General features: G+C 32.7%; 107 protein-coding genes (2 of these 107 running past the window's edge). 58 read left to right on the top strand and 49 right to left on the bottom strand.

The genetic code is table 11. The annotated features are described in order from the left end of the window. The 13 genes from GQ47_RS12210 to yidC form a co-directional block, all read left to right on the top strand. Nucleotides 1–48: the 3' portion of a sugar MFS transporter gene (locus tag GQ47_RS12210; RefSeq protein WP_081909347.1), read on the top strand. It extends 1,326 nt beyond the left edge of the window; the window shows 48 of its 1,374 coding nt (coding positions 1,327–1,374); its start codon lies beyond the left edge, outside the window; it ends in the stop codon at nt 46–48. Nucleotides 49–80: 32 nt separating this feature from the next. After that, entirely contained in the window at nt 81–2,009 is a 1,929-nt protein-coding gene (gene nagB / locus GQ47_RS12205; protein ID WP_035648869.1) for a glucosamine-6-phosphate deaminase, read from the top strand. A 211-nt stretch (nt 2,010–2,220) separates the two neighbouring features. After that, the gene (locus tag GQ47_RS12200; protein WP_035648867.1) at nt 2,221–2,457 is read left to right on the top strand and encodes a DUF3820 family protein; all 237 of its coding nucleotides are present in this window, start codon (nt 2,221–2,223) and stop codon (nt 2,455–2,457) included. A 151-nt stretch (nt 2,458–2,608) separates the two neighbouring features. After that, a complete protein-coding gene (locus GQ47_RS12195; protein ID WP_035648866.1) occupies nt 2,609–3,442 on the top strand; it encodes a DUF6625 family protein in 834 nt (277 codons plus the stop codon). 91 nt (nt 3,443–3,533) lie between these two features. Next, the gene (locus tag GQ47_RS12190) at nt 3,534–4,880 is read left to right on the top strand and encodes a hypothetical protein (protein WP_035648865.1); all 1,347 of its coding nucleotides are present in this window, start codon (nt 3,534–3,536) and stop codon (nt 4,878–4,880) included. 2 nt (nt 4,881–4,882) lie between these two features. Next, a complete protein-coding gene (locus tag GQ47_RS12185) occupies nt 4,883–5,431 on the top strand; it encodes a hypothetical protein (RefSeq protein WP_035648862.1) in 549 nt (182 codons plus the stop codon). A 5-nt stretch (nt 5,432–5,436) separates the two neighbouring features. Further along, nucleotides 5,437–5,898, top strand: coding sequence for a hypothetical protein (locus tag GQ47_RS12180; protein WP_193745223.1), 462 nt, complete (start codon nt 5,437–5,439; stop codon nt 5,896–5,898). 3 nt (nt 5,899–5,901) lie between these two features. Beyond that, complete coding sequence (locus GQ47_RS12175; RefSeq protein WP_152561027.1) at nt 5,902–6,375, top strand: hypothetical protein; 474 nt, start codon at nt 5,902–5,904, stop codon at nt 6,373–6,375. A gap of 81 nt (nt 6,376–6,456) precedes the next feature. Continuing rightward, the gene (locus tag GQ47_RS12170) at nt 6,457–7,116 is read left to right on the top strand and encodes a tetratricopeptide repeat protein (protein WP_152561026.1); all 660 of its coding nucleotides are present in this window, start codon (nt 6,457–6,459) and stop codon (nt 7,114–7,116) included. 8 nt (nt 7,117–7,124) lie between these two features. Further along, nucleotides 7,125–9,311: a peptidase domain-containing ABC transporter gene (locus GQ47_RS12165; RefSeq protein WP_035648854.1), complete on the top strand. Its 2,187-nt coding sequence runs from the start codon at nt 7,125–7,127 to the stop codon at nt 9,309–9,311. Further along, nucleotides 9,304–10,629: an HlyD family efflux transporter periplasmic adaptor subunit gene (locus GQ47_RS12160; RefSeq protein ID WP_051951508.1), complete on the top strand. Its 1,326-nt coding sequence runs from the start codon at nt 9,304–9,306 to the stop codon at nt 10,627–10,629. Before GQ47_RS12165 ends, GQ47_RS12160 begins: the two co-directional genes overlap by 8 nt. Nucleotides 10,630–10,861: 232 nt before the next feature. Beyond that, nucleotides 10,862–12,475: a CTP synthase gene (locus GQ47_RS12155; protein ID WP_035648853.1), complete on the top strand. Its 1,614-nt coding sequence runs from the start codon at nt 10,862–10,864 to the stop codon at nt 12,473–12,475. Between the two features lie 79 nt (nt 12,476–12,554). Next, a complete protein-coding gene (gene yidC / locus GQ47_RS12150; protein ID WP_035648851.1) occupies nt 12,555–14,468 on the top strand; it encodes a membrane protein insertase YidC in 1,914 nt (637 codons plus the stop codon). A gap of 58 nt (nt 14,469–14,526) precedes the next feature. Here yidC and GQ47_RS12145 read toward each other — a convergent pair whose 3' ends face one another. Then, nucleotides 14,527–15,501 (bottom strand): fasciclin domain-containing protein, encoded by a 975-nt coding sequence (locus GQ47_RS12145; protein WP_035649399.1) that lies wholly within the window; start codon nt 15,499–15,501, stop codon nt 14,527–14,529. A 307-nt stretch (nt 15,502–15,808) separates the two neighbouring features. Between GQ47_RS12145 and GQ47_RS12140 the strand changes: the two genes are divergently transcribed. After that, a complete protein-coding gene (locus GQ47_RS12140; protein WP_035648850.1) occupies nt 15,809–16,513 on the top strand; it encodes a toxin-antitoxin system YwqK family antitoxin in 705 nt (234 codons plus the stop codon). Between the two features lie 120 nt (nt 16,514–16,633). Continuing rightward, the gene (locus GQ47_RS12135) at nt 16,634–17,191 is read left to right on the top strand and encodes a DUF4956 domain-containing protein (protein ID WP_035648848.1); all 558 of its coding nucleotides are present in this window, start codon (nt 16,634–16,636) and stop codon (nt 17,189–17,191) included. On the opposite strand, the gene GQ47_RS12130 is transcribed toward GQ47_RS12135, so the two are convergent. Next, nucleotides 17,192–19,069 carry a PEP/pyruvate-binding domain-containing protein gene (locus GQ47_RS12130; RefSeq protein WP_035648846.1) on the bottom strand — a complete coding sequence of 626 codons (1,878 nt, stop codon included), beginning with the start codon at nt 19,067–19,069 and terminating at the stop codon, nt 17,192–17,194. A 143-nt stretch (nt 19,070–19,212) separates the two neighbouring features. Between GQ47_RS12130 and mnmA the strand changes: the two genes are divergently transcribed. The 4 genes from mnmA to GQ47_RS12110 are packed head-to-tail and all read left to right on the top strand — an operon-like array spanning nt 19,213 to nt 23,434. After that, nucleotides 19,213–20,400 (top strand): tRNA 2-thiouridine(34) synthase MnmA, encoded by a 1,188-nt coding sequence (mnmA, locus tag GQ47_RS12125; protein WP_035648844.1) that lies wholly within the window; start codon nt 19,213–19,215, stop codon nt 20,398–20,400. A 45-nt stretch (nt 20,401–20,445) separates the two neighbouring features. Then, nucleotides 20,446–22,047, top strand: coding sequence for a S8 family serine peptidase (locus tag GQ47_RS12120; RefSeq protein ID WP_035648841.1), 1,602 nt, complete (start codon nt 20,446–20,448; stop codon nt 22,045–22,047). Nucleotides 22,048–22,058: 11 nt separating this feature from the next. Further along, complete coding sequence (locus GQ47_RS12115) at nt 22,059–23,003, top strand: NAD(P)H-dependent flavin oxidoreductase (RefSeq protein WP_035648838.1); 945 nt, start codon at nt 22,059–22,061, stop codon at nt 23,001–23,003. 20 nt (nt 23,004–23,023) lie between these two features. Further along, complete coding sequence (locus GQ47_RS12110) at nt 23,024–23,434, top strand: hypothetical protein (RefSeq protein WP_035648834.1); 411 nt, start codon at nt 23,024–23,026, stop codon at nt 23,432–23,434. A gap of 136 nt (nt 23,435–23,570) precedes the next feature. Here the strand turns inward: GQ47_RS12110 and GQ47_RS12105 are convergent, their stop codons facing one another. Further along, the gene (locus GQ47_RS12105; RefSeq protein WP_035648832.1) at nt 23,571–24,008 is read right to left on the bottom strand and encodes a DUF4268 domain-containing protein; all 438 of its coding nucleotides are present in this window, start codon (nt 24,006–24,008) and stop codon (nt 23,571–23,573) included. 91 nt (nt 24,009–24,099) lie between these two features. On the opposite strand from GQ47_RS12105, the gene GQ47_RS12100 reads away from it, so the two are divergent. After that, nucleotides 24,100–24,750, top strand: a complete 651-nt coding sequence (locus tag GQ47_RS12100; protein ID WP_035648830.1) for an NUDIX hydrolase — start codon at nt 24,100–24,102, stop codon at nt 24,748–24,750. 126 nt (nt 24,751–24,876) lie between these two features. Beyond that, nucleotides 24,877–25,686, top strand: coding sequence for a lysophospholipid acyltransferase family protein (locus GQ47_RS12095; RefSeq protein WP_035648828.1), 810 nt, complete (start codon nt 24,877–24,879; stop codon nt 25,684–25,686). A gap of 136 nt (nt 25,687–25,822) precedes the next feature. Here GQ47_RS12095 and GQ47_RS12090 read toward each other — a convergent pair whose 3' ends face one another. Genes GQ47_RS12090 through GQ47_RS12080 form a run of 3 tightly spaced genes read right to left on the bottom strand, consistent with a single transcriptional unit; the run spans nt 25,823 to nt 28,062 of the window. Continuing rightward, nucleotides 25,823–26,455, bottom strand: coding sequence for a hypothetical protein (locus tag GQ47_RS12090; RefSeq protein WP_035648826.1), 633 nt, complete (start codon nt 26,453–26,455; stop codon nt 25,823–25,825). A gap of 8 nt (nt 26,456–26,463) precedes the next feature. Then, the gene (locus GQ47_RS12085; RefSeq protein WP_035648824.1) at nt 26,464–26,958 is read right to left on the bottom strand and encodes an RNA polymerase sigma factor; all 495 of its coding nucleotides are present in this window, start codon (nt 26,956–26,958) and stop codon (nt 26,464–26,466) included. A 42-nt stretch (nt 26,959–27,000) separates the two neighbouring features. Then, entirely contained in the window at nt 27,001–28,062 is a 1,062-nt protein-coding gene (locus GQ47_RS12080) for a DUF3810 domain-containing protein (RefSeq protein ID WP_035649397.1), read from the bottom strand. Between the two features lie 197 nt (nt 28,063–28,259). On the opposite strand from GQ47_RS12080, the gene GQ47_RS12075 reads away from it, so the two are divergent. After that, a complete protein-coding gene (locus GQ47_RS12075) occupies nt 28,260–29,720 on the top strand; it encodes an aminoacyl-histidine dipeptidase (protein ID WP_035648821.1) in 1,461 nt (486 codons plus the stop codon). 253 nt (nt 29,721–29,973) lie between these two features. Here GQ47_RS12075 and GQ47_RS12070 read toward each other — a convergent pair whose 3' ends face one another. Further along, complete coding sequence (locus tag GQ47_RS12070; protein WP_035648820.1) at nt 29,974–30,540, bottom strand: hypothetical protein; 567 nt, start codon at nt 30,538–30,540, stop codon at nt 29,974–29,976. Between the two features lie 136 nt (nt 30,541–30,676). On the opposite strand from GQ47_RS12070, the gene GQ47_RS12065 reads away from it, so the two are divergent. Beyond that, complete coding sequence (locus tag GQ47_RS12065) at nt 30,677–31,570, top strand: winged helix-turn-helix domain-containing protein (protein WP_035648819.1); 894 nt, start codon at nt 30,677–30,679, stop codon at nt 31,568–31,570. 97 nt (nt 31,571–31,667) lie between these two features. On the opposite strand, the gene GQ47_RS12060 is transcribed toward GQ47_RS12065, so the two are convergent. From GQ47_RS12060 to GQ47_RS12020, 9 genes are all read right to left on the bottom strand, one after another. Further along, entirely contained in the window at nt 31,668–32,081 is a 414-nt protein-coding gene (locus GQ47_RS12060) for a hypothetical protein (protein WP_035648818.1), read from the bottom strand. Then, nucleotides 32,082–32,615: a hypothetical protein gene (locus GQ47_RS12055; protein WP_035648817.1), complete on the bottom strand. Its 534-nt coding sequence runs from the start codon at nt 32,613–32,615 to the stop codon at nt 32,082–32,084. It lies immediately after the preceding gene. Nucleotides 32,616–32,679: 64 nt separating this feature from the next. Beyond that, nucleotides 32,680–33,039, bottom strand: a complete 360-nt coding sequence (locus GQ47_RS12050) for a hypothetical protein (protein ID WP_035648816.1) — start codon at nt 33,037–33,039, stop codon at nt 32,680–32,682. Nucleotides 33,040–33,221: 182 nt separating this feature from the next. After that, nucleotides 33,222–33,923, bottom strand: coding sequence for a hypothetical protein (locus GQ47_RS12045; RefSeq protein WP_035648813.1), 702 nt, complete (start codon nt 33,921–33,923; stop codon nt 33,222–33,224). Between the two features lie 92 nt (nt 33,924–34,015). Next, complete coding sequence (locus tag GQ47_RS12040; protein WP_035648811.1) at nt 34,016–34,498, bottom strand: WGR domain-containing protein; 483 nt, start codon at nt 34,496–34,498, stop codon at nt 34,016–34,018. A gap of 317 nt (nt 34,499–34,815) precedes the next feature. After that, nucleotides 34,816–35,589 (bottom strand): carboxypeptidase-like regulatory domain-containing protein, encoded by a 774-nt coding sequence (locus GQ47_RS12035; RefSeq protein WP_035648807.1) that lies wholly within the window; start codon nt 35,587–35,589, stop codon nt 34,816–34,818. 209 nt (nt 35,590–35,798) lie between these two features. After that, on the bottom strand, nt 35,799–37,703 hold the full coding sequence (locus GQ47_RS12030; RefSeq protein WP_035648806.1) for a DEAD/DEAH box helicase: 1,905 nt from the start codon (nt 37,701–37,703) through the stop codon (nt 35,799–35,801). A 204-nt stretch (nt 37,704–37,907) separates the two neighbouring features. Then, nucleotides 37,908–38,486, bottom strand: coding sequence for a non-canonical purine NTP diphosphatase (locus GQ47_RS12025; protein WP_035648804.1), 579 nt, complete (start codon nt 38,484–38,486; stop codon nt 37,908–37,910). After that, nucleotides 38,458–38,856 carry a ribosomal maturation YjgA family protein gene (locus GQ47_RS12020; protein WP_035649395.1) on the bottom strand — a complete coding sequence of 133 codons (399 nt, stop codon included), beginning with the start codon at nt 38,854–38,856 and terminating at the stop codon, nt 38,458–38,460. Before GQ47_RS12020 ends, GQ47_RS12025 begins: the two co-directional genes overlap by 29 nt. A gap of 123 nt (nt 38,857–38,979) precedes the next feature. Between GQ47_RS12020 and GQ47_RS12015 the strand changes: the two genes are divergently transcribed. The 3 genes from GQ47_RS12015 to GQ47_RS12005 all read left to right on the top strand — a co-directional run bounded on the left by GQ47_RS12015 (nt 38,980) and on the right by GQ47_RS12005 (nt 41,218). Then, on the top strand, nt 38,980–40,158 hold the full coding sequence (locus GQ47_RS12015; RefSeq protein ID WP_035649393.1) for a glycoside hydrolase family 88 protein: 1,179 nt from the start codon (nt 38,980–38,982) through the stop codon (nt 40,156–40,158). 10 nt (nt 40,159–40,168) lie between these two features. Then, nucleotides 40,169–40,570 (top strand): hypothetical protein, encoded by a 402-nt coding sequence (locus tag GQ47_RS12010; protein ID WP_035648801.1) that lies wholly within the window; start codon nt 40,169–40,171, stop codon nt 40,568–40,570. Between the two features lie 210 nt (nt 40,571–40,780). Beyond that, entirely contained in the window at nt 40,781–41,218 is a 438-nt protein-coding gene (locus GQ47_RS12005; protein ID WP_035648799.1) for a hypothetical protein, read from the top strand. 74 nt (nt 41,219–41,292) lie between these two features. On the opposite strand, the gene GQ47_RS12000 is transcribed toward GQ47_RS12005, so the two are convergent. Both GQ47_RS12000 and GQ47_RS11995 read right to left on the bottom strand, forming a co-directional pair. After that, nucleotides 41,293–42,807, bottom strand: coding sequence for an FMN-binding glutamate synthase family protein (locus tag GQ47_RS12000; protein ID WP_035648797.1), 1,515 nt, complete (start codon nt 42,805–42,807; stop codon nt 41,293–41,295). A gap of 37 nt (nt 42,808–42,844) precedes the next feature. Continuing rightward, a complete protein-coding gene (locus tag GQ47_RS11995) occupies nt 42,845–43,624 on the bottom strand; it encodes an NYN domain-containing protein (RefSeq protein WP_035648795.1) in 780 nt (259 codons plus the stop codon). A 200-nt stretch (nt 43,625–43,824) separates the two neighbouring features. Here GQ47_RS11995 and GQ47_RS11990 point away from each other — a divergent pair, with 200 nt between their 5' ends. From GQ47_RS11990 to GQ47_RS11970, 5 genes are all read left to right on the top strand, one after another. Then, on the top strand, nt 43,825–44,271 hold the full coding sequence (locus tag GQ47_RS11990) for an RrF2 family transcriptional regulator (RefSeq protein WP_035648793.1): 447 nt from the start codon (nt 43,825–43,827) through the stop codon (nt 44,269–44,271). A gap of 45 nt (nt 44,272–44,316) precedes the next feature. Further along, nucleotides 44,317–44,844, top strand: a complete 528-nt coding sequence (locus GQ47_RS11985; RefSeq protein WP_051951506.1) for a plastocyanin/azurin family copper-binding protein — start codon at nt 44,317–44,319, stop codon at nt 44,842–44,844. Nucleotides 44,845–44,934: 90 nt separating this feature from the next. After that, nucleotides 44,935–47,169 carry a nitric-oxide reductase large subunit gene (locus GQ47_RS11980; RefSeq protein WP_035648787.1) on the top strand — a complete coding sequence of 745 codons (2,235 nt, stop codon included), beginning with the start codon at nt 44,935–44,937 and terminating at the stop codon, nt 47,167–47,169. Nucleotides 47,170–47,192: 23 nt separating this feature from the next. Continuing rightward, entirely contained in the window at nt 47,193–47,924 is a 732-nt protein-coding gene (gene ric / locus GQ47_RS11975; protein ID WP_035648786.1) for an iron-sulfur cluster repair di-iron protein, read from the top strand. 118 nt (nt 47,925–48,042) lie between these two features. Next, a complete protein-coding gene (locus GQ47_RS11970) occupies nt 48,043–49,266 on the top strand; it encodes a hypothetical protein (protein WP_051951534.1) in 1,224 nt (407 codons plus the stop codon). Between the two features lie 41 nt (nt 49,267–49,307). On the opposite strand, the gene GQ47_RS11965 is transcribed toward GQ47_RS11970, so the two are convergent. Genes GQ47_RS11965 through nirK form a run of 3 tightly spaced genes read right to left on the bottom strand, consistent with a single transcriptional unit; the run spans nt 49,308 to nt 52,129 of the window. Continuing rightward, nucleotides 49,308–49,898 carry an SCO family protein gene (locus GQ47_RS11965; RefSeq protein WP_035648784.1) on the bottom strand — a complete coding sequence of 197 codons (591 nt, stop codon included), beginning with the start codon at nt 49,896–49,898 and terminating at the stop codon, nt 49,308–49,310. A 16-nt stretch (nt 49,899–49,914) separates the two neighbouring features. Continuing rightward, the gene (locus GQ47_RS11960; RefSeq protein WP_035648782.1) at nt 49,915–50,691 is read right to left on the bottom strand and encodes a formylglycine-generating enzyme family protein; all 777 of its coding nucleotides are present in this window, start codon (nt 50,689–50,691) and stop codon (nt 49,915–49,917) included. 16 nt (nt 50,692–50,707) lie between these two features. Next, nucleotides 50,708–52,129, bottom strand: a complete 1,422-nt coding sequence (gene nirK / locus GQ47_RS11955) for a copper-containing nitrite reductase (RefSeq protein ID WP_371199633.1) — start codon at nt 52,127–52,129, stop codon at nt 50,708–50,710. A 280-nt stretch (nt 52,130–52,409) separates the two neighbouring features. Between nirK and GQ47_RS11950 the strand changes: the two genes are divergently transcribed. Further along, a complete protein-coding gene (locus GQ47_RS11950; RefSeq protein ID WP_035648775.1) occupies nt 52,410–53,669 on the top strand; it encodes an aminotransferase class I/II-fold pyridoxal phosphate-dependent enzyme in 1,260 nt (419 codons plus the stop codon). A gap of 123 nt (nt 53,670–53,792) precedes the next feature. Then, a complete protein-coding gene (locus GQ47_RS11945) occupies nt 53,793–54,275 on the top strand; it encodes a hypothetical protein (RefSeq protein ID WP_035648772.1) in 483 nt (160 codons plus the stop codon). Between the two features lie 92 nt (nt 54,276–54,367). Here the strand turns inward: GQ47_RS11945 and GQ47_RS11940 are convergent, their stop codons facing one another. Next, nucleotides 54,368–55,486 carry a hypothetical protein gene (locus GQ47_RS11940; protein WP_035648771.1) on the bottom strand — a complete coding sequence of 373 codons (1,119 nt, stop codon included), beginning with the start codon at nt 55,484–55,486 and terminating at the stop codon, nt 54,368–54,370. Between the two features lie 50 nt (nt 55,487–55,536). Next, nucleotides 55,537–56,505 carry a transporter gene (locus GQ47_RS11935; RefSeq protein ID WP_035648770.1) on the bottom strand — a complete coding sequence of 323 codons (969 nt, stop codon included), beginning with the start codon at nt 56,503–56,505 and terminating at the stop codon, nt 55,537–55,539. 124 nt (nt 56,506–56,629) lie between these two features. Here GQ47_RS11935 and GQ47_RS11930 point away from each other — a divergent pair, with 124 nt between their 5' ends. From GQ47_RS11930 to GQ47_RS11910, 5 genes are all read left to right on the top strand, one after another. Then, nucleotides 56,630–56,917 carry a DUF4834 family protein gene (locus GQ47_RS11930; protein ID WP_026729181.1) on the top strand — a complete coding sequence of 96 codons (288 nt, stop codon included), beginning with the start codon at nt 56,630–56,632 and terminating at the stop codon, nt 56,915–56,917. 50 nt (nt 56,918–56,967) lie between these two features. Continuing rightward, nucleotides 56,968–59,409, top strand: a complete 2,442-nt coding sequence (locus tag GQ47_RS11925) for a YfhO family protein (RefSeq protein WP_035648766.1) — start codon at nt 56,968–56,970, stop codon at nt 59,407–59,409. A gap of 36 nt (nt 59,410–59,445) precedes the next feature. After that, nucleotides 59,446–60,732, top strand: a complete 1,287-nt coding sequence (locus GQ47_RS11920) for a glycosyltransferase family 4 protein (RefSeq protein WP_035648764.1) — start codon at nt 59,446–59,448, stop codon at nt 60,730–60,732. Nucleotides 60,733–60,762: 30 nt separating this feature from the next. After that, on the top strand, nt 60,763–62,232 hold the full coding sequence (locus GQ47_RS11915; protein WP_035648761.1) for a lipopolysaccharide biosynthesis protein: 1,470 nt from the start codon (nt 60,763–60,765) through the stop codon (nt 62,230–62,232). A gap of 378 nt (nt 62,233–62,610) precedes the next feature. After that, the gene (locus GQ47_RS11910) at nt 62,611–62,910 is read left to right on the top strand and encodes a hypothetical protein (protein WP_035648759.1); all 300 of its coding nucleotides are present in this window, start codon (nt 62,611–62,613) and stop codon (nt 62,908–62,910) included. A gap of 110 nt (nt 62,911–63,020) precedes the next feature. Here the strand turns inward: GQ47_RS11910 and uvrA are convergent, their stop codons facing one another. Then, the gene (gene uvrA / locus GQ47_RS11905) at nt 63,021–65,816 is read right to left on the bottom strand and encodes an excinuclease ABC subunit UvrA (RefSeq protein ID WP_035648757.1); all 2,796 of its coding nucleotides are present in this window, start codon (nt 65,814–65,816) and stop codon (nt 63,021–63,023) included. 195 nt (nt 65,817–66,011) lie between these two features. On the opposite strand from uvrA, the gene GQ47_RS11900 reads away from it, so the two are divergent. The 9 genes from GQ47_RS11900 (at nt 66,012) to GQ47_RS11865 (ending at nt 80,417) form a co-directional block, all read left to right on the top strand. Then, nucleotides 66,012–68,807, top strand: coding sequence for a triple tyrosine motif-containing protein (locus GQ47_RS11900; RefSeq protein WP_305809624.1), 2,796 nt, complete (start codon nt 66,012–66,014; stop codon nt 68,805–68,807). A 241-nt stretch (nt 68,808–69,048) separates the two neighbouring features. Beyond that, nucleotides 69,049–72,114, top strand: a complete 3,066-nt coding sequence (locus GQ47_RS11895; protein ID WP_035648756.1) for a SusC/RagA family TonB-linked outer membrane protein — start codon at nt 69,049–69,051, stop codon at nt 72,112–72,114. Between the two features lie 11 nt (nt 72,115–72,125). Then, entirely contained in the window at nt 72,126–73,625 is a 1,500-nt protein-coding gene (locus GQ47_RS11890) for a RagB/SusD family nutrient uptake outer membrane protein (RefSeq protein WP_035648755.1), read from the top strand. Nucleotides 73,626–73,636: 11 nt separating this feature from the next. Next, nucleotides 73,637–75,250, top strand: a complete 1,614-nt coding sequence (locus tag GQ47_RS11885; RefSeq protein ID WP_035648752.1) for a PKD domain-containing protein — start codon at nt 73,637–73,639, stop codon at nt 75,248–75,250. An 11-nt stretch (nt 75,251–75,261) separates the two neighbouring features. After that, nucleotides 75,262–76,932: a glycoside hydrolase family 16 protein gene (locus tag GQ47_RS11880; RefSeq protein WP_035648746.1), complete on the top strand. Its 1,671-nt coding sequence runs from the start codon at nt 75,262–75,264 to the stop codon at nt 76,930–76,932. A gap of 82 nt (nt 76,933–77,014) precedes the next feature. Beyond that, nucleotides 77,015–77,773 (top strand): glycoside hydrolase family 16 protein, encoded by a 759-nt coding sequence (locus GQ47_RS11875; protein ID WP_035648744.1) that lies wholly within the window; start codon nt 77,015–77,017, stop codon nt 77,771–77,773. 303 nt (nt 77,774–78,076) lie between these two features. Next, nucleotides 78,077–78,661: an RNA polymerase sigma factor gene (locus GQ47_RS11870; RefSeq protein ID WP_035648741.1), complete on the top strand. Its 585-nt coding sequence runs from the start codon at nt 78,077–78,079 to the stop codon at nt 78,659–78,661. Between the two features lie 49 nt (nt 78,662–78,710). Then, nucleotides 78,711–78,854, top strand: coding sequence for a hypothetical protein (locus tag GQ47_RS23640; RefSeq protein ID WP_167498050.1), 144 nt, complete (start codon nt 78,711–78,713; stop codon nt 78,852–78,854). A 501-nt stretch (nt 78,855–79,355) separates the two neighbouring features. After that, nucleotides 79,356–80,417, top strand: a complete 1,062-nt coding sequence (locus tag GQ47_RS11865) for a tetratricopeptide repeat protein (RefSeq protein WP_035648739.1) — start codon at nt 79,356–79,358, stop codon at nt 80,415–80,417. A gap of 172 nt (nt 80,418–80,589) precedes the next feature. Here GQ47_RS11865 and nth read toward each other — a convergent pair whose 3' ends face one another. Further along, the gene (nth, locus tag GQ47_RS11860; protein WP_035648737.1) at nt 80,590–81,246 is read right to left on the bottom strand and encodes an endonuclease III domain-containing protein; all 657 of its coding nucleotides are present in this window, start codon (nt 81,244–81,246) and stop codon (nt 80,590–80,592) included. 331 nt (nt 81,247–81,577) lie between these two features. Here nth and bcp point away from each other — a divergent pair, with 331 nt between their 5' ends. Beyond that, nucleotides 81,578–82,030, top strand: coding sequence for a thioredoxin-dependent thiol peroxidase (gene bcp, locus GQ47_RS11855; RefSeq protein ID WP_035648735.1), 453 nt, complete (start codon nt 81,578–81,580; stop codon nt 82,028–82,030). Nucleotides 82,031–82,162: 132 nt separating this feature from the next. Here the strand turns inward: bcp and GQ47_RS11850 are convergent, their stop codons facing one another. Further along, the gene (locus GQ47_RS11850) at nt 82,163–83,623 is read right to left on the bottom strand and encodes a nicotinate-nucleotide adenylyltransferase (protein WP_035648731.1); all 1,461 of its coding nucleotides are present in this window, start codon (nt 83,621–83,623) and stop codon (nt 82,163–82,165) included. A 90-nt stretch (nt 83,624–83,713) separates the two neighbouring features. On the opposite strand from GQ47_RS11850, the gene GQ47_RS11845 reads away from it, so the two are divergent. From GQ47_RS11845 to GQ47_RS11835, 3 genes are read left to right on the top strand one after another with little or no spacing between them, the layout of a single operon-like run. Then, nucleotides 83,714–84,478, top strand: a complete 765-nt coding sequence (locus GQ47_RS11845) for an MBL fold metallo-hydrolase (RefSeq protein ID WP_035648728.1) — start codon at nt 83,714–83,716, stop codon at nt 84,476–84,478. A gap of 12 nt (nt 84,479–84,490) precedes the next feature. Continuing rightward, the gene (locus GQ47_RS11840; RefSeq protein ID WP_035648726.1) at nt 84,491–84,994 is read left to right on the top strand and encodes a hypothetical protein; all 504 of its coding nucleotides are present in this window, start codon (nt 84,491–84,493) and stop codon (nt 84,992–84,994) included. Between the two features lie 47 nt (nt 84,995–85,041). Then, nucleotides 85,042–85,476: a hypothetical protein gene (locus tag GQ47_RS11835; protein WP_035648723.1), complete on the top strand. Its 435-nt coding sequence runs from the start codon at nt 85,042–85,044 to the stop codon at nt 85,474–85,476. Nucleotides 85,477–85,548: 72 nt separating this feature from the next. Here GQ47_RS11835 and GQ47_RS11830 read toward each other — a convergent pair whose 3' ends face one another. The 8 genes from GQ47_RS11830 to GQ47_RS11795 all read right to left on the bottom strand — a co-directional run bounded on the left by GQ47_RS11830 (nt 85,549) and on the right by GQ47_RS11795 (nt 91,811). Further along, nucleotides 85,549–86,118: a cysteine hydrolase family protein gene (locus GQ47_RS11830; RefSeq protein WP_035648720.1), complete on the bottom strand. Its 570-nt coding sequence runs from the start codon at nt 86,116–86,118 to the stop codon at nt 85,549–85,551. 56 nt (nt 86,119–86,174) lie between these two features. Continuing rightward, nucleotides 86,175–86,489 carry a helix-turn-helix domain-containing protein gene (locus GQ47_RS11825; protein WP_035648718.1) on the bottom strand — a complete coding sequence of 105 codons (315 nt, stop codon included), beginning with the start codon at nt 86,487–86,489 and terminating at the stop codon, nt 86,175–86,177. A gap of 14 nt (nt 86,490–86,503) precedes the next feature. Continuing rightward, nucleotides 86,504–86,842, bottom strand: coding sequence for a type II toxin-antitoxin system RelE/ParE family toxin (locus GQ47_RS11820; protein WP_035648716.1), 339 nt, complete (start codon nt 86,840–86,842; stop codon nt 86,504–86,506). A 159-nt stretch (nt 86,843–87,001) separates the two neighbouring features. Beyond that, nucleotides 87,002–87,646, bottom strand: coding sequence for an alpha/beta hydrolase (locus GQ47_RS11815; protein WP_035648714.1), 645 nt, complete (start codon nt 87,644–87,646; stop codon nt 87,002–87,004). Between the two features lie 66 nt (nt 87,647–87,712). Then, the gene (locus tag GQ47_RS11810) at nt 87,713–88,105 is read right to left on the bottom strand and encodes a hypothetical protein (protein ID WP_035648712.1); all 393 of its coding nucleotides are present in this window, start codon (nt 88,103–88,105) and stop codon (nt 87,713–87,715) included. 40 nt (nt 88,106–88,145) lie between these two features. Then, nucleotides 88,146–88,472: a membrane protein gene (locus GQ47_RS11805; RefSeq protein ID WP_026729205.1), complete on the bottom strand. Its 327-nt coding sequence runs from the start codon at nt 88,470–88,472 to the stop codon at nt 88,146–88,148. 4 nt (nt 88,473–88,476) lie between these two features. After that, nucleotides 88,477–89,727 (bottom strand): dihydroorotase, encoded by a 1,251-nt coding sequence (locus GQ47_RS11800; protein ID WP_035648710.1) that lies wholly within the window; start codon nt 89,725–89,727, stop codon nt 88,477–88,479. A gap of 155 nt (nt 89,728–89,882) precedes the next feature. Continuing rightward, nucleotides 89,883–91,811, bottom strand: coding sequence for a vWA domain-containing protein (locus GQ47_RS11795; RefSeq protein WP_035648708.1), 1,929 nt, complete (start codon nt 91,809–91,811; stop codon nt 89,883–89,885). Nucleotides 91,812–92,071: 260 nt separating this feature from the next. Between GQ47_RS11795 and GQ47_RS11790 the strand changes: the two genes are divergently transcribed. Continuing rightward, nucleotides 92,072–93,184, top strand: coding sequence for a lactonase family protein (locus GQ47_RS11790; protein WP_035648706.1), 1,113 nt, complete (start codon nt 92,072–92,074; stop codon nt 93,182–93,184). Nucleotides 93,185–93,303: 119 nt separating this feature from the next. Here GQ47_RS11790 and GQ47_RS11785 read toward each other — a convergent pair whose 3' ends face one another. The 8 genes from GQ47_RS11785 to GQ47_RS11750 all read right to left on the bottom strand — a co-directional run bounded on the left by GQ47_RS11785 (nt 93,304) and on the right by GQ47_RS11750 (nt 102,645). Beyond that, complete coding sequence (locus GQ47_RS11785; protein ID WP_035649385.1) at nt 93,304–94,656, bottom strand: DEAD/DEAH box helicase; 1,353 nt, start codon at nt 94,654–94,656, stop codon at nt 93,304–93,306. 110 nt (nt 94,657–94,766) lie between these two features. Beyond that, nucleotides 94,767–95,135 carry a response regulator transcription factor gene (locus tag GQ47_RS11780; RefSeq protein ID WP_035649384.1) on the bottom strand — a complete coding sequence of 123 codons (369 nt, stop codon included), beginning with the start codon at nt 95,133–95,135 and terminating at the stop codon, nt 94,767–94,769. A 16-nt stretch (nt 95,136–95,151) separates the two neighbouring features. Continuing rightward, nucleotides 95,152–97,362, bottom strand: a complete 2,211-nt coding sequence (locus GQ47_RS11775) for a DUF4838 domain-containing protein (protein WP_051951504.1) — start codon at nt 97,360–97,362, stop codon at nt 95,152–95,154. A gap of 5 nt (nt 97,363–97,367) precedes the next feature. Continuing rightward, nucleotides 97,368–98,627 (bottom strand): YaiO family outer membrane beta-barrel protein, encoded by a 1,260-nt coding sequence (locus tag GQ47_RS11770; protein ID WP_051951502.1) that lies wholly within the window; start codon nt 98,625–98,627, stop codon nt 97,368–97,370. A 7-nt stretch (nt 98,628–98,634) separates the two neighbouring features. After that, a complete protein-coding gene (locus GQ47_RS11765; protein ID WP_035648703.1) occupies nt 98,635–100,071 on the bottom strand; it encodes a glycosyltransferase family 2 protein in 1,437 nt (478 codons plus the stop codon). Beyond that, a complete protein-coding gene (locus GQ47_RS11760) occupies nt 100,068–101,129 on the bottom strand; it encodes a HEAT repeat domain-containing protein (protein ID WP_035648700.1) in 1,062 nt (353 codons plus the stop codon). The genes GQ47_RS11765 and GQ47_RS11760 overlap by 4 nt, the downstream gene beginning before the upstream one ends. A 72-nt stretch (nt 101,130–101,201) precedes the next feature. After that, nucleotides 101,202–101,966: a TIGR02757 family protein gene (locus GQ47_RS11755; RefSeq protein ID WP_035648697.1), complete on the bottom strand. Its 765-nt coding sequence runs from the start codon at nt 101,964–101,966 to the stop codon at nt 101,202–101,204. Continuing rightward, complete coding sequence (locus GQ47_RS11750; RefSeq protein WP_035648695.1) at nt 101,959–102,645, bottom strand: ABC transporter ATP-binding protein; 687 nt, start codon at nt 102,643–102,645, stop codon at nt 101,959–101,961. The genes GQ47_RS11755 and GQ47_RS11750 overlap by 8 nt, the downstream gene beginning before the upstream one ends. Nucleotides 102,646–102,757: 112 nt before the next feature. Here GQ47_RS11750 and GQ47_RS11745 point away from each other — a divergent pair, with 112 nt between their 5' ends. Continuing rightward, complete coding sequence (locus GQ47_RS11745; protein ID WP_035648693.1) at nt 102,758–103,477, top strand: phosphodiester glycosidase family protein; 720 nt, start codon at nt 102,758–102,760, stop codon at nt 103,475–103,477. Nucleotides 103,478–103,569: 92 nt separating this feature from the next. Further along, nucleotides 103,570–103,869 carry a hypothetical protein gene (locus GQ47_RS11740; protein WP_035648691.1) on the top strand — a complete coding sequence of 100 codons (300 nt, stop codon included), beginning with the start codon at nt 103,570–103,572 and terminating at the stop codon, nt 103,867–103,869. On the opposite strand, the gene GQ47_RS11735 is transcribed toward GQ47_RS11740, so the two are convergent. From GQ47_RS11735 to GQ47_RS11710, 6 genes are all read right to left on the bottom strand, one after another. Next, complete coding sequence (locus tag GQ47_RS11735; RefSeq protein ID WP_035648689.1) at nt 103,866–104,168, bottom strand: DUF6787 family protein; 303 nt, start codon at nt 104,166–104,168, stop codon at nt 103,866–103,868. The two genes, GQ47_RS11740 and GQ47_RS11735, sit on opposite strands and share 4 nt — an antisense overlap. 32 nt (nt 104,169–104,200) lie before the next feature. Further along, nucleotides 104,201–104,641: a DUF6146 family protein gene (locus GQ47_RS11730; RefSeq protein ID WP_035648688.1), complete on the bottom strand. Its 441-nt coding sequence runs from the start codon at nt 104,639–104,641 to the stop codon at nt 104,201–104,203. Between the two features lie 182 nt (nt 104,642–104,823). Then, complete coding sequence (locus tag GQ47_RS11725) at nt 104,824–105,387, bottom strand: DUF937 domain-containing protein (protein ID WP_035648686.1); 564 nt, start codon at nt 105,385–105,387, stop codon at nt 104,824–104,826. 102 nt (nt 105,388–105,489) lie between these two features. Next, nucleotides 105,490–106,440: a D-2-hydroxyacid dehydrogenase gene (locus GQ47_RS11720; RefSeq protein ID WP_035648683.1), complete on the bottom strand. Its 951-nt coding sequence runs from the start codon at nt 106,438–106,440 to the stop codon at nt 105,490–105,492. 139 nt (nt 106,441–106,579) lie between these two features. Beyond that, entirely contained in the window at nt 106,580–107,650 is a 1,071-nt protein-coding gene (gene serC / locus GQ47_RS11715) for a 3-phosphoserine/phosphohydroxythreonine transaminase (RefSeq protein WP_035648680.1), read from the bottom strand. Between the two features lie 93 nt (nt 107,651–107,743). Then, nucleotides 107,744–108,817: an acyl-CoA reductase gene (locus GQ47_RS11710; protein ID WP_035648676.1), complete on the bottom strand. Its 1,074-nt coding sequence runs from the start codon at nt 108,815–108,817 to the stop codon at nt 107,744–107,746. Nucleotides 108,818–108,953: 136 nt separating this feature from the next. Here GQ47_RS11710 and GQ47_RS11705 point away from each other — a divergent pair, with 136 nt between their 5' ends. Then, the gene (locus GQ47_RS11705; RefSeq protein WP_035648673.1) at nt 108,954–109,304 is read left to right on the top strand and encodes a 4Fe-4S dicluster domain-containing protein; all 351 of its coding nucleotides are present in this window, start codon (nt 108,954–108,956) and stop codon (nt 109,302–109,304) included. A 161-nt stretch (nt 109,305–109,465) separates the two neighbouring features. Continuing rightward, nucleotides 109,466–110,629 carry a peptidase associated/transthyretin-like domain-containing protein gene (locus GQ47_RS11700; RefSeq protein ID WP_035648670.1) on the top strand — a complete coding sequence of 388 codons (1,164 nt, stop codon included), beginning with the start codon at nt 109,466–109,468 and terminating at the stop codon, nt 110,627–110,629. 103 nt (nt 110,630–110,732) lie between these two features. Here GQ47_RS11700 and GQ47_RS11695 read toward each other — a convergent pair whose 3' ends face one another. Further along, nucleotides 110,733–113,366, bottom strand: a complete 2,634-nt coding sequence (locus GQ47_RS11695; RefSeq protein WP_035649376.1) for a TonB-dependent receptor — start codon at nt 113,364–113,366, stop codon at nt 110,733–110,735. A gap of 298 nt (nt 113,367–113,664) precedes the next feature. Here GQ47_RS11695 and ychF point away from each other — a divergent pair, with 298 nt between their 5' ends. After that, the gene (gene ychF, locus GQ47_RS11690) at nt 113,665–114,759 is read left to right on the top strand and encodes a redox-regulated ATPase YchF (RefSeq protein WP_035648667.1); all 1,095 of its coding nucleotides are present in this window, start codon (nt 113,665–113,667) and stop codon (nt 114,757–114,759) included. 227 nt (nt 114,760–114,986) lie between these two features. Further along, nucleotides 114,987–115,343: the 5' portion of a TIGR02117 family protein gene (locus GQ47_RS11685; RefSeq protein WP_035648666.1), read on the top strand. Its footprint extends 321 nt past the window's final position; the window shows 357 of its 678 coding nt (coding positions 1–357); the start codon lies at nt 114,987–114,989; the stop codon falls past the right edge of the window.

Raw genomic sequence — 115,343 nt, 5'->3', positions numbered from 1 at the left:
ATGATTCTTTTTTATGCTGTAAAAGGACATAAATACCGAAAATGGTAAAATAAATTAGAGAAATTAAAAAAAACTATATCATGTTAAAAAGTAAAATCGACAAGGCAACGGGATTCGAAAAACGATTCGAAAACATCAACACGGTTGTTTTTGAAAATTCTTCAGAAGCTTCAAAAGCAGTTGCTCAGGAAATTGCAGCTTTAATTCAGTCAAAACAAAAAGAAAATCAACCTTGCATTTTAGGACTTGCAACAGGTTCTTCTCCAAAAGGACTTTATGCTGAATTAGTTCGCTTGCACAAAGAAGAAGGTTTGAGTTTTAAGAACGTAATCAGTTTTAATTTGGATGAATATTATCCAATGGAACCAAACTCAATCAACAGTTATGTTCGTTTTATGAAAGAATTGCTGTTTGATCATGTCGATATTTTACCTGAAAACGCTCATGTTCCAGACGGACTTTTAACAAAAGAACAAATTGCAGATTATTGCCATGAATATGAAGCTAAAATCGAAGCTTTAGGCGGAATCGATTTGCAGATTCTTGGAATTGGAGGAAACGGACATATTGGTTTTAATGAATCAGGTTCGCTACAAAACTCTAAAACACGTTTAGTAGCTTTAGATCATATAACAAGAGTTGCGGCAAGCAAGGATTTCTTCGGATTAAATAATACGCCAAGAACAGCAATCACACTTGGAGTGAAAAAAATCATGGAAGCCAAAAGAGTAATTTTATTGGCTTGGGGAGAAGGAAAAGCAAATATTGTAAAAAGATCTGTTGAAGATGAAGTTACAAACCGAGTTCCAGCTTCGTTTTTGCAGGAACATGATAATGCTGTTTTTATTTTAGATAAAGAAGCTTCTTCTAAATTAACTAGAATCAATAAACCGTGGTTAGTTGAGAAAATTGTCTGGACGGATAAATTAACTCGTAAAGCAGTTTTGGGATTGGCATTAGATCTTAAAAAACCAATTTTAAAGCTTACGGACGCTGATTACATCGAAAACGGAATGAGCGATTTATTAGCAGATTCTGGTCCGGCGTACGATACTAATATTAAAATTTTCAATAAGCTTCAAAATACTATCACAGGTTGGCCAGGCGGAAAGCCAAATGCAGACGACACTAATCGTCCTGAAAGAGCAGAGCCAGCTAAAAAACGTGTATTGATTTTCAGTCCGCATCCGGATGATGATATTATCAGTATGGGTGGAACTTTCATGCGTTTGCAGGAACAAGGGCATGAAGTGCATGTGGCGTACCAAACTTCAGGAAATATCGCTGTAGCGGATGATGAAGCGTTGCGTTTTGCAAGATTCGTGATCGATTACAACGAAAAATTCGGAATCAAAAGCGCTGAGGCTGACAACATTTACCAAAAAGCGCATACCTTTTTAGAGAATAAAAAGAATAGCGAAATTGATATTCCAGAAGTCCGTTATATTAAAGGATTAATCAGAAAAGGAGAGGCGAGAGCGACAAGTCATTTTGTTGGTTTGCCAGATAGTCAAATTCATTTCATGGAATTGCCTTTCTATGAAACTGGAACAATTGAGAAAAAACCAATTGGGCCAGAAGATATTCAACTAACGGTTGATTTAATTGAAAAAATCAAACCGCATCAAATTTATGCAGCCGGAGATTTAGCAGATCCACACGGAACGCATAAAGTTTGTTTGGACGCTATTTTTGAAGCTGTAAAAGTTCTAAAACCAAAATCATTTATGGATGATTGCTGGTTATGGTTATACCGCGGCGCTTGGCAGGAATGGGGAATTGACGAAGTCGAAATGGCAGTTCCAATGAGCCCAGATCAGGTTTTAGCAAAACGTCACGGAATCTTCAAACACCAATCTCAAAAAGACGGTGTCGTTTTTCAAGGAACTGATGCCAGAGAATTTTGGCAAAGAGCCGAAGACAGAAATAGTGAAACGGCAGCTTTATATCAGCAATTAGGTTTAGCAACATATGCAGCGATGGAAGCTTTTGTGAGATGGCATTATTAAGATGCTATCCCGATAGCTATCGGGACTAAGATTTTATATTCGCCACTAATTCACGAATTGATTTAAATATAATTCGTGAATTAGTGGCGAAAATCTTTTAAATCCTTTTAATCTGTGGCAAAAGAAAAAATAAGTGATAGTTTTGTATACAATTAAATTAAGCGGAATAATATATTTTTCTTTGTTCTAGCTTTTTTCTTCCTTAAAAAAAATGGAACAAGACAAAAAACTTCTCATAAAATTAGCCCATACCAAAATGCCTTTCGGGAAATACGAAGGTCGTTTTTTAATTGATTTACCCGAATATTATGTCGTTTGGTATCATAATAAAGGTTTTCCAAAAGGAGAATTAGGCCAGCAATTGCAATTGATTTATGAATTAAAACTAAACGGATTGGAAGAATTAATACGAAATATTAAGAAACAATATCCAAAACCAATAAAATAGTAGGAAAAATCTTTGCAAGTTTAATTTTTTTTATTTAAGTTTGAAATACAAAAATATTATAATTTCCAAAAACAAAGTGATACCACAGAATTCAAGCCTGAATTCATAAATGTGTACAAGTCAGTGTTTTTTAAATTATAATATTTTTTTTATGCCTAAACTTACTTCTATAGCAAGTATTACTTGCTGGTATGGCAAATTTCCTTGGTACTTTCCTTATTTTTTGCATTCGTGCTCTTTTAACCCAACAGTCGATTTTTATATTATTACTGATAATAAGAATAAGATTGATAACAAACCGGAAAATGTAAAAATAATCTACAAAACACTTGATGAAATAAAAGCATCTGCATCTGAGAAACTTGGTTTTTCGGTGAATATTGATTATCCATATAAATTATGCGACTTTAAACCAGCGTATGGATTTCTATTTCCTGAAATAATTGAAAGTTATGATTTTTGGGCACAAAGTGATCTTGATATTATATTTGGAGATATTCGATTATTTCTAACTGAAGATTTTTTGGCTTCATATGATTTTATAAGTATGCGCCATGACTATACTACAGGTTGTTTTGCATTGTATCGAAACAATGAAATAATGAATACTTTTTTTATGAAGAGTAAAGATTATAAGCTCGTTTTTTCGAACTCAAAGCACTTTTGTTTTGATGAATGCAATTTTGCCTGGGACCCCCTCACTTTTGGAAGGTCAATATTTGAAATTCAAACAGAAATTGTAAGTTTTACTCATCTTGTCAAAGCAGCAGAAATAACCAAAGAAATTAGAACTCATTTTGATTTTATTATTATTGAAGGTTATACAGGCGATGTAGTTTTTGAAAATGGTAAAATCATTTATAAAAACGAATATGAAGGATTGTTGTTTCATCTCTTCTGGATTAAAAAAACATATTCTCCGAAAATACCTCCTAAAAACATTCCTAACTTTTATAAAATAGGACCTGTCAAAATTACGCATTAAATTAATTTTATAATTTTAACAATAAAAAACTTACTAATTAATTTATTTATTTGTTTTATTTTTATCAAACGAACCAACAAAAACAGTAAAAATGAGAGTATTAAAAAAAATGAGTTTTGATGCTTTAGTAGGAAATATTTCTATTGAAGATATGAAGTTTATTATGGCAGGCAGTGGTTCTGTTGTAAATGGTAGTTCTTATACACAACAAACTACAGCTGGTTTTGCCCCAGGTGGTGGTTCTGGAAATATGTGGTTTTATGCTACTGATAGAGGTTTGTCCTCACAGTTTAGTATAACAGGAACTTTATTATTTACTCCAAATGGGGACTATAATAATCCTTCAATTTCATCTAACCAAAATGCCTATGGTTACGGGTCTGCTAATTATGGTGGCACTTATAATAGTGGTTATGGGAGTGGAAGTATTTTTAGCAATGCTCAAGGATGGACAAGTACAGGTGATGGAATAATTACTACTAATCCAAATGATATCAATCGGTTTATAAATTTTGTTAAATATAATAGCGTTACTGATCCACAAGTTTCATGGAATAAAATTGCAAATTTCTTGAATAATGAGCAAACTATTGAAGGCAGGGCTCTTAATAATGGAATTTATGGAGCAATTAATCTTAATGAGGTGATAATAATGAATAATTATAAAGGGCCAAGCTCTATATCACAAGGGATTAATTATGAAAATGGTGTATTATCTTTAGGGGTCATGATGGGGAGTGGAGGCGTTATGATGGGAAGTGGAGGATCAATTAATAATCCTGCTAATATAAAACCATCAGCAGAATTTTTGGCATCACCTTTTGGAGAAGTATATAATAAATTAACGAATCAAAATAATAATTTCCTTTGCTTATTGGAAAAATTTAATAACTCAAAAACTTTTAATCTAAGTTATATATATTCGAGTGTTGGAATGCCTTCGACTTTTGATGCTCAAACATCGGTAAGTCTAATTGTACAGGGTAAGACAATTATTGGAGCAAATGTAACCCAACAATTTGACCCAGCTAAGATTTTTGGCGTATCAGTAAATGGAAATGTTACTAAAACTTATGAAAGAAGCGAAATAGGTAAAGTGACAGATATTTTGCATGAAGCATTACATGCATACATCAATATTAATGGAGTTTCGAGTGGAGGAGATCATACAGCCTATAATCAGTACCGTACGTTGTTAATAGATACTCTGACAGAGTATAATATAGATAATAACCTTGGTTTTACTGCTAGTCAAATTAATGAATTAGCTTTCAAAGGGACTTTTGGTTCAAGTAATACTGCACCTTCAGAACAATTTTCATGTTATATACAAAGTATAGCGGAAAAAAATGGAACAACGTACAATGAAGAATTTAAAGCTTATGAAAATAGATTAAGTGATTTAAATTGGACTTTAGTAAGTACTAAAACAAATTAATAATGAAAAAATACGGATTTAACTTACTTTGTGTACTGTTTCTTTTTACCATAGGAATAAATGCTCAAGAGAAACAAACATTTAAATTTATTGAAATCAATAAAAAACAAGCTTGGGATGGAGGGTATATTCAAAGAGATTTTGAATATACTAGGGTATATCATGAAAATAATATTATAGAAGAGATCGGTATTTTACCTGGATCACATTCGTTTTTTTTTAAAATAAAAAAAGGGAATTGGTATATTAAAAATTTGAAACAATGGGAAATATTTTATTCTCCAGAAAAAAATGTATCTCCCAAAATATTTTCATTTGATAGATGGTTTTCATTAAAATTTGAAAAAAAAGATTTTGTAAATACGAGTGAATGTTCAGTATATACTTTTCAAAATGAAGAATATTCTACAAAACAAGGAGATAAAACAATTATTCATAGTGAAGTCAATGATTTTCCCTTTACACAATATTGGTTCAATAAGGAATTAGGTATTATAAAAATACGATCAGGAGATTTTGAGTTTGTAAGAGAGGATGTTTTAAAAAAATAATGCACATGAAAAAAATCGTAATTACCTCGATCCTAATAAATATACTATTATTAGGAGGTGTTATTGTATTGCTTAATAATTTTGATAATCTTATGAGCGTTTTAAAGCATGAGCAATTTCATCAAATAGATTTTGCTACTAATAAAAAAACTAATTTTGAAACTCACGTTAATCTTTATTTGAGACAATTTTCGGATCCTACTTTTACTAATACTACAGCTGAATTTAAGTTAGGACAAGTTTTATCATTAACAAATTATTTAATGAATATGGATAGAAATGATCCTAATAATGAATATGGTCGCAATACCATTATTAATAAAATAAATGAGTTCAATAATTTAAAAAATGGATACCAAATAGGCAATACAGAACTTCTTAGTCTTAATCCTAAAGAATTAAATTTGTTTGTTACGAAAGGTAGTGATAAATATGAACCAACAGTTTATACTCCATTAAAAAACTAAATGATGAAAAAAACAATATTTTTTATTTTACTAATTCTTATAGTGAGTTGTAAAAAAGATAACTCTTTGGAACATTATTTCACTACTAATGAAAATGAATATTGGGCTTGGTATGATAATTCAGATGGTTTTTTTGAAGGAGATTATGTAACATTTAATAATCATAAGTATAAAAATTATTTTATATCAGATCCTAGTACAGATAATAGTTTTGCAATAAAAGAATTTAATAAAGGAAGTAAAGGTGTAGAGTGGTCTGTAAGCAAAGATAGTTTTCTAACGATATATAATGATAAACAAAAAATAATTTACATAAATGATAAAGTAATTGTTTTGTCGATAAAAGGTAAAGTAACCGGAAAGCAAAAACACTGTTTTTTAATAAAAGAAAAAATAGATAAAGATCATAAAAGCTCTTATTATTATGAACAAGTCAATAAATGGAATTTTGAACCAGTACCCACTATATACAAATAGAAAAATGATTTCAAAGAAAGAATGTAAGAAATCAAGGAACGCTATAATTTACAGATTAATTTTAAAATGAAATTGCGACTATTGTTTTTGATTTTTACTCAGTTTTGTATTTCGCAAACTAAAGAGATTGATGAATTGATGATTAGTGGTGAAAAAGCGTTTTCTGAAAGCAATTTTTCACAAGCGAAGGAAATTTACACAAAAGTGACGAATATAATTCCGAATGATAAAAATGGCTGGTATAATCTAGGTGCATCTGAATTAGAACTTGGAGAAAATGAAAATGCATGCGAGCACTTTTATCAGGCTTTTTTATTAAATGATGGCGAAGCATTGCTCTTAATTAAAAAGCATTGCCCAAATTTTAGAAACGGCACAATAATGTCAATCGATGATGTTGAAGAAAAACCTAAGTTCATTTATAAGGAAAAAGAATACCCACTATTTGATAAAAACGGTATAAATCCAAAATTCACTGAAATTTTAGTTAGGAGATTTAAAAACTCTCGATTGTTGTATGACAATTACAGAGGGCGTCTATATGTCAAGTTTGAAATAACTGCAAATGATTCAATAGATTTGAAAATATTTGGTATTCAGGGGGATGAGAAAAAAGTACAAGCTATAAAGGATGAAGTTAAATTTATTTTTAATGACATGGTGAAGTATGTTTCAGCTAAAAATAAAGGAGTAAATGTTGAATTATGGGAAAAATGGGCATTGCCTATAACTTCAAAATAAAAAATTAAATGTTCAATTTTCCCCACGAGCATCAGCTCGATGCAAAAGATTGCGGTCCTACTTGTATAAAAATAATTGCTAAATATTATGGCAGGTTTTATAGCCTGCCTTTTTTACGCGATTTATGTGGCATTACACGTGAAGGTGTTAGTTTTTTAGATCTCAGTGATGCCTGCGAAAAAATCAGTTTGCGTACCAAAAGTATTAAAATAGACTTTGATACTTTAAGGGTAATTCCATTGCCTTGTATTGTACATTGGCAGGACAATCATTTTATTGTAGTTTATAAAATAAATAGTAAACAAGTTTTTGTTTCTGATCCTGCAAAAGGTTTATTGAAATATTCATTTGATAATTTTCAGAAAGGCTGGTTAAAAAAATCTAAAACAGGAGCAGTTTTAGCAATCGAGCCTATGGCAGATTTTAAACAACGATCGATAAATGATAAATTAGAAAGACGCAAAACACTTGAAAATTTCTTAGGTTATTTTACTCCATACAAAAAGAGTTTTATAAACTTATTTGTGGTAATGCTGATCGTAACAGTATTACAGGCATTTTTGCCGTTTATTTCAAAATCAGTTATTGATGTTGGTATTCAGACTAATGATTTAGATTTTATAGATCTGGTTTTAATTGCTAACATAACAATTATAGTAAGTATTTTGTTAAGCAATATGATTCGAGATTGGATTTTACTTCATTTAACTTCGAGGATTAATATTTCATTAATTTCTGATTATCTGATTAAATTAATGAGATTGCCAATTACTTTTTTTGAGAATAAGCTCATTGGAGATATTTTACAGCGTGCACAGGATCATGAGCGTATTCGTGATTTCATTATGAATAATTCGCTCAATTTTGTTTTCTCAATTTTGACTTTTTTCATTTTCGGAATTATTCTCTGTATTTACAGTCCAATTTTATGTTTGATTTATGTAATTGGAAGTGTATTGTTTATGGGGTGGGTTTTGTTTTTCCTTCGATTTAGAAAAAAACTGGACTGGGAATATTTTGATGTTCATACAAAAAATCAAAGTTATTGGGTAGAAACAATTGGTAGTATTCAGGATATCAAAATCAATAATTACGAAAAACAAAAAAGATGGAAATGGGAAGCACTTCAAGTTCAGTTATTCAAAATTGATCAAAAAATACTTCGTATTACAAATGCACAAAATCTTGGTGCGCAGTTTATCAATCAGCTAACCAATTTAGTGATTACATTTTATTGCGCCAAAGCTGTAATAAAAGGCGATATCACTTTTGGCGTAATGATTTCTACTCAGTTTATAATAGGAATGCTGAATGGTCCAATTATACAGTTTATTTCATTTATTCAATCCGCTCAATATGCTAAAATAAGTTTTTTGAGATTGAATGAAATACATGAGCTTGAAAATGAAGAAGAAAGCGACATCAACAACAATATAAAACTGCCGGAAGATAAAAGTTTGTTTTTACGAAATGTCAGTTTTCAGTACAGCCGAAATGGCGATTATATTTTGAGTAATATTTCTCTAATGATTCCTGAAGGAAAAGTGACTGCAATTGTAGGTGACAGCGGAAGTGGTAAAACAACTTTATTAAAACTTATTTTAAGATTATACAATCCTACTCACGGCGAATTGTCGATGGGAAATCTGAATATTCAGAATATTAATTTAAAACAATGGCGAGAGAGCTGCGGAGCCGTCATGCAGGATGGTAAAATATTTAGTGATACAATCCAAAATAATATTGTTTTAGATGATGAAAATATTGATTTTGTAAGATTGAAAAAAGCGGTAACCGCTGCTAATATTGCAACTGAAATTGAAGCGATGCCTAAAGGTTATCAAACCATGATGGGAGAAAGCGGAAGAGGTTTGAGTGGCGGACAAAAACAGCGTGTTTTAATTGCAAGGGCTTTGTATAAAGATCCTGATTATTTGTTTTTTGATGAAGCTACAAATTCTTTAGATGTTATCAACGAGCAAAAAATAGTAGTCGCATTGGAAGAAATATTTAAAAACAAAACGGTAATTGTTGTAGCGCACAGATTAAGTACGATTCGCAAAGCAGATCAGATTATTGTTTTAAAAAATGGTTATATAACTGAAATTGGTAATCACGATATGCTGATGACCAGAGAGAACGGGCATTACTATCAATTAGTTAAAACGCAAATAGGAGATACTATCAATGGTTAAAAAAGGATTTCACAAAACACTTAATGAAAATAGAACAGAAGAAGTGGCTTCAATAATTGAAAGAATGCCAACTAAATTTGGACTAACAATTAGTGGCGTTGTAATTGGTTTGGTTTTGCTTCTGCTTTTATTTGGCTATCTTATAAAATATCCATCGATATTAGCTGGTCAGATTGTTATAAATACACGTCAGGCTCCGGTTAAGCTTATAGCTTCAACTTCGGGAAATATTATTTTATTGGTCAATAAATCTGAAGCGAAAGTTAAAAGAGATGAATATTTGGCTTATATAAAAAATGAAGCGAATTTGGAAGATGTGAAGCTTTTAGACAAAATGCTTTATAAAACAAATATTCATCAGCTTAGTTATAAAGAAAATCGTCATTCATTTCCAGAAAATCTATCACTAGGTGAAATAAATAACAAATATTTTAATTTTTTAAATTCGTTATATCAATATTTGGATTATTCAGTACAACAGCCTTATGAATTTCAAAAACGAATAAATCAGAAGTTATTAGAATTGCAAGTAGCTAAATTTTCTCAACTGAAAAATGACGCTATAAATCAAAAAATAAAGTATAAAATATCTCAAAGTCTATTTAAAAAAGACTCAACACTATTTGCAAAGGATGTAACTTCTAAAGCTGATATTGAGCATTCACTTATTGCTAAAGCGAACAGTGAATTAGACTATTATGCTATTGACAAGGAAATTAATAATACAGCTTATCAGATAAATGAAGCTCAGAATAAAGCTCAGGTTATTGCAATTGAAAAAGCGGTTAAGGAAAGAGAACTTGTAGTTAATTTGTTTAACAGCTACTATGAGTTGGCTGATGCAGTGAAAAAATGGGAACGAACTTATGTTTTTGTTTCTCCTATTGAAGGTAAAATTGATTTTCTAAATTTTATTAAAACCAATGATTATATTCAGTCAGGTCAAGAATTATTTAAAATTGTACCAGATAATAACCAACTAATTGGGCAAGTTAATTTGCCAGAAAACGGATCGGGAAAAGTAAAAATAGGGCAAAGTGTTATTATTAAACTTAATAATTATCCGTACAATGAATATGGTTCAATAAAAGGAAAAGTAAGAAGAATTTCACTTGCAACAAATCAACAGGCTTTGTCTGATAACCAAAATAAAGTTAATTCTTATCTCGTAGATGTTAGTTTACCCTTTGGATTGAAAACCAATTATGGTGTTGAATTAAATTTTCATGCTGAAGCAAAAGGAAGTGCAGAAATCATTACTGAGGATCGAAGACTAATTGAACGCTTCTTTGATAATTTAAAATATAAACTAAAATAATTGTTTTAAATTTATTGTATTAGATGTTAAAAAAAAAAACAATATTAAAACCAATACAAAGACATTCTTCAAAAATATTCCCAATTAAAACTTAAAATTATCGATTACAGAAACAACTAATCGATTTGTTTAAAAATTTACAAAATTATCTCATTCTCTATTTGATAAATTGTCTAATTAAATTTGTACTTTTGCCAAGTTTTTTACACAACTACTTACAAACAACAACAGAATGAATCAAACAAAATATATTTTTGTTACAGGAGGTGTGACCTCTTCATTAGGAAAAGGTATTATTGCGGCATCTTTGGCAAAATTGTTACAAGGAAGAGGATATCGCACAACTATTCAGAAATTTGACCCGTATATTAACGTTGATCCGGGGACACTAAACCCATATGAGCACGGAGAGTGTTACGTGACAGATGATGGAGCTGAAACTGACTTAGACTTAGGACACTATGAGCGTTTTTTGAACGTTCCTACTTCTCAGGCTAATAACGTTACAACAGGGAGAGTTTATCTTTCGGTTATTGAAAAAGAAAGAAGAGGGGAATTTTTAGGAAAAACAGTTCAGGTTGTTCCTCACATCACAAACGAAATCAAAGACAGAATGCAATTGCTGGGTAAATCTGGCGATTATGATATTGTAATTACTGAAATTGGCGGAACTGTTGGTGATATTGAATCGTTACCTTATATAGAATCTGTTCGTCAATTAGTTTGGGAATTAGGTGAAAATAATGGAATTGTTATCCATTTGACATTGGTTCCTTATTTAGCTGCGGCGGGTGAGTTGAAAACGAAACCAACACAGCACTCTGTTAAAACATTAATGGAAAGTGGTATCAAAGCTGATATTTTGGTTTGTAGAACTGAGCATGAATTATCTCAGGAATTACGTCAAAAACTAGCTTTGTTTTGTAATGTTAAAAAAGAAGCGGTTATTCAGTCAATTGATGCTTCTACTATATATGAAGTTCCAAATTTAATGCTTGAAGAAGGGTTAGATGTTGTAGCTTTAAAGAAATTAGATTTGCCTAAAAAAGCATCTCCGGATCTTAAAAACTGGAATACTTTCTTGCGTAGATTAAAAAGTCCAAAACATACCGTTAACATTGGTTTAGTTGGAAAATATGTAGAAATGCAGGATTGTTACAAATCAATTTTAGAAGCATTTATTCACGCAGGTGCAGCAAATGAAACTAAAGTAAATGTAATTTCTATCCATTCAGAGCATATCAATGCTGATAATGTAGAAGAAAAATTAGGAACTCTTGACGGAGTTTTAGTTGCTCCAGGTTTTGGAGAAAGAGGTATTGAAGGAAAAATTGAAGCAGTTCGTTATGTTCGTGAAAACAATATTCCGTTTTTTGGAATTTGTTTAGGAATGCAAATGTCTGTTATCGAATATTCTAGAAATATTTTAGGTTATGCAGAAGCGAATTCTACAGAGATGAACGATAAAACGCCTCATCCGGTTGTGAATTTAATGGAAGAACAAAAAACAATTACTGATAAAGGTGGAACAATGCGTCTTGGTGCTTGGAAGTGTGATATTAAACCAAACACTTTGGCACACAAAATTTACGGTCAAAAAACAATTTCTGAGCGTCACCGTCACCGTTATGAGTACAACAATAAATATGCTGATGAATTGCAAAAAGCTGGTTTAAAAGCTTCTGGAGTTAATCCTGATACAGGTTTAGTAGAAATCGTAGAGCTTGAAAATCACCCATTCTTCATCGGTGTACAATACCATCCGGAATATAAAAGTACAGTTGCAAATCCGCATCCTATTTTTGTAAACTTTGTGGCAGCTGCTGTAAATGCGCATAAAAAATAATAATTATATTCTAAGAGACTGTAACTTTTAAATTAAACGAATACTAATAGCCTCAAACGAATAACTTTTTTAATTAATAATGGAAGAAAAAAAATTAGACCTTAATTCAATCATTGGTTTTGTATTGATATTTGGAATTTTGATTTGGATTATGTACCAAAATCAACCTTCTGAGAAGGAAATTGCTGCTGAAAAAGCCAAGAAAGAATTAGTTGCTAAACAAGAAGCTCAGGCAAAAGCTGATAAAGCTAAAACTGTTGTTGCACCAGTAACAGCTGCAACACCTGGTGATACTGTTCAATTAGCGCAATTGCAAAAAAATTTAGGTGGTTTTGCTTATTCTGCAACGCTTCCTTCTGCAAAAGAATCTTTTACAACAATCGAAAACGAAAAGATTAAATTAAAAATTGCTAATAAGGGTGGTTATATTGTTGAAGCAACTTTAAAAGAATTCGAAAAGTTTAAAAAAGGTTCAAAACAATTAGTTGAATTAATTAAAGATAACAATTCAAACTTAAATATTCAGTTACAGACTGCTGACAATAGAACTTTAAATTCTAAAGATTTGTATTTTGAGCCAACATTAGAAAAAGTTGGTCAAGATCAGGTTTTGTCAATGCGTTTGAAAGCAGGTGCTAATGAATTTTTAGAGTACAAATATGTTTTAAAACCAAATGATTATTTAGTTGGTTTTGACGTTCGTTCTCAAGGATTGAATAAAGTTTTAAATTCTTCTAAACCATTGGATTTACAATGGGATTTAAGAACATACAGAAACGAAAAAAGTATTTCATATGAGAACCGTTTTTCTCAGATTGATTACAAATACGAAGAATCAAAATACAGTAATGTAAATTCTACAGGACAAGGAAAAGAGGAAACTCCTGAAAAAGTTAGTTTTGTTGCTTTTAAACAACATTTTTTCACTACAATTCTAGCAACTGAAAAGCCTTTTGAAACATCAAAACTACAATCAGATAACTTAGTTAAAGACGAAAAAATTGATACTGTTTTTACAAAACAATTCAGAGCTAATTTGCCTTTAGCATTCTCAAATGGAGAAGTAGATTATAAAATGAGCTTATATTTTGGTCCGGCAGATTATAAAACATTAAAAGCTTACGACAAAAATTTCGAAAAAATTATTCCGTTAGGATGGGGAATTTTTGGATGGATCAACAAATGGATCTTTATTCCTTTGTTTGGATTCTTAAGTTCAACAATCGGATTGTCATTGGGTATTGCGATTATCATCTTTACAATTATCATCAAATTGGCGATGTCTCCAATTACCTATAAATCATTCTTGTCTCAGGCTAAAATGAAAGTTTTAAGACCTGATATTACAGAGTTGGGAGAAAAATACAAAAAAGACCCAATGAAAAAGCAACAGGAAACAATGAAACTGTACAACAAAGCAGGAGTAAACCCAATGGCAGGATGTATTCCGGCTTTGATTCAGCTTCCTTTTATGTATGCATCGTTCCAGTTTTTCCCGGCAGCTTTTGAGTTGAGACAAAAAGGTTTCCTTTGGGCAGACGATTTATCATCATTTGATGCTGTTGTAAAATTACCATTTACAATTCCAGTTTATGGAGATCACATCAGTTTATTCCCAATCTTAGCTGCAGTTGCAATTTTCTTCTACATGAAAATGACTTCTGGAGATCAACAGATGGCTGCGCCTCAGCAAGAAGGAATGCCGGATATGGCTAAGATGATGAAGATCATGATTTATGTTTCGCCATTAATGATGTTGCTTTTCTTCAATAATTATGGTGCTGGATTGAGTTTGTATAACTTTATTTCAAACTTAATTACGATTGGAATTATGTTTGTGATTAAGAATTATATCGTGGACAGTAATAAAATTCACGCTCAAATTCAGGAAAATAAACAAAAAGAGCCTAAAAAGCCAAGCAAATTCCAGCAACGTCTTCAAGAAGTTATGGAGCAGCAAGAAGCAGCAAAAGCTCAGAATAAAAAGAAATAATTTTATTTATTATATAGAAAAAACCGTCTCGTTTTTTAACGAGACGGTTTTTTTGTGGTTAAAATTTAGGCAATAGGACTTTATCAATTACATGAATAACTCCATTTGAACATTGTACATCAGTAGCTATAATATTACTGACTCTATTGTTTGCATCAGTAATTTTTGCTCCGCCGGTTAATCCAATCGTAAAATTCTGACCAGCAAAAGTGCTTACGACTTGTCCGTTTGTCAAAGAACTTGATAATACATTTGCGCCGGCAACCACATGATATTTTAGGGTTGTTTCTAAAACATTAGCAGGAATGGCAGCAAGTCCAGAATATCCAGTTTCAGTTAAAAAACTCGAAAAAGCAGTATTAGTTGGAGCAAAAACAGTGAAAGGCGAACTAGCAGTTCCTGATAAAATTCCGGCAAATCCTGACGATGGATTGTAAGTTAAAGCCGCTACAAGAGTGGTGAAATTTTTATTGGCAATTGCATGATTTACAATAGTTGGCAGACCAATTACGCCATCTACAACATGGATAATACCATTAGAAGCGGGGATATCAGCAATAGTCACCGTTGCTCCGCCATTTGCTTTTCCTCCATTAATATCAACACCAGAATTTTTTTCGAGATACATGCTTATGTTGTTTGTGGTTGAAGTACCTCCTTTGGCTAATGTTTTAACATAACCTGTTGCAATTTCGGTTGATTTTACTTTAGTACTTAAAACGTGATTTAATAATATTTCCTTAAGTATAGGAACAGGTACGGCATTGAGATCTGAATAACCGTTTGCAGTTAAAAAAGCACTAAAGGCCGCATTTGTTGGGGCAAAAACAGTGAAGGAACCAGAAGATTTTAATGTTGTGGCTAAATCTGCTTTTTGTAAGGCGGCAGTTAATGAGCTTAAATTTGGATTTGCTTGCGCAATTGATACAATTGTTTGGGGAGTCTGACTAGAATCGTCATCATTGTTGCAGGAAACAGTGACGAAAGTAATTAACGCTAAAAAAGCAATTAATTTAATTTTAATTGTTTTCATGATATTGTTTTTTTTCGTTTGTCTGGCTAAATTATAAATTTTGTTTAACATTTTTAATAAAATATTAAACAAATATTAAATTTAATAAAGATTTAACTCTTTTGTTTAAAGGTTTAAAATGTTGATTGTTAGTAGATTGACTGTATTTTGTGCTGTTGTGTAGTTTTTGTGTTTTTAATTAACCAAAGAAAAAGTAAACAATATTTAAAATAAATTTTGAGACTTTAAAAATCAGGATAAAAGTAAAATTGGTTATACTTTTGCAATACTAAAACTGAATATTTGTTGTTATAAAGAAAAACGAATTATGAAAAAATTTTGGATATTATTTTTAATAAGTAGTGTAGCTTTTTCTCAGGATTTTAATAAGGTTGATTCTAACGGAAAAAAGGATGGGGTTTGGAAAGGAACTTACGAAATCTCTAAACGTCCTCGTTATGAAGGAACTTTTGATCACGGAAAAGAAACCGGAATTTTCAAGTTTTTTGATGACACTAAAAAAGGTGACGTAATTGCGACCCGTGATTTTACTGCAAATGATGGAAGTTCTTACACTATTTTTTTCGATCAAAATAAGAATAAAGTAAGCGAGGGAAAAGAAATTGGAAAATCGCGTGAAGGCGAATGGAAATATTACCACAAAGCATCAAAGGTTGTGATGACACTTGAAAATTATAAAAACGGAAAGCTAGAAGGAACACGTTCTGTATATTATCCTGATGCGAAAATTGCTGAAGAAATGACATACAAGAATGGTTTAAAAGAAGGTATTTATAAAAAATATGGGCAAAATACGATTCTTTTAGAGCAATCAATTTTTAAAGATAATTTATATAACGGCGATGCAATTTTTTATGATTCAGATGGTGTAATGGCTTCTAAAGGAAAATTTCTGAATGGAAAAAAAGTCGGAAGATGGCAATTTTACTTAAAAGGAAAATTAACGAAAGAAGTAAATATGAGCGACCCAAAAAGCAATTATCAAGCTGACTCTAAGCCTAAAATGGAATAATATATCTACTTTATAAAAGATTTTTTTTGCCACAAATTCGCGAATTTTTTATTCTAAAATTAATTCATGAATTCGTGGCAAACTTTTTTTAAATTTGGTTGACTAACACTTTAAAAAAAAATGGATTTAAACGAACTAATAGGCAGATTTTTTTTGTTGTTTTTTTCAATTTTGGTTTTGTATTTTTTCTCCAACAGAAAAGACAATGAAACCATAAATCCATTGATGGTAATTGTGGGACTTTGTACCTTTTCACTTTGTTATTTGTTTACCAAAATTGAAATTGGAGTTGGGATTGGGTTTGGTTTGTTTGCCATTTTTTCGATTTTACGATTCAGAACACAATCTTTTACCGTAAATGCAATCATCTTTCTTTTTGCAACAATTACGCTTTCTATTTTAGATATCATGTATCCTTTTGAAAAAATAGAAATTTTGCTATTTTTTCAAATCATTATTATTGGATTTTATGTTGCTGCATCAATTATTGTCAACAAAAAAGCTTCAAAATATTTGAACACAATCGATTTGAAAATTCCGCTGGAAAACGGTTTTTCTTTAGATAATAAAAAAATTCGAAAAGTTGTCGAAGAAAAAATCAATATAACCGATTTTGAATTCAAAATAGTTCTCGTAAACGGCGTTTCTAATGAAATTGATCTACAAGTTTTTTATTGATTATTCATTAAAAGGCCTAACTTGTTTGATGTATAAATCCCTGTTTTCGCCCACAATTTTAAACTCAATATCTACAGGATGAAATTGGTTTTTGCGCCAATATCGGTACATTTTAGATTCGATTGTTTTGCTGACAGTATATAGACGGTTCATTTCTTTCCGTGTAAGTAATGGCTCGTTATTGTTTAAATTTGAATTAGAGGTGTAATCAATTTCAAAATCTTCATCATCGTTTCCTTCGTTGATATGGTAAGCAGTAAATTGTTCACAAATTTCTCCTTTTTCGGGTTTTACTACTGAATTTTCGCCCTTTTGAACATTGACCGTAAATCCTGGAAAGTTCCTTCTAAATATATTTTTTGTAATTACGACTCCATTGGCAATTTCTTCAGGAAAAGAACGATGGACTAAAACTCCCATCGCAATTTGGTGCTGATCGATTCCAAAAAGTTCTCTTTCATTATAAGATGCTTCGTTCCATACACTCGCCCAAACTTGTTTGATTGCTTTTTCGAAACTTTTTATACTGTCGCCTAAAATTCCCGTTTTAGAATCATATAATCCGGCGCCATTAAAATCATCTAAATCTTCGGCATTTGTTGATGATCTGAATCTGAAGTTTTTAAAAGAAGCATTTCTAAAAGTCTCATTTAGCTTTGCAATCAGTTCCGGATCAATTTTTTCTGTTTTGATAGCTTCCCGAATTTCTTTCAGTTTTTTATTTCTCCAAGCTATTGAATCCTTTTTTGGATAGTTCAGCAACTCAGTTATTAAAACAGAAATAGAAGGTTTCTGAATATGTTTTGTATAATAATAAAAAGGAATGGCATGAGCATTTTCAGGAGTTTTAAAAGGCGTATCTTTTGAAATAGCAATTAAATATGCCATGTTTTGTGCTTTGGAACCAATATAATTTACTCCTTTTTTGGGAACAGAAGAGAGGTCAATTATTTCAGTTACAGAATTGTCTAGAGTTAGTATTTTCTTTTTTGAAGCATTTTTTTGAGTGATTTTTTTTGTTGTTTCTTTCAAATAAAAAGTATCAATTTCGGTTTTGAATTCGACTTTTTTAGAAAGTAGTCTTTTGATATTATTGTCTTTATCAATGTTTTTATAAGCCATTATCGGGATTTTTCGGTTTTTACCCAAAAGCACTAAATGACTCAGCGGAGTTTGAAGTTCGTTTACAATTATGCCTTTCGCTTCTGGTAATATGTTTGGAGTTCCGTCAAGGATAATAATTTCATCTGGATTGGGTTTTGTTTTCTCTAAATCCTTTATTTTGTATTGTTTGAGGATGCCAATTGCAGAGCCACCGGCAACTTGCTGGTAGGTAATTTCATTAAAAATATAATCTGATTTTACACAAGGAATTTTAAATTTTCCTTCTTGGAATAATGCTATTTTCTCAGGATCATTCAGATAAAATTTAAGATTGTCGCCAATAAAAGAGCTGTTTTTTACCTGATTATAAAACCATTCGATTTGAGACACTTTCATATGATCTGAAGCTGCAAGCTCAAAGATCCATTTTTCTGTTCCTTTAATGTGATTTAAATTCCCAAGCAAATAGTCTCTCTCTTTTTCACTATCGCTGTAATTTTCATTATTAAATACATCGATATCTTTGTCATAACCCAGATACTCAGTTGCAAATTGATAATGATGTGAAATAAGTTGGCTGTTAAAGTAGTACATTTTTTTCTGCCTCAAATCGTAAACAATTTTAACAGACTCAATATTGGAGAATTTATCAGACAAAGGCCTTCCTTTAAAAGCCTTATAAGATTCATAATCAGGTAATGAAGAACGGAATCGCTGCGCACTCAAAGATGCTGCCAAAAAGAGAAAAATTAAGCTGTAAACAATTTTTTGCATGACATTTTTATTGGTTATTAAAAGTAAATAAAAAAAACGATAGGTTTTGTCTACTGCGGGATTATATAAACTAATCAAAACGACTATAATTTTCTATTATTTGGCTTATCTTTGCACCCTTGTAAAAATATAAACGATTTAGAATGAAACGTGTAGTTGTTGGACTTTCTGGTGGAGTAGATTCTAGTGTTGCCGCTTATTTATTGCAGCAACAAGGATACGAAGTTATTGGCCTTTTTATGAAAAACTGGCATGATGATTCGGTTACTATTTCTAACGAATGCCCTTGGTTAGAAGATAGTAATGATGCTTTATTAGTAGCAGAAAAACTTGGAATACCGTTTCAGACTGTCGATTTGAGCGAGGAATACAAAGAAAAAATCGTTGATTATATGTTCAACGAATACGAAAAAGGAAGAACTCCAAATCCTGACGTGCTTTGTAACCGCGAAATCAAATTTGATGTTTTCATGAAAATAGCCTTAAGTTTAGGTGCTGATTATGTGGCAACTGGACATTATTGTCAAAAAAATGAAATTGAAGTTGATGGAAAACCTGTTTATCAATTAATTGCCGGAAATGACATTAATAAAGATCAATCGTATTTTTTATGTCAGTTATCGCAAGAACAATTATCAAAAGCATTGTTCCCAATTGGTGCTTTAACCAAACCAGAAGTACGAGAAATTGCTGCTGAAATGGAATTGGTAACCGCTGAAAAGAAAGATTCACAAGGATTATGCTTTATAGGAAAAGTTCGTTTGCCTGAATTTTTGCAACAGAAATTGCAGCCAAAAGAAGGCAAAATTGTTCAGATTGATAAAAATGATCCGATTTATGAAGTGGAAGATACTTCAGGATTATCTTTAGAAGAACAATTAAAAACCGAATCTAGAAAACTGAATTATTTGCCAACAATGGGCAAGGTAGTTGGAAAACATCAAGGTGCACATTATTTTACTGTAGGACAAAGAAAAGGGTTAAATGTTGGAGGAACTACAGATCCCTTATTTGTAATTGCTACTGATGTTGATACAAACACGATTTACACTGGTTTATCTAGTAATCATCCTGGTTTGTTCAAAAAAGCTTTATTTGTTGGAAATTCTGAAATTCACTGGGTTAGAGAAGACATGACTTTAAAACCAGGTGAAACAAAAGAAGTAATGGCAAGAATCCGTTATCGTCAGCCTTTGCAAAAAGCTATTTTGTATCAATTTGAAGACGGAATGTATGTTCGTTTTGATGAACCTCAATCTGCCATTACTGAAGGCCAATTTGTTGCATGGTATTTAGATAATGAATTAGTTGGTTCGGGAGTAATTTCTTAGCTTTATACTTTTTTACAGGGATTTACCCTTTTTAAAAAGTAAGCTATGAAATACTGTTTTGCATTTTTTTTATTGCTTTTTACTTCCGCGATGTTTTCGCAAGAAGATGCATGGGTTTATTTTAAAGATAAACCGAGTTCGCAATTCTTTTTAGATAAACCTTCTGATATGCTGACGCAGCGTTCTTTAACCCGAAGAGCAGCTCAGAATATTGCATTAGATATTACAGATGTTCCTGTTGAAAAAAGTTATATATCCCAAATAAAATCGAGTGCAGGAATTACGGTTTTGGCTAAATCAAAATGGCTGAATGCGCTTCATATTCGAGGAACTCAAACTAATGTTTCGGCATTAAAATCATTATCATTTGTTGATAAAATAGTTTTTACAAATAAAACGCTGAATACGGGAAAAAAGGTTAACGAAAATAATGTCGTTCAAACAAAAAATAAGCTTAAAACGACTATTGATTATGCGTATGGAAATTCTGCAAATCAAATTCAAATGCTTAATGGACAGGCTCTGCATAAGCAAAATTACACCGGATCAGGAAAAATCATTGCAGTTTTAGATGCTGGTTTTCCGGGTGTGAATACAGCTCAGCCTTTTCAAAATCTTCAAACAAACAACAGAATTCTAGGTGGATATGATTTCGTTAATAGAAATACCAATTTTTATACCGGCGATGATCACGGAACTTTAGTGCTTTCGACAATGGGTGGCTATAAAGAGAATTCTTTAGTTGGTACAGCACCAGATGCTTCGTACTATTTATTTATAACTGAAAATGATGCATCAGAAAACCCGATTGAAGAATCACTTTGGGTTGAAGCTGCAGAAAGAGCAGACAGTCTTGGAGTTGATATTATTACAACTTCTTTGGGGTATTTTGAATTCGATAAAGCTGGCGAAAGTCATACATATAGTGATATGAATGGCAGTACAACTTTTATTTCAAGAGGAGCAGAACTCGCCTTCAGCAAAGGAATAATTGTATTGGCTTCAGCAGGAAATGAGGGAAGAACTCCAGAACCGCATATTGGTGCTCCCGCCGATGCAGTTTCTGTACTTGCCGTAGGTTCAGTCACTTCAACAAAAGTAAAATCTGATTTCAGTTCTATTGGACCAAGTTTTGACAATCGGATAAAACCAGATATTATGGCGCAGGGAAGTGCAACAACAGTTTCGGATGCTTCTGGAAATATTGGCACTGCAAACGGAACCTCTTTTTCATGTCCGGTTATGGCAGGAATGGTTGCATGTCTTTGGCAGGCGTTTCCAACAAAAACAAACAAAGAAATTAGACAAATGATTTTAGAATCATCAGATCGTTATACAGCTCCAAATTTTAATTACGGCTACGGAATTCCAAATTTTGGTGCTAATTTGGGGATTAATGATTTTGTCATAAATTCGACTTTTTCAGTATTCCCGAATCCAGCAAAAACAATAATTTCGTTTTCTTTTCCTGAGGAAAATTACAGTGCTTCAGTTGCAATTTTTTCGGTTTTAGGTCAAAAAGTAATTGAAAAACAAATTACAAATCAGAATCCATTTCTTTCTGTAGAAACATTAAACAGCGGTCTTTATTTTTATACTTTTGATGCCGATGGTTTACATAAAACAGGAAAGATAATCAAACAATAACAGCATATTGCATGAATAAAATTACGCAGCTTTTTAATATAAAATATCCAATAATACAAGGTGGAATGATTTGGAACAGCGGTTACAAATTAGCTTCTGCAGTAAGTAATTCCGGAGGTTTAGGGCTTATTGGCGCTGGATCAATGTATCCGGAAGTTTTAAGAGAACATATTCAGAAATGCAAAAAGGCAACTGATAAACCTTTTGGAGTCAATATCCCGATGTTATATCCTAACATTGAAGAAATCATGAATATAGTTGTGGAAGAAGGCGTGAAAATTGTTTTTACTTCGGCTGGGAATCCTAAAACATGGACTTCATTTTTAAAAGAAAAAGGGATTACGGTTGTTCATGTGGTGAGCAGCAGTCCTTTTGCCTTAAAAGCTCAAGATGCTGGAGTTGATGCTGTTGTAGCTGAAGGTTTTGAAGCAGGCGGACATAACGGACGTGATGAAACAACAACACTAACATTGATTCCAATGGTGAGGGAAAAAATCCAAATTCCGCTTATCGCAGCGGGTGGAATTGCAACTGGAAGAGGAATGTTAGCAGCGATGATTCTTGGTGCCGATGGTGTTCAGGTAGGGAGCCGTTTTGCAGCATCATTTGAATCTTCTGCTCACAATAATTTTAAAGAAACGATAGTTAATATCAAAGAAGGTGATACTCATTTAACTTTGAAAGAATTAGCTCCTGTGCGATTGGTAAAAAATAAATTTTATCATGACGTTCAGGCCTTATATGAGAAATGTCCATCTAAAGAAGAATTAGTTCAGCTTTTGGGAAGAGCCAGAGCCAAAAAAGGAATGTTTGAAGGAGATCTTGAAGAAGGCGAGCTTGAAATTGGACAAATTGCAGGACTTATTCATGAAATCTTGCCTGTTGAGCAAATTATGCAGCAAATGATAGCCGAATTTGATGCTGCATCCAAAGAAAAGTCTAAATTTGAATTTTAATTACCTGTAAGAAATATTTCATGAATTTTATTCGCATCTCAATATTGCTATTGTTTTTTGGTTTTGGACTGCAAGAAGCTCAAAGTCAGTCGTATAATTTTAAGACATCTGGTTTTAGTGTTTTAGAGAAAAATCAAAAAGGAAAGTGGGGCGAATGGTCTAACCTGGATTTGGTGAACTTGAGTGTTGTTTTAGATACTAATAAACACCGAATTGTAGTTTATTCTCAAGAGATTCAGCTTTTCAATATTTTGGATTATATCGAAAGAGAGGAAAATGACACTGATATTGTATATTCTTTCATGTGTAAAGACAATGACGGAAAAGAATGTAAACTTTCAATTATTACACGAAAAAAACAAGATTTCCGTAAACAACTTTATATCAATTACGACGATCATATTATTGTTTATAATATTTTTAGTGTGTAATTAGATTTTAAGGCGCTAAGGTTCTAAGATACTGAGGGAGTAAGTTTTTTTGAACTTAAATTATATAGCAAACCCGACAGGTTTTTAAAATCTGTCGGGTTTGCTATATAAATTCAAAACTTAGCATCTTAGAACCTTAGTTTTCTATATCCTTAATAAATTCATCATATTCCAAATAAAACATTTCCAAAGCGTGCATGTTTTCATTGAAAAAATCGAAAATGGCATCCCAGTTATTTCGATTGCTGAAACCAACTCCTAATTTCTCGACCCAGATTCGGCTGATGGTTTTGCCGCTTTCTAGCGTGTAGTTTTTTTCGAAAACCAAATCTTTAATAAATTCTTCTTCCAGAATATTTTTTAGCGCTTCAATCTTTTCAAAATAGGCAGTTCGTTTTTCGTCACTTCGGTGTTCGATGTCAATTAAAACTTGTGCTTTTTTATTATCTACAAAAAACTTAAAAGAGAAGTCTTTGATTTTTGTATCATAAAGAACCCATTTTCTCGGATACTTTTCTGCAAAAGCTACCCAAAATTCTCTTTTTATTCGTTGTGATTCTTCTCTACTGTACATTATTTATGGCTTTGTCTTAGAAAATTTGTAGAACCGCATTTTCTAGAGTATATTTATATTTTATTTGAAAGTACAAAAATAAACTTTGAATATGGATTTTCAAGATTTTTTGCAATATGTTCCTAATTTAATTCCTGTTGAACTGCCAGCGACGACATCGCACATAAAAATGGCGCCCAAAGAACGTATACAAGAGCTTAAAAATCTGGATGTAAGCGCTAAAAATCCAAGAATTGCTGCTGTTATGATGTTGTTTTATCCTAAAAACGGAGAAACGCATTTAGTTTTAATTGTTCGAAATGCTTACAATGGAGTACACTCTTCACAAATTGCATTCCCGGGTGGCAAATATGAAATTTCAGATTTTGATTTTAAAGATACCGCTCTCAGAGAAACCAATGAAGAAATTGGTGTTCTTCCTGAAAAAATAGAAGTTGTAAAACATTTTACCCCAATGTATATTCCGCCAAGTAATTTTTTAGTGCATCCTTATATGGGAATTGCTAAAGAAGAGCTTTCATTTTATCCGGATATTCGGGAAGTTGCGGATATTATTGAATTGCCTTTGTCCGTTTTTCTAAATGATGAAATTATTATCGAAGCCACATTATCAACTTCTTATGCAATAAATGCGTTGGTTCCGGCTTTTAGTATTCAAAATCACGTTGTTTGGGGCGCGACAGCGATGATATTAAGTGAGCTGAGAGACGTTCTGAAAAGTGTTTTAGGCGAAAATTCGTAAAAATGAAAAATTAACGATTTGATATTCATTATTATAACGATTTATTTCCGAAATTGCTTTATAGTATTGCTAAAAGAATAATTTTTGTATGTTTGCGAACTAACAAAAAAAATACATTAAACAGCTATGGGATTGTTTAAACGAAATCCTTTTGGACATATTTTATTCATCAAGAAATGGTTAATCCGTGTCTTGGGAGCCATGACGCACCGCAGATACAGAGGATTTAATGAATTGCAGATTGAAGGATCTGAAATTATTAAAACATTGCCTGATACAAATGTGCTGTTTATTTCCAATCATCAAACTTATTTTGCTGATGTTGTGGCAATGTTTCATGTCTTTAACGCAAGTTTAAGCGGACGTCAAGATACTATTAAGAACATTGGTTATTTATGGCAGCCAAAAATGAATATTTATTATGTCGCTGCAAAAGAAACAATGCAAGCAGGTTTGTTACCAAGAATTCTTGCTTATGTTGGAGCAATTACGGTTGAAAGAACCTGGCGCTCAAAAGGTGTAGATGTTACTGAGAAGAGAGATGTGAATCCAAACGATACTGAAAATATCAGAATTGCACTTGAAGACGGCTGGGTAATTACTTTTCCGCAAGGAACTACAAAGTCTTTTAAGCCTGTTCGTAAAGGAACTGCACATATTATCAAACAACATAAACCAATTGTAATTCCTATTGTTATTGATGGTTTCCGTCGATCATTTGATAAAAAAGGTCTTCGAATGAAGAAAAAAGGAATTCTACAGTCTTTCATCATCAAAGAACCTCTTGATATTGATTATGAGAATGATACAATTGAGGAAATTGTAGAAAAAGTAGAATACGCAATCGAACAACATCCATCATTCTTAAAAGTTATTCCAGCCGAAGAAATCAAAGCACAAGAAGAACTTAATAGATTAAGACAGTGGGAATACTAAGAAGTTAGTTTTGTTTCAGGTTTCAGGTTTCAAGTTTCAAGTTTCAAGTTTCAAGTTTCAAGTTTCAAGTTTCAAGTTTCAAGTTTCAAGTTTTCAAAACTTAGAACCTTAGTATCTCAGAACCTTAGTATCTCCCTTAAAAATCAATTTTCTTCAACTCTTTATAATTCGCATACAATCTGCGTAGCAGAGTTCCGTATAGCAATCTGTAAATACACCAGAAAAGCCCGAAGAATAATAGCGTAAGTAAAAACAATGCAACAATTGAAACCAGCATTGCTTTGCCGTTTAACGCCAGTTTTTCACGAATAATCGCCATGTCAGGATTGTAAACATAGCCAATAAAGAAACTTAAAATTGAAGAAACTACAATCATTCCCAGATTGTACCAAACATAATACTGAACTGTTTTTCTTGTTTTTAAAATGCTATTCATTAACAGTTTGGTAGAAACTATAGTTGATATGGTTTTATAATTTTTGTAGAAAAAGTAAATAAAAACCAGAATTACGGCGTAATTAAAGTACATCAAAATTTCCATAAGAACAATAATTTCCGGATGGTTGATTTTTTGAAGTATATCATCAATATTTGAAAAATAGTTCAATATTGTCCAAAATAGGACTTCCAAAATGCTTATAATTAAAATCCACTTCACAATTGAAGATGATTTTTTATGAATCATTTTGTAGATTTCTTTTTCAGAAATTTGTTCAAAAGAATCCGAGTTCTTTTTCCAGTCTTTTTTTAATAAATCCAGTTCTTTCATAATAATTTTTAAGGATTTAGTATCTTTTTAAGTTTCCCTTTAATTCGGTTCATTTTCACGCGCGCATTCACTTCGCTGATCCCTAGAGTTTCAGCTATTTCTTGATAATCTTTGTCTTCTAAATACATAAAAACTAATGCTTTTTCGATGTCGTTGAGCTGGTAAACCGCTTTGTACATCAATTTAATCTGTTCTTCCTCTTCATAATTGTAATCAACATCTTTTACAAAATGCTGATGACTTTCATATTCAATAGTCGATATGGTTCGTTTGGTTTTTCGGTATAAGGTAATTGCAGTATTTAAAGCAACACGATAAGTCCAGGTCGAAAATTTACTGTCGCCTCTAAATTTTGGATAAGCTTTCCAGAGCTGAATAGTAATTTCCTGAAACAAGTCTTTATGAGCATCTTCGCCAGCAGTATATAATCTACAAATTTTGTGGATTATATTCTGATTTGCCTGCAATTGCGCAACAAATGACTGTTCTAGATTTTCGCTCATATAAGTATTAGTAGTTATGAAATCATTTTTGTTACAGTTGGATCAAAATTTTCTCGTTTTATAATAATTTATCATCAAGTCAATAAACTTGCTGTAACTTTCCATTCCGTCTTTTTGATTATTGGTTTTTAAGAAATTATCCCATAAAAAATGAAAACCTTTATCGATAAAGGTGTCGTATTTTTTCCAGAAATCCTGGCTTTCCTGATAGTTTTTTAAGATTCCGACATGAACTGTTTTCTTCAATTCGTTAAAAATTTTCTCGTTTTTAAATTGCCAGATTCCAAGACAATAACGCAAAGCGAAGCTATATCCTGAATATTGATAATACAGATTATCGTTTTTAACCGAAGCCAAAACGCCGATGAAATTACATTCATTTTCACTGGCAAAACCAATTTGATGCGCCATTTCGTGTGAAGTTGTTATTGGGAAATTATACATTGGAAGCAAATCATTTACCTGAGCCTCATTTGTAAAGGGATTCAAATAACCGCCAAATCCCATGTATGTTAGAGGGACGCTGAATAAAGATTTTTTGACGCTCAATGTTTCATATTTAAAATAAGGATGTTCCTTAGCTAAATTATCATAACCATTTAAAATCATCTGAAATGATTCTTTTTGAGAATATGGAAAAACTACTTTTGAACTATCATTTTTTGTAATTTGAAACTGAATTTCATTCGTTTTTGCAATCAATCTTTTTGTAAAAGCTAAAAGTTCAGCATCAGAATATTCTCTTTTGATTTCCATTTTCTCGAAAAGCGGTTCACGATAATAATTGAAAGCCCAAAGCAGATGGAAGAGGAAATAAAAAACAGAAATTTTGCCTAAGATTTTCAATAGATGATCTTTCCAATTAGTTTTCCAAGTTTTTCTAATTCTCCAAAACCAACTAATAATCGAAAGAATTAATAAAGCATAAATACAATCTCCAACAGAAAATGGAATTTTGCCTAAAGCGCTTCTTAAAAAATGTGAAATCCGAACAAATAAATTGTTGCTATAAAAACCTTCAACATAATCTGGGAAGTATTGCAGAATTTTTAAAAAGATAATCTGAACTAAAAGAAATAGAGGTAGAATATATTTTGATTTCACAGTATATTTTTTGGATACGTAAATATAAATACAATTAAAAAAAGTTGGCCACGAATTCCACAAATTTTCGCTAATTGCTGATTTGTTTAATTTTAGAGCCATTATAATTTGTGCTAATTCGTGCAATTTGTGGCGAAAAAAGCATTTAAACTTTGTAACTTTGGGACTCTTAATTGTTAAACTTCAAACAAAATATAATGAGTCAGGAAATTAGAAATCTGGAGCCAAAAACACTTTGGAACAAATTCGCAGATTTAAATGCTGTTCCGCGTCCGTCAAAAAAAGAAGAACGTGTTATCGAGTTTATGAAAAACTTTGGAAACAGTTTAGGTTTAGAAACTTTTGAAGATGAAATCAGAAATGTAATCATCAGAAAACCTGCAACTCCAGGAATGGAAAATCGCAAACCAATCGTAATGCAGGGACACCTTGATATGGTGCACCAAAAAAATGCAGATACTGTTTTTGATTTTGATACTCAAGGAATCGACATGTATGTTGATGGTGACTGGGTTCGCGCTCGCGGTACAACACTTGGAGCTGACAATGGGCTAGGAGTAGCGACAATTATGGCAATCCTGGAAAGTAAAGATATTCCGCATCCGGCAATTGAAGCTTTGTTTACAATTGATGAAGAAACTGGAATGACTGGTGCTTTAAACCTAAAAGGAGGAATTCTTCAAGGTCAGATTTTATTGAATCTGGATACAGAAGAAGATGATGAAATTGATATTGGATGTGCTGGTGGAATTGATGTTACAGCAACAAGAACGTATCATGAAGAAGAAGTTCCGGAAGGTTCTGTTGGATATACGATTACAGTAAAAGGCTTAAACGGAGGACATTCAGGAATGGATATTCACAAAGGTTTAGGAAATGCTAATAAAATCATGAACCGTTTATTGTTTGATGCTTTTGAAAACTTCGGTTTGCAGATCGTCGAAGTTAACGGAGGAAGTTTAAGAAATGCGATTCCGAGAGAAAGTGTTGCTAAAGTAATTATTTCTCAAATGTTTGATGAAGCTTATGTGTACGATATGCAGGAAATTATTGCTGATATCAAAGCAGAATACAAAACAACTGAACCAAACTTATCGATTGAAATCGTAAAAGGTGATTTACCTGAAAAAGTGATGGATTTAGGAGTTCAGGAAGGAATTATCAGAGCCATTTATGCTGCACACAACGGCGTTTACAGAATGAGTGCAGATATGGCTGATTTGGTTGAAACTTCGAATAATATTGCTCGTGTTGTTATTAAAGATGGAGAAGTATTAATCGGATGTTTGACACGTTCGTCTGTTGAATCTTCAAAATTTGATTTGGCTAATTCTTTGCGTTCAGCTTTTGAATTAGTAGGTTGCGAAGTAGAACTTACTGGTTCTTACCCAGGATGGACGCCAAATGTAAATTCTGAAATCTTAGAAGTTTTAAAAGATATTTACGAAAAACAAAATGGAGAACAACCAAAGGTTGTAGCTTGTCACGCTGGTTTAGAGTGCGGAATTTTAGGAACAAATTATCCAGATATGGATATGATTTCTTTTGGTCCAACTATTCACGGAGCACATTCTCCAGACGAAAGAGCAAGTATTTCATCTGCTCAGAAATATTGGAAATTTGTATTGGAAATTCTTTCGAATATTCCAGTTAAATAAAGTTCTCAGTTTTTAGTCACAGTTTTCAGTTTCCTTTGAGATTGAAAACTGCGACTGAAAACTAATTAATCCCTTTTAGGAGAATTTTTCTTTTCTCTTTTTTCTTCTTTCTTTTCTTTAGCCGTTTTTAACGGTTCTTTTTTTGCTGTTTTTTTAGCATCTTGACCTTTTGACATGATTTGCTTGTATTAGAGTTAATTACAAGTAAATATAGTGTTTTATGGCATGTAAATGTATTTCATGATTTATTTACTTAACAGCCGTCTTTGTTAGGTTCACGCATATAAATCGTTTTACTATCTCGTTCTACATAGTCACCCATTATTATTGGGTATGAATATTTTGGAGCTTGCGATATGTGATGACTCCTTATAATTATTTTGTCGTTAACTTTTAGTGTATGCAATTGCTCAAAACCATTGTTAAAATTAAACATATTCTCACCAGACTTTTCTGGTCCAAAAGCAAGAATATAATCGTCACTATTAATCCTCACCATCATACCAAAACCTAATTTTGCGCCAGCTGGAAGAGAAAGAGAGGTTACAACTGCTTCCATATTGGTATAATTCTTAATGGATTTGCTTATTTTAAAAGCACTGTTATGTACTTTCTGACCCGCATCAGAGGATTCCCATTTTTTGTACATTATACCATCAGGTGTAGCTTCCCATTTTTTTAATGCAGCTTTCCTTTCTGCAACAGAGAGAGGTTTTGAGATTGTATTTTTAATGGTTTCATTTTTAATTTTGTGATTAGCAAATAGCACTCCGCTTACTACAACCAATAATAAGATCAGCAAATAAATGATTTTTTTCATGTTTTTGATGTTTTAATTAATACTCTAATTTTATCTCTTTTTAAAGTTTATGAAGCAAATTACTTTATTATTTTACGGATTGTGAGCTTAAAATTGTAAATAAAAATGTAAACTTTGTAAATAAAAACTTGATACTATGTTTAATAGCAGAAATCTACTTTCAGGAAAACGCAAATACGTGTTGGGATTATTATTTCTCTCCTTTATCTGTGTAATCTGTGCCGCTTTTAGCGTTGAGGATAGTGATGACTTTGATTATGCCAGAAGAGAAATTTTGCTCCGCAAAATTGGACATGAAATATTGCTACAGTCGGGCGATAGTATATCAAGAGTGCTGCCTGTGAAAAAAATCGCAGAAAATGAATATCTGATTAGTTTTGAGAATGACTTTACTTTTCAGCCAAACAGCTTAATGGCTACGACTAGTCGAATTTTAGACAAATCCTCATTTGCAAATGATTATATAGTTAACGTTTTGAACTGTAACGATTCAAGCGTAGCTTATGGGTATGCTATATCTAAAAACAAGAGAGATAATATTATAGCCTGTACAGGAAGAAAGCAGCCCAAAGCCTGTTATAGGATTAATATTAAGTTTGAACCAACAAGCATAAATATAGTTAAGAATGGATATCTTCTGGGCGGCCTGTCCTTTTTAGGATTTTTAGGATTTATTCTTTTGAGATCTTTTAAGCCACAAAAGGCTTTATCTTATAATGAACATAAAGATAGTATCACTTTGGGCTCGGCGTTGTTTGATACTATGAATAAGAAACTTTTTGTAAACGGAAAAGCAATTGACCTGACCGGAACGGAAACCCGTTTATTACTCATTTTTGCATTGTCTCCCAACGAAATTATAGAGAAAAGCCGAATTCAAAAAGAAATATGGGAAGATGAAGGTGTTATCGTGGGACGTAGTCTGGATATGTTTATATCAAAACTTAGAAAAAAACTTGAATTTGATCCAAATCTAAAAATTGTTGTTGTGCGTGGGAAAGGGTATAGGCTTGAAATTAGTGGGTTATAAATGGATTTGCCACCTAAACGATAACGAATAGGTGAAGCATCATTCTAGTAAGTCAATTGCCTAAATTTGTTGTTATAACTATTGTCAGACGTATTTTCTATTTCGTTTTACAATATATTTCCATATTTGGTAAGCCTGGAGGATTGTTTTTTCCATCAGAAACTAACACCAAGATAAGTTCATTTTCACTAATTTTAGTTATGCGTGAATTTGTTTTGTTGTTGATTGAAAGGTCAATGTATTTTTTCTTTTCATTAAAAGTCCATTTTCCTTTTTGTTTAGTTTTTTCCTTAATTACTAAATAGGAGTTGTCAGAATTAAACTCAAGTTCAAAAGCAATGTTATTTGGCAATTGATTAATTCTCATTCCATTCATCATTGCGTAATCTGCTTGCCAGGTTTTGCACAGAACTTTGTTCAATTCGGTTTTCGTTTGTGATACATTTTGAGCTTTTGAATTAAAGTTTATTCCAAAAAATAGGCTCAATGTTAAGTAAAATATTTTCTTCATTTATAAAGGTATATTAATCGTTGGAGTGTCTTTTACATATTTCACCTCAATAACGTTTCCCTTTTTTAAATCAGGTGCTGAGTTAAATATTTCTTTCCCATAATATTCTTTTCCGTCAACATAAAAAGAATAAATTACTAACCAGGATTCTTTAGCTTCTTTGCCTTTAATGAAAAACCCATCCTGATGTACAATATCAGTAATATTTGCTTGCGTATTTAAGCTGTATTTTTCGCTAATTGTCTGAATTTTTTCTTCCGATGTTGTTCCGCCATGAATATTTGATTGCAGTAAATTCATTGTTACAACTGTGATTATTGCGCAGGCAACAAAAATCATTTTCCCATCATTAAACATGCCGACTCCATCAGCAGAAGCAAAAAAAGTTTTTAGGAAAAAATATGAAGGAATAAAAATTAAAAGATAATTGGCAATAATTGAAAGCAGACCATGAATTGGAGGAGAGTTCTTTACTAAAAAATATGCTGCTATAAATCCTAAAATTAAAAATATTGAGGCTAGTGTTTTTTTCATTGTTTATTGGTTATGTTTATAAAGATTTGGCTTGATTGTTTTGTAGTAGCTGTTAGTGTAGTGTTTATTTGATTTTGGCGATAATAGTATCAGAGTAAGAGATTATAACTATTGAATCGTTGTTTTCTTTTTTAATTAATTTGTAAGGAGCGGGAATAATCAATAAGTTAGGTTTAGGTTTATTCAAACGCCAAATTGAATTATCTTCTACGCCTAATTTCTCAATTCCTTTTATAATCTCTACATTATTATTTAAAAAATATTTGCCATTTATTACAAGTACACCTCGTGGCGTTTCAACTTTTTTAACTTCTAAATTATAGGCATCTTTTTTAGTTATTTCTTTTGGATTGGAATCTGAGCAACTTATGCAGAAAAGAAATGTAGTTGTAAATAGTAACAATTTTAATGTTTTTAATTTCATCTTAAGTATCTTTTCTTGATTTTGTATTACTGTCAACGTTCTAATACCATAGCAACTTAGGAATTAAAATCAACCCATTAATCGGATTTGCCGAATCATTCTAAATACAAAACCATTTTTTTATAAAGCAATTGCCTAAATCCGTTGTATAGCTATTTGGCATAGTGTTTTCGGCATTATGTTTATTCTAACTCAGTTTTCTTTATTATATGAATTCCGCCAATACTATATGCAACATCAATAGGAATTGGTTTGTCTTTTAGTTGAAAATTTCCGTTTTTGAAAGGAGTAATTCTTTCGTCGATTAGAAAAAAGTAGTTTTCTTTGTTTGTCAATATGTCTAGATTGTCATCTGTTAGTTCTACGGGTTCAACATATTCAACCATCCCAAGTTTATTTAATTCAGGAATCGTTATTTTTTGACCATTTATTTCGCAAACGCATTTCTCTCCAAGTCCAGGCATTCCAAACCAAGGCATAGCTTGTGCAGTTTGTAATGAAATGTTTGAAGTATTGCCAACAAAAAGAAAGTTTTTAATTTTAAAAGTTTCAAATACGGGAGGCAATGATTTTTTAGGAAACGGTTCTTCGGCTTTCCAAAAGAACATAACTTTATTTAGCCATTCTTGATCGTTTAGGTCCGTACAAACTAAATTTTCAGTCCAATAGTGCATATATAGTTGGCTTGCTCGAAGTAAAATTGTTGATTTGTCAACACTTTCTCTTTGTTTTTGGGTTAATTGTCTAATGACTTTATATCCATAATTATCTCCTGTCGAAATAAATTTGTCGCCTTTTTCTAATTGAACAGTTTCAGTTTCTGCTAAATTTTGCGAATTGTCTTCTGTTTGTTTCTTTCCAAAAAGGTTGTCTAAAAATCCCATATTATATTTTGTTGTAAAATGTCTTATTTTCGTCGTAGTTCTGTGATATTATGCCCAAATCCGTAGTAGTAACTGTTATGCGTTCGGTTTTTTTATTCATTATCCATTTTATAAATTCTTGAGTAATCGGCAAATTCTGTATTTTTTAAATTTACTTCAATTACTTTTTTTGCAATTTCAAAATCAACCACCATACAGCCAGCTTCCATTGTCCCGCTTCCAATACTTCCGCCGTCTGTGTGGCCAAGTCCTGTCCATCCTAATATTCCGTCAAGTTTGTTTTCAAGTCTATGGCGTTTTTCAAGGTCTTGTTCTGTTCCAAAACCGTCAATCTTATATTCGATTTCTAAAAAAGAAAGTTTGTCTTCGTCAAATTCAGCGTAGCCATCTTTTAGTTTTTCGTTAATTTCTTTCTGAACAATTTTTCTAAAATTTGAGAAAAGTCCGCCTTTAACTTCTTTGTCTTGCCCACGTTGTCCAACAACGCCCCAATGCACAATTGCAGTTTTTTCGTCTTTGTCCCAAGTTTCCCAATAGTGAAGTTGATTATCTGTTAGTTTGTAAAGTTTAAGCATAGTTTTTTAAATTTCGGTTGTCTTTTCACAGTTTAGTTTTTTAAGTTGACGCATAACTTGCATGTATGTCTGACAAAACCGGATTTATTACTCTTAAATTGGGTAGCCTTGTCTGAAAAATATTAGTGTTTATTTATTTTGTAACAACTCAAATATAGAATATTTATCTTATAAATAATCAAGCAGATTTTTAATTTGTTGAATAGTTTTTGTACCAACATTTGTAAATTTCAGTGGTTTTACCACATGCATAAAAGTAATAATCCCTGATCGCTTTTGGCAATCAGGGATTATTTATTTTATTATAAAAGTAATTTTTAATTTCTCTTTAATACTTTATACTGCTCATAACACCCACTAATAGCATCAAGAATCTGCAAGTCATTTGCTTGCTGAACAAACGATTCTGAATAGTTGCAACGCTGTAAAATTTCCGGGATTTCTTCTTTTGTGATTCCTAAAAGCAAGGCAAGAGTTTCACGGTCATATTTAGTTTCAAGAAGATTTCTGATGGTATCATCTTTCTTCATGTCTTTAAGTTTCTTGAGCTCTTTTCCATTTTTTCCAAAGAAATTATAAAGCATATCTGCGGGGTTGAAAATCGAACCTAATACTTTTCCAAAAGCATTTGGAGCATATTCACCGGCTTCATAACCTTGTGTAAGACCAGAAATACTGTAACGATAATTCTCCTTAGTCGGAATTAATTTTGAGTCGATTTCAAGGTATCCAGTCAAGCTGAAAGGAGCAATGACAACTTCTTCAAGTGCAATTGCTTTTTCTGTAAGCTGAATTCTTGTGATTTTGTTTTTTATCCAGTCATTGGTAACTCTGATACGCAAAGATTGGAATCCTAGAAGAGAGAATTGCAGTGTGTCATTTTGTTGAACATCAATTTCAAAATAACCTTTAGCATCAGACTTTGCGCCTAATACTTTGTTTTTGTTGATGATATTTACGTTTGGAAGAGGTTGTTTGCTATTATCATTAAAGATATAACCTGAAACTCTTTGTGGAGTTGTTGATTCTGTTTCTTGGGCAAAACCAATACTCGTAAGTAATACAAAAAAGAAAACTGCGAAATATTTCATATCCTGATTTAAAGCACTAAAAGTAGTAAATCGGGATTAAATATTTTGTAGTCTTGGAATATAATTATAAGAAAATTAACAAAGCAAAAAAGTCTTGCTTTTAGTATTTAACTAAAAAGAGGCAAGGAGAAAGGTTTTTTGTATAAAAAAATCCCAAATTCCAATTATGTCTGGAATTTGGGATTTTATATTTATAAGATATTAAATAATTAATCTCTTCTTGGTCTTCTTGGTCTTGACGAATCGCCAAAGCTTTCAGAACGTCTTGGAGCTCTGTCTGAACCACCTTCATTTCTTCTGAAACCACCTTCTCTTGGAGCAGAATTTCTTTCACCTCTGAATCCTCCGCCAGAACCTTCACGTCTTGGAGCAGAATTTCTGTCGCCTCTGAAGCCACCTCCAGAACCTTCACGTCTTGGAGCAAAGTTTCCTTCTCTTCTTGGTCCGCCAGAATTTCTTCCACCGCCACGGTTGTTGTGATCGCGTCTTCCGCCACCGTCGTTTTTAGAAATTTCAACATTAATACGACGTCCTTCCAACTGAACGTTGTTTAAGATTTCCATTACTTTATCAGTGTGCTCAGGATCAGTGTTAAAGAAAGAGAATCCTTCTTTTACATCCACTTTGAAAACGTCATCACGACCTAAGTCTAATGTTTCTTTCAAATAATCTTTAAGAGACATCCAGTCAAAATTATCTCTTGAACCGATGTTTACAAAATAACGAACTGCTCCGTTATTATTGAATTCTCTTGGCTCAGAATCATTTCTTTCACGTCTTTCTCCTGAAGATTGAGCAGAAATATCTCTGTTCTTTTTATAGTAAGCAATAAAACGGTTAAATTCTACTGAAACCATTTTCTTAATCAATTCTTCTTTAGATAAATCTTCAAGAACATTGTTGATTGCTGGTAAGTAGTTGTCAATTTCGTGATCAACTTCAGTATCTTTAATTTTGTTTGCTAAGTGCAATAATTGAATTTCGCAGATTTCGATTCCAGAAGGAATAGTTTTTTCTTCGAATTTTTGTTTGATGATTCTTTCGATAGAAGAAATTTTACGCAACTCACTTTTTGTAACTATTACAATAGAAGTTCCTAATTTTCCAGCTCTACCAGTACGTCCAGAACGGTGGTTGTACGTTTCGATTTCATCAGGTAATTGATAGTTTACAACGTGTGTTACGTTATCAACGTCAATACCACGTGCAGCAACGTCAGTAGCAACAAGCATCTGAATTTGTCTTCCACGGAAAGATTTCATTACACCATCACGTTGTGCCTGAGATAAATCTCCGTGTAACGCAGCAGCGCTATATCCATCTTCAATTAATTTTTCAGCAATAGCCTGAGTGTCTCTTTTTGTACGACAGAAAACTACAGAGAAAATATCTGGATTAGCATCAGCTAAACGTTTTAAAGCTTCGTAACGATCACGAGCATTTACTAAATAAAATTCGTGAGAAACTGTTGCAGAACCTGAGTTCTTTGTTCCAACAGTAATTTCAACTGGTTCGCTCATAAATTGTTTTGCAATTCTGGCAACCTCTTGCGGCATAGTTGCAGAGAACAACCATGTGCTTTTTTGATCTGGTGTATCTGATAAGATAGATACGATGTCTTCATAGAATCCCATGTTCAACATCTCATCAGCCTCATCAAGAATACAGTAATCTATATTTTTAATGTTAACTAAACCTCTGTTGATCATGTCTTGCATTCTCCCCGGAGTAGCTACAATAATTTGTGCCCCTCTTTTAATCTCTCTGGCTTGCTCTGTAATACTAGCCCCGCCGTAAACTGCTACCACGTTAATACCTTTTTCGTATTTTGAGTAGTTTTTAAGTTCGTTGGTAATCTGTAAACAAAGTTCTCGTGTTGGCGATAAAACTAATGCTTGTGTGTTTCTATTGTCAGCATCAATTTTTTGAATTAGCGGAAAACCGAAAGCTGCCGTTTTCCCTGTCCCTGTCTGAGCCAACGCAACCATATCTGTGTCTTTTTCCAATAATAGGGGAATCGCTTTCTCCTGTACTTCTGACGGATTCTCAAATCCTAGATCTAAAATCGCCTTCAGTAACGATTCATTCAATCCTAATTGTTCAAATTTATTCATATATGTATTTAAAATAGGGTGCAAAATTACTGTTAATTATTCAGATAAACTAATGCTATTTTAAGAATTATGTATTTCTTATGATTTGATAATCAAAAAGTTATGTTTATCTTGAAATCATTTTTTTAGATGAACGAAGAATTTTCGGAAAAATAACGCCGTGAAATATAAATTTTCGCTTCTAAAATGTTGTATTTTAAACAATTATTTTATTGTGTTCAGAAAATCAATGAGTTGCTGGGTTGCTTTTCCTCGATGTCCAATTTTATTTTTGGTTTCCAATGGCAGTTCGGCAAAAGTTTCTGTATAATTTTCTGGCTGAAAAATAGGATCATATCCAAAACCTTGAGTGCCAGTTTTATTAAAAGTAATTTCTCCTTTTGCAATTCCGGTAAAAAGATGCTGCTTTTCGTTTAAATTTAATGCAATAACGGTTTTGAACTGTGCACTTCGGTCAGATTTGTCTTTTAAGGCAGCTAAAAGTTTATTCATATTATCGTCGGCATTTTTTTGTTCGCCCGCATATCTAGCTGAATAAACTCCAGGCTCTCCATTTAAGGCTTTAACTTCCAATCCGGTATCATCTGCAAAACAATCATAGCCATATTTTTCGGTTACGTAATTTGCTTTTAAAATAGCATTGCCTTCAATTGTATCTGCTGTTTCTGGAATTTCTTCATGGCAGCCAATATCTTCTAAACTTAATAATTGTATTGAGCCGTTTAGTATGCTTTGAATTTCCTTGATTTTATTTTTATTGTTTGATGCGAAAACGAGTTTCATATATAATATTTTTAAAAATAGTTTTTTCGATTAAAAAAATGAATAATATTCCGAATGTATAAGCTAAAATATCGGACCATAAAAAGCCCTGACCTAAAACATATCGCCCAAAAAGTGTTTTTCTGAGTTCAATAATCCATTGTGCTTCATAAAGCTGTAAAAGTTCGATTGAATAACAAATCAATAAAGAAAGAAGTGCAATTTGAATGGATTTTTTATTGATTAGTATACTTCGTGCCAAAACATAAATCATTACAGCATACAGAAAATCACCAATACATAAAGGTACGAATGAAATTTTTCTTGAGATGATTCCAAGAAAAATAATTAGCAAGAATAGAATGAAATATTGAAATCGGGATTTTTTCAAACTTAGATTTTTGTTGGTAGGATTAGTCCTTTTTTGGGTAAACAAAAATACAAAGATTCGTATAGGTTTACTTTATTTTATAAATTTATCGATTCAAAAAACTATTTATCTAAAAATAACCGCATGAATGTAAAATTTTTCACTTTGATTTCAGCTTTGTTTTTGCTTGGAAATCAGAGTTATGCTCAAAAAGACAATTCGTTTAATATTAAAAATCAGCTAAATTATTGTGCCGAACAGGCTTCAAAAACATTAAAAGTGATTCCGAATGACGGAACTTCACCACGAACAGTTCCAAATGGTAGCAACGAATGGAAGTTTGTTGGTTATAAAGATTGGACGAGCGGATTTTGGCCAGGAGAATTGTGGTATTTATACGAAGCAACTCGTGATAAAAAATGGGAGATAGAAGCCGATAAATTCAGCCGATTTTTAACGCCTTTATCTGTGAGTAAAGCCGGAGATCATGATTTAGGTTTTCAGGTTTTCAATAGTTTTGGAAATGGATATCGTTTGACAAAAAACAAAGAATACAAAGAAATTATTCTAAAAACAGCAGATACATTAGCAACGCTTTTTAATCCAAAAGTGGGAACAATTCAGTCTTGGCCTCATAATAAAATGGGCGGTCATAATACAATTATTGACAACATGATGAACTTGGAAATGCTTTTCTGGGCTTCTAAAAACGGAGGAAGTAAAAAATTATATGATATTGCTGTGAAACATGCCGAAACAACAATGAACAATCATTTTAGACCTGATTATACTTCATACCATGTTGTAATTTATGATTATGAAACAGGGAAAAAGATAAAAGGAAGAACGGCTCAGGGATACAGTGATGACAGTATGTGGGCGAGAGGTCAGGCATGGGGAATTTATGGATTTACAATGGTTTACAGAGAAACAAAAGATCCTAAATTTTTAGATTTCGCACATAAAATAACCCGAGTTTATCTGGACAAATTAACAACAGAAGATTTGATTCCTTACTGGGATTTTAACGCGCCAGATATTCCAAATGCTCCGAGAGATGCTTCTGCGGCTGCAATTGTGTCTTCGGCTCTTTTAGAGTTGAGTTCTTATACAAAAGATAAAAATCTGAAAAAAGAATATCTGACAAAAGCTAAAAAAATGATCGTTTCGCTTTCAGACAATTATCAGAGCCATGATGTTAATTCGGCGTTCTTGCTTCATTCAACAGGTCATAAACCAGCTGGAAGCGAAATTGATTGTTCTATTAACTACGCAGATTATTACTATCTTGAAGCGCTTTTAAGACTTCAAAAAATAAAATAATTTTAAAACTATGAAAAGAATAAGCCAAATTTTATCGGCAATTATAATTGTATTGATGTTGGTGAGCTGCAAAAATGCCAAACAAAAATTGCAGGAATACGTTGCAGCATATAATGCAGCTGCGCCAAGTTTTAAGGCAGATAATGTTACCTTGACAACAGCAAGAGGTTATATTAATGATGATAAAATCGAATTGCGATTTGAGACTGGTTTGGAGCAAAATAAAGCAAATATGATGGCTGGAGATATGGCGTTTTCGAAACTATTAAAAGAAATGATAAATAAAAATCAGATTCCAAAAGATTTAGTTGAAGAAGGAATTCGGTTTGATGCTTATTTTTTAGCTAATGACAATACAGTACTTTCAAAAAAGATTATCGACAAAGAATCTATTTCGGAAATATTAAAATAAAGGAAGTCCCGATATCTTGGGCACTTCAAAATAATTGAGAACCTCTTTAGATTTTCTAAAGAGGTTTTTTATTTAATGCATTTAGTCTAATTTGGTCGCAGTGTATTTGTAATCAAATAATTACTAATTTTATTTTTTCACTCCAATGTTGTTTTTGTGTTATAAGTTTGTTATGTTTGAGTTAAAAAATAACCAAAAACCTAAAAAATTATGAAAAAAATTACCCAAATCGCATTTGCATTTATTTTAATTTTAGTACTGGCCAGTTGTAAAAACACGAAGCAAAAAATTCAGGAGCACGTTAGCAATTACAATACGACAGCTTCTATAAAAGGAGGAAATGTTGTATCGACTAGCGCGAAAGCATTTTTAAATGACAATAAAATTGAAATTAGAATTGAAACAGATTTAGAAGGAACTGAAGAAAATAGATTAGCCTATCAGCAGACTTTCCCAAGTTTGCTTGCAGAAATGATTAAAAATGATCAAATCTCTAAAGAGTTAATTGAAGAAGGAGTAAAGTTTGATGTATATTTTATCTCTTATAATAATGTCATTCTGGCAAAACAATTAGTTGACAAAGAAGAATTAGCAACTATAGAAGGTTCTGAAGGTGCAGGAAACGGAAAAGAAACTGCAAAACTATAATGCCTGGAAAATAAAATTACTCTAATAATAGACAATTTAAAAAGCCTCTCTGATTATTCAAAGAGGCTTTTAATTTAATTTCGTTTGGTAACGTTGGTTAAATTATCTGGAAAATACAATTCTGAAAGATTCGTAAACTCATCGCCTCGCATGAAAATATTAATATCAACATCAGCAAAAGAAGTTTTTCCGGCAGCAGCCAAAAGTTCATTTGCCGAATGAAGTGTGTTTTTATGAAAATGATATACACGTTCTGACTTATCGGTAACAACCAAACCTTTCATCAACATTTTGTTTTGAGTAGCAACTCCGGTTGGACATTCATTATTATGACAACGCAATGCCTGAATACAACCTAAAGAAAACATAAAACCTCGAGCGCTATTGCACATATCAGCACCTAGAGCAACTGCATGTAAAATTGAATATCCGGAAATAATTTTTCCACTTCCAATAATTCTGATTTTATCTCTGATGTTTAATCCAATTAGTGTTTTATTGACAAAAATTAAAGCAGGTTCAAATGGCATTCCAACGCCATCGGCAAATTCTAATGGTGCGGCGCCTGTTCCTCCCTCGGCTCCGTCAACGGTAATAAAGTCAGGATAAATATCCTCGGCAATCATTTCGTGGCAAATCGCTTCAAATTCTGCTGTATTTCCAATACATAACTTAAATCCGATTGGTTTTCCATTCGATAAATCACGTAATTTTTTTATGAAGTGAATTAAGCCTTTCGAATCAGAAAATGCATGATGCCCAGGAGGAGAAAGAATCATGGTGTGTGGCTGGACCCCTCTTATCTTAGCAATTTGTTCGGTATTTTTAGCCGCCGGAAGCACACCGCCATGACCTGGTTTTGCTCCTTGTGAAAGTTTGATTTCGATCATTTTTACGTTTGGAAGATTGGCTTTTTCCGCAAAATTTTCCGGACTAAAGTTTCCTTCTGCATCTCTGCATCCAAAATATCCTGTACCAATCTGCCAGGTAATATCACCACCACCAGCCAAGTGGAATTCGGTTAAACCACCTTCACCAGTGTTTTGATAAAAATTTCCTTTTTGTGCACCAATATTTATGGCACGAACTGCATGTTCGCTCAACGAACCGAAACTCATTGCCGATACATTAAATAAAGAAGCCGAATAAGGTTGTTTGCAATCTTTTCCACCAACTAAAACACGAGGAAGTTCTTCATTTACTTTTGCTGGAAAAATAGAATGTTTGATTCCTTCGTAGCTTTCTGTATTTAAATTTTGCTGTGTACCAAATGGCGTGCTCGAATCTATATTTTTGGCTCTTTGATAGACTAAAGAACGTTGGTTTCTTGAGAAGGGCTTTCCATCTGTAGATCTTTCAATAAAATATTGCTGGATTTCCGGGGCAATCATTTCAAATAAATATCGGAAATAGCCCAAAACCGGAAAGTTTCTTAAAATTGCATGTTTTTCTTGTGATGCATTATAAACTCCAACAATTAGAAGTATAGGAAGAATGATAACAAGTAAAAATCCACGTCCGGTGTAAAAATAAATTGCGGCAACAATTAGAAACAATAAGAATCCGTAAATGAAGAATTTTTTTCTCATGTTTTAAAAAAATTTAATAGATAATAAATGCGATAATTTAGGTGAATCGCAAACGTACATAAACGTGCTTGATTCCTTTTTTGTCTGATTCTCTTTCGTCGATTTCAAGAAAATCTGTCAATGATTTCAGCATTGGCGTAAGTTTGGAATAACCATAATTTCTTGGGTCAAATTCTGGTTTTTTCTTTACAATCAAATTTCCAACGTCACCTAAAAAAGCCCATCCATCATCATCTTCTAAGTCTTCAATTGTGGTTTCGATCAATTCAATAGTTTGTTTGTCCACTTTATGTAAAGCTTTTTCTGCAGGTTTTTCAACTGGTTTTTTAGTGTCTGCTACGGCTGTTTTAGGTTTTTTCTTCTGAGTTGCACCATCCAGAACTTCGATGTAAATAAAACGGTCACAGGCTACAATGAAGGAGTTTGGTGTTTTCTTTTCACCTATACCAATGACTTTCATGCCCGATTCTCTTAAACGAATCGCCAAACGTGTAAAATCACTGTCGCTGGAAACAATACAAAAACCATCTAATTTTCCGGAATACAGCAAATCCATTGCGTCAATTATCAAAGCTGAATCTGATGAATTTTTCCCAACCGTATAACTATATTGTTGAATAGGAGTAATGGCATGTTCGAGTAAAACGCCTTTCCAGCCATTTGCATTTGGTTTTGTCCAGTCGGCATAAATTCGTTTTGTAGTTGGCGTTCCTAGTTTTGCAATTTCTTCCATCATACCTTTTACATTGCTGTAGGGAACATTATCGGCGTCTATAAGAACAGCTAATTTTAAATCTTTTGAAGTGCTGAATGCCATTATTTCGATATTAGAATATTAAGTATCTCAAAGTTAAAATTAAAATTTGTTTTTATATGGTTTTAGTAGTGAATTAGTGTTTTTGGCCTACTTAATTATTTTGGTTATAAATAAGTTTGTCCGTTTGTAAAATTAATTAAAGATAAATTTGTCTTTTATTGTAAACCTGTATATCTTTGTATGGAATTAATAAAAGAGATATGTTTTCAAAAGCGTGTGAGTACGGAATTAGAGCTTCTATTTTTATTGCTACAAATTCTTCAAAAGGAATTAGGGTTGGAATAAAAGATGTTGCCAAAGAAATTGATTCACCAGAACCATTTACTGCCAAGATTATGCAGATTTTGACCAAAAACGGAATCATTCATTCGGCCAAAGGAGTCGGAGGCGGTTTTGAAGTTTCGAATGAAGCTGTAAAAACAATTAAATTAATTCAGATTGTCGATGCAATTGACGGCGATAAAATTTACAGAGGCTGTGGAATTGGATTAAAAGAATGTTCTGAAGCACATCCGTGTCCGGTTCATTTCGAATTTAAAAAAATTAGAGGACTTCTTCACGAAATGCTTTCAAAAACAACTTTAGAACAACTTGCTTCTGGCGTAAAAAAAGGAGATTTTTTTCTCAAAACATTAAATTTAGAATAAATAGCAATTATTATAAAACGATTAACATTTAATTATTATCATACAATGAATACAAAAACCAAAATTTCTATACTAATCCTAATGGGATTTTTTGCAGTAACTTCTTGCGGTAAAAAAGAAACACCTCCGGCTGATCAAACAGAAACGACTGAATCCTCTACAGAAGGAGAAAAAGCACCAGTAACACCAGCAGCTGAAGAAAATGTACTACTCATTGAAGGAAATGACCAAATGCAATATAATGTAAACGAACTAAAAGCCGTTGCCGGAAAGCCAATCAAATTGACTTTGAAACATGTTGGAAAAATCCCAAAAGAAGCAATGGGACACAATTTAGTGATTTTACAAGAAGGAACTGATCAGGCTGCTTTTGCTTTAAAAGCAAATGATGCGAAAGCGACAGATTATATTCCGGAATCTGAAAAAGCTTCAATTATCGCTCACACTAAATTGTTGGGTGGTGGAGAAGAAGATACAATCGAGTTTACAATTGATAAAAAAGGATCTTATCCATTTATTTGTTCTTTCCCTGGTCACGTAGCCATGATGAAAGGTGTATTAATTGTTGAGTAAATAACAAAGACTCCAAATACTGAAAATAGGTTTGGAGTTTTTTTAAAAACTAATAAAAGACAAAATTATCTTTTATTAAATAATATAAAAATGAAAAGAGAAAAAAAATTATGGATTGTATTTGCATTGGTAATGAGTATATCATTTGCAGTGCTGGGTTATTATGGTTATGAAATTTATCAGCAGGCACCACCGGTTCCGAAAGAGATTGTAACCGATTCTGGAAAGATTGTTTTTAGCGAAAGCGAAATTAAAGATGGGCAAAATATCTGGCAGAGTATAGGTGGCCAGGAAGTAGGATCGATCTGGGGGCACGGCGCCTATGTGGCTCCAGACTGGACCGCAGATTGGTTGCATAGAGAAGCTGTATTTATATTGAATATTTATGCCCAAAAAGATTTTAATAAAACGTATGATGAATTAGATGCCGAAAAACAATCGGCTTTAAAGGTTCGTCTTCAGAAGGATTTGAGAACTAATCGATATAATCCGGCTACTGGGATTCTTACCATTTCTGAAAACCGTTTGGCGGCAATTGAAAATTTAAGCGAATATTATAAAGGTCTTTTTACGAATGATCCGAAATTCGATAAACTGAGAGAAGAATATGCAATTCCAAAAAACTCTATTAAAAATGCTGAGAGAATGCATAAAATGAATGCCTTTTTCTTCTGGGCAACTTGGGCAACAGTTACGAATCGTCCGGATAACACTATTTCTTATACACACAACTGGCCGTCAGATGAATTGGTTGGAAACACTGCAACAACCGAACTTTTGGCTTGGTCTGGTGTAAGTATTATTTTATTGATTTTAAGTGTCGGAATTTTAGTTTTTTATCATGCCAAATCGGGTGAAGAAGAAGAATTTCCACTTCCAAAAGAAGATCCAATTATCAAACAGGGCAAAACAAAATCAATGGGATTGGTGACCAAATATTTCTGGGTTGTGAGTCTGCTGATGGTTTTACAAATGGTTTTCGGAATTATAACTGCGCATTATGGCGTTGAAGGAAATGGTTTGTACGGAATTCCGATTGATAAAATCCTGCCATACGCTGTAACACGTACATGGCACACACAATTGGCAATTTTCTGGATTGCAACGGCTTGGCTGGCAACAGGATTATATATTGCGCCGGCAGTTTCGGGTAAAGATCCTAAATTTCAATGTTTTGGAATCAACTTCTTATTTGTCGCATTATTGATTATTGTTTTAGGTTCAATGGCAGGCCAATGGTTTGGTGTAATGCAAAAACTGAATTTAGTTCAAAATTTCTGGTTCGGACATCAAGGTTACGAATATGTTGACTTAGGTCGTTTTTGGCAGATTTTCCTTTTAGTAGGTTTGTTTTTATGGCTGGCTTTAATGATTCGACCACTGATTCCGGTTTTAAAGAAAAAAACAGAAGAGAAAAACTTAATCATTTTGTTCTTAGTTTCTTGTACTGCAATTGCCATGTTCTACGGAGCAGGATTGATGTGGGGAAGACAAACCAATTTAGCCATTGCCGAATATTGGAGATGGTGGGTTGTTCATCTTTGGGTAGAAGGATTCTTTGAAGTATTTGCAACGGTTGTTATCGCTTTCTTGTTTGTTCGTTTGGGATTATTGAAAACTAAAACAGCGACTTTAAATGTTCTTTTTGCAACAATTGTTTTCATGTCTGGAGGTATTTTAGGAACATTCCATCACATCTATTTCGCAGGAACACCAACTGCAATTATGGCTCTTGGAGCAACTTTCAGTGCCTTAGAAGTTGTGCCTTTAACTTTAATCGGATTTGAAGCGTATCAAAACTATAAAATCTCAAAATCAACACAATGGATTGCCGATTACAAATGGCCGATTTACTTTATGATTTCTGTAGCGTTTTGGAATTTCCTTGGAGCCGGAATCTTCGGATTCATTATTAATCCGCCAATTGCACTTTATTATGTTCAAGGTTTAAATACAACGCCTTTACACGGACATACTGCTTTATTTGGAGTGTACGGAATGTTAGGAATTGGTTTAGTTTTATTCGTCTTGAGAAGTTTATACAGAAATGTAAGCTGGAATAATAAACTTCTTAAAATCACTTTTTGGTCATTAAATATTGGGTTATTTCTGATGGCAGTTTTGAGTTTGCTTCCAATTGGAGTTTGGCAAGCCATTGAAAGCATTAATCACGGAATGTGGTATGCTCGTTCATCAGAATTAATGCAACAACCAGAAATGATTACGCTTAAATGGCTTCGTGCTATTGGAGATTCAATCTTCGGAATTGGGTTTATTACAATGGCTTGGTTTGTATTTGAACTGACATTAAAAAACAAAAAATAAAAACATATTTAAAATTGATTATCATGGAAAATTTAAAAAACAAAACAATAGGATCTTTCGTAGCGGAAGATTTTAGAACCGCTGCAGTTTTTTCAAAATACAAAATAGATTTTTGCTGTAAAGGAAACCGAACAGTAACTGAAGTTTGTGAAAAACAAAATATTGACGCTGATATTTTATTAGAAAATGTATTGCAGGTTGCACAATCAGAAAACAATGGAAGCATTGATTTCAATTCATGGCCTTTGGATTTATTGGCAGATTATATCGAAAAAACGCATCACCGTTATGTAGAAGAAAAAACAAACGTTTTACTTCCCTTTTTAGATAAATTATGCAAAGTGCACGGAGCGAATCATCCTGAATTGTTCAGAATTAATGAGTTGTTTATTGGTTGTGCAGGCGAATTAGCACAGCACATGAAAAAAGAGGAATTGGTTTTATTTCCTTTTGTAAAACGAATGGTAAAAACGAAAGAATCTGATGGAATTTTATCTCAACCAACTTTTGGAACCGTTTCAAATCCGATTGCGATGATGATGAATGAACATGACAATGAAGGCGAACGTTTTAGAGAAATTGCCGAATTGACTAATAATTATACTCCGCCAGCAGACGCGTGCACAACTTACAGAGTGACTTTTGCGATGCTAAAAGAGTTTGAAGCAGATTTACATAAACATATTCATTTGGAAAATAATATCTTATTTCCAAAAGCAGTTGTTTTAGAAAAAGATTTTGTTGAAGTAGAATAAAGGTTAATTTAATAGTTCGAAAAACACCGATAACAATCTTTTTAAAATGATAATTATCGGTGTTTTCTATTTCAAGAAATGGTTTTATAATTATTCGATTTGTTTAAAAAATCACACTATGAATTCTCAAAAAACCTGGATTATTTGCTGTTTTTTTAATTTTCTGATTGCCTGTTTTTTCGGATTATTAATGCGGTTTATGTATCTGTTTCCTTTAGATTTTTTGAACTACAGTTTTTTGCTTCACGCGCATTCACATGTGGCGATGCTGGGCTGGGTTTATATGATAGTATATTTTTTGATTGTTCTTTTTTTTATTCCAAAAGAAAAAAGCCAGAAACCAATTTATAACCGTCTGTTTTGGCTGACAGAATTTTCGGTTATCGGAATGATGATTGCTTTTCCAATTCAGGGATATGCTTTGTTTTCGATTATTTTCTCGACTCTTCATATTTTGCTGAGTTATGTTTTTTGTCGCTTGGTTTGGAAAGATTGTTCCAAAGATAAGTCACCCTCACAAAGACTTTTACGGACTTCAATTCTGTTTATGATTTTGTCAACTTGCGGAGTTTGGTGTTTAGGTCCGGCGGTCAGTACATTAGGAAAACAAAGCGCTTTTTATCAGATTGCGATTCAGTTTTTTCTTCATTTTCAATTTAATGGTTGGTTTATTTTGGCAATTTTGGTTTTGTTTTTAAAGCAGTTTCAAGGTAAAATTGATGCGCTAAAGTTTAAGAAGTTTTACTTTTTGATCGTTATTTATGTATTATTAACGTTTGCTTTTCCAGTGCGATGGTTCATAGAAAATGACGTTTTGAGTTATATCAATATTTTTGGAGTTTTACTTCAATTAGGAGCTTTTATTTATTTCTATAAAATGCTAAAACCTCAAATTAATCATTTCAAAAGTACTTTAGACAAAACCACAAAAATCGTTTATGGGTTAGCTTTGTTTTCTCTTTTTTTGAAAGTTGGAATTCAATTACTGACGATTTTTCCAAATTTGGCTGAAGTTTCGCATCAAATCAGAAATTTTGTAATCGGATTTATTCATTTAACGACTTTGGGAATTATCACCGGATTTTTGTTTGGAATTATGCTTCAGAATAAAATACTTTCAGGAGATTCTCCAATATTAAAAATAGGAGTCAAGTGTTTTATTTTAGGATATATTTTCACAGAAATTTTATTGTTTTTACAAGGCGGGCTTTTGCTTTTTGGAAAAGGAACGATTGCATTTTATTATCAAAGTATTTTAGTTTTCAGTATCCTCCTTGTTTTGGGTTTAGTTTTAATGATGATATCCATTATAAATAAAAAACAAGAGCCGATTTCTATCTAAAATCAAACTCTTGCTTCTTACTAATCAACCTATTTAAATATCTATATTTTTGCTGCTTCCTGATTTATTGTTTCGATTGTTTTTTCATTATTTACACCTAAACCTTCTTGCTGAAAAATCAATTCGCCTTCTGGATTAAAAACACTTATAATATTAGAATGCGAAAAATCCATAGGTGATATTTGTTTGTAGTTTACAGCCAGAACTGCTGCAAATTCGCGCGTATTTTCTTCAGACGAACGAAGGAAAATCCAAGGATCCTGATTCATTTTATTGGCAATTGCAAAAGACTTTAATCTTTGTGGTGTATCCGTTTTCGGATCTATACTGACCAGAATCAATTTTACATTTTGTTTCGTCGTTTTTTCTAATTTTGATTCAATATCACGCATATCAGCAACCAATCTCGGACATGCTGCTTTACAGCTTGTATAAATCATTACCATAACCAAAACATTGCCTCTAAGACTTTTTAGTTCAATACCTTTACCATCCTGCGTCGTCCATTTAGAAGGCAGATTGTAAATCGATAAATCGCTGATTTCTTTTTTTGTTTCTGTTTTTGTGTTAGTCTTTTTACAGCTGTAAAATGATAATGTAAGAGCAAGAAAAACGATTGTTATTTTTTTCATTTCAAACTAATTTAAATTAGATTTTTGGTTTTGTTGTGCTTGCGCATCTAAAGCCAAGATTTCTTGTAGAATATTGTGCTTTCAAACTTCCTCTGAACGCGTATCGCATAAAAGCAGCATAATCCATTAAATCGGAAGCATTAACTGAGGCACCTCCGCAGAAAAGATTTTTGTCATTGCTCTTGTCTTTTCTCGATTCACCCGATAAAAAAATGCTGTTAAAGTCGGCTGTCCATTCCCAGACTAATCCATGCATGTCGTAAACACCCCAATAATTTTTGAACGTTTTGCCAATTTCATTTTCGTACGTTCTTGATTTCTCGTACCAGGATAAAATATATTCATTGAATTCTTTTTTGGTTCTGGCATCAATTTTTTTCGTGTCAGCCATTGCTACATATTCCCATTCGTCCATCGTGGCTAAGCGTTTTTCTTGACATTCGCAGTATTTTTTAGCAGCAAACCATGAAATATTTGTAACAGGTGAATTTGGTTTTGCATTTTCGAAATCAAGATCGTTTTTCCAATAAAACAAATAACTTTTATCCGCAAAAATTCCTTTAATTCTTGATTTTCGATAAGAAGGATTTTTCTTAACGAACTCTAAAAACTGACTATTCGTTACAGGATAAACATCGATGTAAAATGACTTGACAATAATAGGTTTTTTAGAAACAGCTCCATAAAGAGGGATAAAAGATCCCTCTTTTATGAACGCCATTCCTTTTTCCTGCGCCTTCATGACACTAAACACAGAGAAAAAGAGAGTTAGTATGAAAATGTATTTTTTCATGCTGATTGTTTGCTGTTTATCGTAATGCTTTTACCATTTCTGGCGTAACTTCAGTTTTATTATTTCCCCAGCTGTTATAAATGTAGGTTAGAACATTTGCGATTTCATCATCAGATAAATTCTGAGCCGGCATTACATTATTGTATTTTTTGCCATTAACGCTAACTTCGCCAGTTAAACCGTGTAGGATTGTTTTAATCGCACGTTTAGAGTCGGCATTTAAATAATCTGATTTTGCCAAAGGAGGGAAGGTGTTCGGAATTCCTTGTCCTTCAGATTGATGACAGGCAAAACAAGTTGTTCCGAAAATTTCTTTTCCAATTTTTATTTTTTCTTCTGCTGTACGTTTCGGAACTGCCACTTTTGCTACGGAATTTCCAGGCATTTTTTGAATTGTTCCGCCTTCAGGCAAATAAATACCTTCTTGAATAGTTCCAGAGTAAATGCTTTTATTTTCGTTTCCTTCCACTTTCAGCATTCCCAATGCACCTTTATTAAATGCTCTAAAAATCGAGTGATCAACCAGAATGAAAGTTCCCGGAGTTTCAACTTTAAAGTCAACAATTGCGGAACCTCCAGCTGGAATCAAAGTAGTCTGTACATTATGATTGATAGTACTTCCGCCTTCAATATGAACATTGTCAAATATTTCGCCAATAACGTGGAAAGAAGAAACTAAGTTTGGTCCGCCATTTCCAACAAATAAACGAACCGTTTCGCCCACTTTTGCTGTTAGTTCATTTCCGTTGGTTAAAGAGCCTACTTTTCCATTAAAGACAACATAATCAGGAGTTTCTTTTACCGCTTTATTCATATCAAAAGGCTGAAGTCCTTTTGCTCCATATTCACCTTGAGTGTAAAAATCACCCTGCATTACATAGTATTCCTTATCAACTGGCGGAAGTCCACCTTCTGGTTCAACCAAAATTAGTCCGTACATACCATTTGCAATGTGCATTCCCACGGGAGCAGTTGCACAATGATAAACATACAACCCAGGATTTATTACTTTAAAGCTAAAGACTTTTTCATGCCCAGGTGCCACAAGAGAAGAAGTAGCTCCTCCGCCAGGACCTGTTACAGCGTGTAAATCAATATTATGAGGCAATTTATTATCAGGATGGTTTTTTAGGTGAAATTCAACTTCGTCTCCAACTCGTGTTCTGATAAAACTTCCCGGAACAGATCCTCCAAATGTCCAATAAGTATATTTTACACCATCGGTCATTGTGCCTTCCTTTTCTCTAATTTCCATGTTTAATTTAAGTTTCATGGCAGGTCTGTTTCCAACTGGTTTTGGAACGTGAGGAGGAGAAGTTAATTCGGCATTCATTTCTCCTTCGGTCACAATGTTTTCATAATTAACACTTTCTTCTTTTTTGCAGCTTATTAAAAATAATGCACTAAAAAGTAGACAAGCAAACAGCCTCATTTTCATCGAAATGTCTTTTTTATTTTTCATGATATTTTGGTTTTATTCGGGTTTTAATTAAGATCAAAAATAAAAGACTGTTTTGTCTTTTATTATGATAAAAATCATGATTTAAGAAGTACTATATGCTTAAATTATAAAGGCTTGTGTTTATCGTGTATTATTTGTCTTGTTAAATATAATCAGATGAATTATTTTCAATAAAAATAATTGAGGTTCTTCATTTTAAATTAATAATGATTATTTTTGCTCGCTGATTAAGTTAAAATTATTACTACACTATATTATGGTAAAAGATTTATTCGAGAGAATTCAGGACAATAAAGGACCTTTAGGAAAATGGGCTTCTCAAGCAGAGGGCTACTATGTTTTCCCAAAGTTAGAGGGTGAGTTGGGTCCTAGAATGACATTTCACGGAAAGAATATTTTAAACTGGAGTTTAAATGATTATTTAGGTTTAGCTAATCATCCAGAGGTTCGTAAAGCAGATACAGATGCCGCAATTCAGTTTGGTGCCGCTTATCCAATGGGAGCTCGTATGATGTCTGGACACACAACGTATCATGAACAATTAGAAAATGAATTGGCTGATTTCGTAATGAAAGAATCTGCTTATTTATTGAATTTTGGTTATCAGGGAATGGTTTCGATCATTGATGCTTTGGTAACAAAAAATGACATCATTGTATATGATGTTGATTCACATGCTTGTATCATTGATGGTGTTCGTTTACACATGGGTAAACGTTTTACATACAAACACAATGATCTTGAAAGTATGGAAAAAAACCTGCAGCGTGCTACTAAAATGGCCGAAGAAACAGGCGGAGGTATCTTATTTATTACCGAAGGTGTTTTTGGAATGCGCGGACAGCAGGGAAAATTAAAAGAAATTGTTGCTATGAAGCAAAAATACAATTTCCGTTTATTAGTAGATGATGCACACGGTTTTGGTACACTTGGAAAAACAGGTGCCGGAGCTGGAGAAGAGCAAGGAGTTCAAGATGATATCGATGTTTACTTCTCTACTTTTGCAAAATCTATGGCTAATATTGGTGCTTTTGTGGCAGCTGATAAAACGGTAATTGATTATTTAAAATACAACTTGCGTTCTCAAATGTTTGCAAAAGCGTTGCCAATGATTCAAACAATTGGTTCTTTGAAACGTTTAGAATTGTTACGTAATTCTTCTTCAATTAAAGACAAACTTTGGGAAAATGTAAATGCATTACAAAACGGTCTTAAAGAAAAAGGATTCAATATTGGAGATACAAATACTTGTATTACACCAGTTTATTTAGAAGGAAGTATTCCTGAGGCAATGGTAATGGTAAATGATTTAAGAGAAAACTACGGTATTTTCCTTTCGATTGTTGTTTATCCGGTTATTCCAAAAGGAATTATTTTGTTGAGAATGATCCCAACAGCTTCTCATACTCTTGCTGATATTGAGGAAACTTTAACTGCTTTTGAAGCAATTCGCGAGAAATTAGTTAACGGAACTTATAAAGAAATTGCAGAACGTACAACTGTTGACGTTTCGTAATTAATTATAAAAATAAATTCTCAGAAGTGGGAATTATGTAAAAAAATCCATTTGTTCTACGAATGGATTTTTTTTATTTGGGCTAACTTTATATTGTAATCAACAAAATAAAAATGATAAATTATGAAAAAAGTAATAGCAATATCGGCTTTAGTTTTGACGGTTCTGGTTTCTTGTAAAAAAGCAACTGATACTGAACCAGTCCAAATTGAGCCAAAAGCGCCAAAAGATGCCGAATTAGTAGAGCCAGCAGGTGATCAATGTTATGCTTCCCGACAAAATGGGAATATAATTTTAATAAGTTTTAATGTCAATTCGCATCAAGAAGTTAATGGAAAACTAAGTTATAATTTAACTGGAAAAGATAAAAATGAAGGAACCTTAGTAGGCAATATGAAAGGCGATACTTTAGTTGGTGATTATACGTTTTTATCTGAAGGAGTTTCATCTGTAAGAGAAGTTGTTTTTCTGCAAAAAGATGGAGCTTTAATTGAAGGATATGGTGATGTAGTTTCAACAAATGATAGAGTTACTTTTAAAGATAAATCAAAATTGAAATTTGATGCAAAAAATACCTTGAGTAAAGTTGACTGTAAAGTAGAATAAATATAGTTTATAAATTGAAAAATCCATTCGTTTGGGGGCGAATGGATTTTTTTATATGAAACTGAACACTAAAAACTGTTCTCGGATTATTTTTATAATTTCTTCAAATACGTTTTTCTTTGGCAGTGAATTTTTGGATCAAAGTTTTTCCATAATAAATGAATCGCATTATTTTCTAATAATTCAGGTGTTCGGATGCAATTTCTAATTCCTTTTTCTGAAAAAGTCTTGTAATATTCGTCAAAAATTAATGCCGTAACGCCTTTATTCTGATAATCAGGATGAACTCCAATTAAGTAAAAAACAACATCTTTACTGTGTTTTTTAGCCTTCAACAATTGGAGAAAGCCAAACGGAAACAACTTTCCTTTTATTTTTTGCAAAGCTTCCGTAAAACTAGGCATTACAATACTAAAAGCTACCAAATTATCATCTTTATCAACAATAAACTTAATGTATTCAGGATTGATGAAACTGATGTATTTCTTTTTAAAATATTCTTTCTGAACATCTGAAATAGCGACGAAAGAAGCTAGTTTTTCATAAGATTCATTAAACAAATCAAACATTTTGTCTACGTGAGGCATAATGTCTTTTGTTTTAGTAAAAGTAAGAGATCTTACTCCGTAACGTTTTTTGATTAGCTCCACAGCTTTCTGAAAAAACTCTGGTTTTACATTCGAAAAAGGGAAAATACTTTCGATATATTCTTTCTCAACTTGAAAACCTAATTGTTCAAGATGCGTGACATAATAAGGATGATTGTACCATGTAATCATAGTCCCAACCTGATCATATCCTTCTGTCAAAACACCAACTTTATCCAAGTTAGAAAATCCCATCGGACCTTCTGCATGTTCTAAATTGTGTTTTCTTCCCAATTCAAAAACTTTTTCAAGCAAAGCTTTAGTTACTTCAATATCATCAATAACATCAAACCATCCAAAACGTACTTTTCTTTTATGCTGATTATTAACTTCAGCCCAATTTATGATAGCGGTTATGCGTCCAACAGGTTCATTATTTTTATATGCGATATAAAAATAAGCCTCTGCATTATCAAAAGCCGGGTTTTTAGTTTTATCAAAAGATTCCAGTTCATCAGCAATGATAGGAGGTACCCAATAAGGACTGTCCTTATAAAGTGAAAATGGGAATTTTATATATTCGGTTAATTCTTTTTTGGTTTTGGCTTCTTTTATTGTGATCATTAAGTTGGAGTATAAGTTTCTCTTTTTTTGATGAGACTTAGTTATAAAATTTATTCGTATTTAGATTTTCGTTTTCTTTCTTTTTCCTGATAATCAATTTCTTTCTTGTTGTCAGAGTTCTTATCTGCTTTTTCCTTGCTTTTGATTGCCGTCAATTTTTCTTTATACCAACCATCATAACGCCAGGAAACTCCAATTCCACCATATAATAATGAAGGAGTATTTTTAAAGTTTGTACTTATAGAAGCATCCACCTGCATATTTGATGAAAGAAGATAAGCTGCACCGCCACGAACAATTGCGTCGCTGTAAAAATCGCTTTTGTAACCTTGATTTTCAATAAATCCGGACCATTTATCGTTAAATCCATGGGTCAAAGTTAATACATATCCGTAACTTGGGTAATCTGTTCCAATATAATCTGCAATAATATTCGTTACAAAAACCCATCTTCCTCCGCCGAATAAATTTTGGGTAACCAAAGCTACTTTTGGAGAAATAGCACTTTGTGGAGAAAAATAATAAGGATTGTCGGCCCCAACAAAATTTGCTCCTGCAAATATAGATACTGCCGGGATTAATTCACGCCAGTTAAAAGCATGATTTGCTTTATAGCTGTAAATATTGGCTTCTTTTTTATAATTTTTATAAGGATCGTAAATTAAATATTTCGCTCCTAAAACCGTTTGTCTGAAATTGTTTTTTTTGTAGCTGGTGTACGGAGTATCAAAGTTTTCCATTTGATATTGCACATCTAAAATAAACTCTAATTGTTCCAGAAAAGCACCATATCGAAGCGTGAAATCGGTTCCGAAACCGTTGGCATCATAATCAAGTAAATCGTGTTTTTCTTTGATTGCGTAAATGCCAAGTTCACCTTGAATTACTGATTTTCCGACTGCATAAGCCGACATGGTTTCGCCGGGGCGGTTAGAATTTATGACATCAGTGTATTGTCCGAAAAAGAAATGGGGCACAAGAAAAAGAGCTGTGATAAATAATTTTTTAACTTTTAACATAAATGTATTTTTGGATTAAAAAGTTATAACGCATTTCAAATGTACTATATTTTATTATTTATTTAAGATTGATATTTTAATTTTAAACAGCGGATTTACTAATTTTGGCAAAAATTATATAGTTATGCAAGAAGCATCTTTTACAAATTTGTTTAAAACGATAATGTGGATCATTGCGTTTTATTATATTTTTAAATTTTTAGCTAGAATCTTTTTGCCAGTTTTGGTGAAAAAAGCAGTTGAAAAAGCAGGAGAGAATTTTCAGAGACAACAACAATATAGTCAAGATAATTCTTGGCAAAGAACTCAAAATAACAACAATGATGAGATAATCATCAACACTGCTAATGCAAAAAATCCTCGCGAAACCAAAAAAGTGGGCGATTATGTTGATTACGAAGAAATAGATTAAGTTTGTATCCTGATAAAATAGGATTCATCATTTAACCAAACCTGCCAAAATTGAAAATAGTAAATAAGTTCATTCCGCACGCCCTTGTTGTACTGGGTTTTATTCTCGTTTCATTAATTTATTTTTATCCAGTTCTGCAAGGAAAACAAATTTTCCAGTCAGATATTGCTCAATACACCGGAATGGCAAAAGAGCAAAACGACTTCAGAGCTGCGGAACACGCTGAACCTTATTGGACAAATTCTGCTTTTGGAGGAATGCCGACTTACCAGTTGGGAGCTAATTATCCATACGATTTTGTGGGTAAGATAGATGATGTACTTCGTTTTCTGCCTCGTCCTGCAGATTATCTATTTTTATATTTCTTAGGCTTTTATGGATTGTTATTAGTGCTAAAAACAGATCCGTTGAAAGCTTTTATTGGCGCGATTGCGTTTGGATTTTCTACTTATTTGATTATCATTCTTGGTGTTGGACATAATGCAAAAGCGCATGCTATTGCTTATATGCCTCTTGTTATCGCCGGATTTATACTTGTTTTTCAGAAAAAATACATTTGGGGAGGTTTGCTCACCATGTTTGCGGTTGCGTTGGAAGTTAATGCTAACCACTTTCAAATGACCTATTATTTATTGATTTTCTTATTGATTCTTTCAGGTTATTTTGCCTTTAATTTTATAAAAGATAAAGAATACAAACCGCTTTTAATTTCGTTTGGAACTTTAGCGGTAGCAGGTATTTTTGCTATTGGTGCCAATGCAGGAAATTTATTAGCAACAAGTGAATATGCTAAATATAGTATTCGTGATAAAAGCGAGCTGACTTTTAATCCTGACGGAACTAAAAACGAGACAACCGCGGCAATGACAACAGATTATATTACTGAATATAGTTATGGGATTGCAGAGAGTTTAAATTTAATTGCTCCAAGAATTTTTGGAGGTTCAAGTCATGAAAATGTAGGTACAGACAGTCGTATGTATTCGTTTATGATGGAACAAGGCGTTCCTTCAGATCAGGCACAGGATTTTGTTTCTGGAATGCCGACTTATTGGGGAGACCAGCCGATTGTTTCAGCTCCGGCTTATATTGGAGTAGTAGTTTTCTTTTTAGCCGTTTTAGCATTGTTTATTGATGACCGAAAAATAAAATACGTTTTTCTTTCAGGAGCATTATTTACTTTGGTTCTTTCTTGGGGTAAGAATTTTTCATTATTAACTGATTTCTTCATTGAATATGTTCCAATGTATGATAAGTTTAGAGCTGTATCATCAATTCAGGTAATTCTTGAATTGTGTTTTCCAGTTTTGGCGGTTATGGGATTACAGTCATTTTTTAAAGCAAAAGATGAACCTAAATTACAGCAAAAAGCACTAATTCAAACAGCAGTTTTTGGATTGGGAATTTTATTGATTTTATTATTTGCAAAAGGTTTCTTCCATTTTACAGGAATGAGTGATAAGAGTTATTTGGAAGCATACGGGCAAGCTTTTATTGATGCGTTAGTTGAAGATAGAAAGAGTCTTTATTCTGCAGATTTATTACGTTCTGGATTCTTTATTGTAGTCACTTTTGGTATTTTATGGTTATTTATCAAAAACAAATTTTCGCAAACAACAGCATTAGTTATTATTGGAATTTTAATGATTTTTGATCTGTTTTTTGTAGATAAAAAATATGTTTCAGCAAAAGATTTTGTAAGCCCTGTTCAAATAGCAGCTCCATTTCAGGAAACTCCAGCCGATACTAAAATTCTAGAGGACAAATCAATTTACCGTGTATTTGATTTACAAGGACAATTGCAGGGAAGATCTTCTTATTTCCATAAAACTATTGGTGGTTACAGTGCTGTTAGACCAAGAAGAATGCAACAATTGTACGATTATCAAATTGCAAAAAATAATTTAGAAATACTTAATATGTTAAATGTTAAGTATGTAATTCAGGTTGATAAAGAAGGAAATCAAATTCCAACAATAAATCCTGAAGCAAACGGAAATGCTTGGTTTGTAAGTACTGTAAAATTGGTAAACAAACCAGATGATGTTATGAAAGCTTTAGATCATATTGATACTAAGCAAGTAGCTGTTTTTAACGTTCATGAACATGAAGCGAAGTTTAAAAACGCTCGTATGAAAAAGCAGTGGGATACAACCGGGACGATTAAAGTTGTGGAGTATAAACCAAATTATATTAAATATCAGTCTGATAACAAGAACGACGGTTTAGCTGTTTTCTCTGAAATGTATTATAAAAACGGATGGAATGCTTATGTTGACGGTCAGTTGACAGATCATTTCCCTGTTGATTATGTTTTAAGAGCAATGGAAGTTCCTGGCGGAAAACATACAATAGAGTTTAAATTTGAACCTCAGGTAATCAAAACAGGAGGAACAATTACTCTGGTTAGTTCAATTGGAATGTTTTTGCTTTTAATTGGAGGTGTTTATTTTGAGAGAAAGAAATTGTTTGATAATAATCAATCCGTTTAATCTCGGTACAACTTTTAAATATTAAATCCATTTTTCTTGGAACAAAAAAAGCTCTTAATAATTACGTATTACTTCCCGCCAGCAGGAGGGCCAGGCGTGCAACGTTGGTTGAAATTTGTAAAATATCTACCCGAATTTGATATTCAGCCAATAGTTTATATTCCTGAAAATCCGACTTATCCAATTGTCGACGAAGGATTGGTAAAAGAAATTTCAGATAAAGTAATTATTCTTAAAAATAAAATATGGGAGCCTTATCAATTGGCTTCCATATTTTCAAAAAATAAAACCAAGAAAATCAGCTCTGGAATTTTTCCACATAAAAAAAAGCAAACATTTTTAGACAAAACTTTTCTTTGGATTCGTGGTAATCTTTTTATTCCAGATGCACGAGTTTTTTGGGTGAAACCTTCCGTTTCTTATCTTGAAAAATACATTAAAGAGAATAATATAGATACCATTGTAACTTCTGGGCCGCCACATAGTTTGCACTTGATTGGTTTAGAGTTACAACAAAAATTAAGCGTAAAATGGTTCGCCGATTTTCGTGACCCTTGGACAACAATTGGTTATCATAAAGCGCTTCGTTTATCATCTTATGCTGAAAAAAAGCATAAAAATTTAGAACATAAAGTTCTTAATTCAGCAGACGAAATTATTGTAACAAGCAAAACTACAAAGACCGAATTTGAGGCAATTACCAATAAACCAATCACGGTAATTACAAATGGTTATGATGTTGAAACAGTTGATAAACAAACTTTAGATAGTAAATTTACTTTAGCGCATATTGGTTCTTTTTTATCTGATAGAAATCCGGCTTTTTTGTGGGAAGTTTTAGTTGAATTGCTGCAAGAGGTTCCAGAGTTTAAAACTCATTTAGAAATTAAACTTATTGGGGCTGTAAGTCAGGAAGTTTTAGATGCTTTAAATGAAAATCAATTAAATGATTATTTAAATTTAGTTGGTTACGTTTCTCATAAAGAAGCTGTTGAACACCAAAGAAAATCTCAGGTTTTGCTTTTAATCGAAATTAATTCAGACGATACAAAAAGTATTATTCCTGGAAAATTGTTTGAATATATGGTGTCAAACCGACCAATAATTGCGATTGGACCAGAAGGTTCTGACTTCGCAGATATTGTTACACAGACAAATACTGGAGTATTTTTTGATTATTCTGAAAAAGCGAAATTAAAAAGTGTAATTTTGGACTTTTATAATCAATTTTTGGAAGGAAAATTACAAGCCAATGGTGTTGGTTTACAGCAATATTCCCGAAAAAATCTAACAAAACAGTTAGCACAGCTGATTAAAAAATAATTCATAAAAATCTACATCTAAACTCAAGAAATGGGTATTGTCTTAAATCAGTCTTTTAAAAACACAATCATAACTTATATAGGTTTCGCAATTGGAGCAATTAATACGCTTTATTTGTATCCTGTTTTTTTGGGCGCAACTTATTATGCTTTAACAAATTACATTACATCGGCAGCGAATGTTATTATGCCTTTGTTTGCTATCGGGATGCAAAATACTTTGGTCAAATTTTACTCACAGTATAAAACCGAAGAAGAAAGGGAACAATTTTTATCGTTTACGGCTCTTTTTCCAGTTTTGATGTGTATTCCATTAGGAATTATCGGAATCTTCTTTTTTGATGATATTACGGCTTTTGTTTCAAAAGAAAATCCTGTTGTAAAAGAGTTTATGTACCTGATTCCGTTTATTGGAATTTGCATGGCTTATTTTGAGATTTTTTATGCTTGGGCAAGAGTTCATATGCATTCTGTTTTTGGAAATTTTATAAAAGAAGTCGGTTTAAGACTGCTTTCGACGATTGCTTTAATCGGATTGTATTTTAAATGGATTTCATTGGTTCAGTTCGTATATGTTACTGCTGCAATCTATTTTCTGGCTTTTATGATCACAATGTTTTATGCGTTTTACATTAAAAGACCAAATTTCCAGATTTCAATTCCGGAAAATGTAAAAGCCGTAATGGAATATACATTTTACATTATCTTGTCAGGAAGTGTTGCTAATTTGCTTTTAGATGGTGATAAGTTGATGCTGAATCAATACATGAAAATTGAGAATATTGCTTATTATTCAGTAGCTACTTATATCGCTCTGGTAATTTCGGTTCCAAGTCGTGCCATGCACCAAATTGTTTATCCAATTACAGCAAAACTGATGCATGAGAATAAACATGATGAATTGAATTCGTTGTACAAAAAAACATCAATCAACTTACAAATGGTTGGCGGGTTTGTAATGTTGTGCATTTTTGTGAATATCAGCCAGCTTTATGAATTGGTTCCAAAAGAATATAGTGGTGGTATTGCAGTTGTGTTCATGATAGGATTGTCAAAATATTTTGATTTGATTTTAGGAAACAACAATGCGATTATTTTCAATACCAAATATTACCGAATGGTGCTGTATTTAGGTTTGATGCTTGTGGTTTTAACCGTGATTCTAAATATGATTTTTATTCCAATTTTTGGAATTTTCGGATCTGCATTTGCGACTTTATTGTCTATTACTCTGTACAGTTTGGCTAAATTGCTTTTTGTGGTTAAAAAACTGCATTTGTATCCTTTTACAAAAGAAACAATTTATTCAGCATTGCTGACTTTTGCCTTGTTTTTAGTTTTTTATTTCTGGGAATTTCCCTTTTTTCAATTAATCAGTATTGCTTTGAAATCTATTTTGGTTACGATTTTATATGTATATCTGAATTATAAATTTAAAATTTCGCCTGATATTAATAAGGTGATTGATGGCTTATTCAGGAAAATAGGAATTAAAATCTAACTTCTTTTTTATTAAAATTAGCACTATAAATAATTCTCGGCCAATAATTTTATTGGCCGATTTTGTTGTTTTTATAATACTTGCAAAAGTTTAAATATAGAGTTTTAAGTTTTTATAGTTGGAAATATTGGTTAAGTTATTGATAATAAGAAGTTAAGTTTAAAACTTTAACACTGTTTTTCTTTGAGATTAATTTTATTAAAACTAACTTTAGCTAAGAATTTAGCAATACTTTATTGAGAATGATAAAAAAAATCGTTCATTAAGCAATAATGTTAGCTGATTTGTGTTTTATTGAGATTGAAATACTTTTCAGAACCTGAAATGTGTTAAGTAGTTGTAGTAGTATAAATTAATATTTTAAATTAATTAATGATTATGAAAGGCAATCCACTTAGTCAAGAACAAAGCTTACAAGTATTTTCTAATATGATCTCAAACAAAGTTCATAATGGATTTATACTAGAAGAGAGAAATGATGAATTGCTTTTTGCAGTGCTTTCAAAAGGCGGAAAAGCGGTAAATCATGGTTTGAATTTTATTATTTTTTGCTTGACTTTAGGATTGTGGTCGTTTGCATGGCTTTATCTTACTTTAGAAGCTTCAAAGCAGAAAAAAATATTGGTTGCCATCGATGAGGATGGTGTTCCTTTTGAAGAAAGATGTTTAGTCGCTTAATGCTATAGGTTTTACGCCATAAGTTACAAGCAGAAGTAACTTAAAAAAAGCAGCCATATGGTTATCATATGGCTGTTTTGTATTATTATGAAATGCTCACTGCATAAGCATTAAAGTTTGTCTTTCAAATAAACTCCAGTAACAGATTCTTTTACTTTTACAATATCTTCAGGAGTTCCTGTGGCTAATAAATGACCTCCGTTTTCACCGCCTTCAGGGCCAAGATCAATAATCCAGTCAGCGCACTTTATTAAATCGAGATTGTGTTCAATTACAATAATAGAATGTCCTTTTTCAATTAAAGCATCAAAAGAAGCCAATAATTTTTTGATATCATGAAAATGTAAACCAGTTGTTGGTTCATCAAATACAAATAAGGCTTTGTCTTTTGTTGCTCCTTTTACTAAAAATGAAGCTAATTTAATACGTTGTGCCTCACCACCAGAAAGAGTAGAAGAGGATTGTCCTAATTGCACATATCCCAAACCAACATCCTGTAAAGGCTGTAATTTTTGAGTGATTTTAGATTGTTTATTTTTTTCAAAAAAAGCAATAGCATCATCAATAGTCATGGTCAGAATATCGTTGATGTTTTGGTTGTCAAAAGTAACTTCTAAAATCTCTTTTTTGAATCGTTTTCCGCCACACGTTTCACATGGCAGAGAAACATCGGCCATGAAAACCATTTCAACGTTTATTGAGCCTTCTCCTTTGCAAGTTTCGCAACGGCCTCCATCAACATTAAAAGAAAAATGTTTGGCTTGATAACCTCTTATTTTTGATAATTTTTCTTTTGCATACAAATCTCGAATGTCATCATAGGCTTTGATGTATGTTACGGGATTTGATCGAGAACTTCTTCCTATCGGATTTTGATCTACGTATTCAATATGTTTGATTTGAGAAAAAGAACCTTTTATTTCACTAAACTGACCTGCTTTTTCAGCAGCGCTTTCCAGTTTTTTCTGCATGGCAGGAAACAAAATCTTTTTGATCAAAGTACTTTTTCCGCTTCCGGAAACGCCAGTGACAACTGTTAAAACATCAAGCGGAAAAGTAACATCAATATTTTTTAAATTGTTTTCTCTTGCACCAATAATGTCAATATGATTTTTGAATTTTCGTCTTTTTTTCGGAACAGAAATTTCCAGATCACCATTTAGATATTTTGAAGTCAATGAATCCGATTTTAATATTTCCGGATAAGTGCCTTGCGCCACCAGTTTTCCTCCAAAAGTTCCTGCTTCAGGGCCAATATCAATAATCATATCGGCTGCTTTCATGATATCTTCATCATGTTCAACGACAATTACTGTGTTTCCTAAATCACGAAGAGAAAGCAAAACTTTAATCAGTCGTTCAGAATCTTTTGGATGAAGACCAATACTCGGCTCATCTAAAATATACATAGAACCCACTAAACTGCTTCCCAATGAAGTCGCAAGATTAATACGCTGTGATTCACCTCCCGATAACGTTGATGAGTTTCGGTTTAACGTTAGATAATCCAAACCAACTTCAGTCAAAAATGACAAACGATTATTGATTTCAACCATTAAACGTTTTGCGATTTGTGCTTCATAAACATTCAAATCAATATTTTTGAAAAAAGTAACCAAATGTCTGATCGGTAAATCAACTAATTCTGAAACCGTTTTGCCATTGATTTTTACATAAGAAGCTTCTTCGCGAAGACGTCTTCCTCGACAAGCGTGGCATTTTGTTTTTCCGCGGTAACGCGATAACATTACACGGTTTTGTATTTTATAATTCTTTTCTTCTAATTCTCTGAAGAAATCATTTAATCCTTGAAAATACTGATTTCCTTTCCAAATCAAATCTTTTTGATCATCTGTCAATTGGAAATAAGGTTTATGAATTGGAAAATCAAATTTATAGGCATGTTTTACAAATTCATCCTTATACCAACTCATGCTTTCGCCGCGCCAAGGATAAATTGCACTTTCGAAAACAGATAAGGAAGTATTTGGAACTACTAAATCGGCATCAATACCAATGATATTTCCGTAGCCTTCACAAACTGGGCAAGCGCCATACGGATTGTTGAAACTGAACAAATGAACATTTGGCTCTAAAAATGTAATGCCGTCAAGCTCAAAATTATTGGAATATGAAAAACGTTTTTCTGAACCTAATTCCTGAAGAAAACAAATTCCTTTTCCTTCAAAAAAAGCAGTTTGTACCGCATCAGCCAGACGATTGTAGAATTCTTCTTCCTCTTTTACAACAATTCTATCAATAATTAATAATATGTCTTTATTGTCTAGTGAATGCATTTCTGAAGCTGTGAAATCATCCAGACGAACCATTTCATTATCAACTAAAATACGTGCAAAACCTTGTTGTAAAAGTACTTTTAGTTTGTCTTCAAGTTGTCGTCCTTCTTCTAAATGAATAGGAGCCAATAAAAGCCATTTGCTGTCAATTTCTAATGATTTTACATCTGAAATAACATCGCTAACCGTATTTTTTTTGACTTCTTCTCCTGAAATCGGAGAAAAAGTACGGCCAATTCTGGCATATAAAAGTTTGATGTAATCGTAAATTTCAGTTGATGTTCCAACAGTCGAACGTGCATTTGTAGTATTTACTTTTTGCTCAATTGCAATTGCTGGCGCAATACCTTTTATATATTCGACTTTTGGCTTGTCTAAACGTCCTAAAAACTGACGTGCATATGACGATAAACTTTCTACATAACGACGCTGTCCTTCGGCATACAAAGTGTCAAATGCCAAACTGGATTTTCCTGATCCTGAAAGCCCTGTAATCACAACAAGTTTATTTCTCGGAATGGCAACATCTACATTTTTTAGATTATGTACCTGTGCTCCTTTAATGATTATATTTTGTTTCGGGTCGAGTGTAGAAAGATCAATTTGCATAAAAAAAGTCAATTTTTACAAAAGTAATCAATTTTGAATTGAGTTTAGTTAAGGAGATTGTTCCAAATTTTAACTAATTCAATAAGTTAAGCTTCGTTTCTGGCATTGATGCTTTTTTTACTAAAAACTTGTTGTTTCAACATAAAATAAGCTATTTTAGGACTGTTTTTGTAATAAATTAATACCCCGATAGATTTGAAAACAAAACTTTCTGCCTTGTTTATTTTGATGAGTTTTTTCCTGTCAGCGCAGGAATTTCCGCCAATTATTAAATATTCTTCAGCAGTTTACGGTGCTGGAAATCAAAGTTGGATGATTTCGCAGGATGATCAAAATTACTTGTATTTCGCTAATAACGATGGGCTTTTAGAATATAATGGAACAAATTGGCAGTTGTATCCAGCGCCAAACGAAACGATTTTGCGTTCTGTAAAAGTAATTGGAAATAAGATTTATACGGGAACTTATATGAATTTTGGTTACTGGACAAGAAATGCCGATGGAAAACTGAAATACAAGTCCTTAAGTGACGCAATCAAAAATAAAATTCTGGATGATGAACAATTTTGGAACATTTTAAAATACGATCAATGGATTTTGTTTCAATCGCTTAACCGCATTTACATTTACGATACTAAAACTGGACAATTTAAAATTATTGCGCCAAAAAATGGTGTTGTAAAATCATTTGCGCCAAAAAACGCGATTTATTTTCAAACTTTGAAAGAAGGTCTTTTTGAAATTGAAAGTGGAAAGGCAAAGTTAGTTTCAGATAATCCAATTCTTAAAAAGTTTACGATTGCCAATATTTTTGTCATTGATGACGGTTTGTTGATTCAAACACAGCTTGACGGAATGTATAAACTTACTGGAAATACATTGACACCTTTTTTGACTGATGTTGATTCGGAATTAAAATCGAGTTTTGTTTATAGTAGTCAGCGACTTCAGAATGGAAATTTTGCTTTAGGAACGGTTTCGAACGGAATTTTTGTTTTATCTGATAAAGGAAAATTAAAATACCATCTTTCGCAGAGCAAAGGATTGAGCAACAATACAGCTTTGTCGCTTTTTGAAGATAAAGATCAGAATTTGTGGGCAGGACTTGATAACGGAATTAATTGTATTAATATGCAGTCGCCAGTGCACAGTTTCACTGATGATTCGGGCGTTTTAGGAACGGTTTACGCTTCGGCAGTTTATAAAGGGCTTTTGTATATTGGAACAAATCAGGGCCTTTTTTGCAGACCGCTTCAAAGCAACAGCGATTTTAAATTTATAAACGGAACAAAAGGGCAGGTTTGGTCGCTTTTTGTTTATGAAGATACGCTTTTCTGCGGTCATGATTCGGGAACATTTGTTGTGGTAAATGATACGGCCAGAAATATTTTCGCTGCTTCCGGAACATGGAAATTTGAACCGGTTCCAAACAATAAAAATCTTTTGTTTCAGGGGAATTACTACGGGATTTCCGTTTTAGAAAAAATAAACAATCAATGGGTATTTCGGAATAAAATTCGTGGATTTGATTATTCTTCACGCTATTTTGAAATTTCAGATCATTTAGAAATTTATGTAAGTCATGAATACAAAGGTATTTTTAGATTAAAACTTGATAATTCATTACAGAAAACAAATGGTTTTTATACTTATAAATCTCCTAAAAATGGAACACGTGCGAGTTTGACGAAGTTTAATAATTCAATTTATTATGCTTTTAAAGGCGGAATTTTTAAACTGAATTCAAAAACAAAACAATTTGAAAAAGATGCCGTTTTGAGTTCAATTTTTGAAAAAGATGAATATACTTCTGGGAAATTGATTGTGGACAATTCTAATAAAATTTGGCTTTTTTCAAAAAACTATATTCATTATTTCTCGGCAAGTAAGCTAAGCAATCAGCTGAAGCAGAATGTAATTCCTATTCCAGCTTCCTTGACAAATTCAATGCTTGGTTATGAGAATATTACACAGATTTCCAAATCCAATTATTTAATTGGTACAACAGATGGCTATTATACTTTAAATATAGATGATTTAGTTTTTAAAAATTATAGCGTTCATATTACTGATATTGCGATTAACAAACAAAATGAAGTTTTAAAAGATGTTGCTATTCAGGAGGAAGGAAGCTTTCATTCAAACGATAATAATATAACGCTCAATTATACGGTTCCAGAATACAATAAATATATCAATACAGAATATCAATATTTATTGGAAGGTTTTCAGAATGAATGGAGTGAATGGAGTACAAAAGCAACAGTAAATTTCAAAAATCTTTCTCCAGGAAAATATACGTTTAAAGTTCGCGCGAAATATGCCAATAGTATTCTTGAAAATACCGCAGTTTATACTTTTGTAGTTTTAAAACCATGGTATTTGACTAATCTGGCTGTTTTTATTTATTTCTTGTTGATGCTGGCGATTGCTTATTTTATCAATAAGGCGTACCGAAATTATTATCAGAAACAAAAAGAAAAATTAATTGAAGAGAATAATCTTTTACTTGAAATCAAAGAATTAGAAAATGAACAGCAATTGATGAAATTGAGAAATGAACAGCTTTCTCAGGATGTAGATACAAAAAGTAGAGAATTGGCAGTTTCAACGATGAGTTTGAATAGTAAAAATGAATTGCTCGCTTTTATTAAAGAAGATTTGCAGAAAACAGGCGAAGGCAAAAACATCAAATCGGTAATTAGTACGATTAACAAAAATATTACTGAAGAAGATTCCTGGAATGTTTTCAAGGAAGCTTTTGATAATGCGGATAAGGATTTCTTAAAACGCATCAAACAACAACATCCTTTATTAACTCCAAATGACCTTCGTTTGTGTGCGTATCTTCGCTTGAATCTTTCTTCAAAAGAAATAGCGCCATTATTTAATATTTCTGTCCGAAGTGTTGAAATTAAAAGATACCGTTTGCGCAAAAAAATGGATTTACAGCACGAAATCGGTTTAGTTGAATATATTTTGGCTGTATAGTAGCGCAAAAAATGGCGCTAAAAAACTATACATTACCACAACATTCTGCATTTGTAAGGGTTTTGTAATGTAAATGTTAAGAAAATTAACATTCGTAAATATTAGTTAATTCGAGATATTTTTTACGATATATTGAATTTAGTAACATTTTTTTTGTGATGTATGTTTTTTGTTGAGGTTAAATTTAGCGGATTCCTAATAGGAACGAATAAATTTATCTTTCAATAAAAACTAACTAATTATGAAATCGAAATTGTTACTAATTGTACTATCGTTGTGCACATCATTTGCCTTTGCGCAATCAATTGATGTTAGCGGAACGGTAGTAGATGGGTCAGGATTATCATTGCCTGGCGTAAATGTAAAAGTTAAAAGTTCGTCGCAAAGTACAACCACAGACTTTGACGGATCTTTTAAGTTAACCGGAGTTCCAAAAGGAGCTTCAATTGTTTTCAGTTATATAGGATACAGAACGCAGGAAATTGCAGTTTCTGGAACTAAAATGACTGTAAAAATGGCCGATGACGCAAAATCACTCGAAGAGGTTGTTGTCATTGGTTATGGTACTCAGAAAAAAAGAGAAATTACCGGAGCAGTATCAGTTGTTGATAGTAAAACACTGGACATCTTGAAACCAGCAAGAATTGAACAGGCTTTACAAGGAACAGTTTCGGGTGTGAATGTAACCACACAGTCTGGTGCGCCAGGTGCGGGATTAGATATTCGTATTCGTGGTATTGCTACAAACGGGCAAAATTCACCAACTGCAATTATTGATGGTTATGTTGGAGATTTTAGTTTGCTAAATCCAAACGATATTGAAACAATTACCGTATTGAAAGATGCTCAGGCAGCAATCTACGGAACAATTGGAGCAAACGGAATTATTTTGGTAACGACCAAAATGGGTAAAAAGAATTCGAAAACAAAAGTTTCATTCAACAGTTATGCTGGATTTCAAGAAACATCCAGAAAACTTCCAACGCTAAATGCGACAGAATATGCACTTTTATTAAATGAAAGTTATGCCAATGGAGGAAAACCAATTCCTTATCCAAATGTAAGCGGATTAGGAAAAGGCACAAACTGGCAAGATGAAGTTTTCCAGAAAGGCGCTCCTATTATTAATAATGATTTGACAATCTCGGGAGGTTCAGAAAACATTACTTATTCTATCAGTGGATCACATTTAGACCAAGAAGGAATTGTTGGTGGAGATAAATCGGGCTATTTGAGAAATACAGCAAGAATTGGTTTAGGCGCTGATTTAAGCAGTAAAATCAAGTTGAGAACAAATGTAATTTATACGTATTTCACCAGAAGAACATTAAATGAAAATGGTCTTGGATCTGTATTGTTTAATGCATTAAACGTTCCGGCGACTTTAAGTCCGTATAATGCAGATGGTAGTTTTACGCTTGTTCCAAACACTACAGGATTAGGAAATGAAATTATTAATCCACTGGCGCAAATTGAAAATTCATATAACGATTATAACTATAAAAAAATAAATGGAAACTTTGGACTGGATTATAAAATCTTTAAAGGATTTACCTTGTCTAGTGCCATTGGTTTTAATACTTCAAACAGCGAATCGAAAACTTTTGCACCGCAAATAAGCTATGGCGGAAAAGTTTTTGATGTACAAAGAAGTTCGGTTACTCAAGGAGCAGTAAATGATAACAACTATTCATTTGACCTTTATGGTACTTATGAAACAAAAATTGCAGAAAGTCATAATGTAAAGGGAACTGTTGGTACAACAATTTTTAAAGAATGGGGTAACGGACTTACAGCAACTGGTTTTGATGTACCTAATAACTCATGGCAATTTGCTGATATTTCTTTAACCAAAGGAATTTCAGAAACATTGACAAACAGTTCTTATAATTATGATCAAAGAAGATTGTCATATTATGCAAGACTTCAATACGATTATAAAGAGAAGTATTTATTGTCTGGAATGACCCGTCGTGATGCTTCGACAAAATTTGGACCAGGAAACAAAATCGGATATTTTTCATCTGTTACTGGTGGATGGATTGTTTCTAAGGAAGAATTTTTTGGAGAGCCTAAGTTTATCAATTTCTTAAAGCTAAGAGCTAGTTACGGAACGTTAGGAAACGACCAAATTCCGAATTATGGTTATTTAGGACTTTTGAACGGTGAAGCAACTTATGTTTTTGACGGAGCAATTGTAAATGGAAGTTCAACAGGACAGGTTCCAAATCCGGATTTAAAATGGGAAGAAGCGAAAAAATTCGATGTTGGTTTGGATATAAAAATCTTAAACGACAAAGTGTATATCGTTGCTGATTATTTCAATGATATCAGAAAAGATTTATTGGTGCCAAATATCCCAGTTTCAGGAATTAACGGAACAGGCGCTCCGGGCGCAAGTGCTCCAACTTTAAATGCTGGATCTGTTAAAAATTCAGGTTTTGAATTTGCAATTGATTACAAAGATAAATTCTCAGATTCTTTCAATTTTGCTGTAAGTTATAATGTTACGTTCCTTAAAAATGTTGTACAAGAAGTTAACAATGGTACAGGATTTATTGAAGGCGGTGCTTTCGGTGTTGGACAACCAGCGCCTTCACGTATGGAAGTTGGAAAACCAATAGGATATTTCTACGGATATAAAACAGATGGAATTTTCCAAAATCAGGCAGAAATTGATGCACATCCATCTCAGCTTGCTTTGGGCGCAAATGCAGCTCCTGGAGATCTTCGTTATGTTGACGTAAATGGAGATGGAAAAATCGATACAAACGACAAAACCAATATTGGTGATCCAATTCCATCTGCTACAATGGGTTTCAATATTCAAATGAATTATAAAAATGTTGATTTTGCAATGTATTCTTTCGCTTCTGTAGGAAATGATATGGTTCGTAATTATGAAAGAACGCTTTCTGATGCCAATCGTTTAAATTATGTTTTAGACAGATGGACAGGCGAGGGATCAACAAATTCTACTCCTAGAGTTACAACTGGAGCAACTGCAAACAATGTTTTTTCTGATTATTTTGTAGAAGATGCTTCTTATTTCAGAATCCAAAATATTCAATTAGGATATTCTCTTAATCCAAATGTGGCTCAAAAAGCGGGACTTACAAAATTAAGACTTTACGTTGGGGTAAATAATTTATACACATTTACAAAGTATAGAGGTTTTGATCCTGGTGCTTCATTTGGTCCGGGAAATCGTGATAATGTTTCTCAGTCTCCTATTGGTGCAGGAATCGATTATGGTTTCTATCCAATTCCTAGAACCTACTTAATGGGACTAAACTTTAATTTTTAATTTCAATTAAAATGAAAAAATATTTATATACAACCGTTATAACGCTTACTCTGTTTTCGACTTTATGTATTTCTTGTTCGGATGAGTTCGTGGATCCTACACCAGAATATTCTATTGATTCTGAGAACTATTTCAACTCAAAAGCAGATTACGATCAGGCGCTTATTGCAGCATATGATCTATTGCAAGCTTCGTATGCAAATGTCATATTAGGAGAAATTGCTTCTGATAATACATTATGTGGAGGAGAAAGCCCAACAGACGTAATTGGCTGGCAACAAATTGACGACATGATTCATACTCCGGTAAACAGCAATTTAAGAGATATCTGGAATTGGATGTTTGCAGGAGTTCAAAGAGCAAATTACATTCTTGAATTTAAAGATAAAACTGATTTTCAAGGAAAAAATCAAATTATAGCTGAAGCACGTTTTTTAAGAGCATACTACCAGTTTGAGTTAGTGAAATGGTTTGGCGGTATACCAATGAAAGGCGATGCGAGGTTTAAAATTGGAGATGAAAAAACAATCCCGCGTTCAAGTAAAGAAGAAGTTTTCGCTTCAATTGAAGCCGATTTGACTTTTGCGGCTGCTAATTTATCTCCAATTGCTTCTCAAAAAGGGCGTGTAACAAAAGGAGCAGCTTTGGCACTTCTTGGAAAAGCATATTTATATGAAAACAAATTTGCGCAGGCAGCAACTGCCCTTGACGGTGTAATTACTTCAGGTAAATATTCTTTAGTTAACGATTACAATTCCATTTTTGAAATGGATGGAGAAAATAATGCTGAATCTGTTTTTGAAGTACAATACACAGATGTTGAAGGAGCTGGATTTGGCTGTTTGCAATGTAGTGAAGGTAACGTAGCAGTTGGATTTAGCGGTGTGAGAAATTTTTCAGGACCACTTTTCTCTTCAGGATTTAGTTTTAATGTTCCAACAAAAGAAAGTGCAGATGCTTTTGAAGCAGGCGATAAACGTAAAGATGTTGCTATTTTAGATATTGCTGCTTTTGCTGCTGCAAATACTAATTATGATGGAGGAAAAGGCGTGAGCTACGGAAAAGGAAATGAAGACACAGGATATTTCAACAGAAAATACATTCCAAGAAAAAGAAGTTCAGCTGCAGCTGGAGATTTGAATTTAACAAATCCAAACAACTACAGAGCTATTCGTTATGCAGATGTTTTGTTGATGGCAGCCGAAGCTTACAGTCGTGCAGGAAACAATGACGCAAAATCAAGAGAGTATTTAAATCAGGTGAGAAGACGCGCTTTTGGAGATAATAATCACGATGTAACAGCTTCTGGACAAGCTTTAACTGATTTTATTTATGCTGAAAGAAGAGTGGAGCTTTTTGGTGAAGGACATCGTTTCTTTGATTTGGTAAGAACTGGAAAAGCTGTTGGAAAAATTCCTGGTTTTACAGCGAATAAAAACGAATTATTTCCGCTTCCAATAGAAGAAATTCAATTTGCAAACGGAAACTGGCAACAAAATCCTGGATACTAAAAAATACAATTATGAAAAAAATATATTTAATATTAAATCTTTTCGTTTTGGCAACGCTAATTGCTTGCGCAAACGATGATGCTCTTGATGTTGATTTAGACAGTGTGGCAGCGCCGACTAATGTTTCGGCATTGACGACCGTTACGCAGGATAATACCGGAAAAGTAACTTTTATTCCTACAGGAGAAGGAGCAACGCAGTACAAAATCAATTTTGGAGACGGAACTACAGAATCAGTTTATATTCCTTCAGGTGGTACAGTAACTCATACTTATAAAGAAGGAACGTATAAATCGAAAATTACGGCGATGAATGTGAACGGAAAAACAACCGAAGTAACGCACGATGTTGTGGTTTCGTTTAGAGCTCCGGAAAATTTGGTAGTTGAAATAACAAACGATTTATCAGTATCTAAAAAAGTAATGGTTAAAGCAACTGCAGATTTTGCTTTGTTTTATGATGTTTATTTTGGAGAAGCTGGAAAACCAGATCCAATTTCGGCAAACAATGGAGAATCGGTTTCTTATACGTATAAAGAAGCTGGTGTGTATACAGTTCGTGTAGTTTCTAAAAGTGCTGCAATCAAAACAACAGAATATACAGCTCAGGTTACTGCAAAATTGGTTGTAGCACCATCGGCATCAGCACCAACACCTCCAAACAGACAACCGGCAGATGTAATTTCGATCTACGGTACTAAATACACGAATGTTGCAGGAACAAACTATTTCCCAGATTGGGGTCAGGCAGGACAAGGAAGCAGCTGGGCAGAGTTTGATTTGAACGGCGATAAAATGTTGAATTACATCAAGCTTAGTTATCAAGGAATTGCATTAGCAGACAACGTAACAATTGATGTTTCAAAAATGGAATATTTACACATGGATGTTTGGACAGCCGATTTACAAAAAATTGAAACTTCATTGATTCAGACAGGGCCTTCAGAAAAACCTGTAGTAAAAGATCTTACAGCTAATCAATGGACAAGTATTGATATTCCAATTTCGGCATTTACAAGCCAAGGATTAACAGTTGATAAAATTTTCCAATTGAAATTTGTTGGAACGCCTTGGGCCGGAGGAACAGTATTTATTGATAATATCTATTTCTACAAAGCGCCTGCAGAATCAATCGCATTACCTATTGATTTTGAATCAGCGAACCTGACGTATAATTGGGGAGGTTTCGGAAATGTTATTACTTCAATGACAACAAATCCTGATAAAACCGGATCGAATGTATCTGATAAAGTGGTTAAATTAGAGAAAAAATCAGGTGCTGAAACTTGGGCTGGAGCGAGCTTAAATCTTGACGCTTCACCAGATTTTTCAAAAGGAACTAAAGTAAAAGTAGCGGTTTGGTCTCCAAAAGTTGGCGCTGATATTTTATACAAAATGGAGCTTTCAACATCACCAAAAGACGGAAACGGAAACCCAAGCGTTAATTTTGAAGTGCATGCATCAACTACAGTCGCAAATGCTTGGCAGATTTTAACTTTTGATTTGACAAGTGCAGCGAGTTTTGACGCTAGTGTAAAATACGACAGAGTAATTTTATTCCCAGATTTTGGACAATCAGGAACGGGAGCAACTTATTATTTTGACGACATAAAACAATCCAATTAATACGAGAAATCATGAGCAAAAATATAATTATAAAAATAGTATCCATATTTACGATTCTCTTGATGACGGGTTGTCAAAAAGATGATTTTACTTTTGGATCAATAGATTCACCAACGAATCTTAAGGTTACAGCTGAGATTATTGGTAAAACGACTGCAGCTCCAAACGGCGACGGTTCAGGAACAGTAAAATTTACAGCTACAGCAGATGATGCAATATCATATAAATATGTATATAGCGACGGAACATCAGACAATGCGCCGAATGGAGTGGTAACAAAACGTTTTACAAAAACCGGAGTTAATACCTATACAGTAACAATTATCGCTTCTGGAAAAGGAGGTGTAAGCAGCACAACTACAACTGATGTTACGGTTAAAAGTGATTTTAGTGATGCTGAAGCTGTGCAATTCTTGACTGGTGGTACTTCTAAAAAATGGTATTGGTCGGCTTCAGAAGCAGGACATTTAGGAGTTGGTCAAAATGATGGCGATGCTACGAAAAATTACTATGGAAACTATTATCAAGCCGGAGCTTGGGAAAAAGCAGGTTCGCCAACAAGCAGCTGTTTATACGGAAACGAACTGACATTCTCTCTTGAAGGTGGTCAGCTTAAATATCAGTTAAACAATGGTGGAGCAACATTCTTCAACGCCGCATTTGAAAGCGTAGGAGGAGGAAGTTCAGGATCTGATGCGTGTTTGGCTTATGATACTTCCGGAAAGAAAACAGTTTCATTGAGTCCTTCAGAATCTGTTGTAATGCAAAATCCAAATCATGCAACGCAAACAAGAGGAACAATGATGAATTTCTCTGATAACGGATTTATGGGTTATTATATCGGTCAGAGTTCATATGAGATTTTATCGATTACAGCAAATAGAATGGTTGTAAGAGCCGTTATGGGCGGAAATGCATCATTGGCTTGGTATCATATTTTTACAACTACAAAACCAACGCAAAACCCAACAACGCCAGATAAAGATTATACAAATTTAGTTTGGTCAGATGAATTTAATACTGATGGAGCACCAGATGCTTCAAAATGGGTTTATGATTTAGGACGTGGCGATAACGGATGGGGAAATAATGAAAAACAGAATTATACTAATTCGTCAACAAACATAATTGTTCAGGGTGGTAATTTAAAAATTACGGCTAAAAAAGAAGCTTCTGGCGGAGCAGATTATTCTTCAGCCCGATTGAAATCTGAAGGAAAATATAAATTCACGTATGGAAAAGTTGAGGTACGTGCCAAACTTCCAATTGGAGGCGGAACTTGGCCGGCAATCTGGATGCTTGGTGCAAATTATGCAACAAATGCCTGGCCAGCATGTGGAGAAATAGATATTATGGAACATGTAGGAAACAGCCAGAATGTAATTCATGGCACACTTCATTATCCTGGACATTTCGGCGGAACAGCCAATACAGGTTTTAAAACAATCGCAAATGTTTCGACAGAATTCCATATTTATAAAACAATTTGGAGTCCTGAGGCTATAAAAATATATGTAGATGATGAGTTAATTCATTCGGTTCCTAATGATGCGAGTTTACCTTTCAACAAAGACTTTTTCTTAATTTTGAATGTTGCTATGGGAGGTAATTTTGGCGGTAATATTGATGCGGCTTTCACACAATCTTCTATGGAGATTGATTATGTAAGAGTGTATCAATAGAATATAAATTAATTAGTAAGAATGAAATGAGAAGGTCAGTTTAGGCTGGCCTTTTCAATTTTTATAAATTTAAAAGTAGACTATGAAAAAAGTGTTTATACTGCTGTTAATCAGTAGTGCTTGTTTTGCACAGGAAGTAAAAAGAAAACTTGTCTGGGAAGAAAATTTCAACAAAAAAGAATTAAATGAAAAAGATTGGAATTTCGAACTAGGAGACGGTTGTCCTAATCTTTGTGGCTTTGGAAACAATGAAAGACAAATTTATACCAAAACAAATCATGAATTTAAAGACGGAAATTTAGTCATAGAAGCCAGAAAAGAAGGCGCTAAATACACTTCGACTAAAATTACAACTAAAGGAAAAAAAGAATTTAAATACGGCCGAATCGAAGCCAGAGCAAAATTGCCAGTTGGTCAGGGAATCTGGCCCGCATTCTGGATGTTAGGCGCTAATATTGATGAAATTCACTGGCCAAAAGCAGGTGAAATTGATATTTTAGAATATATAGGGCGTGATCCAGGAATGGTTTATACCACTTTGCACACACAGGATAGCCACGGAAACACAATCAATACAAAAAGAACGCCATATCCTAATATTGAAGAAGGTTATCATGTGTACGCAATCGAATGGACAAAAGAAAAAATGGATTTTTTTGTAGACAAAACTTTGGTTTATACCTTTAATCCTCCGGTTAAAAATGAAGATACGTGGCCTTTTGACAAACCTTTTTATATTATTGTCAATTTAGCAGTTGGAGGAAATTTTGGCGGACCAGAAGTTGATGATAAAATTTTTCCGCAAAAATACTATGTTGACTACGTACGCGTTTATCAATAAAAAATTAATAAAAGAGATATAAATAACTATAAGTATTTAAATGTAAGTTATTTATGTCTTTTTTTTATTGCTTTTTATCTACACATTATTTAATGATTTAACGGACTTTTCCAATAAAAATTAACTTATGTGTCTATTTTTTAAGTTTTTATTGTTAATTATTCTGTCTTTTATTTGCTTTTTAAAATAATAATTTGTTAAATTTGATGACTTAATTAACATAACCAAAAAAAGAGAAGCCTATACAATAAAATTACTTTTTAGAAAATTACTCCAAATTAAAAACCTAAAAAAGTAAGTATTATGGCTCATCTGCACATTCCAGACGCTCTGTTAGTCAAAAATTATATTGATGGCAATGAAGTTGCGCTGTCAACATTAATTAAAAGGCACGAATCTAAGATATATGGTTTCATATATTCTAAGATTGCCGATAGAGATATTTCAAATGATATTTTTCAAGACACTTTTATTAAGGTAATCAAAACCTTAAAAAGCAATTCCTATAATGAAGAAGGTAAATTTTTGCCTTGGGTAATGCGTATATCTCACAATTTAATTGTAGATCACTTTCGTAAAACCAAAAAAATGCCAATGTACAGAGAAACAGAAGAGTTTTCAATCTTCTCAGTAATGTCTGATGATTCATTGACTATTGAAGGAAAAATGATTCTTGATCAAGTCGAAATTGACTTAAAAAAACTAATTGAAGAACTTCCGGATGATCAGAAAGAAGTACTGGTAATGCGTATGTATCAAGATATGAGTTTTAAAGAAATCTCTGAACTGACAGACGTTAGCATCAATACAGCATTGGGAAGAATGCGTTATGCGCTAATGAATTTGAGAAAAATAATTGATAAACATCAAATTATTTTAACCAACTAATACTATTTTGAGTATTAACTCGTTATACTGTATATAAACATTTTACAGTATGGCAAAAATTTACTCTAAAAAAGCGTTAGCTTCTAAAAATTTAAAACCTAAAAAAGAAGTTGTTTCTTTTTTACTTAGCTATTCACAAGCGTTAACTGTTGTGAAAATTGAAAATAAAAGTTTTGATATTATAGCAAATTAAATAATAGGCTGTTAGGCCGAAGCTTGACGCTAACGAAAAAACCAAATGGTCGTTTTGGTTAAAAGCTCACTATCTGTATATAAAATATTGATAGTGAGTTTTTTTTATGCTTTTTTTTTAATCTTCAATAATTATGATATATTAGCAACGTTAAAAAAATGTTATATTTTAACAAAAAAAAGAATAGTATTCTATTGCGTATTCACTTTTTAATTCTATTTTAGATAAAAAATTAGATTCTTTGCAGAAAAAAGAGAAAATAATGATATTTATAATGTAAATACTGTTAAAGTTTAATTTTTTAAAAAATGACAAAAGAAATGTTTAATTCCCTAATATGTTTAATTATGATAAAAAACTACTCTAACTAACTATTCAGTTTGATAACTTTTGAATCCATGGCGAGGATGTCAAAAGTGCAATTTTGTCCAATTTCATGGATAACCAGCAAAATTGCTCAGAGAAGAACCCAATCTATTTAACTATCAAACTTGATCGACAATGAAAATGAAACTTATGATTTTATCAATAGTATTGATAAACGTTGCGGCTTATGCCCAAAAAGCACAAATAAAGGATGCACAGGCTCTTTTTGATAAAGGTAATTCGCAAGAAGCCATAGCTATTTTAAATAAGTCAGAATATCTTATTATAAATGCACCAGATGAAGATAAATCTGATTTTTATTTTTTGAAAGGAAATGTATTAAAGGATTTAGCTAGTAAAAATGTTGATGCAGCAAACAACTTCAGCCTTGCTTCACAAGCTTATCAGGACGTATTTTTATTCGAAAATGAATCTGGAAAGTTTAAATATACGGTAAAAGCCGGTCTTGCTTTAAAGGATATGAAATCTAATTTAGTGAACGGTGCAATGGCCGATTTCAAAGCAGGTAAATTTAAAGAAAGTGCTGAAAAAAGCTACAAAGTATATTTGTTTGACAAAAAAGACACGCTTAATTTATTCAACGCGGCTTCTTCATCTTTAAATGCAAAAGACTATGGTTCAGCAATTAAATATTATGAAGAGTTGAAGAAAAAGAATTACTCTGGAAGCGGGGTTATTTATTATGCTACAAATAAAAAAACGAAAGAAGAAGACGCATTTATTTCACCAAAAGCAAGACAATCTGGGATTGACCAAGGTCTTTATGAGAAACCAAGAACAGAATCGGTTCCTTCAAAAAGAATAGATGTTATCAATAATTTGGCTTATTGTTACATGGAAAATAAAGATTATGCGAAAGCGGAAGCGACGTATAACTCTCTTTTAGAAGTAAATCCAAATTATATCGATGCTTATATTAATCTTGCGTATTTAAAATTGGAGCAAAAAAAGGCTTTGGCTGATGAAATTGCTAACTTAGGAACTAGTCCAAAAGAAATGCAGCAATATGATAAACTAAATGCTAAAAAAGATGATATAGCAAGAAGCGCAATTCCGTTTCTTAAAAAAGCACTTACTATAGAACCTAAAAATCCAGATGTAACAAAAACGCTTTTAGGAGTTTACAGATCGCTTGATATGACAAATGAATACAATGCTTTAAAAGCGGGAATGTAATTTAAATTAGATAATTAGAAAATGAGATAATTAGAAAATGAGATAATTAGAAAAATTAGATAATTAGATAATGAGTTTACGATGAACCATCATTATCTAATTTTCACATTATCAAATTGGCACATTAAAAAAATAAAAAAAGGCACAAAGTTTTAAACCTTTGTGCCTTTTTTTATTTTGTTGCTTTTGTCATTTCCTCAATTATAGATTTCTTTCCTATAGTTCTTGTTATAATATCTTTTTCAAGACTCCAGCCTCTTGCAGGAGAATATTCGCGTCCGTACCAAATAATTTGCAAATGAAGATCGTTCCAAATTTCTCTCGGAAATAATCGTTTTGCGTCTTTTTCGGTTTGTACAACATTTTTTCCATTAGAAAGATTCCATCTGTACATTAATCTATGAATATGTGTATCCACTGGAAAAGCAGGAACTCCAAAAGCTTGAGACATCACAACACTCGCTGTTTTGTGCCCAACTGCAGGCAAAGCTTCAAGTGCTTCGAAACTCTGAGGCACTTCACCATTGTGTTTCTCAATCAAAATTTCAGATAAACCGTGAATTCCTTTGGATTTCATCGGCGACAATCCGCACGGACGAATAATTTCCTTGATTTCCTCCACAGACATTTTTACCATATCATACGGATTATCTGCTTTGGCAAACAACAAAGGTGTAATTTGGTTCACCCGCACATCAGTGCATTGTGCCGAAAGCAAAACAGCAATTAATAAAGTATAAGGATCTTTATGGTCAAGAGGGACAGGTATTGTAGGATAGAGTTCTTTTAACGTATTTATAACAAATTGTACGCGAGCTTCTTTATTCATTTCCGTATTTTTAATCCCGTAAAAATAGTATAAATTTTATGATGTGCCTAATCCAGCTTTCCGTTACAACTCCTCATTATGTCAGTAACATTTTTAAGTATTTAAAAGAGCTTCCGTTGGTCGCTTTTTAAATACAAAAAATGTAAACTGTCATAATTCCGGGGTTTTCACTACAATCTGGGGCATGTAAAAAGCTATTAATTATGAGTTGTGAATTATGAATTATGAATTATGAATTTTGAGTTATCTTTATTCTTTGCTCTTTTTTCTTTGCTCTTTATTCTTTATTCTAAAATCAACAATCTAAAATCTAAAATCTAAAATAAAACATATGACAACATTAAAAGCAGGTGATAAAGCACCAAATTTTTCTGGAACAGATCAAGAAGGGAAAACACACAAACTGGCAGATTACGCCGGAAAAAAATTAGTGGTTTTCTTTTATCCAAAAGCAAGTACGCCGGGCTGTACTGCCGAAGCTTGTGATTTGAGAGATAATTTTCATCGTTTTCAGGCGAATAATTATGAACTTCTTGGTGTAAGTGCCGACAGCCAGAAGGCGCAGACAAAATTCAAGGAAAAATACGAATTGCCATTTCCTTTATTAGCCGATGAAGATAAATCGGTTATTAATGCTTTTGGGGTTTGGGGACCAAAGAAATTCATGGGAAGAGAATACGATGGAATCCATAGAACAACATTTGTAATCAACGAAAACGGAATTATAGATGAGGTAATTGAAAAAGTAAAAACAAAAGAACACGCAGAGCAGATTTTGAAATAGTTTTTTTTGTTTCAGGTTTCATGTTTCAAGTTGTCTTGACGAGTAAATTTAACTGCAAAGCATGTAACTTGAAACTTGAAACAAGAAAAACTTGAAACAAAAAAAGTCCCTTTAACTAGGACTTTTTTTATATTAAGAATTTTGTTCTAGTTCTTTCTGTGGATGATATCCAAAAAGATGATGTTCTTTTATAATCTCAGCAACTCCAGAAGGAAGCATTGGTTCCCATCCCGATTGTCCTTGTCCAATCATTTTTAATACCTGACGTGAGAATACATTTAATATATCTGGATTGTAGTCTTTAATGTCAACCACTTTTCCGTTGAATTTAAAGAATTTGTACAATTCTTTCATTCTCGGATGAACTTTCAAATTATCAGAAGTAATAATTTCGCCATTATCACCTAACATTGGATATAAGAATACTTTCATGTCTCGGTAGAATAATTTTCCGAAAGCTTCTAGGATTCCACCACTTAAATGACGGTAATATTTCTCATCAAAAATATCAACAAGGTTGTTTACACCCATTGCTAGTCCCATTCGGGCTTTAGTATAATTAGAGAAATATTCTACTACTTTATAATATTCCTGGAAATTCGAAATCATAACAGTCTGACCTAGCGAACAAAGCAATTCGGCTCTGTCCATAAAATCACGTTCGTCAATTTCACCGTCAGAACGTAGGTTCGAAAGTGTAATTTCAAAAACGGTTAAAGTATTGTCTTTGTCAACTTTATTCTCGCTGAGAAACATTTTTAATGATTTCTCATACATGTCAAGATTTACATTCGTTACAGGACGGAAACTTCCTCTAAAAGCAAGTAGATTCTTTTTGTATAAAACAGCGGCTGGCAATACGTTTTTCCCCTCTGGGTTAAACATTACGGCATCCGTCATTCCGTTTTTAACTAATTGCAAACTCATCAATCGGTTGTCAACATCAGCAAAACGAGGTCCAGAGAAGTTGATTGTGTCAATTTCAAGTTGATCTTTGTCTAAGTGATCGTATAAATAACGCAGTAAACGTTTTGGATCATTGTATTTGTAGAATGCGCCGTAAATTAAGTTTACACCTAAAATTCCAAGGGTTTCTTGTTGTAATCTAGCGTCAGTTTCTTTAAAACGAATGTGAAGTATAATTTCGTTGTAAGCTTCGTCGGGTTCTATTTGGTATCTGATTCCTACCCATCCGTGGCCTTTAAATTGTTTGGCAAAATCTATAGTTGCTACTGTATTGGCATAGCTGAAAAAAAGTTTGTTCGGGTGTTTTTCTCGGCTTAAACGTTCTTCGATCAATTCTCCTTCAAACGTAAGCATTTTTTTGAGTCGGTTTTCTGTCACATAGCGACCGTCAGCTTCGGTACCGTAAACGGCATCACTAAAATCTTTGTCATAGGCAGACATCGCTTTTGCAATTGTTCCCGATGAACCTCCGGATCTGAAAAAATGCCTAACGGTCTCTTGTCCAGCGCCAATTTCGGCAAATGTTCCGTAAATATTCTCGTTTAAGTTAATGCGTAACGCTTTGTCTTTTATAGAAGGAATCTGTTCGATGACCTTGTCACCTTTGAGTTTTATTTCTGTACCCATTTTATTTTAAATAGATTTGTTACAAAGTTAGTAAATTAGGCTTCTAATGAAAGAGAAATAATCCTATTTTTGTAAAAAAATTAAGTTCAATTGAAGGTCTATTTTTTAGGTACAGGTACTTCTCAAGGTATCCCGATTATTGGGGTTGATCATCCCGTTTGCAAAAGCACTGATGCTAAGGATAAAAGGCTCCGCGTATCCATCTGGATTTCATGGGACGAGCATTCTTATGTTGTAGATTGCGGTCCGGATTTCAGACAGCAAATGCTTTCTTGTGGATGTCGAAAACTCGATGCTATTTTATTTACTCATGAACATGCCGATCATACAGCAGGTCTGGATGATATTCGTCCGTTTAATTTCAGACAAGGCGAGATTCCGGTTTATGCTCATCAGCGTGTGATTGATAATTTGCGTCACCGTTTTGATTATGTTTTTGAAACCGTGAACAAATATCCGGGAGCGCCAAGTGTAAAAACAATAGAAGTTGTAAATGATAAACCTTTTGCTGTTGGAGATAAATTGGCCATTCCAATAAATGTCATGCATGGTGATCTACAGGTTTTTGGTTATCGCATTGACGATTTTGCTTATTTAACCGATGTCAAAACAATTGAAGATGCTGAAGTTGAAAAACTGAAAAACTTAAAAGTATTGGTAGTAAATGCACTTCGTGTTGAGCCTCATGATACCCACTTTAATTTACAGGAAGCGCTTGATTTTATAAATCTGGTAAAACCTGAAAAAGCCTATTTAACCCATATTAGTCATGTTTTAGGTTTTCATGAAGAAGTTCAAAAAAGCCTTCCGGAAAATGTTTTTCTGGCTTACGATAATTTAGAAATTACAATTTAATTATACCACAAAATGAAAAAATCCTTAATGCTTTATCTTTTTCTCCTTGCAATATTAATGAATGTTTTTACTTATACGTTTTACAGCGGCCAAGTAAAATTTGAGCAGGACAGATATGATAAAACTACTAAGAAGCTTAGAGACAGCATCAATCTGGTTTCTGGAAAACTAGCCGAAGCCGATTATTTTTCGCTGGAGCATAACGAAAATGCACAAAATTACTTTGACAACAGTGCTTCTGGCGGGAAAGTGATTTTATATGAAAAACTGATTCCGGTTGTAACTGAAAAGTTATTAGATTTAAATGCAAACCCGAAAGGAAATCCATATACTGGTCAGGATATGATTGGCGGAAAGAAATTCATCATCAATAAAATAAAAATTTTAAACCATAGATGGATTATTGCGGATTACAGCAATGGTGAATTATGGGGAGAAGTCTTGTTAAAATACTTTGTTGATAATGACGATAATATTACCTTTGAAGTAAATCAAACTTGGTTATATCAAAAATAGGATTTTTTAATCCTATTTTTTTTGCTCAATTTTAAAATTATAGGATTATGAAAAAGATTATTTTGTTTGCAATTATGGTCATGGCTGCATTTTCTTGTGCAAAAAAAGTATCGCCAGAAAAGACAGATGTTCAAGAACCAAAAAATGAGCCTAAAAAAGAAACAGTAGTTGGAGCTGATTCTGATGTTCATGGATGTAAGGCTTCAGCGGGATATACCTGGTCAACGCTTAAAAAAGAATGTATCAGAGTTTTTGAAGGAACAAAACTATCACATTACGATGACGGAAAAGAATATACTACTGCATCATACGTAATTTTTGATGGAAACAAGGCAGAACTTTTCTTAGATACTCAAAAAGAATCCATCATTTTAGAAAGAAAATCGGAAGGTGATTCGTGGGTAAATGGTGATTGGCAATTAATTCCTTGGAAAGGATATGTTTTGAAAAAAGGAGAGAAGATTCTTTATACAGGACAATAAAAAGTAAAATGTAAAAAGTGAAATGTAGTCTGGTTTATCCATTTTACATTTCACTTTTTTTATTTCAAATATTTAAATTATTTCTTTAATAAAATCAGAAGTAACAACCTGGGCAAATTCTTCGTTTAAACTTGCTAAAGCGGTTTGATGAATTATTTCTGCGGAAAACGCTTCCCCGTTTACGCCTTTTTTATTGAAAGTTGCTGTTGCATCAGAAATCAAATGTACAGAATAAACAAAATTTCCAGCCATTCTGGTTGTGGTTGAAACACAATGATCTGTTGTTAATCCAACAATAACAAGATTTGTGATTTTGGCATCATCAAGAAGCTCTTTTAAATTTGTTCCGATAAAAGCGCTATTGACATTCTTTTTAATGACAGTTTCATTTTCAATTGGTTTTACAACATCCTGAAATTCATTTCCGGGATTTGTTTCATTCAAAATTGAATTTGGATTTGAGGAACAATGCTGTACGTGAAAAATGGGCAATTTTTTAGCTCTCCAGATTTCTAGAAGTTCACTGGCTTTTTGTTCTGCATCAATATTATTTCGGTCTCCGCCCCAATACGCAACATCATGAAAACCTTTTTGAATATCAATTAAAATTAATGCTGGATTATCAAGTTTTGTATCGCTCATATCGTAGATGGTTTATAAAATGTTGTTATAAATTTTTAAATGAAATTAGATTAAAATTACTTATTTAAGCTGATCGATAAGTCGGTTAATTCTATTTGAAATTTAACTTTAGCTTTTAGAGCTGTAAAAACTTTGACAACAGTTTCTAGAGTTACATTTCCAGCATTTTTTTCAAGTTTAGATATCTGTGCTTTTTGAACACCAATTAGCTTCCCTAATTCTTCCTGAGTTAAATTGCGTTCTTTACGAGTTTGTTTAATCGCATTTCCAATTAAATCCATTTGTAAATCATATTCAAATTTATCTCTTGCAGGAGTTCCAATTTTTCCAATGATTTCATCAGTTACTTGATTTAAGGTATATGTTTTCATATTTTTAAATTGGATTAATCTTTATTTTTAAAATATTCTAATCTTAGTTTTTGTGCTTTTGATATTTCTTTATTAGGAACTTTACTTTGTTTTTTTATAAACCCATGAGTGGAAATCACGAGAGTATTTTGTGTATCTGTTTTATCCCAAAATGCTAATAATCTATACTGATTTCCATGATATAAAGTTCGGAATTCCCAAATTTTATCATTTAACTTCTTAAAAAGCTCAGGATCATTTTTTGTTTGTGATTTTCTAATATTGTAAAGTATTTTTTCCGAATGTTTCGGTTTTAATTCTTTTAGAAAAGTAAAGACTTCTTCTAAAAAGATTACATCATAAAATTTCTCCATTTTTCTTCCTTACAAAAATACCCAAAAGTTTCCTTTTAAAGAAACTTTTGGGTATTTAATTATTTTAATCTTTTTTAAATTAACCTAATTTGGGTTATGAGACTAAAATACAATATTTTGTTTTTGGAATCACAATAAAGTGTAATCTTTTTCTTTCTTTTATGAAATTAACCAATTCTTAAAATCAAAGAAATTCTGTGGTGCAACGCCATGTCCAACAGGATATTCTTTATAAATAGCCGGAATATTTAATTTCTCTAAAATAGCCGGAGTTTTTCTAGCCCATTCAATCGGAATGACTTGATCTACAGTTCCGTGTGAAGCGAATATTTTTAAGTTTTTAAAATCGTTATTTTCAAAACCTTCTTTTATGATTTCTTCATTGAAATAGCCACTCATTGCAACTACTCGCTGAATTTTTTTCGGATAAGAAAGTGCAGTCGCATAACTTAAAATAGATCCCTGACTAAATCCGATTAAAGTAACATTATTAGCATCAATTGGATAATTGGCAACTAATTCGTCAATAAAAGAAGCAATTACATCACGAGAAGTTTTTGCTTGTTCGTTATCTGAAAATTTATTCTGATCGGCATCAAAATTAATTGCGTACCAAGCGTAAGCTCCGTATTGTAAATCGTAAGGTGCTCTTGCAGAAATGATATAATAATTATCTGGAAGTTCAGAGGCAAAAGAGAATAAATCGGCTTCATTGCTTCCATATCCGTGCAATAAAAGCAATAACGGATTTTTATGTAAAATTACTTTTGGTTCTTGTATTTTATATTCTAAAGATAGATTCATTTTTTTTAATTTTAGTCTCGGTCTCCGTTTTTCAGTAAAACTTAGACAAATTGTATTGAGAATTATTTATTTAATTTTCGTAGTAGTACTTTCAAACCATTTTTCGAAATTATTAATTTTAGACCTTGTGCGATATTCGCTGTCATTTATTTCAATAATTTCGTTAAAGATTGTGTCCTTCGCAAATTGCTCTATAATCTTCGGATCTTTAATTTCCTCATTTCCTTTCAGTAGCTTTCGGCCATAAAGTAAAAAACTACAATCATTAAGCCATTTTATTTTATACCTGATAATGTTACCATTTCTGCTAAGAGTTTCAGTATGAAATTGTTTGGTTCTTTCTATTATTACTTTACCGCCAAATTTACTTGGAGTTTCAAATTTACCTGTTTTGAAATTATCACAATCTAGAGAAATGTTAGTCAGAACTATAATAACAATAGGTATAAGGAACTTCATGGGAGGAATTTGTTTAATAAAAAAATCGTAGTTTTCTTTCTTATCCTATAGATTTAAACCATTTCTGGAATAGATTTCCAACTAATGGAATTGGTCTCATTTGTCCCTGAATAGCATTAAAAATACCAAAAGTCCACAGAATTGAAATACAAATCCACATTGGGAAAGTGATAAAAAAGCTGTCGAAATTGCTGATGATAGCTCCGAAAGAAATAAAAGTCAGGGATAAGCCTAAAGCCTGACGAATATGAAAAGAAGCAAAGCTGTTTTTGTTTTCAGAATTCATGCTCATCGCGATCAAAACACCAATGATTAAGATGTAACTGGTAATGGCAATTGATTTTCCTTCTTCGACTGTATTGTTCATTGTATTATTTTGTAACAAGTTGATTTTGATTGAAAATTCCGTACACGGAACCTTTGGTTTCAGTTCCTAAAAAAGCAGAATTTTTAGATTTTGAAAGAATGTTTTCTTTCGTAAAAGTTGATTTTCCTTCGGTTGTAAATAGAGTGAAATTAGCTTTTGCACCTTCTTCAATTGAATTATTTTCTACACCGAAAATAGTTCTTGCAGAAGTTAGTTTTGCAACAATAGTTTCGACTGGTAAAACAGTCAATAAAGATCCGAAAGCACTTTCTAAACCAATGGTTCCATTTTTGGCCATATCAAATTCCATTTTTTTGAATTCAATATCAATCGGATTGTGGTCTGATGTAATCATGTCGATGGTTCCATCAGCAATTCCGTTAAGTAAAGCTTGTCTGTCAACTTCAGTTCTTAATGGCGGAGTCACTTTAAAACGTGTGTCAAAACCGTCTAGTTTTTCATCGGTTAAAACTAAATGATGTACAGAAACACTTGCAGTTACATTTAAACCTTTTGCTTTAGCTTCTCTAATCAATTGAACCGATTTTGCTGTAGAAATTGTTGGAATATGAAGTTTTCCGCCTGTATATTCTAATAAAAATAAGTTTCTTGAAATTTGCAGTTCTTCCGCTAAATTCGGAATTCCTTTTAAGCCTAGTCTCGTAGAAACAATTCCTTCATTTGCAACTCCGTTTCCTTTAATGTTTGGATCTTGCGAATATGCGATTACTAATCCGTCAAAATCCTGAACATATTGCAAAGCAATTTTTAAAATATTAGCGTTGTCGATACTTTTGTTGTAATCTCCAAAAGCAATCGCTCCGGAATTTTTCATATCAAAAAGTTCTGCCATATCTTTTCCTTCGCTGGCTTTTGTTAAAGCTCCAATTGGGAAAATTTCAGTTGCAAAACCGTTTGCTTTATTTTTTACAAAATTTACCTGAGATTGATTGTCAATAATAGGTAAGGAGTTTGGCTGCAATGCAATTGCTGTAAAACCGCTTTTCGCTGCAACATTTAATCCGTTTGCAATAGTTTCTCTGTCTTCGTAACCTGGCTCTCCAAGAGAAACACTGCTGTCAAACCAACCTTGAGAAACGTGAAGATTGTCAAATCGTACTACTTCGGCATCATCGTTTGGAAGTGAAACGCCAATTTTTTCTATTAAACCATCTGCAATTAAAAGATCAACGGTCTGATTATGAAACGGACTTTTTGAGTCGATAATTTTGGCGCTTTTGATGATTAGTTTCATATTTTGGATATTTATTTTATTCAAACATTAAATGTTTTTGTTTTTACCATTAAGGAATTAAGTTAATAAAGGGAGGAACTTAATTTTCTAAACATTAAAAAAGTAAGTTCATAAAGTAAAAACTTAATAATCTTAATGTCTTAATGGTAAAAAAATCATTTTACAAATTTTATAATTGCCATTTCTAATGCTAAAAATAACAGTGCAAAGATAACAAACCATTTCCAAATTTGGCTGTCTGTTCGTTCAGTTTGTAACGTATTAAAAATGGTCGAAATTGTATCGGCTGTTTTGAAATCGGAAACTACATTTGTGTTTACCTGACTAAGGTCGCTTTCTGTTCTTTTGTAATTGAAACTCAAGTTTTCAACCCATTCTTTTTTGTCAAAAATGCTATAATTTCCAGCTGTTTCCGGGAAATCATTAAATGTCAATTTGACTTTATTATTTAAAATTTGCTGAATTGGAATGAAGGAATCTTCAGTTCCTTTTACTTCTAAAATGGCATCTTTTGTCAATAAAACATCCACAAAATACGGTTGATTGTTTCCAATTGTCAATGCATTTACGCCAGTTTTTTGATTGTTTTGCGCTATTTTATAAAATAATGGAACAATCAAAGGCGACTGCTGAAAATTCGAATTCACACTATTTATTGGTGCTGAAAAAATAGTAATTCCGGAAACCGAATTTTGAATTGCCGTTACAAAAGGACTTTGGTCTTCATAAGATAAAACAGCCGGATATGGACTTGAAACCGCAAATGAAGAATTTGTTTTTGGATATTGGAAATTCGTTATTTTATTCTCAAAAACGCCAGAGAATAATGGATGATCGAAGTTGATTTTCGTAATCAGTTTACTTTCAGTTTTTAAATAATTAAACTGGATTTTTCCAAAATTCGCTAAGAAAGAATTAAAGTTCGAAACTGAAGTTTTTTCAGAAGGAATGATGACCAAATTTCCGCCTTTTGAAACAAAAGCTTTTAAAGTGGTTTGCAATGCCTGAGGAACTTCAATTAATTCATTTAAAATGATTGTATTTTGTTTTTCTAAGCTATTATAGTCCAAAGAACTAATTGAATAATTGTTGTAATTGAATTCGGCTGGCGTGTAAATTCTGGATAAGAAATTACTTTTTTCCGGTTCGCCAATACTGATTACGTTCGTTTTTTTGTTTTTAGAAATACTGAAATACAATTTGTTATCATAAGTCAAACCATTATCCTCAATTGAAACATAACCATGAAAAGCTTCTTTTGGAATCGTAAAATTGATTTTCTTTTTCTTTGCATCAAAATTGATGATCGTTTTGGCAATTAACTTATTTTGATTATATAAAGCTGTCGAAATCGGACTAAAATCATCACCATAAGCAGATAAATTTACACCAATTTCGTAGAAATTTTCCAAAGTCTGATTGATATAAACGCTGTCAATTGAAACGTTATTTTTTTGTTCGGCTTCAGGAATTATGAAATATGGTTTTTCCTCAAAATCAATATTTTTAACGTCTTTTTCAGCCAAACCAACTGCATCCGTAATAATAACAATATCTTTTTTATATGCTGATTTATGGGCTTTTATTTTTGCCAAAATAGAAGAAAGCTCAAAAGGAGTAGCACTATAATTTAGATTTTGCAACGCACTCTTTGAAGCTTTAATATCAGTATTCCAATAATTTTCGGTGTTTGTTAAAAGAGAAAATTGAGTGTTTTCCGGCGTGTTTTCCAGTAATTCCTGAACGGCACGTTTTAGTAATTCTCCTTTTTTTCCTTTTGCCTGCATACTGAACGAATTGTCTAAAACAATATACATTTCATTCGTGGCATTTTTGCTGTCTTTGGCTTCAAAAAAGGGTTGAGCAAAAGCAATAATTGCACATGTCAGAAGCAATAATCTCGTGGCAAGTAATAATCGTTTTTTGATTTTTGAGCTTTTACGAGTCTGAATAGCAAGTTCTTTCAGGAAACGAACATTGGTAAAATAAGAAGTCTTAAAACGTCGTAATTGAAATAAATGAACCAAAATTGGAACAATCAATAAAAACAGAAAGTATAGAATTTCGGGATGTTTAAAATGCATTCTGGCTTCAATTTACTTCGCTACGTTTTGTTTTTCGCGAAGATGCAGGTCAAAAATACAAATTAATGTCCAAAGTCGAAAGTCATAAAGTGGAAAGTGAATAATTGATTAAATGAATTCAGCTTATATAACTTATTTGACTAATATATTCTGCGGAAAAACATCAAAAAAATGTAACTTTTGTAATTTCTTTTGTAACAAAGAAGCTATATAAAAAAGATATTAATGCGTATTTTAGCCTATTCAAAAAATAATGGAATATGAAAAAAATATATGTAATCTTATTTTCAGCTTTGGCAGTGATAACTGGAAAAGCTCAAAATAAATTCAACTTATTAGTTGGAACTTATACTAATAAATGCCAAAGCAACGGAATTTATGTTTACGAATTCGATGCTGCATCAGGAGATTTTAAGCTTAAAAATTCTTCTGAAAATGTAATAAGTCCGAGTTATTTATCGGTTTCTGCGAACAATAAATTTGTTTATGCTGTAAATGAAAACGGAACTCAAAGTGCAGTTAGCGCATTTGGCTTTGACTCGGCTTCGGGAAAACTTAAATTTTTAAATACAAACGACGCTTTAGGAGCTGATCCTTGCCATTTAATTAATGACGATAAAAATGTGATTGTTGCGAATTATTCTGGTGGAAACATTGTGGTTTATAAGAAAAATGCTGATGGAAGTATTTCGACTGTGCAGCAATTGATTCAGCATGAAGGAAAAGGCCCAAACGTGGCGCGTCAGGAAAAAGCACATGTACACCAAGTTGTTTTTTCTCCAGATAAAAAGTTTGTTTTGTCGAATGATTTAGGACTTGATAAAGTTTTTATTTACAAATACAATCCAAATTCTAAAAATGAAATACTGACTTTAAAAGGAAGTGTTGATGTAAAACCAGGAAGCGGGCCAAGACATTTGACTTTTAGCAAAGATGGTAAATTTGTGTATTTGGTTCAGGAATTGGACGGAACACTTACATCATTTAGTTACGATAAAACGGGAGTTTTAAAAGTAATCGCTGAAACTAGTATTTTACCACAAGGTTTTAAAGGCGGAACAGGAGCAGCTGCAATCAAGATTTCTCCAGACGGAAACTTTTTATATTTAACAGATCGTGTAGACGCAAACGCTATTTCGGTATATAAAATTCAAAAAAACGGAAGTCTTGAATTAGTGGAACAACAAAGTACACTAGGAAAAGGCCCAAGAGATTTTGCGATTGATCCAACAGGAAATTATCTGTTAGTTGGACATCAATACACAAATGATATTGTTATTTTTAAAAGAGATAAAACGACAGGAAAACTTACTGATACTGGAAAAAGAATTGAATTGTGCTCGCCGGTTGGTCTTGTGTTTACTAAGATTTAAGTTGCTAAGGTTCTAAGGAATTAAGATACTAAGAAAAAAGACTCAAATATTCAAAGAATATTTGAGTCTTTAATTTTTTTTAAAACCTTAGAATCTTAGTCCCTTAGAACCTTAGCACCTTATTTGTTGCTATCTTTTCTCTTTTTATCTCTCGTTTTCAACATATTTCGATTGACAGAACCATGAGTTTTCTTTTTTGTTTTAGAAGGTCCGCCCAAGTTGACTTTTTTATTCTTTTTAGATTTTTCATGAAAAGCACCTTCACCTTCAAGTTTTACTTTTTTCATTAAAAACTTAATTGGCTGTCTGTCTTTTTCAGGTTCAATAAGTTTGGTTGAAACTTCAACTTCTTCAGGAAAATCAGTGACTTCAAGTTCCTGATCCATCAAAAGTTCGGTTTCGATTTTGTATTCTTCTTCTCTTGGAGCGACAAAACTAATTGCAGTTCCGGTTGCGTCTGCACGACCTGTACGACCAATTCTGTGCATGTACAATTCTGGTAATTCTGGAAGTTCAAAATTGATTACGTGTGTGATATTAGAAATATCCAAGCCTCTCGCCATAACGTCGGTGGTGATTAAACCACGAAGATTTCCTTCCTGAAATTCAGCCATTGTACTCAAACGGTAATTTTGAGATTTATTCGAGTGAATTACACCAAATTGTCCTTCAAAAAGCTCATCAATACGATTGAAAAGCATATCTGAAATCTTTTTATTATTTACGAAAACCAAAACACGACTCATGCTTTCATCGGTTTCCAATAAATGCTTAAGCAGATTTACTTTTGTATTGAAATTAGGAACATTGTATGTAATCTGAGTAATTTTTTCAAGAGGTGTTCCCGAAGCTGCAAGCGTAACTTCTTCAGGGAAATCAAAATAATCATTTAAAATATCATCAACTTCATCTGTCATCGTTGCAGAAAACAGGATGTTTTGACGTTTCGTTTTCATCATTGCCAAAAGTGATGTCAATTGTGGTCTGAAACCCAGATTCAGCATTTCATCAAACTCATCAATAACTAATTTCTGCGTTTCGTCAAAACGAACTACAGCGTCTAAAGCCAAATCCATTGTACGCCCAGGAGTTCCAACTAAAATGTCAACGCCTTCATATACGGCTTTCTTTTGTGTATTGATGTTTACACCTCCATAAATTCCTAAAGTTTTAACCGACATATATTTAGTCAATTTTTCAACTTCATCGACAACCTGAACAACTAATTCACGAGTTGGAACAAGTACAACAATTTTTGGAGTATTGGTATTTGTAAATTTATATAATTTTAAAAGAGGCAGTAAATAAGCAAATGTTTTACCAGTTCCGGTTTGTGCAATTCCCATCATATCGCGTCCAGACATGATTACAGAGAAAGATTTTTCCTGAATAGGAGTTGGTGTAACAAAACCTAATTCGTCTACAGCTTTTTGTAATGATTTTGGAAGATTGAATTTTTCGAAAGTGCTCATTTGCATTAAATTTTGTGCAAAGATAGCTATAAATAGCTGAAAAATTGGCATCTTTTAAGAATTACGATCGATTATTGCTTTCGTATTTCTCAAAAACAGACTTTAAAAAGTTATAATAATCGCTTTATTCGCAATAAAAGTTCATTTGGATTAAAAGGTTTTGCAATAAAATCATCAACGCCTAACTCAAAGGCTTCTTCTACTGTATTTTCCTCTTCACCAAGTGATGATAGCGCAATAACACGAATATTTGGAAAGTTTTTTTTGATATGATTGATGATTTCCAATCCAGATTTGAGCGGTATAATAATGGTGGTAATGACCAAATCAGGCAAAATAACTGGAATACGTTCCAGTGCATTCATGCCATCTTTGGCAACACTTATTTTGTAACCTTCTTTTTTTAAAATGAATTTTAGAATTTCAATTGCCATATCATCATTTTCGATGATCATAATTTTTTTTTCGTTGATATTCATTTTGTTTTTTCGGCTTTTATTTTTTGTAAAGTTCAATTTCGTCAATCATTACCATTGGTTTTTTATTTTTTCTGATTCTCCATTCTGGTAATTTGGATTGATTTTCTACTAGTACTTTTATTTTAGCAAAACTACTAAAGCTCAGATCTTTAAATTCCCATGATTTTGTTGTAATTTCATAGTCTTCTGTTAAAATATCATAAATTTTCTCTTGTAGGAGCTTCCATTTCTGATCTTTAAAGCCATAAATTTTTATTTTCTTCGGTGGAAAAATCCAATGCCGCTGATCTTCAAGGAAATTTAATTTTAAGACATCAAAATTTAATTTTTTAGTTTCAATTTCAAAAGAAGGATTCGTGCCATACCAGCCAATCCAGTTGATGTTGAAATCTTTGTAACCTCGATTTCCATCAACGAGTCCGTAGCTTCCTTTACCTTTAAAATCCTCTGAGGGTTCAGTTAAAAAATTGACTTTCAAATCTTCGCCTAAATGCGTTGTCCTATTTTCGCAAATTTTCAGCCATTCCTGATAATATTTATCGGGTGAAAGCCCGTCTTCACTTAATTCGTAAATCCCAAAATCATTGCAGGATTTGCTGAAATTCAAAACTCTTTCAGTCAATTTTTCTTTGACTTCTTTTTCTCCTGTATTATTTACGGAAAACATTCCATGCTGGTTTTTTCCATAAAATTTAGATTGTTCGAAATAAACAAATTCGAGAGCCAGACGAAGTTTTAGAACTCGTGCTTTTAAAGTACTATCATCCGCTACAGCGTCAGATGCCAGCTCAAGCAGTTTGTCGTATTGATCCATTGCATCGGGTCTTAAAAACGTATTTCGGGCTTGAACTGGACCAGAATAAATGTCTAAATAAGAATTGCTTTTATTTTGGTTTTCAGTCAAAAGTTTCAAATAATCACTTACATGTGGTGCAGCTTTTCCGTAAAAACCTCTTAAAAAATCAGCTGTGACGGCTTTGATATCAATGTTTGTGTCCCAAAGCAGTTTTGCTAAAAGATATTGTCTTAATTCTGAAAAGTCGCCAGGAAGATCGGCGTAGCCTTGAACAAACAATCCTTTCACTTTGTTTTTTTCAAAAAGTTTATAATTGTTCTGTAAAGGCTCAAAATTCGGAAAAGGCGACATATAATTAGAAAACTGAACGGTGTAATCCCAGAGGAATAAATGTGGGGAAGTTTTGCTCCAATTTTCTAAAACTTTTATAAATGAAGGTGCGCTTTGTGCCAATATCGCTTTACTGCGGTTTAATTCAATTGGGCATAAAATGGTATAAATATTTGAAGCTATTTTTAAATTTACAGGAGGTTTGAAAGTATGCAGATAGGCGAGCGTCGTAATTTTTGTTTTCGGAAAATGAGCCGCAATTTTATTCAAAAAATAATAAAAAGACCCTTGAGGACCTCCGTATTTCTCGTTTAGTTTTCGGCATTCACTACATTCGCAATATACGATGTCGTCATTTTGGCTTATAGAATAAAACTGTGCGTCTGGTTTTTCGGCAATAATTTTGGCCATTTTTTTCTCGACCAAATTAACAACAGTGTCATTTGTCATGCATAAAGATTCTCCGTTTCTTTTTCCTTCATATAAAGCAAAAAGTTTTGGATTACTTTTAAAATACTCTTTTGGCGGCACAAGAACATTGAAAGAATGTCCCCAAATACCAAAATCATCAATATGCCAGTCAAGTTTATGCCAATCCCGAAAAGTTTCGTCATAGCAATCTGGAAAAAATAATGCGCGATAATCAAAAGAAGGCTGATATCGTTTTGTGAAGTTTTTAGGAAATGAAAATTCGGTTACTTTTGGAACATACGTTTCTGTTGCAGTGAATTTTCTGAATTCCCAAATTTCCAGTAAAGTGTAAACGGCATAACGCAGGTATTTTGGATTTTGAGCAATCAGATAAATGGATTTTGAATCGCTTTTGATTAGAAACTCAGTCGGTTTTAATTTTTCTTGATCAGAAATTTGCAGAATTATTTCAGACGCATCGTCATTTTTGTTTTGCGTAATATTTTCAAATTCTTTTGCAAAAGCCTTATCGATGTGTTTTTTTAGAATTAAAGCGGCATCACGACTTTCGTCAGATTTAGAAATAATGCTGTTTTTGTGCGTTATAATAATTTCAGACTGAGCCATTATATTTAGGTTAAAAAGGGAAAAGAAGAGGAGCAGCAATTTGATGTAAAGCTTCTTTTTCATGATTTTTAAAATTTGTATTGCAGTAAAAAAGCAAAATCAAGTTCTGTTTGAAATTTATTTGCCGCGTATTCCTGTTCATTGTCAGTAATCATAAATCCTGCGATATAATGACTTTTTATTAGCTTAAAAAATCCGGCGCTTAAGCGATACGATTTTAAAGACAATCTACTTTCATAATCTGCTGACCTAGTTTTGTCATCTGGGGAAGTTCCGTAACCAGCAATTAGTGTAATATAATCAAACTTTGTTTTGTAATAATATCTTGAAGTGAATGTTAATGAAGTTCCTTCGCTTTGAATGTAAGACCTTAAATTAACCCAATAAGAACCAAAATATTTTCCGAGGCCGATATTTAATGTTTTTACGTCGCTATCATCATTCATCAAAATGTAACGAACGCCCAAATCAGCTTCCCAGCCTTTGTTGAAATTGTGAAAATAGGAGTAGCCTAATCTCAATTTCGGAAACGCATTATCCTGACTGTAAGCGACATCAATATAGGAATAATTATTCCTTTTTGCAAAAAGGTAGGATTCGGCTTCAAATTGCAATCCGCTTGTCATTACAGAATTTGCCGAAAGTCTTTTGGCATAACTGACTCTTCCAATTAGGCTTCCCCAAGAGCGTTGTCGCAAATAATCCACACTTCCCAAATGCCACGGACCAACTCCATCACGACTGATTGTGGTATAATTATAATACACCCCAACACGATCCATGTTGATTTGCGAATACAATTCATAAAGCAATTGCTGAATTTCAGGATCATTTGGAAATTTTGCCTTGATTGATTTTAGATATTTGGCTTCATTTTCAGTGTCATTCTGCAAAGAATAAAAAGCAATTCGTTTAAGCCGATACACTTTGTCATCAGGATATAATTCGATGGCTTTATTTGCGACGGCAATACCTTCATCATATTTTTTTTCATCAATATTCAGGTTAATCAGATAGATAAAAGCTTCCTGATATTTTGGGTTTTTATCAATTACATAATTGTAATAATATCTTGCGCTGTCTTTTGCATTTGTTAAATCATAATTACGTCCTAAAGCCAGATAAAAATCGAGATAATCCGGAGCTGTTTTTTTTCCTAATAATGCTCTTTGAATATTGAGTTTATAGTCAGGATGTGCATTTTTCATGTTGTTGGTAATTACAGTCAAAAGGCTGTCAGTATCTATTTTCTGTGCTTTAATATTTTGAACAGAAAATAGAATAATCCAAATCATCAGGCTTGTATGTAAAATTCTGTCGTATTTCATAATCACATTATTTTTTATTTGGCTGATCAAAACCTTTTCGAACCATAACGCCCCACTTTTGTTCTTTTTTTCCAAAGAAATACCAATATCCTTTTAAAGCCGCATAAACAGTAACAGGATGATAGACAAACGGTTCAATTGCCGCCATTCCGATTAGTGTAAGAAGCTCTTTGTAATTTGAATACGTCCGATACAGGGTTTCATCAATCAATATCGAAATAATGGTTATTGAAAGATAAAAAAGATAAATCAAAAGGCTTACAATCAGTAAAAACTGAAAATTAATCAATCCTAATATAAAACTGGAAATCAAAGTTATAATGCCAATAAATTCAATAATCGGAACCATGAATTCGAAGGAAAAAAAGAATGGCAAAATTAAAAATGCCGTTTTTCCATATTTTGGATTCAAAAACATTTTTCTATGCAGATAAAGCGTTTGAATGAGTCCGCGCGCCCAACGTATTCTTTGTCTTAAAAAAACGGTTTTTGTACTTGGAACTTCAGTCCAGCAAAGTGATTCCGGAATGTATTTTATTAAAAACTTTTTATTGTTGTCGTGCATGTATCTTCGCATGCGGGTAATTAATTCCATGTCTTCGCCTAAAGATTGATGCCAATATCCTCCGGCATTCACCACAATCTCTTTGTCAAACATTCCGAGTCCGCCAGAAACTAAAAGTAAGCCGTTAATTTGGCTCCAGGCCATTCTTCCAAACAAAAAAGAACGAACATATTCTAATTCCTGAAAACGCGGATACCATTCTTTCGGATAATGTACTTTAAGCAAAAAACCTTCTTTTACATCACATGAATTTGAAATTCTGATTCCCGCGCCACTTGCAATAACACGTGTTGTACTTTCCATAAAAGGTTTTGCAAGTTTCAAAATAGTATCCCGTTTTAAAATGCAATCTACATCGGTACATAAAAAAAGAGGGTATTGCGAGGAATTTATGCCAGCATTTGAGGCATCGGCTTTGCTCTTTCCGTTGATTTTATCTACAACAAGCAATTTAGAATAAACAGGATTTTTGGATCTATAATGCCCTCTTACAGGTTTGGTTGGAATTTTTTCCTGATAATAAAAATCAATTTTTGCTAAATCAAATTCGGAGATTAATTTTTCAAGCGTATCATCTGTACTTCCATCATTTACAATAATAACTTCATATTTTGGATAAGTCAACGAAAGCAGTGATTTTACGTTATAAACAATATTGACTCCTTCATTGAAGGCAGGAGCCACAACAGAAACGCCTAAAATATGATTGGAACGAAGCAAAACTTCCTCCTCAAGATAACGCTGGTATTTGACATGTTTGATGATGGCGAAATAAGATAGTATGGCCAAAAAAACATAAAATAAAATGTAAGCAATAGAAAATATACCCGCAAAAATAGCATAGCAATGAATCAGCAGATATAAAAAATCTATTATCATAATTCTATTTTTCTAATATGATTAATCATTTTTTGCGTGTCAGCATCCTGACTTCCTAATTGATCTACACCAGCAGGGTCTAACGTATTGTAACAAAAAACCATTTTCAACTTTAAATCTTTTATTTCCTGTTTTGGAATTTCATTCTTTAAAAAAGAAATTGTTTTTTCTGATCCAATTACAGCTAATGTTTCTAGTATTTCTAATTGAACATCAATAGTTTCCTTATCAAATAAAGAAAGAAGCTCTTCTTCGGCTTCATTTAAATAAAGATCACGAATGGCGATTATAACGTCGATTCTTAATGCTTTGTGTTTGTGGTGAAGGAGTTTTATAATCTCAGTCGATTTATTTCTGTAATTGTAAAATACCATCGTCATGACAGCGAGTTTTAAAATGGCTTTTTTTTCTGAATGTATCCAAAGATCAATGTCTTTCGGAATTGGGATATTTTCAGAATGCAGCACATCCATTACTTTTATGGTTGTGATGCGCGATACTTTTACCGGAATTTTATCCAAAGCCAGCCAGTTGCCTTTTGAAAGTGCTAAAAAGGCGATATTGGCATTAGAAAGAATAATTTGGTTGGGATGCAACAAATATTTTTTAATCATATGAATTCCGGGTCTATACCCTATAGCCTGAAAATGATAAAACCCAAGGCATTTTTTATATTTTCTGAAGTCCCGAATTAAGCTGGCAGAATAATGGTTTAATTCAAGTTGTTTGTAAATGGAAAGAATATTTTTTGCTGTTTTTCCTTTTAAATTGCTTTTCATGAGGATCATATTACTGATCAGCATGTCTTTGCACCAGTTTTTATGTATCGGAATTTCAGATTTAAATTTTGAAATTTTGTATTTTAAAGTATTTTTATCTGGGTTCGAAAGCGTAATTTCAGTTAAAAAAATTTCTGATTTTCGAATAATTTGAGATCGATAAGGCAGTGTGTATTGATAGCGTATTCTTTTAAAAAGCAGAATTACGATTAGCGATAAAGTTATGATTAAGAAAAATGGAATGACAAAATGTTTGATATAACCTATAAGTTGCTCCATACCAATAGCTTTATACTGTAATATTACGAAAAAAAACAGAAAAAAGCTAGGGAAAAAGAACTCGGTTTCGGATTAAAATCCTTCAAAAACGCCTAAACCGAAAAGCGCAAAATCATATTTTACAGGATCTTGTTTGTCCATTTCTCTAAGTTTTGAATCTAGTTCGGACAAAGCTTTTCCGTCGTTTTGCTTTCGCGAAAGCAATCCTAATTTTCGGGCAACATTTCCAGAATGGACATCTAAAGGGCAAGATAAAATAGAAGGAGAAATAGTTTTCCAAATACCAAGATCGACGCCTTTAGCATCTTGACGCACCATCCATCTCAGGTACATGTTGATTCTTTTTGCAGCGGAATTGTTTAAAGGATCTGAAATATGTTTTTGAGTTCGAGGCAAATGATCGATTTCGAAAAACAATTTTTTGAATTCATGAATGCTTTTCTGTAAGCTGTTTTCTTCCTGATTTTTGGCAAAAACAGCTTCGAGGCCATTATGGTTTTTGTAAATGTGTTGAAGCCCCTTTATGAAACCACCCAAATCTTTTCCGTTAAAAGTACGATGTACAAAATTTTCCAAGCGAGCCAAATCCTCATCAGAATGTGACATGACAAAATCATAAGGCGTGTTGCCCATTAATTCCATCATTTGATGCGAGTTTTTAATGATCATTTTGCGATTTCCCCATGCGATTGTTGCACTCAGAAAACCGGCAATTTCAATATCTTCTTTTTGAGAAAACAAATGTGGAATCTGAACAGGATCACTTTCAATAAAATCCTGATTGTTATATTGAATGACTTTTTCGTCAAGAAAATCTTTGAGTTCTGTTTTATTCATTTTCAACCATTCCTGTGTTGCTGATCTGACCATCAACCATTACCAATTTTCTATCGGCCATATTTGCCAATTCTTCGTTGTGGGTTACAATTACAAAAGTTTGTCCAAATTCATCACGAAGCTGAAAAAATAATTGATGCAGATTTTCGGCTGAATGTGTATCTAAATTCCCCGAAGGTTCATCGGCAAAAATCACATCAGGTTTATTGATCAAAGCCCTAGCAACGGCTACACGTTGTTGTTCTCCGCCTGAAAGTTCATTTGGTTTATGATTGATACGATGAGATAATCCTAGAAATGTTAGTAGTTTTTTAGCTTCAGCTTCAGTTTCCGATGGTTTTTTGCCAGCGATGTACGCAGGAATACAAACATTTTCTAAAGCCGTAAACTCAGGTAAAAGCTGATGAAACTGAAAAATAAAACCTAAATTCAAATTTCTAAAACTAGATAAAGCTTTATCATTTAGTTTCAGAATATTTTCTCCATTTATAGTTAATGAAGTATCTGTATTGCCGTTTGAAGGTTTGTCTAATGTTCCTAGAATGTGCAATAAAGTAGTTTTTCCGGCACCAGAAGCGCCTACAATCGAAACAATTTCTCCTTTTTTAATATGCAAATCAACTCCTTTTAAAACTTCAAGCTGATCGTAGAATTTATGTATATTTTTTGCGTGTATCATTTTTTGAAACTGTTTCTACAAAGAAACGAAGAATCTATCGATATAAAAATGGGTTGTAACAGAATTTTATGATGTAATTTAGGTTTATCTTTAACGAAATAATATTTTAAAAATGAAATTAAAAATATTCTTATTTGTATTGATAGCCGGAATTTCGTTGATTTTTGCGAATGCTGATAAATATTCTAATGATAAATTTTTAACGTATAAAGTGGATGTTAAAAAACAAAACTTGAAATTATTTTGGAAAGATGAAAATGGGAAACGTTTTGGAAGCATTGAAAATTTGAAGCGTTGGACAGCAAAAAAGAATCTTGAATTAGATTTTGTTATGAATGCAGGAATGTATAAAACTGATAATTCTCCTCAGGGACTTTATATTGAAAACAAAAGAGAAATTATTCCTTTGGATACCACAAAAGCAGCAGGAAATTTTTATTTAAAGCCAAACGGAGTGTTTTATATTACAACTAAGAAAACGGCAAAAATTTGTACGACAGAAACTTTCTTTAATAATGGTGAAATCAGTTTTGCGACGCAATCTGGACCAATGTTACTTATTGATGGAAAAATTCATCCTGATTTTAAGGAAGGGTCAAAAAATGTAAATATTAGAAATGGAGTTGGAATTCTTCCTGATGGAAAAGTGGTTTTTGTATTGTCGAAAAGCGAAGTGAATTTCTATGATTTTGCTATTTATTTTAAAAGTTTAGGATGTAAAAATGCGCTTTATCTTGACGGATTTGTATCACGTGCTTATCTTCCATCGCAAGATTGGAATCAAACGGATGGAGATTTTGGAGCATTATTTGCTGTGGTGAGAAATAAATAAGAAAGTGGTAATTTTAAAAGTTAATTCCGAAAAAGAAATAATTCGATTTAATCAATTATTTTTAATTTAGATGAACTAAAAACAAATGTAACATGCAGGACTTGAAAGTAATAGATGAAGATGATAAAAGCAGAAAACTTATAATCGGCTTGATTTTGGATGGAATTGGTATGGCGACTTCGGCAATTACAATTTTCGGAGATTTTGCTGATGTGATCTGGGCACCGATTGCAGCTTTTATAATGACGAGAATGTATAAAGGAAGAGTAGGGAAAGTGGCCAGCGTTTTGACTTTTATTGAAGAAATTCTTCCCTTTACAGATGTTATTCCGTCGTTTACAATTACTTGGATTTATACCTATTATTTTCAGAAAAGAAACAAAGAAGATTAGTCTTTAAATAGAAAGCCTAATCCCATGTTTTTAAGCATTTTCTTTTCGAAACTCCAAAAGAACTTGAATTGCCCAAAGATTGTTCCAATGGCAACCAGCAAAACTTGATAAATAGGGAAAATAATAAGTAGGCGAATTAAAGTAAACCAACCTCCAAAATCTTCTTTTGTAATTCCGAGCCAAACACAGAAAGGTTTAGACAGCCACGCAGATGCCGATCCGGTGATGGCAAAAACGATAAGAATGATAATGGCTTGAAAATTTGAGGTTATTCCCCAACGTTGCTTTAATTTATTCATTGCTATTTGTAATGATTACAAATATAATAACATTATCTAGATGGAACGTACCCCAAAAGCTTTTGTTTATAAGTATTTTGAAAATAAATCATGTAGTTGTAAATAAGGTAATTCACTTCATAGCCATAATGAATCTCAGGACGATAATCAATCAGCATTTCATATAAGTTTGGATTGTAAAGCTGAGGCTGGCGTACGCGATTATTCCATTCGGTTACATACAGAAAGTTTTTGTTTTCAAGGTAACTAAGGGAATAATAAAAACGAGGTTGTGCGACTGATGCCAACCAGGTCGAAAAGCCATTATCGATAATAATAACTTCATATTCAAGAGAATCATTTGCAATTCGGACAGTATCATTTACACCAGAATTTAGCTTAGGAGAATTTGCAGCAACCGCGTTATTTTTTGAACCTGTCGAACACGCTATTACTGTAAATAAAACAATCAATATGTAAATGAATTTCTTCATGATTTTTGTTTTAAACAATTAAAGTTACGAATTTTTTTTGAGGTTCTGAGATTCTAAGGTTCTAAGATGCTAAGTTATTCTCGGCTATAAAAAAAAGCTGTTTATTTTAATAAACAGCTTTTTGAATATTTTACAAAGAGACTAAAACCTTAGAATCTTAGAACCTTAGTAACTTAGAACCTTTACTTGCTTCCAAACAATTTGCCAATAAAACCGGCAATACCGCCTTTGCTTTTAGTAACAACAAGAACATCTGCTACATCAACTTTTCCATCGCTGTTTTGGTCAAGGCCAAATTGCATTCCATATTTAGAAATTGTATCCATTATTCCTGAAGCTTGTCCACTGTTGCCAGAAATCGAATTTATAATATCAGAAATTTGAAAACTACTGTCATTAGGGTCTTTTGCTTTATTCACTAAAGAACCTAAAATCTGCGGAATCAAATTGGATGCAACTCCATTTGAATCGGCACTGCTTAAGCCAAATTTTTCGCCAAGGTTTCCGCTTAATTGTTGTTGAATTTGTTGTACGACTGGATTTGAGCTGTCAATTGGTGAGTTTCCATTAAATAATCCCGCAATTTGATCGGTTCCACCTTCAGAAACAATCTTTTTTAATCCTTCAAAAATAGAATTGCTGGTTTCGCCAATTACAGCTTCATTATGCTCATTTGGGACAGCGGCATTATTTACAACAGCATCGCCTCCGTATTGTTGTACTAATTGGGTTAATTGTTCAAACATAACATTAAGGATTTAGATTAGAACTCAAATTTAAACAAAAAAAGAAAGGGATTTATTAAACGATGTTAATAAATCCCTTGCAAATAATTTAATTATAGTTGATTAGCTTAACAAAGTAATAATTTGTGATGCTAATTCAGTACCAATTCTGTCTTGTGCTTCTCCAGTTGCAGCTCCAATATGTGGAGTCAATGAAATTTTAGAGTGCATTAAGATTGCCATTTCTGGTTTTGGTTCACTTTCAAAAACGTCTAAACCAGCAAAAGCAACTTTTCCTGAATCTAAAGCTTTTACTAAAGCTACTTCATCAATAACACCACCACGAGCACAGTTTACAATTCCAACGCCGTCTTTCATGATAGCAAGTTCTTTTTCTCCAATGATGTAACCATCCTGAGCAGGAACGTGCAATGTAATGAAATCAGCTTCTTTGAATAAAGACTCTAAAGATTGAGAAACGATTTTAGTTGTGATAGATTGTCCGTCAAAAAACTCAACTTTTACATCTACTTCAGGAATAAAACTATCTGCAGCGATAACTTTCATTCCTAAACCAAGAGCCATTTTTGCAGTAGCTTGTCCGATACGACCAATACCAACAATACCTAAAGTTTTTCCTCTTAATTCAGTTCCGTTAGCGTACGCTTTTTTCAAACCGTCAAAGTTAGAATCTCCTTCTAATGGCATATTTCTGTTTGAATCATGTAAAAAACGAACACCAGAGAATAAGTGACCAAATACTAATTCAGCAACAGATTCTGAAGATGAAGCTGGAGTATTGATTACATGAATTCCTTTGCTTTTAGCATAATCCACATCGATGTTATCCATTCCAACTCCACCACGTCCGATGATTTTGATACCAGGACAAGCGTCGATAATATCTTTACGAACTTTAGTTGCACTACGAACTAAAATTACGTCAACATTATTTTCATTAATATAGTTAGCTACTTGTTCTTGAGCTACTTTTGTAGTTATAACTTCAAATCCGCCTTTTTCTAAGGCTAGAATTCCGCTTTTAGAAATTCCGTCATTTGCTAATACTTTCATTGTGTGTTTATTGTTTATTTGGTAAATCGTTTAATGTTTAATCGATAAACCAGCTATTTGATTTTTCTTTTTTGATATTTTTCTAAAGGGAACATTACGATTAAACAGTTAAACAAATTAACGATTAACCGAAAAAAGATTAAACTTTAGATTCTAATGCTTTCATTACATCAACCAAAACCTGAACGCTTTCAATTGGCATAGCGTTGTAGATAGAAGCTCTGTAACCACCAACAGAACGGTGTCCTGGCAATCCTGAAATTCCTGCAGCTTTCCATAAAGCGTCAAAAGTTTCAGTATGTTCTGGATTGTTCAATAAGAAAGTTACGTTCATTTTAGAACGGTCTTCAACATTTGCAGCTCCTTTGAATAATGGGTTTCTGTCGATTTCAGCATAAAGCAAATCTGCTTTTGCGTTGTTTAATTTTTCAACAGCAGCGATTCCGCCTTTTTCTTTAATCCATTGTAATGTTAATAAAGAAACGTAAACTGAAAATACAGGAGGAGTATTGTACATACTTTCTGCTTTGATATGTTTAGCGTAATCTAACATACTCGGAATTGTTCTTCCGTTTTTCTCTAAAATTTCTTCTTTGATTACAACTAAAGTCGTTCCTGCAGGTCCCATATTTTTTTGAGCTCCGGCATAAATCAAATCGAATTTAGAGAAATCCAACTGACGTGAAAAAATATCTGAACTCATATCGCAAACTACCGGAATAGAAGTTGAAGGGAATTCGTGCATTTGAGTTCCAAAAATAGTATTGTTACTAGTACAGTGAAAATAATCAGCATCACCAGGAATTTCGTAACCTTTTGGAATATGAGTATAATTGTCTTCTTTTGAAGATCCTACAATAACAGTTTCTCCAAAAAGCTTAGCTTCTTTAATAGCAGCAGTTGCCCACGTACCTGAATCTAAATAAGCAGCTTTTCCGCCTTCTTTCATCAAGTTATAAGGAGCCATTAAGAATGCAGTACTTGCACCGCCTTGTAAAAATAAAGCTTGGTATCCTTTTCCTTGCAGTCCTAATAATTCTAAAGCAAGGGAACGAGCTTCATCCATAACAGCAACGAAATCTTTACTTCGGTGCGAAATTTCAAGGATAGATAATCCTGAATCATTAAAATTTAAAATTGCTTTTGATGCCTTCTCAAAAACTTCCTGAGGTAAAATACTTGGTCCTGCGCTGTAGTTGTGTTTTTTCATGGTTGTTGTTAATAGTCGAAAATTTTAAAGACGCAAATTTCGGCAATAGGAGACGAAAAAGCGATAAATTATTCGAAATAATTAAACATATTTTTACTTTGTTGTTAACAAAAACGTTATAGTATCAACGTTATCTGCGTAATCCCACAATTGCGGTTTTTGAGTTTCCCCAAATGTTATGCTATTTTCGATTAAATCGTTGCTAACGATACACTGAATTTGTTCAGAATCAGTTTCAAGACGCGACTGTAAATCTTCAATATTTTCATAAAATTCATAAAAAACACTCGAAATAGGAGAGGCATAACTCGAATCTTCTTTAATAGTCAAAAATCCGTTATCTAATAATTTGAAATTACTCATTAAAAATACCGCTTTATTATAATCGTAATTATTAGCGTATTTTTCATAATGAATGACATCCTGATATTTGAAAATTGCTTCAAAAAAGCCATCAAACGAATATCCTTTTGGAACAAAAAGTTTGGAGACATTTCGGCATCCTAATCCGAAATATCTGAAAATGTCTTCACCTAAATCTTCTAATTCTTCTTTAGATTCTTTTCCGTTCAAAACAGCAACAGAATTTCTGTTTTTTCTGACAATAGAAGGTTTATCTTTAAAGTAATATTCAAAATAACGAGCCGTATTATTGCTTCCGGTTGCGATTACAGCATCAAAATTTTCCAGTTTTCCTTCTACGAAAGTGATTTTATCTTTTAAATTTTCATCAACAGCAATTAGATATTTCGCTAAAAAAGGAAGCAAATGCTGATCATTTGAAGAAGTTTTGACCAAAGCTTTATTTCCAGTAATTAAAACAGATAAAAAATCATGAAATCCAACTAATGGAATATTTCCAGCCAAAATCAAAGCGACTGTTTTCTCTTTCCCTTCATTCTGAGCAAATTCAGATTTGTATTGCGAAAGCCATTTGTCAATGTTTTCTGCAGTCAAAGCTTCCGCCCAGGAATTTAGAGCAAAATAAACCTGTTCTGGTGTGTACCAGCCATTATGAGATTGTGATAAATGAATCAGATTTTCAAAATCATCAAAAAAAATGTCGTTATATAAAACGTCAGATTTTTTCACAGATTCCTTTTCAGAGAACTGTCCTAAAAATTTTCCTAATTCAACAAAAACACTTTTTTTTGTTTCTAATGTCATAATGTTTGTTTATGAATTGTTTTGATTGTAATTTTGCACAAAAATAAGCTATATTAAGTTATAAGGCAAAGCCGATTAAAATGTTTGGCATTTTTAACCTAAAACCTATAACTTTTAACACGTAATCAAGAAAAAGATGGCAATTATTATAACTGACGAATGCATTAATTGTGGGGCTTGCGAACCAGAATGCCCAAATACAGCAATATATGAAGGAGCAGATGATTGGAGATATAAAGACGGAACAAGCCTTAAAGGAAAAGTAGTTTTACCTGACGGAACTGAGGTTGACGCTGAAGATGCACAAACTCCAATTTCTGATGAAATCTATTATATCGTTCCTGGAAAATGTACAGAGTGTAAAGGTTTTCATGATGAACCTCAATGTGCTGCTGTTTGTCCTGTTGATTGCTGTGTACCAGATGATAACCACGTAGAAGATGAAGAAACTTTGTTGAATAGACAAGCGTTTTTACATGGCGAATAATATTCAGAATATTTAAATTTAGATATTTTGAAAATCCTGAGTATTGTACTCAGGATTTTTTTTTATCTTATTTTTCGCATATTTTTAATTTTTATTGCATAAAATACTGTAACTTAATGATTTATTTTGTTAATTTGATGATAATATTCTAAAAACAGCCTATGAGGAGACTGGTACTTTTATTTATTGTATTATTTAATTATACCGCCTTTGCACAAAATGCAGAGTATTCAATTGTTGTTAAAGATATTGAGACGCAATTGCCTATCGAAAATGCTACCGTTTTTATCATGAAAACAAAGCAGACATTACTAAGCAATGCCGACGGGAAGGTAACTTTTATGCTAAACGGATCTTCAAGTCTTGAAGTCACTCAAACCGATTATGAAAAAATAACACTTCGATGGGGACCTTTGAAGCCAGATATGTTTGTGGTTTATCTTAAAAGTAACAATACTAAATTAGACGAAATTGTAGTCTCTAAAGAAAATCCGCAAAAAATCCTCCAAAAAATTGTTGTCAATTCAAGGCAAAAACTAGCTTCGTCTTACAGATTAAAAGTATTTGTAAGAGAGTTTTTTATGCTTAACAATAAATATTCGTATTATAATGACGGATTAGTAAATTTTCAATTTACGGCAAATCAGAAAAAATCAACTACAACATTATTAGTAGAGCAAAACCGTTCTTACGGACTTCTTGATACTGATGTCAGCGAAGATTTAAAAGGTTATAATCTGAATGATATAATGGAAAATTATTGTAATTTGAAATATTTTGATCCTCTTTTAGATTCTAAAACCAGAAAAGAATATGATTTTATTACGCGGGGTCATCCAAATAATAAAAATTATTACATAATGGCAATCACGCCTCGGGATAAATCAAAAAAAGCATTAGATACTTTTGAAGTTATTTATGATCCTGCAAAAAAACTAATTGTTGAATTTAGTATTATAATTACGCCGCAAAACTTGCTTCAGGTTGAAGAACAAACAAAAGTGGGTTCAAAAAATGTGACCAGATCAATTGTTAAAGTTAATTATAGAATCGACGGGGAGAATTATTATTTGTTGAGTTCAAATGAGGAAATTGCTTATGATCTTATTTTAAAAGATCACATTAAAAATATTCAGGTTCGTAATAATTTTGTCACCACCTATTTTAACAGACAAAATTTCACTTATAAGGAAAGCGATGTTTTCAAAGAAAAATCACTTTTCAATAAAAAGAATAAAGTTATGACCAATTATTGGGAAATATCTGGATTTACTCCTACTGATGAAGAAAAAGCTATAGTGGATTCATTAGAATTTAAACTTTAATTTTAGCTTTAAGCATAAAAAAATCCTGAACATCTGTTCAGGATTTTTTGTTATATACAATTCAAAATATTGTCAGGCTGAACAAAGTCGAATCCCTTTTCTATTAGAAATTAAATCCAAGTCTTGCGTAGTAATAAGCTCCGCTGAAACCCATTTGAACTGCATCCCAGTAACCTCCGGCTTCTGTATTGCCTTGTTCGTCTTGTTTGGTTGGATAAACATTAAATAAGTTATTGCTTCCGATACTTACTTTTAAGTTTTTAGAAATTCTATAGCCTAAAGTCAAATCGGTTACTAATCTTGGGTTGTAAACGTCTTCTTCATCAGCATAATCAACTAAAACTACTTTGCTGAAACGCGTAAATGCTAAACCTCCGTCAAATTTATTTTTAGCGTAAGTAAGATTTAAACCAAATTTGCTATCTGGAGCAGAAGCCAATAAAAAGGCTTTTTCACGATTTCCAAAGAAAGTATCAGCATCAAGAGAACCATTTTTTACATTATCAATTTTCATATCGTTAATATTTCCAACTAATGTTGCTCCAATATTTCCGAAATCATATGTTTTTTTCCAAGAAAAAACCAAATCTAAACCGTGTGTACTTGTATCTACACCATTAGCAAAAAACTGCGCTTCAGAAACGCCAAGATTCAGCGAACTTGCATCAAAATATCCGGTAAGAACAATACGGTCTTTTACTTTAATATAATATCCATCAACAGTTGCTGTGAAATCGCCGTAAGTTGCCGTAAAACCTAAAGAAGCATTAACTGCTTTTTCTTCGTTTAATTTTTCAATTCCGAAAGCTTTTGTAACCGGACTGTCATTTGGTGCTAAAAGAACTTCCGTAGCACCGCTCGCATTAAAGTTGGTAAAACGTAAGTTATAATAAATTTGAGCCAATGAAGGCGCACGGAAACCTGTACTTACAGAACCTCTTAAGTTGATATGATCATTTATTTTAAGTCTAGATGCTAATTTTCCGTTTACGGTACTTCCAAAATCACTGTAATTTTCAAAACGAACTGCACCACTTACCATAAAAGCTTTGGTCACATCTAATTCGGCATCAGTATATAAAGAGAAGTTGGTACGACTTTCATTTACCTCATTTGCAGGGCTGTAACCAGGGAAACCTTGTGAACTTCCAGGTCTCGGATTTCCAGAAATTGGGTCAATTGGTGCACTTTGAGTTGTTGGATCAGTAATTGGAACTCCGTTTGTATCATAAGTAGTATAAGAACCTTCTTCGCCGGCAAAAATTTCAAATTTCTCTACTCTGAATTCTGTTCCAAAAGCAATATTAAAACCATCCATGATATCATCATAGTTTTTAGAAATATCAAAATTGGTTGTATTTTGAAGCAAACTATGTCCGCCGGCATCAAATTCTGTTGGAGATTTTGCTTCAAGTGAAGCGTTTAAAGTTCCTTTAATGTCGTATTCGAATTTATTTTTTCCAAAAGTATTACTTAAGTCAAATTTCCATCCGCCTCCAGTTGTTGTTCTAATTCCTGCAGCCAATGAATTATCGGTGATATGAGAAGTAATTCTTGGAGTGTAACCACCCGGATAAATTTCTTCTACAACTCTTTCTCCGTCATTTCTTGTAAAAGCATATGCGTCAGTATCTCTAAAATTAGTACCGCCAAAAGCGTAAAGTTCAGTTTTGTCAGACAATGGAAGAGAAAAATTTCCAAAGAAATTTAAGCCTCTAATTTGTGCATCACCAAAACCTTTTCTGAAATCGTACGCAGGTCGTAATGTTTTGTCTTTATTAATAAATTCTCCGGTAAAATTGGCATAACCGCCTTTGCTTCCTACCGAAATTCCATAATTTGCTGCAATTTTTAACGATTCTCCGTCAAAAGATTTGTCTTTTCCATACGAGTTTCCAAAACCTTTTCGATCCAGTCTGAAACCATCAGTATTTGGTGTTCCAGGCAGAAAATCTCCTTTTGCATTCGTATTAAAAAAGCCATAAGTAACAGAACCTGTTAATTCTTTTACGTTATCATTCGTAATAATATTAATAACCCCAGCAATAGCATCAGAACCGTATTGTGCGGCTGCACCATCTCTCAAAATCTCAATTCGTTTGATTGAAGAAGCTGGAATTGCATTTAAATCGGTTCCGGTATTACCACGACCACGAGTTCCAAATAAATTGATAAGAGAAGATTGGTGTCTTCTTTTTCCATTAATCAAAACTAAAGTCTGGTCAGGTCCCATACCTCTTAAAGAAGCCGGGTCAACGTGGTCTGCTCCGTCAGAACCTGATTGTTTGTTGGCATTGAAAGATGGAGCAACATATTGCAATAGTTGATTAATTTCGATTTTACCACTTTGAGTTGTAACATCTTTTACATTGATTACATCAATAGGTACAGCCGAATTCACAACGGTTCTTTTAGTGCTTCTGGAACCTACAACTACAACATCGCTTAAAACTTGCCCGCCGCTTTCGTCTAGTGTAACGTCAATTTTTCCACTTAAAGACGGTCTTTCAACAGTTGCATAACCTACATAAGTAAAAACCAAGGTTGCGCCTTCTTTTACTTTAATGATATAGCCACCTTCAAAATCAGTTGAAACGCCATTAGTGGTTCCTTTTTCTACAACGTTTACACCTGGTAGTGGTGCACCCGATTTATCTTTCACAGCACCTGAGACTTCTTTTTGTGCAAAAAGAAACGCTGTATTTAGTAGAAATAATAATAAAACAATTTTTTTCATCGTAGTTTGGTTTTTTGGTTTGTTTTTCATTGGTTTAGTTTATAAAAGTAGTATTTTTTAACAAAAATTTAATTAAATGTTTAAAAATTTTTAAGATTAGCCTTAAAATTATATTATTGAACATTTTTACTTCGTGCAAGAGCTATTAAATCTTATATTTGCAAAATTTTAAAGCCGAAAAATATCATTTTGGCAGAAATCAATAAAAGAACATTTAAATTACAAAACATTAAAACACAATATTTAATGTTTTAGGCCGAAGCATAAAAGGTCGAATAAATAATATAGAAACAAACAGATGAAAGCAGGAATTGTAGGATTACCAAATGTTGGAAAATCAACATTATTTAATTGTTTATCTAATGCAAAAGCGCAAAGTGCGAACTTTCCGTTTTGTACAATCGAACCTAATATTGGTGTTGTAAACGTTCCAGATCCAAGAATCAACAAATTAGAAGAGTTGGTAAAACCAGAGCGTGTACAAATGGCAACCGTTGATATCGTTGATATCGCTGGTTTGGTAAAAGGTGCAAGTAAAGGTGAAGGTCTTGGGAATCAGTTTTTAGGAAACATTAGAGAGTGTAATGCTATTATTCACGTTTTGCGTTGTTTTGACAATGATAATATTGTTCACGTTGACGGGAACGTAAATCCAATTCGTGACAAGGAAACGATCGATATCGAATTGCAGTTAAAAGATTTAGAAACAATCGAAAAACGTTTGGAAAAAGTAAAACGTGCTGCAAAAACAGGAAATAAAGAAGCTCAAACAGAAGAAGCTTTATTGAACAGAATTAGAGAAGCTTTGTTGCAGGCAAAATCAGCAAGAACAATTATTCCTCAAAGTAATGATGAAGAAGTTTTGATGGAAGGTTTCCAATTGATTACTGCAAAACCAGTTTTATACGTTTGTAATGTTGACGAAGGTTCAGCGGTAAACGGAAACAAATATGTAGATCAAGTTCGTGAATTGGTAAAAGATGAAGATGCTGAAGTAATTATTCTTTCAGTAGGAGCAGAGGCTGATATTACAGAATTAGAAAGCTATGAAGAGCGTCAGGTTTTCCTAGAAGATATGGGGTTAACTGAGCCGGGAGCATCAGTTTTGATTCGTGCAGCTTACAAATTATTGAAACAACAAACTTACTTTACTGCAGGTGTAAAAGAAGTTCGTGCCTGGACAATCAATATTGGAGCTACAGCGCCTCAAGCGGCTGGAGTTATCCACACTGATTTCGAAAAAGGTTTCATTCGTGCAGAAGTAATTTCATACGATGATTACGTTCAATACGGTTCTGAAGCAAAAGCAAAAGAAGCTGGTAAATTCAAAGTAGAAGGAAAAGAATATATTGTAAAAGATGGTGATGTAATGCATTTCCGTTTTAACGTTTAATCTTTTTTTTAGAAGAAAAAGTAAAGAACAAAGAATAAAGACTAAAACTGCTGGAGAGATTCAGCAGTTTTTTTATGTCTAAAATGAGAATAAAATCCGTTTAAATCCGCGCTTTCGCGAAAGCGAATCCGTAAAATCCGCGTGCAATTTCAGGAAGTAAAATTTTTGGCTTAAAAATTGGTTACAGAAAAATTAACCAATTACTAATCTAAAATCAATCAATCAAAATGCTAAAAAAATCTTTCAAACTTCTAGGCTGGACACTCTTCGGATTTTTCACTTTCCTTGCTTTGTACATTTCATCTGTGTTGATTATTTCCAAAATCACAGTGAATTCAGATATCGCTCAAGTTGATGAACAAGAAGCGATTCCAATTTATATTCTTTCAAATGGAGTTCATACTGATATTGTAGTTCCCATTAAAAATGAAATTAAAGATTGGCGTAACGAAATTCAATTCAGCCAAACTCAATCTAAAGATTCTTTAATGAATTATATTGCTTTTGGTTGGGGCGACAAAGGCTTTTATCTGGAAACTCCAGAATGGTCAGATTTAAAAGCAAGTACGGCATTCAAAGCGGCT

This window comes from Flavobacterium sp. ASV13 (assembly GCF_000745775.1).
Taxonomy (GTDB): domain Bacteria; phylum Bacteroidota; class Bacteroidia; order Flavobacteriales; family Flavobacteriaceae; genus Flavobacterium.
Note: the sequence above shows the minus strand (reverse complement) of the source record. Positions and strands in the feature narration are given on the sequence as shown.

Excerpts from the sequence above, each read along its gene's own strand:
- GQ47_RS11945 (WP_035648772.1), top strand. The coding sequence starts at position 53,793 with ATGAAAAAAGTAATAGCAATATCGGCTTTAGTTTTGACGGTTCTGGTT.
- GQ47_RS11810 (WP_035648712.1), bottom strand. The coding sequence starts at position 88,105 with ATGAAGTTCCTTATACCTATTGTTATTATAGTTCTGACTAACATTTCT.
- GQ47_RS11790 (WP_035648706.1), top strand. The coding sequence starts at position 92,072 with ATGAAAAAAATATATGTAATCTTATTTTCAGCTTTGGCAGTGATAACT.
- GQ47_RS11700 (WP_035648670.1), top strand. The coding sequence starts at position 109,466 with ATGAGGAGACTGGTACTTTTATTTATTGTATTATTTAATTATACCGCC.
- GQ47_RS12105 (WP_035648832.1), bottom strand. The coding sequence starts at position 24,008 with ATGTACAGTAGAGAAGAATCACAACGAATAAAAAGAGAATTTTGGGTA.
- GQ47_RS11870 (WP_035648741.1), top strand. The coding sequence starts at position 78,077 with ATGGCTCATCTGCACATTCCAGACGCTCTGTTAGTCAAAAATTATATT.
- GQ47_RS12005 (WP_035648799.1), top strand. The coding sequence starts at position 40,781 with ATGAAAAAAATTACCCAAATCGCATTTGCATTTATTTTAATTTTAGTA.
- serC (WP_035648680.1), bottom strand. The coding sequence starts at position 107,650 with ATGAAAAAACACAACTACAGCGCAGGACCAAGTATTTTACCTCAGGAA.
- nth (WP_035648737.1), bottom strand. The coding sequence starts at position 81,246 with ATGAATAAAGAAGCTCGCGTACAATTTGTTATAAATACGTTAAAAGAA.
- GQ47_RS12070 (WP_035648820.1), bottom strand. The coding sequence starts at position 30,540 with ATGAAAAAAATCATTTATTTGCTGATCTTATTATTGGTTGTAGTAAGC.
- GQ47_RS11980 (WP_035648787.1), top strand. The coding sequence starts at position 44,935 with ATGAAAAGAGAAAAAAAATTATGGATTGTATTTGCATTGGTAATGAGT.
- GQ47_RS11725 (WP_035648686.1), bottom strand. The coding sequence starts at position 105,387 with ATGTTTGAACAATTAACCCAATTAGTACAACAATACGGAGGCGATGCT.
- GQ47_RS12030 (WP_035648806.1), bottom strand. The coding sequence starts at position 37,703 with ATGAATAAATTTGAACAATTAGGATTGAATGAATCGTTACTGAAGGCG.
- GQ47_RS11795 (WP_035648708.1), bottom strand. The coding sequence starts at position 91,811 with ATGCATTTTAAACATCCCGAAATTCTATACTTTCTGTTTTTATTGATT.
- GQ47_RS12000 (WP_035648797.1), bottom strand. The coding sequence starts at position 42,807 with ATGAGAAAAAAATTCTTCATTTACGGATTCTTATTGTTTCTAATTGTT.
- GQ47_RS11970 (WP_051951534.1), top strand. The coding sequence starts at position 48,043 with ATGAATTCTCAAAAAACCTGGATTATTTGCTGTTTTTTTAATTTTCTG.
- GQ47_RS11835 (WP_035648723.1), top strand. The coding sequence starts at position 85,042 with ATGAAAAAGATTATTTTGTTTGCAATTATGGTCATGGCTGCATTTTCT.
- GQ47_RS11740 (WP_035648691.1), top strand. The coding sequence starts at position 103,570 with ATGCAGGACTTGAAAGTAATAGATGAAGATGATAAAAGCAGAAAACTT.
- GQ47_RS12145 (WP_035649399.1), bottom strand. The coding sequence starts at position 15,501 with ATGAAAACAATTAAAATTAAATTAATTGCTTTTTTAGCGTTAATTACT.
- GQ47_RS12025 (WP_035648804.1), bottom strand. The coding sequence starts at position 38,486 with ATGAAACTCGTTTTCGCATCAAACAATAAAAATAAAATCAAGGAAATT.
- GQ47_RS11820 (WP_035648716.1), bottom strand. The coding sequence starts at position 86,842 with ATGGAGAAATTTTATGATGTAATCTTTTTAGAAGAAGTCTTTACTTTT.
- GQ47_RS12015 (WP_035649393.1), top strand. The coding sequence starts at position 38,980 with ATGAATGTAAAATTTTTCACTTTGATTTCAGCTTTGTTTTTGCTTGGA.
- GQ47_RS11915 (WP_035648761.1), top strand. The coding sequence starts at position 60,763 with ATGGGTATTGTCTTAAATCAGTCTTTTAAAAACACAATCATAACTTAT.
- GQ47_RS11750 (WP_035648695.1), bottom strand. The coding sequence starts at position 102,645 with ATGATACACGCAAAAAATATACATAAATTCTACGATCAGCTTGAAGTT.
- GQ47_RS12075 (WP_035648821.1), top strand. The coding sequence starts at position 28,260 with ATGAGTCAGGAAATTAGAAATCTGGAGCCAAAAACACTTTGGAACAAA.
- GQ47_RS11875 (WP_035648744.1), top strand. The coding sequence starts at position 77,015 with ATGAAAAAAGTGTTTATACTGCTGTTAATCAGTAGTGCTTGTTTTGCA.
- GQ47_RS12040 (WP_035648811.1), bottom strand. The coding sequence starts at position 34,498 with ATGCTTAAACTTTACAAACTAACAGATAATCAACTTCACTATTGGGAA.
- GQ47_RS12085 (WP_035648824.1), bottom strand. The coding sequence starts at position 26,958 with ATGAGCGAAAATCTAGAACAGTCATTTGTTGCGCAATTGCAGGCAAAT.
- GQ47_RS12180 (WP_193745223.1), top strand. The coding sequence starts at position 5,437 with ATGAAAAAAATCGTAATTACCTCGATCCTAATAAATATACTATTATTA.
- GQ47_RS11940 (WP_035648771.1), bottom strand. The coding sequence starts at position 55,486 with ATGATCACAATAAAAGAAGCCAAAACCAAAAAAGAATTAACCGAATAT.
- GQ47_RS12140 (WP_035648850.1), top strand. The coding sequence starts at position 15,809 with ATGAAAAAATTTTGGATATTATTTTTAATAAGTAGTGTAGCTTTTTCT.
- GQ47_RS23640 (WP_167498050.1), top strand. The coding sequence starts at position 78,711 with ATGGCAAAAATTTACTCTAAAAAAGCGTTAGCTTCTAAAAATTTAAAA.
- GQ47_RS11885 (WP_035648752.1), top strand. The coding sequence starts at position 73,637 with ATGAAAAAAATATATTTAATATTAAATCTTTTCGTTTTGGCAACGCTA.
- GQ47_RS12155 (WP_035648853.1), top strand. The coding sequence starts at position 10,862 with ATGAATCAAACAAAATATATTTTTGTTACAGGAGGTGTGACCTCTTCA.
- GQ47_RS11730 (WP_035648688.1), bottom strand. The coding sequence starts at position 104,641 with ATGAAGAAATTCATTTACATATTGATTGTTTTATTTACAGTAATAGCG.
- GQ47_RS11770 (WP_051951502.1), bottom strand. The coding sequence starts at position 98,627 with ATGAAATACGACAGAATTTTACATACAAGCCTGATGATTTGGATTATT.
- yidC (WP_035648851.1), top strand. The coding sequence starts at position 12,555 with ATGGAAGAAAAAAAATTAGACCTTAATTCAATCATTGGTTTTGTATTG.
- GQ47_RS12100 (WP_035648830.1), top strand. The coding sequence starts at position 24,100 with ATGGATTTTCAAGATTTTTTGCAATATGTTCCTAATTTAATTCCTGTT.
- GQ47_RS12010 (WP_035648801.1), top strand. The coding sequence starts at position 40,169 with ATGAAAAGAATAAGCCAAATTTTATCGGCAATTATAATTGTATTGATG.
- GQ47_RS12055 (WP_035648817.1), bottom strand. The coding sequence starts at position 32,615 with ATGAAAAAAACACTAGCCTCAATATTTTTAATTTTAGGATTTATAGCA.
- GQ47_RS12200 (WP_035648867.1), top strand. The coding sequence starts at position 2,221 with ATGGAACAAGACAAAAAACTTCTCATAAAATTAGCCCATACCAAAATG.
- GQ47_RS12045 (WP_035648813.1), bottom strand. The coding sequence starts at position 33,923 with ATGGGATTTTTAGACAACCTTTTTGGAAAGAAACAAACAGAAGACAAT.
- GQ47_RS12130 (WP_035648846.1), bottom strand. The coding sequence starts at position 19,069 with ATGCAAAAAATTGTTTACAGCTTAATTTTTCTCTTTTTGGCAGCATCT.
- GQ47_RS12135 (WP_035648848.1), top strand. The coding sequence starts at position 16,634 with ATGGATTTAAACGAACTAATAGGCAGATTTTTTTTGTTGTTTTTTTCA.
- GQ47_RS11950 (WP_035648775.1), top strand. The coding sequence starts at position 52,410 with ATGGTAAAAGATTTATTCGAGAGAATTCAGGACAATAAAGGACCTTTA.
- nagB (WP_035648869.1), top strand. The coding sequence starts at position 81 with ATGTTAAAAAGTAAAATCGACAAGGCAACGGGATTCGAAAAACGATTC.
- GQ47_RS12160 (WP_051951508.1), top strand. The coding sequence starts at position 9,304 with ATGGTTAAAAAAGGATTTCACAAAACACTTAATGAAAATAGAACAGAA.
- GQ47_RS11815 (WP_035648714.1), bottom strand. The coding sequence starts at position 87,646 with ATGAATCTATCTTTAGAATATAAAATACAAGAACCAAAAGTAATTTTA.
- GQ47_RS11765 (WP_035648703.1), bottom strand. The coding sequence starts at position 100,071 with ATGATAATAGATTTTTTATATCTGCTGATTCATTGCTATGCTATTTTT.
- GQ47_RS12090 (WP_035648826.1), bottom strand. The coding sequence starts at position 26,455 with ATGAAAGAACTGGATTTATTAAAAAAAGACTGGAAAAAGAACTCGGAT.
- GQ47_RS12120 (WP_035648841.1), top strand. The coding sequence starts at position 20,446 with ATGAAATACTGTTTTGCATTTTTTTTATTGCTTTTTACTTCCGCGATG.
- GQ47_RS11865 (WP_035648739.1), top strand. The coding sequence starts at position 79,356 with ATGAAAATGAAACTTATGATTTTATCAATAGTATTGATAAACGTTGCG.
- GQ47_RS11995 (WP_035648795.1), bottom strand. The coding sequence starts at position 43,624 with ATGGCATTCAGCACTTCAAAAGATTTAAAATTAGCTGTTCTTATAGAC.
- GQ47_RS11800 (WP_035648710.1), bottom strand. The coding sequence starts at position 89,727 with ATGAAACTAATCATCAAAAGCGCCAAAATTATCGACTCAAAAAGTCCG.
- GQ47_RS11990 (WP_035648793.1), top strand. The coding sequence starts at position 43,825 with ATGTTTTCAAAAGCGTGTGAGTACGGAATTAGAGCTTCTATTTTTATT.
- GQ47_RS12185 (WP_035648862.1), top strand. The coding sequence starts at position 4,883 with ATGAAAAAATACGGATTTAACTTACTTTGTGTACTGTTTCTTTTTACC.
- bcp (WP_035648735.1), top strand. The coding sequence starts at position 81,578 with ATGACAACATTAAAAGCAGGTGATAAAGCACCAAATTTTTCTGGAACA.
- GQ47_RS11935 (WP_035648770.1), bottom strand. The coding sequence starts at position 56,505 with ATGTTAAAAGTTAAAAAATTATTTATCACAGCTCTTTTTCTTGTGCCC.
- ric (WP_035648786.1), top strand. The coding sequence starts at position 47,193 with ATGGAAAATTTAAAAAACAAAACAATAGGATCTTTCGTAGCGGAAGAT.
- GQ47_RS11960 (WP_035648782.1), bottom strand. The coding sequence starts at position 50,691 with ATGAAAAAATACATTTTCATACTAACTCTCTTTTTCTCTGTGTTTAGT.
- GQ47_RS11720 (WP_035648683.1), bottom strand. The coding sequence starts at position 106,440 with ATGAAAGTATTAGCAAATGACGGAATTTCTAAAAGCGGAATTCTAGCC.
- GQ47_RS11830 (WP_035648720.1), bottom strand. The coding sequence starts at position 86,118 with ATGAGCGATACAAAACTTGATAATCCAGCATTAATTTTAATTGATATT.
- GQ47_RS11825 (WP_035648718.1), bottom strand. The coding sequence starts at position 86,489 with ATGAAAACATATACCTTAAATCAAGTAACTGATGAAATCATTGGAAAA.
- GQ47_RS11850 (WP_035648731.1), bottom strand. The coding sequence starts at position 83,623 with ATGGGTACAGAAATAAAACTCAAAGGTGACAAGGTCATCGAACAGATT.
- GQ47_RS11755 (WP_035648697.1), bottom strand. The coding sequence starts at position 101,966 with ATGAATAAAACAGAACTCAAAGATTTTCTTGACGAAAAAGTCATTCAA.
- GQ47_RS11745 (WP_035648693.1), top strand. The coding sequence starts at position 102,758 with ATGAAATTAAAAATATTCTTATTTGTATTGATAGCCGGAATTTCGTTG.
- GQ47_RS11780 (WP_035649384.1), bottom strand. The coding sequence starts at position 95,135 with ATGAATATCAACGAAAAAAAAATTATGATCATCGAAAATGATGATATG.
- GQ47_RS12190 (WP_035648865.1), top strand. The coding sequence starts at position 3,534 with ATGAGAGTATTAAAAAAAATGAGTTTTGATGCTTTAGTAGGAAATATT.
- nirK (WP_371199633.1), bottom strand. The coding sequence starts at position 52,129 with ATGAAAATGAGGCTGTTTGCTTGTCTACTTTTTAGTGCATTATTTTTA.
- GQ47_RS11895 (WP_035648756.1), top strand. The coding sequence starts at position 69,049 with ATGAAATCGAAATTGTTACTAATTGTACTATCGTTGTGCACATCATTT.
- GQ47_RS11805 (WP_026729205.1), bottom strand. The coding sequence starts at position 88,472 with ATGAACAATACAGTCGAAGAAGGAAAATCAATTGCCATTACCAGTTAC.
- GQ47_RS11840 (WP_035648726.1), top strand. The coding sequence starts at position 84,491 with ATGAAAAAATCCTTAATGCTTTATCTTTTTCTCCTTGCAATATTAATG.
- GQ47_RS11880 (WP_035648746.1), top strand. The coding sequence starts at position 75,262 with ATGAGCAAAAATATAATTATAAAAATAGTATCCATATTTACGATTCTC.
- GQ47_RS11705 (WP_035648673.1), top strand. The coding sequence starts at position 108,954 with ATGGCAATTATTATAACTGACGAATGCATTAATTGTGGGGCTTGCGAA.
- GQ47_RS12175 (WP_152561027.1), top strand. The coding sequence starts at position 5,902 with ATGAAAAAAACAATATTTTTTATTTTACTAATTCTTATAGTGAGTTGT.
- GQ47_RS12060 (WP_035648818.1), bottom strand. The coding sequence starts at position 32,081 with ATGAAGAAAATATTTTACTTAACATTGAGCCTATTTTTTGGAATAAAC.
- GQ47_RS11775 (WP_051951504.1), bottom strand. The coding sequence starts at position 97,362 with ATGAAAAAGAAGCTTTACATCAAATTGCTGCTCCTCTTCTTTTCCCTT.
- GQ47_RS11735 (WP_035648689.1), bottom strand. The coding sequence starts at position 104,168 with ATGAATAAATTAAAGCAACGTTGGGGAATAACCTCAAATTTTCAAGCC.
- GQ47_RS11695 (WP_035649376.1), bottom strand. The coding sequence starts at position 113,366 with ATGAAAAAAATTGTTTTATTATTATTTCTACTAAATACAGCGTTTCTT.
- GQ47_RS11760 (WP_035648700.1), bottom strand. The coding sequence starts at position 101,129 with ATGGAGCAACTTATAGGTTATATCAAACATTTTGTCATTCCATTTTTC.
- mnmA (WP_035648844.1), top strand. The coding sequence starts at position 19,213 with ATGAAACGTGTAGTTGTTGGACTTTCTGGTGGAGTAGATTCTAGTGTT.
- GQ47_RS11890 (WP_035648755.1), top strand. The coding sequence starts at position 72,126 with ATGAAAAAATATTTATATACAACCGTTATAACGCTTACTCTGTTTTCG.
- GQ47_RS12065 (WP_035648819.1), top strand. The coding sequence starts at position 30,677 with ATGTTTAATAGCAGAAATCTACTTTCAGGAAAACGCAAATACGTGTTG.
- GQ47_RS11965 (WP_035648784.1), bottom strand. The coding sequence starts at position 49,898 with ATGAAAAAAATAACAATCGTTTTTCTTGCTCTTACATTATCATTTTAC.
- GQ47_RS11785 (WP_035649385.1), bottom strand. The coding sequence starts at position 94,656 with ATGAGCACTTTCGAAAAATTCAATCTTCCAAAATCATTACAAAAAGCT.
- GQ47_RS12110 (WP_035648834.1), top strand. The coding sequence starts at position 23,024 with ATGAATTTTATTCGCATCTCAATATTGCTATTGTTTTTTGGTTTTGGA.
- GQ47_RS11710 (WP_035648676.1), bottom strand. The coding sequence starts at position 108,817 with ATGACATTAGAAACAAAAAAAAGTGTTTTTGTTGAATTAGGAAAATTT.
- GQ47_RS11910 (WP_035648759.1), top strand. The coding sequence starts at position 62,611 with ATGAAAGGCAATCCACTTAGTCAAGAACAAAGCTTACAAGTATTTTCT.
- GQ47_RS12035 (WP_035648807.1), bottom strand. The coding sequence starts at position 35,589 with ATGAAATATTTCGCAGTTTTCTTTTTTGTATTACTTACGAGTATTGGT.
- ychF (WP_035648667.1), top strand. The coding sequence starts at position 113,665 with ATGAAAGCAGGAATTGTAGGATTACCAAATGTTGGAAAATCAACATTA.
- uvrA (WP_035648757.1), bottom strand. The coding sequence starts at position 65,816 with ATGCAAATTGATCTTTCTACACTCGACCCGAAACAAAATATAATCATT.
- GQ47_RS12115 (WP_035648838.1), top strand. The coding sequence starts at position 22,059 with ATGAATAAAATTACGCAGCTTTTTAATATAAAATATCCAATAATACAA.
- GQ47_RS12050 (WP_035648816.1), bottom strand. The coding sequence starts at position 33,039 with ATGAAATTAAAAACATTAAAATTGTTACTATTTACAACTACATTTCTT.
- GQ47_RS12195 (WP_035648866.1), top strand. The coding sequence starts at position 2,609 with ATGCCTAAACTTACTTCTATAGCAAGTATTACTTGCTGGTATGGCAAA.
- GQ47_RS12165 (WP_035648854.1), top strand. The coding sequence starts at position 7,125 with ATGTTCAATTTTCCCCACGAGCATCAGCTCGATGCAAAAGATTGCGGT.
- GQ47_RS11985 (WP_051951506.1), top strand. The coding sequence starts at position 44,317 with ATGAATACAAAAACCAAAATTTCTATACTAATCCTAATGGGATTTTTT.
- GQ47_RS12095 (WP_035648828.1), top strand. The coding sequence starts at position 24,877 with ATGGGATTGTTTAAACGAAATCCTTTTGGACATATTTTATTCATCAAG.
- GQ47_RS11930 (WP_026729181.1), top strand. The coding sequence starts at position 56,630 with ATGCAAGAAGCATCTTTTACAAATTTGTTTAAAACGATAATGTGGATC.